At 43.8% G+C, this 115343-nt stretch carries 86 protein-coding genes (1 of these 86 running past the window's edge); 51 read left to right on the top strand and 35 right to left on the bottom strand.

The features are described from left to right. Nucleotides 1–2029, bottom strand: partial view of a phosphoenolpyruvate synthase gene (gene ppsA / locus HQR03_RS05940; protein WP_025653345.1) — the 5' portion only. The gene continues 356 nt to the left of window position 1, outside the view; only the first 2029 of its 2385 coding nucleotides appear in the window; it begins with the start codon at nucleotides 2027–2029; its stop codon lies off the left edge, out of view. A 600-nt stretch (nucleotides 2030–2629) separates the two neighbouring features. Here ppsA and ppsR point away from each other — a divergent pair. The 3 genes from ppsR (at nucleotide 2630) to sthA (ending at nucleotide 5773) form a co-directional block, all read left to right on the top strand. Next, on the top strand, nucleotides 2630–3526 hold the full coding sequence (gene ppsR, locus HQR03_RS05935; protein WP_025653347.1) for a posphoenolpyruvate synthetase regulatory kinase/phosphorylase PpsR: 897 nt from the start codon (nucleotides 2630–2632) through the stop codon (nucleotides 3524–3526). A 117-nt stretch (nucleotides 3527–3643) separates the two neighbouring features. Beyond that, a complete protein-coding gene (locus tag HQR03_RS05930) occupies nucleotides 3644–4051 on the top strand; it encodes a DUF4377 domain-containing protein (RefSeq protein ID WP_025653348.1) in 408 nt (135 codons plus the stop codon). Between the two features lie 78 nt (nucleotides 4052–4129). Further along, complete coding sequence (gene sthA, locus HQR03_RS05925) at nucleotides 4130–5773, top strand: Si-specific NAD(P)(+) transhydrogenase (protein ID WP_217271548.1); 1644 nt, start codon at nucleotides 4130–4132, stop codon at nucleotides 5771–5773. Between the two features lie 270 nt (nucleotides 5774–6043). Here sthA and HQR03_RS05920 read toward each other — a convergent pair whose 3' ends face one another. The 5 genes from HQR03_RS05920 to HQR03_RS05900 form a co-directional block, all read right to left on the bottom strand. Continuing rightward, nucleotides 6044–7240 (bottom strand): ABC transporter permease, encoded by a 1197-nt coding sequence (locus tag HQR03_RS05920; protein WP_025653350.1) that lies wholly within the window; start codon nucleotides 7238–7240, stop codon nucleotides 6044–6046. After that, nucleotides 7240–8550, bottom strand: a complete 1311-nt coding sequence (locus HQR03_RS05915) for an ABC transporter permease (protein WP_173239518.1) — start codon at nucleotides 8548–8550, stop codon at nucleotides 7240–7242. The genes HQR03_RS05920 and HQR03_RS05915 overlap by 1 nt, the downstream gene beginning before the upstream one ends. A gap of 3 nt (nucleotides 8551–8553) precedes the next feature. Further along, nucleotides 8554–9753: an HlyD family secretion protein gene (locus HQR03_RS05910; protein ID WP_173239517.1), complete on the bottom strand. Its 1200-nt coding sequence runs from the start codon at nucleotides 9751–9753 to the stop codon at nucleotides 8554–8556. Nucleotides 9754–9816: 63 nt separating this feature from the next. Further along, nucleotides 9817–10680, bottom strand: a complete 864-nt coding sequence (locus tag HQR03_RS05905) for a YihY/virulence factor BrkB family protein (protein ID WP_025653353.1) — start codon at nucleotides 10678–10680, stop codon at nucleotides 9817–9819. A 130-nt stretch (nucleotides 10681–10810) separates the two neighbouring features. Continuing rightward, on the bottom strand, nucleotides 10811–12520 hold the full coding sequence (locus HQR03_RS05900; RefSeq protein ID WP_173239516.1) for a TolC family protein: 1710 nt from the start codon (nucleotides 12518–12520) through the stop codon (nucleotides 10811–10813). Nucleotides 12521–13146: 626 nt separating this feature from the next. Here HQR03_RS05900 and glpK point away from each other — a divergent pair. From glpK to HQR03_RS05875, 5 genes are all read left to right on the top strand, one after another. Beyond that, entirely contained in the window at nucleotides 13147–14751 is a 1605-nt protein-coding gene (gene glpK / locus HQR03_RS05895) for a glycerol kinase GlpK (RefSeq protein WP_173239515.1), read from the top strand. Between the two features lie 269 nt (nucleotides 14752–15020). After that, nucleotides 15021–15533 carry a hypothetical protein gene (locus tag HQR03_RS05890; RefSeq protein ID WP_173239514.1) on the top strand — a complete coding sequence of 171 codons (513 nt, stop codon included), beginning with the start codon at nucleotides 15021–15023 and terminating at the stop codon, nucleotides 15531–15533. Nucleotides 15534–15772: 239 nt separating this feature from the next. Further along, nucleotides 15773–17104, top strand: a complete 1332-nt coding sequence (locus HQR03_RS05885; protein WP_173239513.1) for an SLC5/6 family protein — start codon at nucleotides 15773–15775, stop codon at nucleotides 17102–17104. Between the two features lie 214 nt (nucleotides 17105–17318). Beyond that, nucleotides 17319–18347: an endonuclease/exonuclease/phosphatase family protein gene (locus tag HQR03_RS05880; RefSeq protein ID WP_173239512.1), complete on the top strand. Its 1029-nt coding sequence runs from the start codon at nucleotides 17319–17321 to the stop codon at nucleotides 18345–18347. A gap of 215 nt (nucleotides 18348–18562) precedes the next feature. Beyond that, nucleotides 18563–19255 (top strand): TetR/AcrR family transcriptional regulator, encoded by a 693-nt coding sequence (locus tag HQR03_RS05875; protein WP_173239511.1) that lies wholly within the window; start codon nucleotides 18563–18565, stop codon nucleotides 19253–19255. A gap of 226 nt (nucleotides 19256–19481) precedes the next feature. On the opposite strand, the gene HQR03_RS05870 is transcribed toward HQR03_RS05875, so the two are convergent. The 5 genes from HQR03_RS05870 to HQR03_RS05850 form a co-directional block, all read right to left on the bottom strand. Beyond that, nucleotides 19482–20258 carry a hypothetical protein gene (locus HQR03_RS05870; protein ID WP_173239510.1) on the bottom strand — a complete coding sequence of 259 codons (777 nt, stop codon included), beginning with the start codon at nucleotides 20256–20258 and terminating at the stop codon, nucleotides 19482–19484. A gap of 102 nt (nucleotides 20259–20360) precedes the next feature. After that, nucleotides 20361–25673 (bottom strand): SdrD B-like domain-containing protein, encoded by a 5313-nt coding sequence (locus tag HQR03_RS05865; RefSeq protein ID WP_173239509.1) that lies wholly within the window; start codon nucleotides 25671–25673, stop codon nucleotides 20361–20363. A gap of 152 nt (nucleotides 25674–25825) precedes the next feature. After that, complete coding sequence (locus tag HQR03_RS05860; protein WP_173239508.1) at nucleotides 25826–27901, bottom strand: beta strand repeat-containing protein; 2076 nt, start codon at nucleotides 27899–27901, stop codon at nucleotides 25826–25828. A 44-nt stretch (nucleotides 27902–27945) separates the two neighbouring features. Beyond that, a complete protein-coding gene (locus HQR03_RS05855; protein ID WP_173239507.1) occupies nucleotides 27946–28410 on the bottom strand; it encodes a hypothetical protein in 465 nt (154 codons plus the stop codon). Nucleotides 28411–28682: 272 nt separating this feature from the next. Next, on the bottom strand, nucleotides 28683–30311 hold the full coding sequence (locus HQR03_RS05850; protein ID WP_173239506.1) for a hypothetical protein: 1629 nt from the start codon (nucleotides 30309–30311) through the stop codon (nucleotides 28683–28685). 555 nt (nucleotides 30312–30866) lie between these two features. Between HQR03_RS05850 and aceE the strand changes: the two genes are divergently transcribed. Both aceE and HQR03_RS05840 read left to right on the top strand, forming a co-directional pair. Beyond that, the gene (gene aceE / locus HQR03_RS05845; RefSeq protein WP_173239505.1) at nucleotides 30867–33680 is read left to right on the top strand and encodes a pyruvate dehydrogenase (acetyl-transferring), homodimeric type; all 2814 of its coding nucleotides are present in this window, start codon (nucleotides 30867–30869) and stop codon (nucleotides 33678–33680) included. A 25-nt stretch (nucleotides 33681–33705) separates the two neighbouring features. Beyond that, nucleotides 33706–35475 carry a 2-oxo acid dehydrogenase subunit E2 gene (locus HQR03_RS05840; RefSeq protein WP_173239504.1) on the top strand — a complete coding sequence of 590 codons (1770 nt, stop codon included), beginning with the start codon at nucleotides 33706–33708 and terminating at the stop codon, nucleotides 35473–35475. A 133-nt stretch (nucleotides 35476–35608) separates the two neighbouring features. On the opposite strand, the gene HQR03_RS05835 is transcribed toward HQR03_RS05840, so the two are convergent. Further along, the gene (locus tag HQR03_RS05835) at nucleotides 35609–36241 is read right to left on the bottom strand and encodes an OmpW/AlkL family protein (RefSeq protein ID WP_173239503.1); all 633 of its coding nucleotides are present in this window, start codon (nucleotides 36239–36241) and stop codon (nucleotides 35609–35611) included. Between the two features lie 647 nt (nucleotides 36242–36888). Between HQR03_RS05835 and HQR03_RS05830 the strand changes: the two genes are divergently transcribed. Beyond that, nucleotides 36889–37872, top strand: coding sequence for an ion transporter (locus HQR03_RS05830; RefSeq protein WP_025651788.1), 984 nt, complete (start codon nucleotides 36889–36891; stop codon nucleotides 37870–37872). A gap of 260 nt (nucleotides 37873–38132) precedes the next feature. Here HQR03_RS05830 and HQR03_RS05825 read toward each other — a convergent pair whose 3' ends face one another. The 3 genes from HQR03_RS05825 to HQR03_RS05815 form a co-directional block, all read right to left on the bottom strand. Next, on the bottom strand, nucleotides 38133–38780 hold the full coding sequence (locus tag HQR03_RS05825; RefSeq protein ID WP_025651789.1) for a TerD family protein: 648 nt from the start codon (nucleotides 38778–38780) through the stop codon (nucleotides 38133–38135). 116 nt (nucleotides 38781–38896) lie between these two features. Then, the gene (locus tag HQR03_RS05820; RefSeq protein WP_173239502.1) at nucleotides 38897–40018 is read right to left on the bottom strand and encodes a helix-turn-helix transcriptional regulator; all 1122 of its coding nucleotides are present in this window, start codon (nucleotides 40016–40018) and stop codon (nucleotides 38897–38899) included. A 165-nt stretch (nucleotides 40019–40183) separates the two neighbouring features. Then, the gene (locus HQR03_RS05815) at nucleotides 40184–43036 is read right to left on the bottom strand and encodes an ATP-binding protein (RefSeq protein ID WP_244951985.1); all 2853 of its coding nucleotides are present in this window, start codon (nucleotides 43034–43036) and stop codon (nucleotides 40184–40186) included. A 441-nt stretch (nucleotides 43037–43477) separates the two neighbouring features. Here HQR03_RS05815 and rsmG point away from each other — a divergent pair, with 441 nt between their 5' ends. From rsmG to HQR03_RS05765, 10 genes are all read left to right on the top strand, one after another. Further along, entirely contained in the window at nucleotides 43478–44155 is a 678-nt protein-coding gene (gene rsmG, locus HQR03_RS05810) for a 16S rRNA (guanine(527)-N(7))-methyltransferase RsmG (RefSeq protein ID WP_374190023.1), read from the top strand. Nucleotides 44156–44414: 259 nt separating this feature from the next. Then, a complete protein-coding gene (locus HQR03_RS05805) occupies nucleotides 44415–45188 on the top strand; it encodes a ParA family protein (protein WP_173239500.1) in 774 nt (257 codons plus the stop codon). Between the two features lie 262 nt (nucleotides 45189–45450). Then, on the top strand, nucleotides 45451–46596 hold the full coding sequence (locus HQR03_RS05800) for a ParB/RepB/Spo0J family partition protein (RefSeq protein WP_173239499.1): 1146 nt from the start codon (nucleotides 45451–45453) through the stop codon (nucleotides 46594–46596). A gap of 91 nt (nucleotides 46597–46687) precedes the next feature. Further along, the gene (locus HQR03_RS05795) at nucleotides 46688–47428 is read left to right on the top strand and encodes a MotA/TolQ/ExbB proton channel family protein (RefSeq protein ID WP_173239498.1); all 741 of its coding nucleotides are present in this window, start codon (nucleotides 46688–46690) and stop codon (nucleotides 47426–47428) included. Nucleotides 47429–47509: 81 nt separating this feature from the next. Continuing rightward, a complete protein-coding gene (locus HQR03_RS05790; RefSeq protein ID WP_025651795.1) occupies nucleotides 47510–47941 on the top strand; it encodes an ExbD/TolR family protein in 432 nt (143 codons plus the stop codon). Nucleotides 47942–48116: 175 nt separating this feature from the next. Beyond that, nucleotides 48117–49904, top strand: a complete 1788-nt coding sequence (gene msbA, locus HQR03_RS05785) for a lipid A export permease/ATP-binding protein MsbA (RefSeq protein ID WP_244951984.1) — start codon at nucleotides 48117–48119, stop codon at nucleotides 49902–49904. 80 nt (nucleotides 49905–49984) lie between these two features. Then, a complete protein-coding gene (gene lpxK, locus HQR03_RS05780) occupies nucleotides 49985–51178 on the top strand; it encodes a tetraacyldisaccharide 4'-kinase (RefSeq protein ID WP_173239497.1) in 1194 nt (397 codons plus the stop codon). Nucleotides 51179–51214: 36 nt separating this feature from the next. Beyond that, on the top strand, nucleotides 51215–52039 hold the full coding sequence (kdsB, locus tag HQR03_RS05775) for a 3-deoxy-manno-octulosonate cytidylyltransferase (RefSeq protein ID WP_173239496.1): 825 nt from the start codon (nucleotides 51215–51217) through the stop codon (nucleotides 52037–52039). Nucleotides 52040–52196: 157 nt separating this feature from the next. Next, entirely contained in the window at nucleotides 52197–53333 is a 1137-nt protein-coding gene (locus HQR03_RS05770; RefSeq protein ID WP_173239495.1) for a DNA polymerase III subunit delta', read from the top strand. 145 nt (nucleotides 53334–53478) lie between these two features. Then, nucleotides 53479–53826 (top strand): PilZ domain-containing protein, encoded by a 348-nt coding sequence (locus tag HQR03_RS05765; protein ID WP_173239494.1) that lies wholly within the window; start codon nucleotides 53479–53481, stop codon nucleotides 53824–53826. A gap of 258 nt (nucleotides 53827–54084) precedes the next feature. Here the strand turns inward: HQR03_RS05765 and ppk2 are convergent, their stop codons facing one another. Together ppk2 and HQR03_RS05755 are read right to left on the bottom strand one after the other, a co-directional pair. Beyond that, the gene (ppk2, locus tag HQR03_RS05760; protein ID WP_244951983.1) at nucleotides 54085–55098 is read right to left on the bottom strand and encodes a polyphosphate kinase 2; all 1014 of its coding nucleotides are present in this window, start codon (nucleotides 55096–55098) and stop codon (nucleotides 54085–54087) included. A 231-nt stretch (nucleotides 55099–55329) separates the two neighbouring features. After that, nucleotides 55330–56949: an acetyl-CoA C-acetyltransferase gene (locus HQR03_RS05755; RefSeq protein WP_173239493.1), complete on the bottom strand. Its 1620-nt coding sequence runs from the start codon at nucleotides 56947–56949 to the stop codon at nucleotides 55330–55332. 652 nt (nucleotides 56950–57601) lie between these two features. Between HQR03_RS05755 and HQR03_RS05750 the strand changes: the two genes are divergently transcribed. The 4 genes from HQR03_RS05750 to HQR03_RS05735 all read left to right on the top strand — a co-directional run bounded on the left by HQR03_RS05750 (nucleotide 57602) and on the right by HQR03_RS05735 (nucleotide 62566). Continuing rightward, nucleotides 57602–59002: a 3-oxoacyl-ACP reductase gene (locus HQR03_RS05750; protein ID WP_173239492.1), complete on the top strand. Its 1401-nt coding sequence runs from the start codon at nucleotides 57602–57604 to the stop codon at nucleotides 59000–59002. Between the two features lie 421 nt (nucleotides 59003–59423). Further along, the gene (locus tag HQR03_RS05745; RefSeq protein ID WP_173239491.1) at nucleotides 59424–60341 is read left to right on the top strand and encodes a MaoC family dehydratase; all 918 of its coding nucleotides are present in this window, start codon (nucleotides 59424–59426) and stop codon (nucleotides 60339–60341) included. 80 nt (nucleotides 60342–60421) lie between these two features. Continuing rightward, a complete protein-coding gene (locus tag HQR03_RS05740; protein WP_227688961.1) occupies nucleotides 60422–60994 on the top strand; it encodes a protein tyrosine phosphatase family protein in 573 nt (190 codons plus the stop codon). Between the two features lie 180 nt (nucleotides 60995–61174). Then, nucleotides 61175–62566, top strand: coding sequence for a serine hydrolase domain-containing protein (locus HQR03_RS05735; RefSeq protein ID WP_173239490.1), 1392 nt, complete (start codon nucleotides 61175–61177; stop codon nucleotides 62564–62566). A 51-nt stretch (nucleotides 62567–62617) separates the two neighbouring features. Here HQR03_RS05735 and HQR03_RS05730 read toward each other — a convergent pair whose 3' ends face one another. From HQR03_RS05730 to HQR03_RS05720, 3 genes are all read right to left on the bottom strand, one after another. Beyond that, nucleotides 62618–63865 carry a cation:proton antiporter gene (locus HQR03_RS05730; protein ID WP_101211027.1) on the bottom strand — a complete coding sequence of 416 codons (1248 nt, stop codon included), beginning with the start codon at nucleotides 63863–63865 and terminating at the stop codon, nucleotides 62618–62620. A gap of 251 nt (nucleotides 63866–64116) precedes the next feature. Then, on the bottom strand, nucleotides 64117–66003 hold the full coding sequence (gene ilvD / locus HQR03_RS05725; RefSeq protein WP_173239489.1) for a dihydroxy-acid dehydratase: 1887 nt from the start codon (nucleotides 66001–66003) through the stop codon (nucleotides 64117–64119). A 185-nt stretch (nucleotides 66004–66188) separates the two neighbouring features. Then, nucleotides 66189–66977 carry a hypothetical protein gene (locus HQR03_RS05720; protein WP_173239488.1) on the bottom strand — a complete coding sequence of 263 codons (789 nt, stop codon included), beginning with the start codon at nucleotides 66975–66977 and terminating at the stop codon, nucleotides 66189–66191. 236 nt (nucleotides 66978–67213) lie between these two features. Between HQR03_RS05720 and HQR03_RS05715 the strand changes: the two genes are divergently transcribed. The 4 genes from HQR03_RS05715 (at nucleotide 67214) to dusB (ending at nucleotide 73427) form a co-directional block, all read left to right on the top strand. Next, the gene (locus HQR03_RS05715; protein ID WP_101211024.1) at nucleotides 67214–67657 is read left to right on the top strand and encodes an HIT family protein; all 444 of its coding nucleotides are present in this window, start codon (nucleotides 67214–67216) and stop codon (nucleotides 67655–67657) included. Between the two features lie 282 nt (nucleotides 67658–67939). After that, nucleotides 67940–69985 carry a BCCT family transporter gene (locus HQR03_RS05710; protein ID WP_173239487.1) on the top strand — a complete coding sequence of 682 codons (2046 nt, stop codon included), beginning with the start codon at nucleotides 67940–67942 and terminating at the stop codon, nucleotides 69983–69985. 231 nt (nucleotides 69986–70216) lie between these two features. Further along, nucleotides 70217–72256 carry a BCCT family transporter gene (locus HQR03_RS05705; RefSeq protein WP_173239486.1) on the top strand — a complete coding sequence of 680 codons (2040 nt, stop codon included), beginning with the start codon at nucleotides 70217–70219 and terminating at the stop codon, nucleotides 72254–72256. Nucleotides 72257–72389: 133 nt separating this feature from the next. Then, nucleotides 72390–73427 (top strand): tRNA dihydrouridine synthase DusB, encoded by a 1038-nt coding sequence (gene dusB / locus HQR03_RS05700; protein ID WP_173239485.1) that lies wholly within the window; start codon nucleotides 72390–72392, stop codon nucleotides 73425–73427. Between the two features lie 32 nt (nucleotides 73428–73459). Here dusB and HQR03_RS05695 read toward each other — a convergent pair whose 3' ends face one another. After that, nucleotides 73460–73849, bottom strand: a complete 390-nt coding sequence (locus HQR03_RS05695) for a DUF1622 domain-containing protein (protein WP_025651814.1) — start codon at nucleotides 73847–73849, stop codon at nucleotides 73460–73462. Between the two features lie 211 nt (nucleotides 73850–74060). Here HQR03_RS05695 and HQR03_RS05690 point away from each other — a divergent pair, with 211 nt between their 5' ends. Next, nucleotides 74061–74948, top strand: coding sequence for an SDR family NAD(P)-dependent oxidoreductase (locus HQR03_RS05690; RefSeq protein WP_173239484.1), 888 nt, complete (start codon nucleotides 74061–74063; stop codon nucleotides 74946–74948). A 316-nt stretch (nucleotides 74949–75264) separates the two neighbouring features. On the opposite strand, the gene HQR03_RS14275 is transcribed toward HQR03_RS05690, so the two are convergent. Next, nucleotides 75265–75531 (bottom strand): zinc-ribbon domain containing protein, encoded by a 267-nt coding sequence (locus tag HQR03_RS14275; RefSeq protein ID WP_173239483.1) that lies wholly within the window; start codon nucleotides 75529–75531, stop codon nucleotides 75265–75267. A gap of 445 nt (nucleotides 75532–75976) precedes the next feature. On the opposite strand from HQR03_RS14275, the gene HQR03_RS05680 reads away from it, so the two are divergent. The 5 genes from HQR03_RS05680 to HQR03_RS05660 all read left to right on the top strand — a co-directional run bounded on the left by HQR03_RS05680 (nucleotide 75977) and on the right by HQR03_RS05660 (nucleotide 79808). Further along, nucleotides 75977–76990 (top strand): hypothetical protein, encoded by a 1014-nt coding sequence (locus tag HQR03_RS05680; protein ID WP_173239482.1) that lies wholly within the window; start codon nucleotides 75977–75979, stop codon nucleotides 76988–76990. A gap of 512 nt (nucleotides 76991–77502) precedes the next feature. Continuing rightward, on the top strand, nucleotides 77503–78300 hold the full coding sequence (locus HQR03_RS05675; protein ID WP_173239481.1) for a hypothetical protein: 798 nt from the start codon (nucleotides 77503–77505) through the stop codon (nucleotides 78298–78300). 141 nt (nucleotides 78301–78441) lie between these two features. Then, nucleotides 78442–78783: an IS630 transposase-related protein gene (locus HQR03_RS05670; protein ID WP_173239480.1), complete on the top strand. Its 342-nt coding sequence runs from the start codon at nucleotides 78442–78444 to the stop codon at nucleotides 78781–78783. After that, nucleotides 78722–79282 (top strand): IS630 family transposase, encoded by a 561-nt coding sequence (locus tag HQR03_RS05665; RefSeq protein ID WP_173239479.1) that lies wholly within the window; start codon nucleotides 78722–78724, stop codon nucleotides 79280–79282. The genes HQR03_RS05670 and HQR03_RS05665 overlap by 62 nt, the downstream gene beginning before the upstream one ends. Continuing rightward, the gene (locus tag HQR03_RS05660) at nucleotides 79248–79808 is read left to right on the top strand and encodes an amidase domain-containing protein (RefSeq protein WP_173239478.1); all 561 of its coding nucleotides are present in this window, start codon (nucleotides 79248–79250) and stop codon (nucleotides 79806–79808) included. Before HQR03_RS05665 ends, HQR03_RS05660 begins: the two co-directional genes overlap by 35 nt. 463 nt (nucleotides 79809–80271) lie before the next feature. On the opposite strand, the gene HQR03_RS05655 is transcribed toward HQR03_RS05660, so the two are convergent. From HQR03_RS05655 to lipB, 3 genes are all read right to left on the bottom strand, one after another. After that, entirely contained in the window at nucleotides 80272–80745 is a 474-nt protein-coding gene (locus HQR03_RS05655) for a hypothetical protein (RefSeq protein ID WP_025651819.1), read from the bottom strand. A 199-nt stretch (nucleotides 80746–80944) separates the two neighbouring features. Beyond that, nucleotides 80945–81475 (bottom strand): inorganic diphosphatase, encoded by a 531-nt coding sequence (locus HQR03_RS05650; protein WP_025651820.1) that lies wholly within the window; start codon nucleotides 81473–81475, stop codon nucleotides 80945–80947. A 168-nt stretch (nucleotides 81476–81643) separates the two neighbouring features. Continuing rightward, complete coding sequence (lipB, locus tag HQR03_RS05645; RefSeq protein WP_025651821.1) at nucleotides 81644–82549, bottom strand: lipoyl(octanoyl) transferase LipB; 906 nt, start codon at nucleotides 82547–82549, stop codon at nucleotides 81644–81646. 440 nt (nucleotides 82550–82989) lie between these two features. Here lipB and HQR03_RS05640 point away from each other — a divergent pair, with 440 nt between their 5' ends. The 5 genes from HQR03_RS05640 (at nucleotide 82990) to pncB (ending at nucleotide 91507) form a co-directional block, all read left to right on the top strand. Beyond that, complete coding sequence (locus HQR03_RS05640; protein WP_173239477.1) at nucleotides 82990–84471, top strand: coniferyl aldehyde dehydrogenase; 1482 nt, start codon at nucleotides 82990–82992, stop codon at nucleotides 84469–84471. 361 nt (nucleotides 84472–84832) lie between these two features. Next, nucleotides 84833–86785 carry a glycine betaine ABC transporter substrate-binding protein gene (locus HQR03_RS05635; protein WP_173239476.1) on the top strand — a complete coding sequence of 651 codons (1953 nt, stop codon included), beginning with the start codon at nucleotides 84833–84835 and terminating at the stop codon, nucleotides 86783–86785. Between the two features lie 24 nt (nucleotides 86786–86809). Then, complete coding sequence (locus HQR03_RS05630) at nucleotides 86810–87748, top strand: ATP-binding cassette domain-containing protein (protein ID WP_173239475.1); 939 nt, start codon at nucleotides 86810–86812, stop codon at nucleotides 87746–87748. Nucleotides 87749–88164: 416 nt separating this feature from the next. After that, entirely contained in the window at nucleotides 88165–90000 is a 1836-nt protein-coding gene (gene msrAB / locus HQR03_RS05625; RefSeq protein WP_173239474.1) for a bifunctional peptide-methionine (S)-S-oxide reductase MsrA/peptide-methionine (R)-S-oxide reductase MsrB, read from the top strand. Between the two features lie 289 nt (nucleotides 90001–90289). Next, on the top strand, nucleotides 90290–91507 hold the full coding sequence (gene pncB / locus HQR03_RS05620) for a nicotinate phosphoribosyltransferase (protein ID WP_173239473.1): 1218 nt from the start codon (nucleotides 90290–90292) through the stop codon (nucleotides 91505–91507). 15 nt (nucleotides 91508–91522) lie between these two features. Here pncB and xseB read toward each other — a convergent pair whose 3' ends face one another. The 3 genes from xseB to HQR03_RS05605 all read right to left on the bottom strand — a co-directional run bounded on the left by xseB (nucleotide 91523) and on the right by HQR03_RS05605 (nucleotide 94104). Then, a complete protein-coding gene (xseB, locus tag HQR03_RS05615) occupies nucleotides 91523–91768 on the bottom strand; it encodes an exodeoxyribonuclease VII small subunit (RefSeq protein WP_025653249.1) in 246 nt (81 codons plus the stop codon). 67 nt (nucleotides 91769–91835) lie between these two features. Then, complete coding sequence (xseA, locus tag HQR03_RS05610; RefSeq protein WP_173239472.1) at nucleotides 91836–93368, bottom strand: exodeoxyribonuclease VII large subunit; 1533 nt, start codon at nucleotides 93366–93368, stop codon at nucleotides 91836–91838. Between the two features lie 367 nt (nucleotides 93369–93735). Beyond that, a complete protein-coding gene (locus HQR03_RS05605) occupies nucleotides 93736–94104 on the bottom strand; it encodes a hypothetical protein (RefSeq protein WP_037025126.1) in 369 nt (122 codons plus the stop codon). Between the two features lie 354 nt (nucleotides 94105–94458). Here HQR03_RS05605 and HQR03_RS05600 point away from each other — a divergent pair, with 354 nt between their 5' ends. The 11 genes from HQR03_RS05600 (at nucleotide 94459) to purF (ending at nucleotide 106140) form a co-directional block, all read left to right on the top strand. Beyond that, complete coding sequence (locus HQR03_RS05600; RefSeq protein ID WP_173239471.1) at nucleotides 94459–95115, top strand: alpha/beta hydrolase; 657 nt, start codon at nucleotides 94459–94461, stop codon at nucleotides 95113–95115. A 65-nt stretch (nucleotides 95116–95180) separates the two neighbouring features. Continuing rightward, complete coding sequence (zapE, locus tag HQR03_RS05595) at nucleotides 95181–96287, top strand: cell division protein ZapE (protein WP_025653253.1); 1107 nt, start codon at nucleotides 95181–95183, stop codon at nucleotides 96285–96287. A gap of 497 nt (nucleotides 96288–96784) precedes the next feature. Next, nucleotides 96785–97534 (top strand): nitroreductase family protein, encoded by a 750-nt coding sequence (locus HQR03_RS05590; protein ID WP_173239470.1) that lies wholly within the window; start codon nucleotides 96785–96787, stop codon nucleotides 97532–97534. A gap of 148 nt (nucleotides 97535–97682) precedes the next feature. Continuing rightward, complete coding sequence (locus tag HQR03_RS05585; protein ID WP_173239469.1) at nucleotides 97683–98993, top strand: NAD(P)H-dependent glycerol-3-phosphate dehydrogenase; 1311 nt, start codon at nucleotides 97683–97685, stop codon at nucleotides 98991–98993. Between the two features lie 139 nt (nucleotides 98994–99132). After that, complete coding sequence (gene sixA / locus HQR03_RS05580; protein WP_173239468.1) at nucleotides 99133–99591, top strand: phosphohistidine phosphatase SixA; 459 nt, start codon at nucleotides 99133–99135, stop codon at nucleotides 99589–99591. Between the two features lie 313 nt (nucleotides 99592–99904). After that, entirely contained in the window at nucleotides 99905–101209 is a 1305-nt protein-coding gene (gene gspL, locus HQR03_RS05575) for a type II secretion system protein GspL (protein WP_173239523.1), read from the top strand. Between the two features lie 139 nt (nucleotides 101210–101348). Continuing rightward, the gene (gene gspM, locus HQR03_RS05570; protein ID WP_173239467.1) at nucleotides 101349–101897 is read left to right on the top strand and encodes a type II secretion system protein GspM; all 549 of its coding nucleotides are present in this window, start codon (nucleotides 101349–101351) and stop codon (nucleotides 101895–101897) included. 209 nt (nucleotides 101898–102106) lie between these two features. Further along, on the top strand, nucleotides 102107–102535 hold the full coding sequence (locus tag HQR03_RS05565) for a DUF4870 family protein (RefSeq protein WP_173239466.1): 429 nt from the start codon (nucleotides 102107–102109) through the stop codon (nucleotides 102533–102535). A 178-nt stretch (nucleotides 102536–102713) separates the two neighbouring features. After that, complete coding sequence (locus HQR03_RS05560) at nucleotides 102714–103748, top strand: quinone-dependent dihydroorotate dehydrogenase (protein WP_025653261.1); 1035 nt, start codon at nucleotides 102714–102716, stop codon at nucleotides 103746–103748. Between the two features lie 27 nt (nucleotides 103749–103775). Beyond that, nucleotides 103776–104273, top strand: coding sequence for a CvpA family protein (locus HQR03_RS05555; RefSeq protein ID WP_025653262.1), 498 nt, complete (start codon nucleotides 103776–103778; stop codon nucleotides 104271–104273). 331 nt (nucleotides 104274–104604) lie between these two features. Further along, entirely contained in the window at nucleotides 104605–106140 is a 1536-nt protein-coding gene (purF, locus tag HQR03_RS05550) for an amidophosphoribosyltransferase (RefSeq protein ID WP_173239465.1), read from the top strand. A 154-nt stretch (nucleotides 106141–106294) separates the two neighbouring features. On the opposite strand, the gene HQR03_RS05545 is transcribed toward purF, so the two are convergent. From HQR03_RS05545 to yajC, 7 genes are all read right to left on the bottom strand, one after another. Then, on the bottom strand, nucleotides 106295–106828 hold the full coding sequence (locus HQR03_RS05545) for a DUF2058 domain-containing protein (RefSeq protein WP_025653264.1): 534 nt from the start codon (nucleotides 106826–106828) through the stop codon (nucleotides 106295–106297). A gap of 549 nt (nucleotides 106829–107377) precedes the next feature. Further along, the gene (locus HQR03_RS05540; RefSeq protein WP_025653265.1) at nucleotides 107378–107734 is read right to left on the bottom strand and encodes an AzlD domain-containing protein; all 357 of its coding nucleotides are present in this window, start codon (nucleotides 107732–107734) and stop codon (nucleotides 107378–107380) included. Beyond that, nucleotides 107724–108455 carry an AzlC family ABC transporter permease gene (locus tag HQR03_RS05535; protein WP_173239464.1) on the bottom strand — a complete coding sequence of 244 codons (732 nt, stop codon included), beginning with the start codon at nucleotides 108453–108455 and terminating at the stop codon, nucleotides 107724–107726. Before HQR03_RS05535 ends, HQR03_RS05540 begins: the two co-directional genes overlap by 11 nt. A gap of 391 nt (nucleotides 108456–108846) precedes the next feature. Continuing rightward, nucleotides 108847–110268: an MATE family efflux transporter gene (locus tag HQR03_RS05530; protein WP_025653267.1), complete on the bottom strand. Its 1422-nt coding sequence runs from the start codon at nucleotides 110266–110268 to the stop codon at nucleotides 108847–108849. Between the two features lie 235 nt (nucleotides 110269–110503). Continuing rightward, nucleotides 110504–111772, bottom strand: a complete 1269-nt coding sequence (secF, locus tag HQR03_RS05525; protein WP_025653268.1) for a protein translocase subunit SecF — start codon at nucleotides 111770–111772, stop codon at nucleotides 110504–110506. Nucleotides 111773–111781: 9 nt separating this feature from the next. Continuing rightward, the gene (gene secD / locus HQR03_RS05520; RefSeq protein WP_025653269.1) at nucleotides 111782–113659 is read right to left on the bottom strand and encodes a protein translocase subunit SecD; all 1878 of its coding nucleotides are present in this window, start codon (nucleotides 113657–113659) and stop codon (nucleotides 111782–111784) included. Between the two features lie 271 nt (nucleotides 113660–113930). Next, nucleotides 113931–114257 carry a preprotein translocase subunit YajC gene (gene yajC, locus HQR03_RS05515; RefSeq protein WP_025653270.1) on the bottom strand — a complete coding sequence of 109 codons (327 nt, stop codon included), beginning with the start codon at nucleotides 114255–114257 and terminating at the stop codon, nucleotides 113931–113933. Nucleotides 114258–115343: the final 1086 nt, after the last annotated feature.

The raw sequence follows: 115343 nt of genomic DNA, 5'->3' as shown, positions 1-115343 counted from the left end.
TAATGCGTAGACCGTTTTCACCACGTTTCAGACCATTTTTCTCGAGCAACTCAATCACTTGAGCGGCTTCATCAACGGTACGCACGAATGGAATCATAATCTCGACGTGGGTCAGACCCATCTCGTCACGTACGCGCTTAAGGGCTTTACACTCAAGCTCAAAGCAATCGCGGAAGTTGTCAGAGACGTAGCGGCTAGCACCACGGAAACCAAGCATTGGGTTTTCTTCTGATGGCTCGTATAACTTACCACCCAACAAGTTAGCGTATTCGTTTGACTTAAAATCTGACATACGAACGATAACGGGCTGATCCATAAATGCTACAGCTAGCGTTGAGATGCCTTCGACCAATTTATCAACATAGAAATCAACTGGTGAGGCATAACCTGCGATACGCTCATTGATTGCTTGTGATATTTCACGTGGCAAGCTGTTCATATTTAGCAAGGCTTTTGGATGCACACCAATCATACGGTTGATGATGAATTCTAGACGTGCAAGACCAATACCTTCGTTTGGCATTTGGGTAAATGAGAAGGCGCGATCTGGGTTACCAACGTTCATCATAATCTTAAAGGCAAGCTCTGGCATAGATTCAACAGAGTTGGTCTGTATTTCAAAATCAATCTGACTCTCGTAGATAAAGCCGGTGTCACCCTCAGCACAAGAAACGGTGACGTCTTGACCATCAACCAACAGTTCAGTGGCATTACCACAACCAACGATAGCTGGAACACCAAGCTCACGCGCAATAATAGCGGCGTGACAAGTACGACCACCACGGTTGGTGATGATGGCAGAGGCACGCTTCATGACTGGTTCCCAATCAGGATCAGTCATATCTGAAACTAAGACATCGCCATCTTGGACTTTGTCCATCTCATTTAAGTTGCTAACGATACGTACTTTGCCCGCACCAATGCGTTGACCAATTGAGCGGCCTTCACACAAGATTTTTGCATCAGTTGTATTGATGATATAGCGTTCCATGACATTGCTGTCTTGGCGGCTTTTTACGGTTTCTGGACGGGCTTGAACGATAAAGATTTCATTGGTATCGCCATCTTTGGCCCATTCGATATCCATCGCTTGACCGTAATGCTTTTCAATGGTCATTGCTTGCTTGGCAAGTGAGGTCAGCTCTTCGGTAGATAATGAGAACTGCATACGATCTTGTTTTTCGACATCGACGGTTTTGACAGATTTAGTCGTGCTGCCTTCGTCACCATAGATCATTTTCTTATGTTTGCTGCCTAGGTTACGGCGAATAACCGAAGGCTTGCCATTGGCTAGCAATTTCTTAGAGATATAGAATTCATCTGGGTTCACCGCACCCTGTACGACCATTTCACCTAGGCCATAGCTTGAAGTGATAAAGACGACTTGATCAAAGCCACTCTCGGTATCTAGGGTGAACATCACACCAGCGGCGCCAGTTTCTGAACGTACCATGCGTTGTACAGCAGCAGATAGCGCAACGCCTTCATGCTCAAAGCCTTTGTGCACGCGATAAGAGATAGCACGGTCGTTATAAAGAGACGCAAAAACTTCTTTAATCGCGATTAGGACGTTATCAATGCCGCGAATGTTTAAAAAAGTCTCTTGCTGACCGGCAAATGAGGCATCTGGCAAATCTTCGGCAGTCGCAGAAGAACGTACAGCAACGGCGATGTCTTCGCCGCCACTCATGGTTTCGAATGACTGACGCACTTCTTGCTCTAGATCGCTTGGCAGCTCTTGCTCAATAATCCACGTACGGATTTTTTTACCCGTAGCAGCCAGCTTATTCACATCATTCACATCTAATGTTTTTAGCTCGCTATTGATTTTGTCAAGTAAGCCTGTTTCTGTCAAAAAGCGATTGAACGCATTTGATGTGGTGGCAAAGCCGCCTGGAACGCTGACACCCAAATCAGATAAATGGCTGATCATCTCGCCAAGCGAGGCATTCTTGCCACCGACCATCTCAATGTCGTCTTTTCCTAGCTGATCAAGATTGATTACAAGTGCTGTAGATTGCGCTGCCATGATAACTCCAGAAAATAAGGTTATTTAGTAAAGATTATAACGGTCGATTATACCCCTATATTTAAAGAATTTCGAGACCTTGAACCAAAAAATTCGTCAAAAAGATACAAATTGTCGGGATTGCTACATAATTTATGGCAGCCGCCTGAGTATTTTACTTTTGAGATCCCTCTAAAATTTTAATATTACTGGCATAGCAGGGTGTCATTATGGTTATTTAAATGTCTAAAAATGAGTAAATGCTGGCCAAAATCGCTTTTACCGTTTTCATACTTATATTTTTCATACCTATATATAAGACACAATCTATAAAATATAAAACACAATCCATAAAATATAAAGTTAGGTTTTATATAGTCGATGAATAAAATCATGCAGCGCAATACAGACCGTAAAGGCGCGGGTGTGTCACTGTTTGCCGACAACATTGATTTCTATTGAGCCGCTATTATGCGTATAATGAAGTGTGCAATGACTTGCATAAATAACCTAACAAATAATTAAAATAGTAATATTGATTAAAAGACGAGCAAAAAGCGACAAGCTAACTCTAGGCCACTATTAGGGTTTTAACCGAGGTGTTAAAGAGGTGTTAAAGTTATGTACTCAAGCAATCTATCCGAACAAGATAAGCCCACGATTCAAAATCATGATGCGTTAAACTTAGACAATTCACAAACCATAAGAAGTGCGTTTTTTATCTCTGATGGTACGGCTATTACGGCTGAGACCCTTGGACGCGCTATTTTAAGTCAGTTTGCCTCAGTGCCTTTTGAGACCCGCGTGCTGCCCTATGTTGATAGCTTGGAGCGGGCTGAAGATGCCGTTGAGCAAATCAACATGGCTTATCAGCGCGATGGTGTGCTGCCTTTGGTGTTCGATACCATTGTCAGCCCTGAGATTCGCGAAAAAATTAACTCAGCAACCAGCTGTAATCTAGACATGTATGAGGGTTTGATTGGGCGTGTCGCTGAAGAGACTGGGGTAGAGCCAGACGGACATTCAGGTCATGCACACGATGATGTCGACTCTGAGACTTATAAAGAACGTATCGACGCGGTTCATTTTGCCTTGGATAATGATGATGGCGCACGTACGCGTCATTATAATGCTGCTGACATCATTTTGGTGGGCGTGTCACGCTCGGGTAAAACCCCAACGTCATTATACTTAGCCTTACAATTCGGTATCCGTGCGGCCAATTATCCGTTGACCGAAGATGACTTGTACGACAACCAATTGCCAAAAGCATTGCGTGAGCACAAAGACAAATTGTTCGGTCTGCTTATTGATACCGATCGTTTGGTCAAAATTCGTCAAGAGCGCCGTGCTGGTAGTCGTTACTCAAGCTATCAGCAGTGCCAGCAAGAGCAACGGGCGATACAAGGGATTTATATTACTCACGGTATTCCGAGCCTAGATGTCTCAGAGATGTCGGTGGAAGAGATTGCCACGCGTATCTTACAGATGACGGGTCTTAAACGCCGTATTGGCTAACGCTAGCGGCTGGTCATACGTCAGCGTTGACCAAAAAAATTTGTACCACTTTATATATGACAGTCTCATTTAAAACCATTTCACTTAAAACCATGCCTTTATCATATAGAGAATATTATGAGTTCACCTTATAAGTCTAGAAAGACACCTTTATTACTTACTAGCCTGTTGTTAAGCGCGGCTACTTTGCTTAGTGCTTGTCAGACGTCACCATTTGCACGCGAGCCGGTACCTGAGCCACGTTATATTCCAACTATCGTGTTAGGTGAAGCGCAAACGCTTACCGTGATGCCAAATCGTGTGGCATGTGCTTCGGCCTTACCGATGCAGTGCCTGCTGGCTAAATCGAGCAAAGATGGTAGCGTGTTTCAGATTCCTTATGATTGGATCGATGATTTTAAACCAAGCCTTGGCACTGAGTATGTGATTAGCGTGCGTCCACAAATAGATGAAGGCAAGCAAAGCTTGACAGGGCATTGGACATTGCAAAACATCCTATCACAACGTATGGTGGGCACTCCTTAGCAGCATGACCATGGCTCATCTAAGCAGTGATTCACTCATAGCCTAAAGACAGATAAATAAAGAAATAAAGAGGACACGATGGGAAGCAAAAAACCAAACGACGCTACCAATGATATCGGTGAAGACATTCATACTGAAGTGTCTAATAAAGAGAGCGGCACAGCGCCGACGCCTGAACGCACAGAAGGGCAAAACAAAAAAGAAAAAATCGAACAAACGCATGAGCAAGTCAACGATGACATCATGCACCATCCTGACTTAGTCAACCCGCTAGATGATACTCGTATTGATGTAAAGTCAGGCTTTACCAAAGACTCTGAGCGTATCAAGGGTGATAAGCATCAGTTTGAATATGATGCGGTGGTATTGGGCGCAGGTCCCGCTGGTGAAGCGGCTGCCATGAAGCTTGCTAAATCAGGCAAAAAAGTTGTAGTCATCGATCCACGTGAGCAAGTCGGGGGCAACTCTACTCATGTCGGCACGATTCCGAGTAAAGCCTTACGCCAATCGGTATTTAACTTGATTAACTTTCGCCGTGATCCGATGTTTACCAAAGCGATGGAGTATCATCAAGTACCGCTAAATAAGGTGCTCGCCAACGCCCGCAAAGTGATACGCAATCAAGTCAGTACCCATACCCGCTTTTATGAGCGCAATCAGATTGAAGTGATTCATGGCTGGGCAAGCTTTACCGACGCGCATACCATCCGTGTCGAACTCGACGAAAATGTCTTTGAAACCGTTACTTTTAATAAAGCCATTATTACGGTCGGTAGCCGTCCTTATCGGCCAGAGATTTTAGACTTCAATCATCCACGCGTTTTTGACTCAGATAAAATCCTGCAAATGGATTATGTGGTCAAAAAAATCATCATCTATGGTGCTGGGGTCATTGGCTGTGAGTACGCCTCTATCTTTACTGGTCTGGGCTATAAAGTCGACTTGATCAACAATCAGAGCAAGCTACTCAGCTACTTAGACAGTGAAATCAGTGATGCGCTAGCGCATGACTTTAGACAATTTGGCGTTCTGATTCGCAACAACGAAGAGATCGATCATCTTGAAACTCACGATGATTGTGTCATTTTGCACTTAAAAAGTGGTAAGAAAATCAAGTCTGATGCGATCCTTTGGTCCAATGGTCGCTCAGGGAATACGGAAGGCTTAAACTTAGAAGCTATCGGCTTAGAAGCCAATAGTCGTGGTCAGCTAAAAGTGGATGATACCTACCGTACTGATATCGAAAATATCTATGCGGCTGGCGATGTGATTGGCTGGCCATCTCTGGCTTCTGCCGCTTATGACCAAGGTCGCTGTGCGGCAGCCTTTATGGTTGGTGATAGTGACGCAGAGCCAGTCTCGAGCGTCCCTACTGGTATTTATACCATTCCAGAAATCTCTAGTATCGGTAAGACCGAGCAGGAGCTAACGGATGAGCAAGTCCCTTATGAAGTAGGACAGGCTTTCTTTAAGCATCTAGCCCGTGCTCAGATCATCGGTGAGCGCACAGGCGTATTAAAGATACTATTCCACCGTGAGACCCTTGAGATATTGGGGATTCATTGCTACGGCAACCATGCCTCAGAGATTATCCATATTGGGCAGGCGGTCATGAAATGTAATAATACTCTTGAGTATTTCGTTAATACGACCTTTAACTATCCAACGATGGCAGAGGCTTATCGCGTCGCGGCACTCAATGGTCTTAACCGCGTTTTCTAAGTGGTAATAAAGACTGAGTTCATAAGTAAGAAAGCGCCTAACTATAATGTAGGCGCTTTTTTTATGTGTTAGGGCGTGTCCTCATTTTAGAAATGGTGATAAAAATGAGGTAAGTTGCAGTCAAACAAGGAAAATAGTGCAGATAATATCGATACATGATGCATTGCTGATATCCATTTTTCTTGCTTGCTGTGCCTGCGCAGACAGAGGCTGCAAAAAATTGATATCAGCAATACCGTTGTGTTTTTAGGATATTTTGACTGTATAAAGCTATAAGGCACTTATTTTTTGTGAGGTGCGCCAGCGAAATAGCAGCAGTAATGCAAAGTAAAATGCCCACAAGCCTGCCAGCGCATAAAAGCTCATAGCGACTTGAGCGATACTCGCGCCCATTTGATTAAGCTGCACAGAGGTATTGATAGCGGGGGTAGTCGGTATCAACCAACGTACAAACTGCAGTATTTCTGGTAGTTGGTCGGCAGGCCAAGGATAGCCACTGATAAAAAATAACGGTAGCGAGCTAAAGATTAAAATTTGCAAACTGCGCTCACGTTGCCGGAACCATAGTCCGAGCAAGCAGCCAAGCGTCGCGACGGTCGGACAAAATAATAGCAAGAATAACAAACTGCCAGCCATGTTTTGTCCGCGTGCATAATGATGTAGCTCAAACGCCCAGCCATAATAAAAGCAGCCGATGATAAAGCTTAGCGTGCTGAGCGCAGCAATACGTCCAAGCCAGCCGCGTATCGTAGTCCTGTGGCGGCGCTGCTCATACCAAGTACCGATCAGCATCGCAGTGGCCATGAGTAACGTCTGCTGCAAGATAATAATGGATACCGCTGGCACTACGTAAGCACCATAACCTTCGGTTTGGTTATATAAAGGAATAATCTGTAGCGGTACGGCTTGGGTGTTTTTGGCAGCGGTAGGCGAATACGCCCCTTTTGCCACGTTTTTTTTCACTTCAATGCCAGCGGATACTGTACTGACCGCTTTTAAAAATCCTAACTGTACGTTTTTATTTAAAATAAAATAACCACCATTACCCAGTACGCTCACGCTAGCCGCTTTACCCGATAGCACTTGCTGTTCAAGGCCACTGGGGATAACCATGTAACCGGCGATTTGATCCGACCATATGGCCTCAATGGCATCTTGCTCATTGACAAAGCGCTGGGTATTTAATTGCGGGCTGGCACTCGCATAACGGACAATTGTCCGAGATAAGTTGCTATTGTCTTTATCGATAATACCAACGGGTACGTGATTGACTACTTCAGTGGAATACGGCCATGGATAAAAGAAGCCATAAATAATAGGGGCGATAATCAACATCAAAACCACGCCTTTATCGGTAAAGATGTCTTTGAGAGTCTGTAAAAAACTGCCCAAGAAGCTCTGTGACGATGACAACGTGGCTGATTGCGCAGGCGTCTTTAGTGGCTTGTTTTTCGGTAATGATGACATTAGCGTGCTCCCCAACGTTCAGGATGTGCCAGTGCGCGTTTGCTTAACACAGCAGTCAGAACCATAGCAATAATGGTCGCTAGCGTTAGTCCGTAAATGATTGGCAGCGATATGGCAACAGGGGCGTTCATCTGTAATTGGGCGATATGTAGTTTTAAATAATGGGTGAGCGGTAGGGCATTTGACCAGTGTTGGGCGCTATCACTAATGGCGATATAAGGAAAAGTGACGCCTGCAAAAGCGTAAGAAGGTGCCGAAATAAAGCCGGTAGATGACAAGCCCATGCGCAACGAAAATGAGCCTAAGGTAAATATGGCTCCCAGCCAAAACGACAGCATCATCAGTAATACTAGACCGATATAAGTGACAATAATTGAAGCGAGAGCGACCGCTTGTTGCGGCGTGGCGAGCCATAGCGCCAATGCGGACCAAATACTGTAAGCCAACATCGGCCAAAAATATTTGCCTAATAAGCCAAATACTAGGACGGCAATACTCACTTGCTGAGTTTTTTTGATCGCTGCTAATGGTTTGGTTGCATCGCTACGGCTTTGCTTATGGTCTAGTGTAGAGACTGTGTCACTGTCTACGAGTGCCGTCAAATCGGGTCGACCGGTATCAATAAAAGTGTACCAGCGTCCGATGCGTCTATCCCGCAACTCGCGTCCAATCGTCGTTGCGCCAATAACCATCGCCAAAATATGAAGCAGCGCAGGAATCACGGTGGAGGCTAAGAACTGCTGATAATCGGTTGCCGCATTAAACAAACTGATGCGCTGAATACTGATTGGTGAGTAAGCAATCGCCGCTTGCGAGGGTGCCATGCCTTGTTTAACCAACCGCTGTATCTCAACGCCAGCAGATAAGGTACCAGCGACAGACTGAACGCTTTTTTGAATGATACCCGAGTGTGTACCATACTGGGCATTTACTTGTAAAATCAGCGGTGCTGGTTTGCTAGACAAAATATTACGCGAAAAATCCTCAGGGATAATCACGACTGCATAAATATCTCGTTGCAGGATTGCCGCTTCAGCAGCGGCGGGCGAGTGATAAAGTTGTCTGACAGTGATATCAGGACTGGCCTCAAGGTAGCGCACAGCGGTATTGGCAATCGGGCTATTGTCTTGATCAATTACCCCAATCGGCAAGTTGGTAATTTGCGTTTGCGAAAAAATCCACCAAATCAGCAGCACCGTGACCAAGGGTATCCAAATCACCATGGCAAAATCCCAAGGATTTTTGGCTAAAAATCGCCGCTCGTACACGGCACTACGTACAAAAGCATCCCTGAGCTGAGCTTTACGCATGGCTTACTCTTGGCTCTGATTGGCAGCGGTTGGATTGATACGGACGATGACACTCATTCCCGAACGAATCCGCGCATCAGGTTCGCTCGGTCGCGCCTTGACCTCAAAGGTACGTACATCAAAGCCATCATCATTATTGGTGGGTCGCCACGTTGCAAAGTCAGACAATGTAGACGTTGCATAGACAGTAAACTGTTTGCTGTAAGGCTTGTCCGCTGATGATAATGCGGGAATAGTACCGGTAAATTGCTGACCAATGGCAAACTGGTTCAAATAGGTTTCAGTGACATTCAGTACCACCCATTGATCGTTGGTATTGACCAACGTTAATAGCGGTACACCTTGACCAATAACTTCACCGGCACTGACTATTACGTTATCCACGATACCAGCAATCGGGCTTTTTAAGTTGGCTTCTTTTTTTGCAGCCAGTGCCTCGTCTAACTGAGCATCGACTTGCGCCACTTGGGCGCTAGCGGCAGATTTGTCTTCACTGCGCGCACCTTCCATTGCCAAGTCGTACTGCAAACGTGCGGCCTCGGTTTGATCTTGGGTTGCAAGATACTGGGCATAAGCTTCATCGCGCTTCTGTCTTGCCATGAGACCTTCTTCATAAAGGCGATTGACACGCTGATAGGTATTTTCTGCCAAATCAGAGGCCGCTTTATTGGCTTGCCACGCCGCCTTTGCTTGGGCAATCTCTTGCGGACGTGCGCCATTTTCGGCTTTGTCCAGCTGACTTTGTGCCATCTGCTTACCAGCCTCAGCCTGATTAATCTTTGCATTAATCTCAGGCGAATCCATCTCAATCAATTGCTGGCCAACCGTCACCTCATCCCCTTCAGTGACCATAATCTGAGCGATACGCCCTGGTACTTTTGCAGCGATGGAGGTTTGCTGCATTTGCATTTGCCCTTGTAGGGTAATGATGTCAGGTTCGCTGCTTTGGTTGCTTTTATACAAACCATAAGCGATAACGCCTAAGGCAATCAGCACGAATAAGGCAAGCAACGCCTTTTTTATCATGGCCGACTTATCAGATTTAGGATTATCACGATAAGTAGGCGTTGCCTGTTCTGGTTCCACGTCAGGTATGTCTTCTGCAGAATCGACTGACGGCTGATCATTATGAGACAGCGTTGACTCATCAGTCGAGCCAGTTGATTTGCGTGAGTCGTCTGATTCGTTTGGAAATTCAGTCATGACAGTGAGATTCCTAAAGCAATAAAGTTGAGAGTGAAAAGGGTAGGGTAAAGTCGTTTTGACCTAGTACACTCGAATAGCATAAGGCTTGGCGTTTTCTATGGTTTCAAAATTAAAAATAGCACCAAAAGCGACAATAAATGCTGAGTAATAAAGCCACAGCATAATGACTACCGCTGCTGAAAGTGCACCAAATTCAGCGCTATAGTTATTAAAGTTTTGCACATAAATCGAAAATAACACAGACAATAGAATCCAGAGAACGGTAGCTAAGGCAGCGCCTGGCACTAGATTTTTTAGCGCTACGGCGTCACGGTTTGGCGCAAAACGATATAAGCTTAAGAAGCTTAAGAATATAATACTAGCCAATATCGGCCATCTACTCCAAAGCGCAATGGTCTTAGCGATTTGCGGAAAAGGAAAATAAGCCGCCGCCAAAGGAATAATAGCGATAGAGGAGATGGCTATAATCAAGACCACAACGGCAGCAAAGGTTAAACTAAGTGCTCGAATGGTGCCCTGTATAAAGCTGCGCTCTTGAGTGATATGAAAGGCAATATTAACCAGGATAATTAAGGATTTTATGCCTTTGGAGCCTGCATACAGGGCTAGTAGCGTCGATACAATCAAACCAAAAGTCAGTTTGGATGCGGTGTTCGAAGCCAGCTCGCTTAAGCGTGAATTAAGAATCTCATAGACAGACTCAGGGATAAACGGACGTAAAAGTGAAATCTGCTCTTGCATCTCAACAGGTGAAAAAGCGAGACCATAAAGCAGTACAAACACGGCCATTGCTGGAAAAATAGATAAAAAACCAAAAAATCCTACGTTCGCGCAATGTGCCCAAACATTAGAATTGTTTGCTATACGCCATGTTTGAAGCAAGTGCGGTAGCCAATGGGTTACTTTAAAAGTCAGTTTTTTCATAAAACGCTTATTCACAGTAGAGCTAGGGTTAGTAGTATCGTAAGGTCAGTAACAATATAGCCATTAGCCATTTAATCATCATCAGCATAAGCGCTTATCAAAACGCTCTATTACTCATCACACGAGATTATTATTCACTATATAAGGTAGGTAACTGAATATCTGCTGCATTAAGATAGGCGTTAAAGGCCAGTGGCGTCCCGCAACTTTGCATAAGGGCAGCAAGCGCTTGCACATAACTGTTGGCTGCCTGAGCTTGTTCAGTTCGTGCTTTGAGAGACTGGGTTTGTGCCTGCACCACGTCAACCGTTGTATTTACGCCTTCTTGAAGACCTAACTGACGCAAGCGCAATACTTCTGCTGCCAAGTCAACATTGCTCTGTAATGCCTGATAACGTGACTGGGCATTATTGACATCGTGCCAGTTTTTTTCGACCAGCAGTAGTAGATTGTCACTGACTTCAATTTCAGAAAGATCTGCTTGGCGTATTTGTGCATTGCTTGATGCCAATGATGCTGTTTTATCGAGTCCGCCCCATAGCTTCCAAGTGGCAGAAATACCAGCGACCCAACTGGGATCTTTTTCGACTTGTCCGTAGCCGTATAGCATGACGGTCGGCTTGTAACCGGTATCTGATAGCGCATGCAGTTGCTGAGCCTGTGCGCGTTTGGCGGCGACTTTTTGTAACCCCGGATGATTGCTAAGTGCCAAGTCTTGGAAGTAGCTCACATCAGGTAGGGGGCGACTGGAAACAAACAAAGGCGTCGTCGGTTTGATACGATAGTCGGTACGCAATAACCGCTGCAAAGCAATCATCGCAAGGCGAGCATCGTTATTGGCATTGACCGATTCGCTTTTGGCATCGGCTAAGGCAGACTGCGCTTCTAGGCGATCCACACGTGAGATAAAACCTTCTTCAAACAGGCGCTGCGCCATATGGTCGGTCTGCTGCAAGGTATCATAAGCGTCTTCACGCAAGTAGGCGGCAATGATGGCGAGCTGCGCCTTAAAATAGCGCTCAATCAAGGTGTTATAAAGCTCGTTCTTATCGAGTAGGCTATCTGCGACCGCTTCTTGGGTGCGGGCATCGGACGCGCCTGTTAACGCTGTTGTCCGCCCAGCAGTATAAATAGGCCAAACAACGCCAATACCTGCGCCCGTCGTTGAGCCTGAACGATTAAAATCATAAGAATTTGGGAGGCGTTCACCGACCAATTCACCAAAATTTGGCAAATCTGTGGTTGGCGGAGCGGGGATAACGTCATCGACGCCATTATTGATCTCATTGACGATGCCGTTTTTGAGCGATGATAAATCAATGTCTTCTTCTACATGGTAGGCACTGGCAGATACGCGGGCGAACACCAATGGGTTGTCCATGGTCTTGAGGGCATCAGTTTGAAATTGACTGGCAGCAATAGCGGCTTCATTGGCCGCAAGCTTTGGCGAGACTTGTAATAAGATGTTTTGCGCCTGCTCAAGACTTAAAAAGCTAGAGACTTCTAAAGGGTAGCTATTATCAACCGCTTTGTGCGTGATGGGATCTATCAGCGTGGTTAAATTGCTTTTCTGCTCAATGCTTTGGTTATGAATAGTCGTCGCAGTGTTATTGACTACAGATTTATTATCTGCTGGCGCGATGGTACTGGTCTGGACGGCTGCCGTATGGCCAGTCTGCAATGGATTGTCAGCGTCAACGATTTGGGTTACCGTGACTGCTGGCACGTCATTCTGTGGCTCAACGTCATCCACGTTAGCGCTTACTGAGGTGGCGACGGACATCCCCATGAGCATAACCGTAATCACAGCAGTAGACAGAGTTGATAATGCAAATTTCATAAGTCACATAAGCCATTAATTAGAATGCAAAGTTTTTTAAAACAACGCGCTATATTCAGCATTTTGATCGATCACACAATAGCGTCGTTACGCTATTATAAACTATCCGGCAGCCAGCAAATTAATAGCGCTCGAATAAATTTTAAGCAAAAAACATGAATAAAATACGAGAAAAAAGATGAGGATAAATAATAACTGAAATATTGTTGTACGTAATACGAAGCACACTTTAGAGCCACAACCGTGACGGGTCAAGCCTCAGTATCTTGCCGTCGTCTATTGTATAATCAGTGCTGATGTGATAAAGAAATGATTTCGACTTTTATCATAGCGTTATTATTTATTTCCCAACAAGAACATTGTCGTCATCATATACTGAGTTTTTGAGCTGTGAGTGCCTTGATATTGCAGGGATTTTTTGTACTTTGATATTTCGATTTTATTGCTGACGAATCATAATGAGCGCCATGTTTTGACTATTAACCCGATGAATCGGTGCTTAATTAAGCGCGTTAATTTAGTTATAGAAGCCGCTGAAAATAAAAAGAAACCGCTGACTATAAAAATATGAGAGTGATATAAACTATCAACCATAGAATAAATAAGACCAGTAAAGGATATGAGTGATGGCAGGATATATTTTGGCTTTAGATCAAGGCACCACTTCGAGTCGCGCGATACTATACGACGATCATGCCCGACCGATAAAAATGGCGCAACAGCCAACCACATTACAGACACCCAAAGCTGGTTTTGTGGAGCAAGATGCCCAGCAGATTTGGCAAACTCAGATTAGCTGTGCGCATGACGTCATTAACCAAGCAGGGCTGCTCGCTACCGATGTGACTAGTATCGCCATCACCAATCAGCGTGAATCTATTGTCATGTGGGACAAAAAAACGGGCAAACCCTTAGCGCCTGCGATTATTTGGCAAGATCGCCGTACCGCAAACTATTGCAAAACCCTTGCAGCTGAAAGTGCGAGTACTGGTGTTCATAGCGATGAGACGGATGACGGTGATGATATGGCACATCGAGTGCAACGTATCACCGGGTTACGTTTAGATGCTTATTTTAGCGCCAGTAAAATCGCATGGTTGCTGGAAAACCATCCAAAGCTTAGCGTGCGTGCGAGCAAGGGTGAGATAGCTGTTGGCACTATTGATAGTTGGCTTATCTATAAATTGACAGGCGGCGAGCATGTCATCGATATTACCAATGCTTCTCGCACGCTGTTATACGATATTCATAAGCTGGAATGGTCAGAGGAGCTGTGCGCCCGCTTTGCTATTCCGATGAATATCTTACCTAAAGTTTTGCCCTCTGATGGGGATTTTGGTAAGACTAAAAAAGGCTTGTTTGCCAAGCAGATTCCTATTCAGGCGGTATTAGGCGATCAGCAAGCGGCACTTTTTGGCCAAGGCTGCCTCGATGCTGGTATGGCCAAAAATACCTATGGGACGGGCTGTTTTATGCTGATGAATATCGGTCAACAGCCCAAACTTAGCGATCATCAGCTGTTGACGACGATAGCGTGGCAACGCAAATCGGCAACACTGCGCCCAGACAATTTATCCTTTGATCAAATCGTGCAGTCTGGCAAGCGTATGCTACAGCCGCCCAAAAAAGAAGTCACCTACGCGCTAGAGGGTAGCGTATTTATGGCAGGGGCAATCGTCCAGTGGCTGCGTGATAATCTGGGAATGATTCAACAGAGCGGTGAAGTCGAAGACTTAGCGCGGCAGGTTGATAGTAGCGAAGGCGTGGTATTGCTCCCTGCATTTACGGGACTTGGCGCACCATATTGGCGCTCGGACATCAGTGCAAGTATTACAGGTATGAGTCGCGGCACGACCAAAGCGCATATCGCCCGAGCGGCGTTAGAAGCGGTCGCCTATCAAACCTATGATGTCTTAATCGCTATGCAAAAAGACAGCCCGCACCCTTTAACCGAATTGAGGGTCGATGGCGGCGCTGCCAATAATGATTTGCTCATGCAGTTTCAGGCAGACTTATTGGGCGTCCCCGTACTGCGTCCTAGAGATACAGAAATTACTGCCAAAGGTGCTGCGCTGCTTGCTGGTCTAAAAACGGGGTTATACGATGCGGCCACTATGAAAGCATCTTGGCAAGTCGATCGCATTTTTGAGCCAAGCATGTCTGCTGACGAGCGCGAGCAACACCTGCACAAATGGCAACAAGCGCTTGAAAGAGCATTAATGAAGGTCTAAAAAGAGCGGCAATAAAGCGTCGATTCAATTCTTGCATTCAGTCTGTTTTATTAATAAGTTTGTTTAAAATTACTGAAATGCCTAGGCCAGTGTACACAATCGTCATAAAGATACAGGCTGTAACGCAAGACAATCGAGATTTGGACACAGTTTACATAATCTGCCTATCTGTCTTTGTCCTTAAGTTTCTATACTTTAGATGAATGGAGCAACACTGCTAACTTTCAATCATAAATCTAATATATAACAAATAATTTAAGGAAAATATTATGAGTAACCATGACGGTATTGATCGTAGTGAAGTAAAGCACATGTCTAAAGAGACTAAGCATGACCTAAATGCTGACATCATCACTGGTGAGCCAGGATCACATCCAGTAGGTACAGGCATAGGCGGCATAGGCGGCGCAGCAGCAGGTGCGGCTATCGGTACGATGGCAGGACCACTCGGCACACTCATTGGTGGTGCTATTGGCGCTATCGTCGGTGGCGGTGCAGGTCATGCGGCCGCTGAAGCTATTGACCCAACGCGCGAAGAAGCTTACTGGCGCGCAGAGTATGCGAATGCAGACTATTATAAAGAAGGCCATGATTTTGACCGTGATTTACATCCTGCCTACGCAGTCGGTTACGCCAACCGTGCCCGTTATCCTGCAGATGCTCGATTTGAAGATCATGAAGCAGATCTAGAACGCTCATGGCATGAAGTAAAAGGTGAGTCACGTATGGAATGGGAAGATGCGCGCAGAGCATCACGTGATGCATGGAATCGTGTATCGTAATATTGGAAAATAGAGAATTTCGGCATCTTAATCAGTACCATCATTTGTATTGATAGCTTAGTCAGTATCATCGATAGTATGACTGATTAACGATACAGTATTTTTATAGCCGAGTTCTTACCCTTGATAATTGCAGTTATATAAAAGCTTCTAGAGTATGCTCTAGAGGCTTTTTTACATGTTGCACCTTTGATAGTTGTGGTAATCTTAACGATGTCTCAATAACCCATAGAGCGACCATGACTGACTCTTCTTCTGAAACGTATGAACTTGCCCCTGATATCGCCAGATTTTATCAAGGCAAGTCTTTACAAGGTCAGCCACCCAGTCTTTGGACATTGATATTGTCTCAGGTTACTACTTGGATATTTGCACGGTCGCTCATGAATGCGGCCGTTTTAGGTTTTTTCTACGGTATCGCTGGTACTTTGGCTTATGGGATGTACTATTTTAGTTTTATCACTGGCGCACATATTGTTGATAGCTTACGATTCAAACATGGTTTTAATAACATACAGACGTTCATGCAAGTCAAGTTTGGGGCAACTGGTGAGCATCTTTATAATGCAGTGATTGGTTTTCGATTAGTGAGCGAGGTATTTAGCAACTTACTGGTGTTTGGGTTTATCACAACCTTGTTCGTGGGCTTTAATGAGAATTATTTAATACTGATTATAGCGGTCGCTACCTTAATTTATTCTTCAATTGGTGGGCTACACACTGCGCTGAAGACAGATGTGGCTCAAGCGCTATTTACGATCTTCGCCATTATTGTTTTAGCGGTTGCCATGTTTGCACATCCCTTGTTTTCTTTTAATGCCATCATTAGCTCCTCCAATTCCGCTGACAACAAGGGATGGATATTAATGATAGTTGCATTTATCCAAATATGGAGCTATCCCGCTCATGATCCTGTCATGACTGACCGAGGATTTTTAGCAGATAGAGCGACTACTAAAAAGTCATTTTACTATGCCGCGCCTATTTCGATGGCTTGCATCTTGTTATTTGGTTTGCTAGGTGTGTTTGCACAGCTGAACAACGCGGGCGGGGCCACTGAAGTGACGCAAACGCTGAACACTCTATTTTCACCAGCGGTAATGATGTTGTTTAGCTTCGCGCTGATTATTTCAGCGATATCGACCTTAGATTCTACCTACGCCAGTGCCGCAAAATTGATAGCCATTGATATGAAACTTGTCAAACCAACTGTAAAAAATGGCAGGCTGATTATGCTAGGGTTTTTGCTGGCAGGCTTGGCCTTCATTGCAACTGGCAGCAAAGACCTATTCGATGCGGTCGCTATTAGTGGTACCGCTTCCCTGTTTTTAGCACCTGTCGTATTTTTTAGCATTTGGTCAAGTTGGGAAGTCAAACCTTGGGCCATTGTAGTCAGCTTTGTATCAGCGCTCATGGCAGGTATTATTTATATGTTAGAAAACGGTGGCTATATTGCAGTGATGGCGCCAGTGTTTGGCGCAGAGCACAAATACGTGCAGCTGTTAGTATTGTGTGTCATCGCTTCTATGATTGGCAGCGCCGCCTTTGTACTGGCTCATAAACGAGTATGATCAACCAATATTTAGTACAAGGGCTTTGATAGAGTGCGCGTTAATAGAGCAAGCGTTCTCTACATTATCAATGAACCCAGTTTTTCTAGCTATGAAATAGTAGGATAAAACAATACGAAACACTACAGATTTAGTGGAGGCGGTCTATTATTATGAACAGCTTGCGTTGTTTATTCATAATAATGCATACTATCCAAATAGCACTAGGAGTTTTATGAGTTACTCTGCCAATAAAGGTAGCGATAAACAGTTTTATATCGCTACTGCCAATTTGCTAAATTTTGCCAATCCTAATCGCATGTATTATGAAAATGCTGAGCCGTACAGTAATAAAGAGTATGAAAGTAAATTGCGTGGCATCAGCGACTTATTAGCAAAAGCCCATGCCGACATTATTGCCGTACAAGAAGTATGGGACAGCGAGGCGCTAGAGGCATTGGCAGTATCGTTAGGATTTAAGCCCGAACATGTGGTTATTCCGCTAGCAAGCAACGATAGTGCGAGCGCTTACACGCAGGGCAGAGGTGCACAAAACACACCAGCTGTAGGGATTATTAGTCGCTTTGAGCAGTTAGAAACCACTTTGTTAGAACAAGTAGCGCCAAAAGCAGTGATTGATATTCCTGATATTGGTCCTTATGAGCGTTTTAACCGTCCACCCTTGGTATTGCGAGTAGATGCATTCGGGCAGCCCATTACTATTGTTACAGCTCACCTTAAAAGTAAGCGCGCTTTTTTCTTACGAGATGAAGCCGGCAATTTGTTAGAAGATATGGATGACCCCAATATTCGCATTCGTGCCAAGCTTCGTAGCTTGTGCATGCGGGCGGCAGAAGCGGCATCCATTCGTATGTTTATCATTGAACGTTTAAAGCATACTCGCGAGCCCTTAATTTTACTTGGTGATATGAATGACGTCACTGGTAGTGTGACCACGCAATTGATGACGGAGACTGGCGAAGTCAACTACGATAAAAGCATGCGTGATGTTGCCTTATTTGACGCCGCTCGTATCCAAGCGCGTTATGGTTGGATGAAAGATGTGGCATATACCCACATCTATCAGGGTATGCCAGAAGTAATTGATCAGCTGTTCGTTTCAGAAGAATTTTTGCCTGATAGCAGGTTTGCACTTGGTCAGGTTGAGCGAGTTGACTATTTTAATGACCATTTAAAGTGGGATTATGCCGATAGAGTCATCGATCATGGTATTATAAGGGCGAAAATAAAACTTCATGATTAACCCTAATATACTGTTAATCGATACATTATTTTTTAACCCATGCATGTCCCTTGCTTGATAGTGTACAAGCGTTTATGATGCCTCCTCATTGAGCATAGAGCGGTAATATTAGCCCGTATTACCAACTAATAAACAGTCGTTCTTAAATTTAGAATGAATACTGTCCAATGAAGACCATATTTATAAAGATAGGGCACAACATTAAGAGACTTACAATGAGTGAAAATAGAGACGACAAAATTGAAGATGTACTGGTAGATTCTGAACTGGCAAAGAAGCTAGTACCTAATAAATTTAAATTTACCAGTCAGCAAGGTCGCGCCCGCCGTCAAAAGCTACTGATGGGTGCCAAAAAACTGAGTGAAACCCAGTCTATCAATGATATTACCTTGGCTGCTGTTTGCGAAGAAGCTGGCATTCCAAGAGCATCTGCTTATCACTTCTTTCCTAATATCGAAGCGATATTTTTAGCGTTGCGCTTTTTGAATGCTATCGAGATTTTAGAGATTTTGACAACCGTCGAAATAGTTGATTACGACAGATGGCAGGGATATTTAACGGCGCTTATCGATCGCTGCGTGCATATCTTCCATGAAGATGAGACCAAAGCAAAATTGATCTATGGTACGAACACACCTGATTTTGAAGGTGATAGTTTCGGTGAAGATATGGATCATCAAGTGGTTGAGCTGGTATACAAGCGTCTGGCAGAGCGCTATGAAGTGCCAAAATTTGAAGACATTCAAGATGTGCTTTTGGTCACCTATAGTATTATTAACGCTATCTTTACGGTTTCTTACCGCCGTCATGAGAGCATTACAGAGAAGTATCTGCAAGAAGCAAATACTGCGTCAATTGCTTATCTGCGCTGTTATTTACCAGAAAAGCTACCACGTAAAAACCGCTAATTTATTTTGTGCTAAACGTGGATGATATTATAAAAGTTAACTGAAATTTTAATACAAAAAAGCCGACTATTTATGAGTCGGCTTTTTTAATTTCTATTTTTGTAACGGCCTTTTGTTTGCCTAGGTTCAATAATAACGAAAATATTGACAAGTAGCTGTCAGAAAATATCTAAGATGAGCGACATTTGGTGCCAAAAACACCTTGCTCATTTTTGCGATTGATAGGTTATTGAGCGATAGAAAACAGTTTTTGCCCTTGGCAAACATCCTCACTCGGATCCAAAGGGGCATATTGCTTGTAATAACGCACGATCAGATTCTCTAAGGCGACGTTAGCTTGCGAATCATGGGCGTTCACATAGGCCTCACGCGCTTGCTCTAGCCAACGATCTGCCATGCGGAAGTGACTGCCTGACTCTCTTGAACCACGCTCACATTGATTGGTCGCCGCCCATATTAAAGCCACTTCACTAAATGCCATTTCACGTGGCGCAGTACCAATACCGTCGCTGTCTTTTAAAGCACTCAAAGTTGCCCAAAGATCAGGACGCATCAAAGCAGAGTCAGACGGGATATCCTGATATAGGCTTATGTCTTGTGCGGTATCATTTTTTAGCGCTTGCAATATCGTCTCTGCCGACTGCGCTGCGTATGTACCAGCCGGTGAGCGGCTATTAATACTGTCTTGATGAATAGCATAGTTAATCCACGCTTGCGCTTTATACGCTAGATACTGCTGCTGCGCTGTCATGTCTTTTTGCTGATAAGCTTGTAGTTGCGTCAACAGGCAACTCAGCGCTCGTTGCTGCGTACTTTGGTATTTATAAGCAGAGGGTTGTGTCTGCAAGTCACTATGGCAATAGTTAGAAGCTTGTACAGTAATAGCTGGAGCCTCGTTGGCTACTGCCAGCGCTGATGAAGCAGTCGTCAGGAGCAAGACTGCTGCGAGCGTAGTATAGATAGGCTGTTTATTGGTTACAGCTTTGATCGCAGAGTACAACATAATGCGAACCTTGTATTAAGGTAATGAGTGTGGATATTGGTTTTTATTAGCACTGACTTTATAAGCCCTTAATCGATAAAGGACTGTAAATCGGCGAGCAAATTATAACGTAGAATCGCTGGTTAAACGTTTATTTTTGCGTGGATCTTCACGTTTGAATAAATCTTCATCAAATTTGAAGCGTAGTCTAAAATAAGCGCCTTCTTGCGTGCTGTCATCATAAGCGATGTCTTCATCTTCAAAGCCCATAAAGTTGTAGCCGAGTGATAACCACAGGTTGGTCATCGGGCTGTAGCCAACTTCTGCACCAACCAGATAAGCCAAGTCATCCGCTTGTTTATTCCAGTAAGTACCTGCTTGTAGACCAATATCCCAACGCTCGCTAATGTCATATAAGCCGCGTGCATAGACCGCGTGAGCCGTGTTATCGCTTACGATATTATCAGCATCATATTCTGTATATTTACCCGCATAGCGACCTGATAACGTTAATGGGCGCGTCGGATGATAGTTGCCGCTCCATGACCAGACAATCGCATCTTTTTGATAGGGATCGTTACCGGTAGCGTTATCATCTAAACGGTACTCAAGCTTGGCAAGCATATCGAGCTGATTGCTATCATAATCACGGTAAGCGGCACCAAGCTGGAAACGATTGATAGTGCGATGACCATCGTCATAATCCACTTGCGAGTAGATATCTTTTGCTAATAGAGTAATGTCATCGGTGTAACGATAAGCAATGCCAGCGCTACCGAGTAGGGTATCACTGGTGTCGCCCCAGCGTTTTTCTAGACGCCCTGAAGCTTTGTAGTTTTCTTTGGCTAGGTATTCAACACCGACGCCCGCTGCAGTTGCGGTACTGTCTTCATCACCTTCTAGAGACTCGACACGCTCAAATAGTGTGCTTAAGGTCAGACCTTCTTGCACATACCATTTGTTTTTTAGACCGATAGCGGCTTCTGCTTCGCGGGCACTGATCGCATCACGCATACGGTATTCGCTGTAAACTTTACCGTCTTTCATATAAGTAGCATCGAAGCCTACGACGGTACGCTGACGTTCTTCGGTATCATCTAAACCGTAGCTACCTGATAAGCTATTAATTAAGTCATGACGCGCATATAAGCGACCTAAGCTACCTAGTGGTGTCTCGCCACCGATAGAGGTTGCATTACGCTCGCTATTGTCAATATCTTGCTCATATTCGGCAAATACCAAAGAGTTATTTAGTTTTGGCAAACGCGCTGTCAGACGGGCGCGGGCAGTGGTGCCTTCGATGTCTTTGTCAGCGTTACTGACGCCATTAAGCGCTGATTGATTAATGATGTCATCATTGAATATTGTATCATCAGTAACATCTAGCACATCAGTGGCTGCTTGGGTATTGCGTGAGGCGGCGGTCGCATCTTGTTTGTAGTAGCGCACCCCAATTTCACCAACGATATTTTGACTGAGACGCTGCTCAATGCTTGCTTCTACACCTTCGCGACTGGCCTCTGTTGTATGATCTTCTGTACGTACGCCTTCAAGTTTAAGCGCTGTCTTTTTATCATTCAGAGTGTGAGTGACTTCTACGCCAGATTCAGTACGACCCGCAGTTAGCGGCGATGCGCCAGTGACAAAACCTTCTTCAGCATCATTATAATAAGCTTTGGCACGGGTGCTTAATTTATTGTCGTAATCTAATTCTATACGTAGCGCATCACCTTTGGCATCGCGGCCTTCTAAGAGATCCGCATTAATCTGGTTACTTGGTTGAAAGTTTGGATTTTCTGCTTTGTTTCTGGCGTATTCTGCGACCAGTTTTAGCTTATCGTTGAACTTGATAACGCTGTTAACACTCGCGAGCTCTTCTTTATTTAGTGGGTCATCACTATTGACATAGCTGCCACCGACAGCGACTTTAGCAGTCAGTTGTTGCTTGGCTGCAATACCACCGACCAAATAATCTTCACCACCTTCATCAACTTCTACAGTGACACGGATATAGATAGGGTTGCCTTCGATATCTTGACTAGCAATCGGTGCCGTCAAGAATAAGCTACGGCTGATAGGGTCAATCTCATAGTCAGCAAAGCGAGTAAGCGTCTCACGATTGATAATAAGCCCAGGGTTGTTAGCGTCACGAGTAATAACTTCAACCGTTTCAGAGTTTTCTAATACCGCATCGAAGTTCTCAGCCAATGGATATGGGCCTGAAATGCCCAAACCGCGAGTCTCATTTACACGTTGGCTAGTACTGGTCTCTGCTAAAAAGGCAGTAACACGAGTGTTGCTATCTTCAAATTGAGCTTTTAGACCAGTTAATGTACGGTTGTATTGACCAAGCTTGATACCTTCATCGTTATCAATTTGCGTTTTTAAATCACCATACATAGCGAACGAGCGACCTTTATCAAGGCGCACGTAAAGCTTGCTAGTAGACTGCGCATCGAAGCCTTTGGCTGATGAATCGCCATAGACAGGATAGTATTCGCCCGGATCGATATCACGGAACAAACGCTCGCCTTTTTTATCACTATCATACGCAAGCGTAAGCAGATAGTCGCCGCGTACTTTTCCTTTGAGGAACATCGCAGCACGACCAGTGGCTGAATAATCGTCACCGCCAGCAATCTCATTCAATTCTTGCTCAAAAGCCCCTTGAGCATCGGTAATATTGCTGCCATCAAAGTCTTTAAGCGATATAGCCCCTTCGACAATACCCACAGCAATCAATGGACGTAGTTTAGCGGTGAACTGTAGCGGAACTAATTGCTTGCTGCTACCAGTATCAATGACTAGTTCACCTTTGCCTGGCGCACTTGGGGCAGTAACAGGTATCAATAACTCGCCACCAGAGACGATAACTTGAGTGCCGGCTTGATCTTTGCTGGTGTCGCTGAGATTAATACGACCAATATTGGTATCGATAGTGATTGGTGTTGAGGCGATATAAGGACGACCATCCCGATCCTTTAAGCTGATAACCACTTGATAGTCGCTAACACCATCTGCGGCAACCAACTGCGCTTGAGTGCGATAGTCTATAGATTGGAGTTTGTCTGGTGTAAAGACATCGAGCGTCTGCTCAGAGATGATTTTTCCATTAATATCAGTCGCTACAGCATGTAGGATGTTACGACCACGTTTAAGCTCAACGCCATAATAATCAAACGCCGTCACATTTTGCTTTTCTTGCTTCGCTGTTTTACCAATTTTCTCTTCTGACACGGCTGTGCCATTGGCGTATAGCGTGAAATTGCTACCCAGTGGCGCTTGTACTTGTACCAATTGTTTATAAGAATTGAGCTGTTGACCTGAGCTCATGTTAATAAAGGTCACATTATTATTAGCGACTTCTTTTAGATATTCTTCTAGCACTTTTTCAACAGGAGGCGCAATAGTAGTCACTTCCATATTCACGTTAGTGGCTAGATTGACCATCTCATTGACGATAGCCGAATCACAGTTACTACCCAGATCTAAATCCCCATTGATGTTACAGCCGTTGGCATCTACATTATCATTGTAGTCACGATTGTAGTCAGGCTCTAAGGTCAGCTCAGATTTAACCGCTTGTTCAAGCGTATCATTCTTAGCGCTCACTGATTTGCTACGAGCAACCAGCTCTGCGTTCAAGCGCTCAGTGCTATCGCCCATACCGCCGACAATAGCGAAATCAGCACGATGTAGCTCACCATACTTTAGGTCAACAAAACGACTGCCAGCATCACCCGCGTTACGGTTGCTTTGGATAACCATTTCGGTCGCGTTAGGAATGGTCGTGCGGTCAACTTTTAATACGTGAGTTTTGGCGCTAATGCCATAAAAGTTATACTTACCTTCAGGGTCAGTAACGATAAAGTTACCGTTTTCCATATAGATGCGCACGCCAGCAACACCCAGCTCGCCATCATCTTTTTGTTGGATGCCATCACGGTTGATATCGTGGTATACCTTACCGACGATGATGCCATCGGTATTCATGACGCCGCGCTCAACCTCAATTTTCCACTGTGCTTCTCTAGATATTAAGCTTTGACCTTGTTCATTGCTCGCAACGGCAGTTGCACGGTTGATACCGTCACCACCTAATGCTGAAGCACCTACTAGCACGCGATAAGTCATTTTTTTACTTTCGCCAACCGCCATGTTACCTAAATTTAAAACCTGATATTTACCCTCAGCCTTAAACTCTGTAGTTTGTGTCTGATTGATATCGATATCTGCAGTTTTACCAACACGTACACTACCATCGACGTAGTCAAAACCACGTGGTAGGGCGTCTTTTAGTTGTACGTCATAAGCGGTGGAGTTGCCGCTGTTGGTAATATTAATGGTATAGCTAACATAATCACCAAGATCAGCTGTTTTAACGTTACTTTCTTTGGTCACGACTAAGCTTGGGTTGTCATCAACGATATTGATTTGTGTCTCTAAGTCGTCGATACTTACTGTGAAGTCACCTTCGCTTGGCAGTTGCTCAGCGGCAGTACCGACAGAAGGCGCGATACAAGCATCTAGGCTAGCAGTCAACGTGTCATTTGCCAACGTTTGGATGATCTTGTCATCAATAGGGTTGGCGTTACTTTGGGTTGGCGCTGATAGCTGATATTTGCCTGTGCTGTTACCAGTTTCAATGCCTTTTAGAGAGTACTTATCACCGGTCAATAAAGAAGTAATCGTCACCCATACTTGATCGGGCTTATCTAGCTGAACATTACATTGCGCGTAGTTGGCATCGATATAGACATTTTCATCGATTTGAGAGGTGGTTTTATTATCATCGAATTTAGGTGTGGTGAAATTGATCTCAGGCTCAACGATAACGAGTTTGTCAGTAACAATAGCCGTTATAGAAGGGTCTTCTAGGACAATCGCACCAAGTTGAATCTCGGCAGTATCGTCAGTTTTGCCGTTAGGATCTGACAAAGCTTGTACGATAAGTTGGATGCTTTCGCTATAGCCAAGCTTGATTTGAGCACTTAAGTTATTAAAGATAACTTCGCTGTCAGAGCCATCAATGATGCCATTTTTATTCAAATCTTGATAGATTTTGATGTTAGATAGCGTTGGTGCTACATCTAGCGTCAACTCAACCGTTTGATTACTATAGCTGGTATTGCTTAGAACATTGACCCAACTAACTAAAGCGTTAGGCATGACTGTCTGTACAGGCTGTTTAGTTAAGCCAATACCATATTCAGGAAGGGCAGAGACTTTTACTTGTACTTGGTTTGAAGTGCCATGCTGCTTAACAGCTTCTACGTCATAATCGACGTTTGCTAAATTATCAATGATTTGCACAAGTGGATTGACTGCGGCAAACGCCATATTTGATTGCATAAGCAACATTGCCACTGACAGCGCAGAAATCTTTGCTGTGCACAATGCGGTACGATTAGACGGTGTCATTGTAGATCGGGTCATAAGTCGCTTATCCAATAAAACATCAATGTGAAATAAAAAATTGAACCTCTAGCTTGTGTAATATAAAAAATGTATTCCCAAGCTAGAGGGGTCTATAAGCGTCTTATGAAGCTTATAGACTTTAAGACAATAGAATATCTAATAATAGGTGATTAATTAGTACCTGACTGTGAAGGCTTCACAGAGAATCTAACGGTTGCAGTAGCACCTGATGCTAAAGTCGCAAAATTACCTCGAACAGTAGTAACGCCGGTAGTAGCATTAGTACTAGTACCATTAGTACCCGTCGTTGGTGAGGCAACGAAGTTGGTTTGGTAGACCGCCTTAGTACTAATTGTATCGGTAATGGCTACAGTGCTGATTTCAGTTGTAGTAAAAGTATTTACAGCCTCTATCTTATAGAAGATACACTGACCAGCCGTAGCGGTAGCAGTAGCTGTCGACCAGTCAGTCGCATTATTAGCAGGTATGGCAGTAGTACAATCTGCCGCTATTTGATATTTGACAAGATTGATACCTTGCATCGTCGTTTTAGAAGTTGTAGACAATGGGTTCTCAGTAGTGCTAGTAGGAATAGCAGTACCATTGACCTCAGTTTTTGGTACGATAGTCAACGTCATAGTTTCATATTTACCTATGTCACTAGTACCTACGCCACCAGCATTACTATTAGAACCAGTAGTCACCACTTCTACACCGATTTTAATAGCGTTAGCCGCACCAGGAGCAAAACCAGTGGTTTTTGCAGCGTTTAGATCATAGGTATACTCTCCTGTCGTACCAATCTGAGTACCGGTCAAAACAGTCTCACCTGCAGTAAAGATACCATCGCCGTTAGCATCTACGAATACCCGAGCAATCTCAATGTTAGGGTTATTAGTAACGCCAGCAGTACCAGTAGCGGTTGGATTTACAGAGAATAATACTGAACCTGCAGTGGCTGCTTCTGTAACGTCAGTACCATTGTTGGTAATAGTATAGCTATAAGTATTTCCGACAGCAGCACCACTAGTGTTTAACGCGACTTCTTTATTCGCACCTGTCGTGATAGCAATCGCACGAGTCTGGTTAGTTGTCGTGACCGTCGCTTTAGTATTGTCATCTTTACCTAGATAAGCACCTGTAACTTTATTTTCGTAGGTAGTTTCAGTCCCATCATCAGATCTATCAGTAATGTCAGGAGTAGTCGCATTATTATCGTTAGCAGTGTCGTCTTTGACTACGGCATAGTTTACAAAGCTACTTGCTGAGGTAGCATTAGCAGCTTTTTTAGCACGGAAAGTGACGGTGATGGTTTCGCCGACTTTGATGTTTTGACTATCTACAGTTATTGTTTTGTTAGCAGCTGATAGTTTGGCTGTACCTGCTGTACTACCATTAGATGCAGTAACAGTAGGAGCTGTATAGTTAGCTTCTGTCGACGCTATTGCTACTAAACCTGATGGTAGATCATCTGAGATACTGATTGCCTTACCATCAAGGTTACCTTCGTTTTTGATTGTAATAGTGTAATCAACGAAGGCATTAAGATTATTAAGATCTAGGTTTTTAGTACCGAGATTTGTCGTTGCGGATTTTGTAATGGCATAAAGAGGGGCAACCGTTTTTGCATTATCCACATTAGACGCTGTATAAGCAGAGGGCGTTCCTGCGTTTTTGCCCTTTAAATAAGTACTTTCGGCACTGACGGTTAGGATACCGTTTTTATCGATATTACGTGCTGTATTAGCAGTCGCTACGATAGTGATATTAGCAGCCGATTTGGCTGGTAGAGAGATAGTACCCACGCCATTAGTAATAGGAACAGTGATAGCTGTACCAGTGTTATTTAATAAGTAAGTAACGCTATAGCCGCTGTAGTCAAAATCATCTCCGCTAGTAGCATTAGTAAGTCTTAAAGTGTAAGTATCATCGACGTTACCACTGTTAGTAAGAGTATGCGTAAAATTAACGGTTGAGTTCGCTTTAGGGTTAATTGTCTGATTTACGTTATCTGTAAGTAAGGTAAATGAACTTTGCTCACTAACTGAAATGGTGACGATGTTTGAAGTCGCTAACTGTGGAGCATTCTCATTACCAGCAATGGTATAAGACGCTGACGCTTGGTTAGCTACACTGAAAGAGCCATTACTAGTACCACCAGTAGGTTGTTGAGCAGCATGAGCCACGCCCATAGCGGCAACGACACCGACAGTCAACACTGAGTATTTGAATAAATTAGATTTCATGCGGTAAATCTCCAAGGGGGTTTGATAAAAATATCAGGTAGGGACTAGTTGACTATCGTATTGAGGGATACGGTGGCAGACTTTTTGGCTGGTAATAGTTTGATATTCCAACGAAGGCTCCGGTATTCAGAAAATGGTACTTTTACTACCTTGCCATCCACTTTGCGCATCAGAGGCATGTCAGCATAGTTCTTGCCATCAGTACTGGCTTGTGCGCTAGCAGGTGAAACCTCGCCGTTGAACGTCATGTTTGCAGGAATAGGTAAAGTAACTGCGATATCATTTATGTTTTGATCAATGGTATTGGTATAAGTCGCTTTGTACTGAATAATAGTGCCTGTTGGAGCAGTGCTGGCTGCTACATAACTGATCTTGCCATCTGCATTTTTGACGGCTTTATTAGCAGTTAACTCCATTTTTAATGCTTCTTCAGCATATGCTGTGTTTAGTAAGCCTAAAGAAATTGTGGTAATAAACAGGGTGGCACGTAAAGTATTTAAAAATTTCATTTTATGTCCTTGCTGTAATCATTATTATCAGTGCGCTATTAATTTGACTAAATCCAGTTCACTTTTTTGCTGTTTGTTATGAATAGGCATTACTGATAGAGGTATGAAGCTGTCTTTAAGGTATTTTTACAATTAATAGACAAAGAGTCACCATAAAGACGACAAATTGTATTTCGAGGTTACCGAACGGTAAAAGCCCCATCTGAGGAGATAGGGCTTTTTGTATTAAGATGTTGATTGCATTAAGCTACTAAAATTACAAGAGAAATTAGCTACTGAGCATTCACAGTACTACCGTATTTGGTGTTGAAATAAAATAAGCGTTTGTCTCTCTTTGGCAACGTTTGGGATATGGTTTTGATTGTCCCATTTTGTCCGTTACTCAGACCATCATTAAACACATTTGCTTCACGGGCAGGACTGGTTAAGACTGAGGTCACAGTCGCATTATTCGCATCTTTTTTTTGTAGAGCGTCTTGCATAATAAAATTATCAATGGGCATGTTGGCACGATTGGTAGCGGTTATTCTGTAAGCAATACACTGACCTGGACGTATATCAGGGTTGTCACCTGAACTCGATAATGGGGATTTACTGTATTTAAGCGAAGAGTCTGTTAGCGAAGTAATATTGCAATTATTTGGTGCTTGTTCTTTTTCAAGTACCAAAGCCGCATTAGCAGGGATGACTCTACCAAAGTTGTTATTAGGATAGTTATATTTTGTGGCTGCAAATCCAGTATTAAGATTATCAGTCGTAGTTCGAATAGGATAAAAAGGAAAAATAGTAGGAGCACGCTCTTCTACTATACATAGGTTGGTAATACCGTCGAAGGTAGAGATGGGCACACTGAACTGATACTGACCGATAGTCGCACCACTACCTATAACTGATTGTGCGTAAGTAGTATTAGTTTTTGCACAATTCACTAGTCTGACCGTACTGCCACTAATACCCAGCTCTTGTGACGGATTAAAGAGACCATTGAAGTAGTTAGATCTATTGGCATAAACACTACTAGGGGTCATTATATCAGCGTTATCTTTATCAGCACTACCTGCAGGGATACCACCGTTATCATCAAATACCGTACCAGAAAAAATGTATTGTGGAACGTAGCAGTAATTATCTATACTGAAATCTATTTCTTGAAGAGAAGTAGTTGTTGTGCTACTAAAACCAGTATTAGTATAAGTCATCGTCACAGATCTTACTGGTTCAGGAAATTGTACAGATCCTTGACATCTCTTATCTAAACTGTTGGCAGGACAGTTGAAGTCAATACGTGTAAATAGACTTTCTTGATTAGTATTAAGGAAAGATTCTTCTACAGTTTGTTGTACGCTAGGTATTGTTGCCTTAGCTGAATTGATACCAGTAAATCTAATCAAATCATAAAACCTAGTATTATAAGTATTTGAATAATCTATATCAAAAGCACTCAATGCAACATTACGAAGAAAAATCGGTTGTAGAGTAATGCTATTACGAAACTCAAAAGTGATGTCGGTAGATGCTGCTGCATTTGGGAAATCACGAGTTACATTAATAATAGTTTTGTCAGATATTGTGGAAGACCTCAGTGTTCTAGCTACTGTGTTCGCACTAGATTCTACTATAGACATTTTTACTTGTAAGGGAATGCTGCCCGCTGCATTACCTTCCACATCAACAAAACTATCTAACGAAGATAAGATTTTAGTATAATCTGCACTAGTTAAACTGCCTTGAGAAGCGCCTGTAATTCCCGTGCAATTAGCTCCCGGGTTTGCTAAAAATGCAAACGATGAGGTGCTTATCAGTGACAATATGATAAAGCCTATAAAATTCAGTATTTGAGATTGATACTTACTAAAAGAAAAAGCGTTCGTTATATTCGAGGATGTTTTAGCTTTATACATGTCACTATTCCTAAGAATCAAGGTTGCTCAATTAATATGATGGTTAACCATATTTATACAAATATACTAGTATGGGATACTAATAAGCAATTTGTCATAAATCCAGTATAAAGTTACCAATGGTCGATTTAATATGACAGAGAGCATAAGCTAATCATTTAGTTAAAAACAACCATCTCTCACGTGAAGAGTCAAGTTATTACTATTGTCATTTTTAAAAAAACTAATCATTATTTATTTAGAAAATACTTGCGATTTCTTCATTTCTCTACAGCCATAAACAACTAGCGCGTAAACGCTTATAATGGAATGTCATAGTAATTAATGATTGAATAGATAGTCATAGCATTATAACGACTTAGCGGATGTGTTGATTTAACGCATTCGTTGATAAAAGTAATACTATTTTTATAATCGAGCAGTATATCATCGCACAAAACAATGGAATGCTTGGACGTAGCAAGGATGTCATAAGTAAACCAATCTCTCATCATGCATTTTTCAATGAAGCCCTGCCATTAGGTAGGTATGACTGATATAAAAGGATTAACAAGAATGAATTATTATAAGGATGCTGATAGCACCGAAACCCAAGAGTGGCTGGACGCCTTTGAGTCTGTCATCAAACATGCGGACAAGGATCGCGCTCAATTTTTGCTAAAAGCGTTATACAATATGGCGGTACAAGAAGGACTGCCATTCAATCGACTAGATACGGCTTATATCAATAGTATTGCCGTCGAAGACGAGCCAATGTACCCAGGTGACTTGGGTATGGAGCGTAAAATTCGCGCCTTGATTCGCTACAATGCTTTGGCAATGGTCATGCGCGCTAATAAGAATGACGACGACTTGGGTGGTCACTTAGCGACATTTGCCTCTAGTGCCACGCTATATGAGACTGGCTTTAACCATTTTTTTCGGGCAGCAAGCGATCACTTCGGTGGTGATATGATCTACTACCAAGGTCACTCTGCACCCGGTATTTATGCTCGCTCATTTTTAGAAGGTCGCTTGACAGAGGATCAGCTTGAGAACTTCCGTCGTGAAGTCGGTGGCAAAGGTTTATCAAGCTATCCGCATCCTTATTTGATGCCAGACTATTGGCAGTTCCCTACGGTATCAATGGGACTTGGCCCGATCATGTCGATCTACCATGCGCACGTGCATAACTATCTGATCAATCGCGGCTTGCTCGAAGATGAAGGTCGTAAAATCTGGACTTTCTTAGGCGATGGCGAGACAGATGAGCCAGAAAGCTTAGGGGCTATCTCTCTTGCCGGTCGCGAAAAACTTGATAACCTCATTTGGGTGGTCAACTGTAACTTGCAGCGTCTAGATGGGCCAGTGCGTGGTAATGGCAAGATTATTCAAGAGTTAGAATCTGTGTTCCGCGGTGCTGGTTGGCGAGTCATCAAAGTCGTTTGGGGTGGCAACTGGGATACCTTGCTAGCCAATGATGACTCTGGCGCGCTCAAATATCGCATGGAAGAAGTGGTTGATGGGGAGTATCAGCTGTATGAAGCCCGCGATCCTGAGTTTGTGCGCACGGAGTTTTTTGGTAAATATCCTGAGTTAGAAGAAGTCGGCAAGTCGTTGTCTGATGATGATATTGCACGCCTAAACCGTGGTGGGCATGACCCAGTGAAGGTCTATGCTGCCTTTAGTGAAGCGATGAAAACCAAGGGTCAGCCAACGGTAATTTTAGCCAAAACTGTAAAAGGCTATGGCTTATCAGATCAAGCACAAGCGGTCAACAAATCGCATCAGATCAAAAAGCTGGATCAAGATGGCTTGATGTATTTTCGTGACCGCTTTGATTTGCCGTTTACGGATGAGCAGTTAGAGACGCTACCGTTTTATCGTCCAGAAGAAAACTCAGCAGAGATGAAATATCTAAAAGGACGCCGCGAAGCCTTGGGCGGTCATTTACCCAATCGCCGCAGTGGGCATATCCCCTTAAATATCCCTGAGTTGTCCATTTTTGACCGCGTATTAAAAGGTAGTAATGGCAAAGAGCAATCGACGACGATGGTGTTCGTACGCCTGCTGGCAGCCATGCTAAAAAACAAAGACATCCAAGATCGAGTAGTACCCATTGTCCCTGACGAAGCACGTACTTTTGGTCTAGAAGGTATGTTCCGTCAATTGGGTATTTATTCTGCTATCGGTCAAACCTATACGCCAGAAGATAGCGAAGCATTGATGGGCTATAAAGAAGCCAAAGACGGTCACATGCTAGAAGAAGGCATCAACGAAGCTGGGGCGATGAGTGCTTGGATTGCGCTCGCGACCAGTTATTCGATCAACGCCTTACCGATGATTCCGCTATATATCTATTATTCTATGTTTGGTTTCCAACGTGTGGGCGATTTGGCTTGGGCGGCAGGGGATTGCCAAGCACAAGGCTTCTTGTTGGGTGCGACCGCTGGTCGTACGACACTGAATGGCGAAGGCTTGCAGCATCAAGACGGTCATTCGCAGATATTGTTCAACGTCGTACCAAACTGCGTCAGCTATGACCCCTGCTTTGGTTATGAGCTGGCCGTTATCATGCATGATGGCTTGCGCCGCATGTACGCAGAAGGCGAGCGCGTCTATTATTACTTGACGCTTATGAACGAAAACTATGAGCAGCCTGCCATGCCAGAAGGGGTGGAAGAAGGTATCAAACGCGGTATGTATTTGCTAGAAGATAATGGCTCAAGTCAGGTTCAGCTCTTGGGTTCGGGCGTTATCTTACGTGAAGTGCAAAAAGCAGCACAGATTCTAAAAGATGAGTTTAATATCACCTCCAACGTCTGGAGTGTGACCAGCTTTAACGAGCTAACTCGTGATGGTATGGCTTGTGATGATTATAATCGCTTGCATCCAATGGATGAAGAAAAGGTGCCTTGGGTCACTGAGCAATTGGCCCAGCACGAAGGTATCGTAGTGGCAGCGACGGACTATATGCGTAACTATTCGGAGCAGATTCGTGGTTGGTTACCTGACAGTCGTCCTTATACCACGCTAGGAACAGATGGTTATGGTCGTTCAGACTCACGTGAGAAATTGCGCAGCTTCTTTAACGTCGATGCCGCTCACATTGTGGTAGCGACGCTAAAACGCTTGGCTGATGAAGGTGAAGTCGAAATGCGCTTGGTCAAAGATGCCATTTCTAGCTTCGGTATCGATGTAGATCATCCACCTGCATGGCAGCAACAGCCTCATTATGATCATTTCCCAGATGCGCCAGCGCCTGATAAGGTCAACCCGCATCCTGTTCCTGAGTTCGTTGGGGAAGAGGATGACGAAATCAGTAGTGAAGGCCGTTCTGAAGATCAAGCCGATGCGACTTTACTCAATGATGGTGATGTCAAAGAATAATAACCATAAGACAAGGAGATAAATCATGGACATTAAAGCCCCCGATTTGGGTGTTGATAGCGCCGAAGTCAGCGAAATTATGGTAGAAGTTGGCGACGTCATCGAAAAAGACGACAACATTATTTTATTAGAATCTGACAAAGCCTCAGTCGAAGTGCCTAGCTCTGCCGCTGGTAAAGTCACTAAAATCAGCGTTGCAGTTGGCGATCAAGTCAGTGAAGGCATGGTACTGATTGAGTTAGATAGTGATACTGGCACTGATAGTGAAGACAGCGGTAATGAGAGCAATGATGCTGAGGCAGACGATCAGCAAGCTCCTGAAAATAATGCGGCAAGTGCGGATAGTGTAGATGCCGAAAACGACGATAAAGAAAAAGCACAGGCAGACGAGCAAGCATCTTCTGTCTCCGATAGCGCTGCTGACTCTGCGCCAAGCTCAGGGAAAGCGACCACTCATGCACTGCCTGATTTAGGTGTGGATGAAGCGCAAGTTTCTGAGATCATGGTGAGTGTCGGTGACATGGTTAGCGCTGACCAATCTATTTTGCTGATTGAGTCTGATAAGGCATCGGTTGAAGTACCGGCACCAGAAGCAGGGAAAATTGAGAAAATACTGGTCGAAGCTGGTGATATGGTTGCCAATGGTCAAGATTTTATCGTCATCATTAGTAGTGGCTCAGAGGCGGATAGTGCCAATAAATCAGCAAATGAATCAAAAACTGAGTCAAAAACCGACAAACAAACCAGCTCAAATGACCAAAAGCAGGCGGCGGCTGAGCCAAAGCAAGCATCTGTAAAAGAGACGTCAACCAGTACACCGACTCAATCAGCGGACAACAAGCTGACTGAAACTCAGGTGAATGAGAAGTTGGTCGATGTTTATGCTGGTCCTGCCGTGCGTAAGTTGGCAAGGCAGCTAGGTGTAGATATCAGTCAAGTGACGGGTTCTGCAATTAATGAACGTATCTTAAAAGAAGACTTATTTGCCCATGTGAAGCAAAGCCTGACCAATAAGCAAGCTGCACCTGCTAGTAGTGGCACTGCGTCCAGAGCAAGCCTACCAAGCTTACCTGATATGAGTAATGCAGAAATCTGGGGCGAGACAGAAGTGCAGGATCTGAGCCGTCTACAAAAAGTCTCGATACCGCAGCTCAATTACAATACCTATCTACCGCAAGTGACACAGTTTGACTTGTCCGATATCACTGAGACAGAAAAGCTACGCGGTGAGCTAAAAGGCGGTATGAAGGCGGAAGGTATCGGCTTTACTATCTTGGCATTTGTGGTAAAAGCAACCGCCTATGCCTTGACCCAGCATCCTCGCTTCAATAGTCACTTAAGCGATGACAATAGCCAAATTATCTTACGCAAAAGCGTCAATATGGGTATTGCAGTGGCAACTGATGACGGGCTTATCGTACCTGTCATCAAAAATGTGCAAGACAAGGGTCTTAAACAAATCGCGATTGAGATTGGCGAGCTGGCAGTCAAAGCCCGTGATAAAAAACTGAGCACCAAAGATTTACAAGGCGCAAGCTTTACCATATCAAGCCAAGGTAATTTAGGTGGGACGGCATTTACACCATTGGTAAATTGGCCACAAGTAGGTATCTTGGGTGTGTCTGAAGCCAGTATGCAGCCACGTTGGAATGAGAGTAGCCAGAGCTTTGAGCCACGCCTCATGCTGCCATTATCTTTATCTTATGATCACCGCGTGATTAATGGTGCAGATGCGGCAGTATTCACCCGATATATTGCGACCTTGCTTGCTGATCCACGCCGTATTTTACTGTAGAGATTTTTGGTTTTTAACCTGTATAAACAATAAAAAGACTGTCTACGGATGGTCTTTTTTTGTGCTTAAATTTTAAGCATAAAAAAACCAGCGATTAATCTGGCTTTTTTATTGGCGATATTTTGACTATAAATTAAAACTGTTTAACGAAAGCGACGCCATATACCCAAGGACTGATGTCGACCTCGCCGATGTCATTACCATTTAGGCTAGCATCTGTTTTGATATCCATATAGCGTGCATCAATACGGAAGGCTTCAGTCGGAGCAAAAGGTATGTCAAGACCGACATGACCGGCTACGCCGACGCTATCATCAAGCTCTAAATCGTTACCATTACCAAGGTAAATTCTTTCTTTAAAGAAAGTTGTATAGTTGACCCCCACACCAACAAATGGCTTGATATTCATTGGTAGGTCATAGCCATCGAAATGATATTGTATAGATAAAGTAGGTGGGAGATGCTGAGTTTTTGCATCAATTTTATTGCCATCAGCATCGGTTAGAGTGATGTCGTGATGAAATGGAATCGCCGCTAGCAGTTCGACACCGACGTTATCAGCAAAGAAGTACTCACCGCTGATAGTTGGACGGATATCATCATCAACTTCTACAGAAAGTGTACCATCTGCAAGTGTGCCGTTATTGCTTTTAGGGTCGACCATATGAGCGCCAGCAGCCACGGACCATGTGCCCGCAGGTACGGCAAAAGCAGTGGTCATGGCTAAAAAAGTTGTAGCAGCTAAAACTAGGGATTGTAGTTTCATCGTTTGATTCCTCAACGCAATAATAGGTTATCGATAAGCATTTAATGAGGGATGGCATTAAGTGCTGATACACAATGTTATCATTATAGATTGCCTTGTAACATTGTAACGCTATTGTAGCATTAAAACCATTTTAACAGTAAGGTTTTAACTAAAAAACCCTTAATAATTTTAAGGGAATAAAAAGTTATGGTGTAAATGACAGGTTCATCAAAACATATTTGTTAAACAGTTCTCGTTACTGTAAGTTAGTAGTCAGTTTTTATACGGCTGGTATAAATTAATATAAAGGGACAATTAACAACGACGGATAGGGTGTATTATGCTGGGCTACTGTAGTAACTCGCCGTTGCGCTGCGGACAAGCACGTTCAATGACTTTATTAAACCAAGTGGATTCTTGTTGCCCAGAATGCGGCCTTTTTTTATTGCCTGCTCAAAATCTCAGTCGTCAATTACGTGCCGATGAGCGATTTTTACAATACACCTTTCTTGCGACGGGGTTAATGTTGCTGGCTTGCGTCTACATTTATTACGTAAATTTTGTATAATGATACTGCTTTTCATTATGTCATTTAGCGCGATAATCAGGCTTTAATACTTTTATTTCATTATCATAAGATCGGTGTTACACCGTATAGGGACCGCATGCAATTCCAACATATACGGCGCTTGCGTACTTTCGTTTATAACATTTTGCAAAATGATGAGCATGACACGCTTTTTAGCCGCTACGTCGATTATTTTCTGATATTTCTAATCATGACCAACGTGGCAGCCGTGATTGCGGAGTCTGTAGACAGTTGGTACTACCCTTATCAAGATTATTTTACATGGTTTGAAAACTTCTCCATCGTAGTGTTCTCTATTGAGTATCTGCTACGTTTGTGGAGTGTTGCCGAAGCGAAGCCCGATCACACCACTTGGCGTCAGCGTTGGCAATGGTTAAAAAGCCCCTCGGCATTGATTGATTTGGTTGCTATTGTGCCGGCGTTCTTGAACTTCTTTGTCACAATTGATTTACGCTTCTTACGTATTTTGCGCCTCTTCCGTATTCTTAAACTAACGCGTTATTTTGCGTCGATGCGTATTTTATTGGTGGTAATCAGTAAAGAGAAAGGCTCATTTCAAGCCGTTATTTTTATTCTAATTATCATGATTGTGACCGCTTCTAGTGGTATTTATCTGGTGGAGAACCATGCCCAGCCAGAAGAGTTTGAGTCTATCCCTAAAGCCATGTGGTGGGCGGTAGTGACGCTGACGACAGTGGGTTATGGTGATGTGACACCTATTACCAATGCCGGTAAAATATTGGGCGCGATCATTACGATACTGGGTGTCGGTCTGGCCGCATTGCCTGCAGGTATTCTAGCCACGGGTTTGGCAAATGAGCTGAACCAGCGCCGTGAAGAGCTAGAGCAGCACTTTCGTGAGCAACTGGTCGATAGCGATTTTGATTTGATACAGAACCAGATGATGGTAGAGAAAATACGTCGTGAGCTTGGGCTAGATAAGGAGCAGGCGCAAAACATCGTACTACAGGTATTGCGCGAAAAAGAACTGGAACGCCGTGAAAATGAAGTCGATGAGCGGCAAAAGAATTTTTGTCCGCATTGCGGTGAGGCTTTGTAAGTAATATAGTTAGGATATCTTAAAAATGTGACGGTATTGCTGATATCAATTTTTTGTAGCCTCTGTCTGCGCAGGCATAGCAAGTAAGAAAAATGGATATCAGCAGTGCGTGATATATTGATATTACTTTTCACTCACTATATTCGTAGTAATTATTTTGAATTTGCAAAAATCAGAGTTTACAAAAAGGGTGCAACGTTTAGAGAACGTCGCACCCTTTTTTATCACATGAGATTGTGTCCATTATACCTGATTTGATGTTACACGCCTTGTGGAATAGGCAGCGCACGTGCCAATTCATGAGCGACTTGCTGCGCTGCTGTGGCTAAGTCTTCGGCGGCAAGCGGTAGGTTTTGCAATGTCAGATGCCAATCATCTACTTCTCGGCGCAAATGGGCGACCCAAAGCGTAGAGCAATCTCGCGGCAGTTGCTTTAGATTAACCTCAAAACAGCGGTTGCCTTCATCATCACTTAAATGAATCTCACCTTTTTTGACTCGAAAAAAAGCATGACCGTGGTAAGAGTTAGCAAGCAAGGCAATATGGGTGATATGTGCTGGAATCTTGTCCAAGTAGAGTCTGATTTGCTCTTGGTCAAGTGGGGCTAGGTACATTGCTTGGTCGCCACGGTCTTTGCCGTTCAGACTGTCCCCTTGATGGCGTACTGATTCGGCCTTATCGCGTAGCTGTTTGAACCAGACGATATCGCTAATAGTACAGTTATCGTCATACAAGGCGCACGCTAAGTCGATATCAATCGCCCCTTCATTCTTTTTAAAACGCTTCAACATACCTTTGGGTTCAGTCTTGGTAAACTCGTAGTTGAGCGCAAAAAATAACGTGCCCGCATCCAAACCTAATCCTTTTAAACTGTCTGATAGTAGTGGTGACGGGGCAGTGGTCGACATAATATTCCTTGTTATTTTTTGATGATTTAAATGATTTGATATTAACTGAGTATTGCTCCGGATAAAGAGAACTCAAAATAAAGAAGGTTCAAATTAAAAAGTGTGCTTTATCCGCGTCATTGATTATCCAAGGCTTTATCCAAGACAGCTTGATATAGCAGCTCAGGTTTGGCATTTAAGAGACCATTGCCAAAACCGCGCAACCACCAGACCAGCTGGGAGGTCAAATTCACCGTTGCCTGAATGGTCAGTGTGTCATCGTCATTCAAGGTAACCGTTTGATCATCGCTAAGCTTGCTTTCAGTTAGGCTCTTGCCCGCTTGTTTGGTGAATTGTAGCTCAATAGGCATATTTTTGCCATGATCGGACAGCTCACGAAATAATGGATGGCTAAAGCCCATACCACCGGCGTCCAAATAACTGTCAAGGTGAAAATTATCGGGAGTCTTTGCGGCACTTTCTAAAATCTCGACGCTGGCAAATCGATGCAAGGCAAATGTGCGAATGACAGTCTCTGGATCATCCGTGCGAGTTGCCAGTAGGTAAATGATGACGCCGCGTTGAATGATAGCGATGGGATTTAGGATGTATTCACCGGCTTGCGATTTATTGCTACGGGTATAGCAGGCTTTAATTTGTAATTGATAAAACAGCGCGTGGTAAATATTGTCTTTGCTATCCAAGTCAATATGTGGGGCGATTAATGGCTGAGTGGCAGGCTCGATGCGCACTCTGTCTATCCATGAATGGGTGACTTTGCTGTTTTTTAGCTGCCGCCGTGCTAGGTCAAACCACGGAAATAACTCATCTAAAATAACAGGCGGTAATAGCTGGGTCAGATTGGCCTCAACCATATTAAAGGCAACCGCTTGTGAGAGATTCATGTGCGGTAAGCTTTGTAATGGTGCATCATCACGCCAGCGCCAGCCTTGCGGATTGGCATTGTTTTTTTCGATAGGGAAACGTTTCGCCAGCGCATTTAGGTCGCGCTGTACCGTGCGCAGGCTAATATCAAAGCCTGCCATCATCAACTGCTCATAAATATGCGTGGTACCCACCCAGCGATTGCGCTGTAGTTGTGATAACACTTGCCACTGCCGCGCCGTCGTTGCTGCACCGTGGCGATTATCGCTGCTGTCTTCTGAGACATTGTTGCCCGCAGCCGCTACGCTATTGGCTTGCTCAATAGCATCTGTTTGAGTTTGGAGTAGGTCGGCATTAGCAGGATGTACAGTCATTAAGCGATAACCTTTATGAAGTCACGAGTCAGTTTTTAGGTATCTTTATCGAGTCACTAGCCGTTTATCATCGCAGAAAAGCATCGTAGCGTCTAGGGCATCCTATCAATTAGCCTATTGATTCATTAAGTGGTTTTAAATGGCTAAATTTCGCTATACATCAGCCTATATGGCATTAATGGACATTTTGGTATCATTAGTATCCACACTCTGATCGATGCTTTGATTGATACTAGAATCGTCATCCATCACAGCTTCATTATTGTCTTTCTTGTTTTTACGTTTCTGTTTTTTTCTCTTGTCTGCTTTTTTCTGACGTTTTGCTTTCTGCTGCTTTTTATCTTTCTTTTTGGATTTTTTTTCGTCAATGTCATCGTCATTGTTATCTTGATTTTCATCCCATAACATCAAACGGCTTAGGACTTTGCCAAACAATGTCTCTTTACGATAGCGACCTTTTTTATTCACGGTATCGATAGGTAGACCAGTCATTAACGTCAGTGCTTCACTTAGAGTATGCACACCATAAATATGAAATTCGCCTGCTTTGACAGCGGCAATGATATCGTCGCGCAGCATAAGCTGTTTAACATTGGCCATCGGAATGACCACGCCTTGCTGCCCAGTCAATTCTTGCTCGCGGCATGCATCAAAGAATCCGGCAATTTTGGAATTGATGCCACCAACCGCTTGCACTTCGCCCAATTGGTTCATAGAGCCAGTAATGGCAAATGACTGATCAATCGGCACATTTGCTAAAGCGGACAATAGCGCACAGCCTTCGCTAACGGTGGCACTATCGCCATCGATATGCGCGTAGCTTTGCTCAAAAGCAAGTGAGGCACTAAAGTTGAGCGCATGATGTTGGCTAAATAACGCGCGCAAATAGCTGGTCATAATCAGCATGCCTTTGGCGTGTAAGCTACCACCCAAATCCACGTCGCGCTCAATGTCGAGAATCTCACCCGTACCGATATTTGGTTGAATAACGGCAGTCAGGCGGGCGGGCATGCCAAACTCACTATCGGCATAGCTGACCACTGTCAGCGCATTGACTTGTCCGACAGCGCTGCCTGTGGTTTGGATAAGCTGTTGACCGTTTTTGAGCTCATCCCAATAGAGGTCACGCAGGTATCCTGAGCGCTCGTCCATATCATCGATGGCTTGCGTGACATGATGAGCATTGACAATGTTGTTACCGCTCAAACGTGCATGACGGTTGGACTCATGCAATAGCTTAATCAGTAAATCACTGTGCAAACTTAAGCGATCTTGGTCTTCTGCTTGCAGGCTTAAATGCTCGAGTAGGGCGGCTTGTGCACTACGATCAAACGGGTAGAGGTCGGCATAATCAATAATGTCGGCCATTTTTGCGACCAGTGCCAATTCGTGCTCACTGCTGCGAGGCACATCATCATGAAAGTCAGCACGTACTTTAAATACCGCATCAAACTCAGGCTCAAGCTCTAATAGCTCATAATACAAGTCTGCTTCGCCAAGCAAAATCACCTTAATATCAAGGTCAATGGGCGCAGGTGCTAATGATAAGCTTCCTGTTAAGGTTAGCATCTGCTCAAGACTTGAGAGTTTGATTTTACGCGATTGTAGTGCGCGCTTAAGACCCTGCCATGCATAAGGATGCTCAAGTAAATGACTGGCTTCTAACAATAAATAGCCGCCATTGGCACGATGCAGGGCGCCCGCTCGAATCATACTGACATCGGTGGTCACCGTGCCCAGTTGGGTGATTTGCTCAACATGACCCAATAAGTTCAAATGCGTCGGCAAATCTTCAAAGACAACGGGTGCGCCGCTGTCTGGCGTGTGACTGACAATGACATTGACCGCGTAACGGCTCGGAGTCGTCGCCAGAACTGCCGTCACAAACTCTTCATCATCGCCATTGACGATGCGCTCGACATGCGTAACCATGTCGGCAAATACCGCTTTGAGATAATCAACGACCAGCGGATGACTGGCAAACTGCTCATAAATAGGGGTAAACAAAGGTTGCAGTGCACGACGTGCAATATTGCGATGTAATGCTTCTATGGCGTCATTGGCTTCGTCTTCTAACTGCTCTAAGGCGATGGTCAGCTGACTCAAGCGTTTTTGCATATGGTTCTTTTGCACGAAGTTACTTAGCTCAGCTTCGTATTCACTATTGCCATATTCGTTGTCGTTACCGTCAGTAGCATCTTTGCTAGAAATAGTCGTTTTCTTACTTTCTCCGATTACTGATGTGTTTTGACTGTTGATAGATGTTTTGGCATCTTTATTATCCGCATTATTGTTTTCAGTCGCGACTTGATCGGTTTCTGTTGTCAGTTGGCTTGGATGGACAAACACGGCTTTGTTATCAAAGGAGCGAAACGTCAATGCCAAATCATATTGCTTACCCTCAGCATTGAGCACATCATAAGCCTGACTTTCTTTTTGATGCGTGTCGTTTTTGATGGCTTCAATCTTGCTTTGATACTGGTCGCTACGAAAGCGCTGGCTCAGGCGTTTTTTGGCCTGTTGCCATAGACTATTAACTTGCTGCTGCAGTAGCGAGGCTTGACCAGCAGGAAGGCGCAAGGCGAGCGGTGTGCGTGGATCGGTGAAATTATGTACATAAACCCAGTCATCAGGGGTCGGCGCATCGGCAGCGATACGGGTCAGTAAGCGGCTGATAACGGTGCGTTTGCCCAAGCCATTTTCACCAGCCGCAAACACATGATAGCCACTGGCTTTGATATCCAAAGCCGTCTGCAACGCTTTTAACGCACGCTGTTGACCAAAGCCCACGTCCAAATCTGGCGCGGTACGTGTGTCCGTCGGCAGCTCATCGGCATTGCTATAGCGCTTTAATTGCTCAGCGCTGACAAGGCAGTGCTGTTTTACCTCAGTAAAGAGGGGATGCGGCGTATCTAGTGTTGTTTGCGTGCCGTCTGTCGTTTGGTCGGTCAATTCAGCAATGGGTGTTACCATATTAGTCGTGTCTTTTATATTAGCGTCATTTGATGTTTTGGACATAGGGGCATGTTTCTGTTCGGTCATAGGCGTATGGTGTGTCGTCTTAAAAAATGAATTGTTTTTAAAGGGTAGAGTAGGTATTAATTTTTTTACACAGTTTCTTTATGCTTAATTTTTAATGAGTAATTTTTTAATTGGTAATAAGACATCTTACAAGATATGGCGGTGTTTTAAATAAGTCATTAAACGCAGATTTGTATCATAATTGGATGCGTCACTGAAAATAATCAATAAAAGAGCAACAGATAGAGGGTCAGTTTAATGCCATCAAAGCAGAATAACGCCTCAATAGCCTCGCAGATAGTATAAGATGTCTCACATTGGCGCAATCTGCAACTATTCAATAGGCAGACTGCATGATAAAATAGACGGTTCACATGTCAAAACTGGATAACTCGTTGTATGTCAGCTTCCGCTAAAAAAACTTCATCGCCTGCCAACATGGGTAATATCCATATCGACCCGACTGGCTTTGTAAAGCTTGGCGCGCAATTGCCAGCGCTAGCTAATACCTTGGCACAAGCGATTAATGAGCTAAGTCTACCGTTAAGTGAGACGCAGCAGCGCACGTTATTATTGTACTTAGACCAGCTTTTATTGTGGAATAAAGCGTATAATCTGACCGCTATCACCGATCCAGAAGAGGCGCTGATTAAGCATGTGATTGATTGCTTGGCTATTATAACGCATTTGCCGTCGGGGTCACTGCTAGATATCGGTACAGGGGCTGGCTTGCCCGCCGTAATAATTGCGATTTGTCAGCCTGAGCGGCAGTGTACGGCGCTTGATAGCAATCAAAAAAAGATTCGTTTTATTAAGCAAATCAGTAGCGAGCTGGGCTTGAGCAATATGCAGCCTATCGCCTCTCGTATTGAAGCGCATGAGGCCAGCTATGACGTGGTCACCTCTAGAGCCTTTGCCAGTCTAATCGATTTTGTTGAGGCCGCGCAGCCAAGACTGGCGGATAATGGTTATTTATGTGCGATGAAGGGTAAAGCGCCAAGTGATGAAGAGTTACAAGCGCTAGATAACGACTGGCATATTAAGACCATTAAGCTTAACGTGCCACGTCTGCATGACAGTCGTCATTTAATTGAATTGTCTGCTAAAAATGTCTAAGCTATGAGCACCTTGTAGTCGTGAAACATCGTTTACCTTGATATTTAAATAGCATAATATCTAAAAAGCCTTATGCAAAGCGAGCCATTTATATTATAAGTATCATGTGTATTATAGTGATAAGAAGCTGAACGCCAAAGATTGCGATTGCTAAAATGACTATTAATAACAGGCAATTATTAAAAGTAGGCAGTCACAGATACATAGTACAGACAGTCGGTAAAATACAGTAAAGACCCTAATTAAATTGAGTGAGTGTATGGAAATCATAGCAATTGCGAATCAAAAAGGCGGCGTGGGTAAAACCACAACGGCGGTAAATTTGACCGCCAGCTTGGCTGCTAAGCGCAAGCATGTACTGCTGATTGACTTAGACCCACAAGGCAATGCAACTAGTGGTACTGGGGTGGACAAAAACGAATTAGAGTTGACCATCGCCGATGTGTTGCTGGATGGTGTTTCGCTGTCTGATGCTATTGTGACCAGTCCAGCAGGGTTCGATGTGATCGGGGCCAATCGTGATTTGGCTGGTATGGATATCACCTTAATGAGTAAAACCAACAGTCATGAGCTGTTTAAGACAGCGATGGCAGCGTTGGTCAATGATCAGATCGCGGCTAACAAACCTGCTTATGATTATGTGATTATAGATTGCGCCCCAAGCTTAAACTTGCTGACGATTAATGCCTTGGTCGCCACCGACGGGGTTATTATTCCTATGCAGTGTGAGTATTATGCATTAGAAGGCTTAGCGGACTTGTCGCAAACGATTGAACGTCTAACAGAGCTCAATCCGAAGCTATATATTCGCGGCGTCGTCAGAACGTTATTCGATGCGCGCAATACATTGGCTCGCGATGTCTCTGCTGAATTAGAAGCGCACTTTGGCGATATCATGTACAAGACACATATTCCAAGAAACATCCGCTTGGCAGAAGCACCCGCACATGGCTTGCCAGTTATCGCGTACGAGCGCTGGTCAAAAGGGGCGCGTGCTTATCAAAAATTGGCTGCTGAAGTGATGAAACAGTAATAAAAAAGCCAATAGTTTTGTGTGTATAAGCACCAAAAACTAGTCATAATGGAAAATGACCAAACAGAAAATAGTATTAAACATCGTATTTATTATCGTCAGTCCAAAATAATATCAATACAAGACAACTGAGTGCTAGCGATACATTAGTATGGTCAGCGGGGTTGAGTCTGTAGTGATTTATAGTGGGCAGGCTGTAGCAATGAGTAAGCCGCAGTAACAATTATTTGGCTTTTATTTTAGCGTTAGAGGATAGGTAATCATGGCGAAGAAAAGAGGATTGGCTGCTAATCGAGGCTTGGATGCCTTGTTAGGGTCAATCAAAAAAGAAAAGCAAATTACCGCCTCTGCCTTGCAAGATGATATGGCTGCGCGTGACAACACTGTGCCAGCTGAAGCGCTAGAAGCTGATAGCGAAGAAGCCAGTGCGCCTGCCAAAACTGCTCGCGCCAAAGCCAGTGCAAAACCGGCTGCAAAAACTACAGCGTCTGTCGCAACTGATGGTAGTCGTACCGCCCGCTCGCCGCGTACGGCAAGCAAAATACCTGCCAATAAGTCTCGTGCAGCTAGCACAGACAATAATGGCGCAGAAGACCAAATCAGCTTGGTGCAAATCGATGTGGCACGTCTACAAGCGGGTAAATATCAACCGCGCCGTGATATGAGCGAGACTGCCCTAATGGAATTGGCCTCTTCTATCGAGCAGCATGGCGTGATGCAGCCCATTGTTATCCGTCCACTATTAGCCAACGAAGACAAAAGCGAGGCATTCGTCACCCACGAAATCATCGCAGGTGAGCGGCGCTGGCGTGCAGCAAAAATGGCGGGCAAGTCTGTCATTCCTGCCATTGAGCGTGCCCTATCAGATGAGCTGGCCATTGCGCTGGCATTGATTGAAAATATCCAACGTGAAGATTTATCAGTGATTGAGCAAGCCGCTGCACTACAGCGCTTTCATACAGAATTTGGCATGAGTCATGCGATGATTGCCGAAGTCGTTGGCAAAGCCCGCACGACGGTATCGAACCTGCTGCGTTTGAATCAGCTGCACGATACGGTAAAAGACCATTTAGCCAACAGCGCCCTAGATATGGGGCATGCGCGCACGCTTTTGGCATTATCCTCAGAACAACAGCCTATCATTGCGCAAAAAATCATTGATGGCGGCATGACGGTGCGAGAAGCTGAAAAACTGGTCAAATCGATCTTACAGCCTGCACCTAAAGTCAGTCGTACCGAGCAATCTCACTCTCGTGATGCAGAGCGTTTGACACAGCGTTTGACCGACATGCTAGGTGCTGAAGTCAAATTGAAACATAAAAAAGATGGGCAAGGAAGTGTCGAGATATTCTTCCATAGCCAAGATCAGTTAGCCGCCTTGATAAAGCATATAGAAGCGCAAGCTTAAGACGCTGCATAAGTGCGACTACGGCTTAAATGCTTAGATATAGAGCTATCCTTGTAACAACCATTTTGTAAGTATATAGAAGAGAGTCAGTATGTGGGAGTTGGTAAAGGCGGGCGGTTGGTTAATGACGCCGATTGTAGTGTGTTCAATACTGGCATTAGTCATCATCATCGAGCGTAGCCATACCTTACAGTTTAATAAAATTGTACCGGGCAGATTGCGCGAACAGCTAATCACCCGCCTACGCGAAAACGGCGATATTGGCCGTACCCAGTTGATGAATGTTAAAGAAAAGACACCCTTGGGTGATATTTTAGCCACTGGTTTGCTCTATCGTCAGTATGGTTTGGACTCGATGACCATGCATATGCAGAATCGTGCCAGTGTGCAGGTACATCAGTTAGAAAAGAACATCAATATGCTCGGTACCATAGGAGCGATTGCGCCGCTACTCGGATTATTGGGGACGGTATTGGGGATTATCTCGTCGTTCTTAGCGATTACTGATGGCGCGATGCAAGACCCAACGATGCTCGCCGCTGGCGTGTCCCAAGCACTAATCACTACAGCAGCGGGCATGATTGTAGCTATACCAGCGTTGGTTGCCTATCGTTATTTTCAGCGTCGTATCATTGATATCAACGCCCAGTTTGAGACCCAAGCAGGTCTGATGATTCAAGAGTTGTATGATTATCAATTGCTTGAAAATACTCATAATACTCATTTGAAGAAGCCAATACAGGGTGCATCACCTGCCGAAAATGAAGACAATAAGCATGTAGTGGATGCGCTAAGTTTAGATAATAGTACGGCAGCAACGTCATCGTATTAACAATGGTATGAGTCGTATTCGCAATAATATGAACAGTCGTTCATTAAGAAAATAAGTATTAAGTCAATTAAAGAGAGTGATATGCGCTTTAGAAAACCAACGGTTGAGCCGCTCGAAATTAATCTAACGCCAATGATTGACTGCTTATTATTCTTAATTGTGTTCTTGCTACTGGCGACGTCGTTTAATCATTTTAGTCGCTTAAATATCATTCTGCCCGAAGCAGAAGGTGTGGCACTGACAGAAGAGAAAAACAGTATCGAGGTGGCGGTACAAGAGGATGGCAGTTATTTGGTTAATGGTATTACTCTTGCCAGCAGCAATGAGGCTGAGTTGACCAGTATGTTACAGCAAGAGGCGGGCAGTAATCGTGACATGCTATTTGTTATTGCAGCGGATGCCAATGCTACCCATCAATCAGTGGTGCGGGTCATGGATATTGCCGGTAAGCTGGGTTTTTTAAACCTAAATATTAGTACCGTCGTACCACTCGGTCAGCCTTTGCCACAATAACTTTTATCGCAATAGCTTTTACCACAATAGCCTTTGGGTGTTTTTGCACCATAATTTCTAATTGTACGATTTAAAAAATGTCAGCTTTGCACCGCTGTTGTATAACATCAAAATCCTATAAAATTGTGCCATCAGCACAGTCCATTCATGTCATAACACCCAAATTGAGGCTTTTATGAGCCAAGCTTATCAACCTGACTCTACAAAAACTTCTACTAAGAGCACATTAGTGTCGCCAGCCAACACGCCTAAGCGCAAAACATTATTGCGTCTACTCAGTTATCTAAAACCCTATTGGTGGGCGCTGTTACTAACAGTTTTGGGCTTTGCCATCAATGCTACGACAGAGATATGGGTTGCCAAACTTCTACAGTACATTACTGACGCTATTACTCAAGGAGATCAAAGCAAGAAAGCCTTATTTCCCCTATTGATCATCGGACTGTTCTTTGTACGCGGTGTGGGTAGCTTTTTAGGTAATTATTACTCTGCTTTGGTCTCTCGTAATTTGGTATATGAGCTGCGAGTGGAAGTCTTTAATAAATTGCTGCGCTTGCCAAGCTCGTTTTATCTGGCCAACCCAGCTGGCACCATCTCGTCAAAGCTCATCTTTGATGTTGAGCAGGTCACCGCTGCCAGCACTGATTCGATGAAAACGGTATTGCGCGATGGTTTGACGGTCATAGGATTGATTGGCTTTTTGCTATACAGTAATTGGCGTTTAACCTTGATTTTGTTTGTTGTGCTTCCTCCTATATTGTGGCTGATTCGTATCGCCTCCAAGCGATATCTTAAGCTTTCTAAAGGTATTCAACAGACGATGGGTGATGTCAGTCATATCACCAATGAAGTCATCGGTGGCTATCAAGTGGTCAAAAACTACGGTGGACAAGCGTACGAATCCAAGCGGTTTGATCTGACTTCAAAAAAGAACTTACGCCAAGGCATGAAAGTTGTCATCACTAACAGTATTAACACACCAGCGGTACAGCTTCTGATGGCAATAGCCATGTCGGTCGTGGTGTGGCTCGCGCTGCGTCCTGCGGTGATAGATAATATTTCAGCTGGTGAGTTCATTTCTTACATTGCCGCCGCTGGGTTATTGAGTAAGCCGGTACGTTCACTAACTGATGTCAATCAGAAATTGCAAAAGGGTATCGCAGCAGGGGTGTCTATCTTTGCTTTACTGGATGAGCCAGAAGAAGAAGATACTGGCGTGTTAAACCCAGCACTATCTGGTGAGATTCGCTTAGATAATGTCAGCTTGGTTTATCCTGACTCGACGGTGGCCCTACGTGACTTTACGTTGGATATCCGAGCAGGTGAAACGGTTGCACTTGTAGGACGAAGTGGCGCGGGTAAGTCGTCCTTAGTGAACTTACTAACGCGTACCTTATCGACTTCTTCTGGGCAAATTACCTTAGATGGTATGCCGATAGAAGATATTACCTTAGAGAGCTTGCGCGCCCAGATTGCCATGGTCAATCAGCAAGTGGTGCTATTTAATACCACAGTATTTAATAATATTGCCTATGGTGGCTTGGCCAATAAAACCCAAGCTCAAGTTGAGCGGGCCGCAAAAGATGCCTTTGCCCATGACTTTATTGTGAAGATGCCAAATGGTTATCAAAGTGAGATTGGTGCTGAAGGTCTGCAGTTATCTGGCGGTCAACGTCAACGTTTATCGATTGCCCGTGCGCTATTAAAAGACGCGCCGATTTTAATATTGGATGAAGCAACCAGCGCTTTGGATAACGAATCTGAGTATTACATTCAGCAAGCGCTCGATAACGTGATGAAAGACCGTACCACGCTAGTTATTGCCCATCGATTAACCACTATTGAGTCGGCTGATCGTATTGCAGTGATGGATGGCGGTCAGATCGTTGAGTTAGGGACACACGACGAATTGATAAGATTGCAAGGTCATTACGCACAAATGTATGAGCGCGATTTTGAGTAAGAGTGTGAAGGGTTTTACTAAGGTTTGAACGATGAGGCTGCTAAACGAGCATTAGGCTAATGGAAAAGTGACCAATACGAATGAGCATTGAGACGATAGTGACGCGTGCATGGCAACGTCAAGCCGCTTGGTTATGGCTATTATTGCCGATTAGCTGGTTGTATGGGCTCATTACTATGCTGCGCCATCAAGCTTATAAGCTTGGATTACTATCCAGTTACCGCGCTCCAGTTCCTGTGATGGTGATTGGCAATATCAGCGTGGGTGGCAGTGGCAAGACGCCATTAATTATTGCTCTGGTCGATTATCTACAAGCTCAAGGTATTAAAGTAGGGGTAATCAGTCGTGGTTACGGTGGCGATAGCAGTCAGATGCCAGCCTTGGTCGATGCTGCCAGTCTACCGAGCATAGTAGGGGATGAGCCTTGTTTAATTGTCAATATGACGGGTGTACCAATGGCGGTCTGCCCCAATCGTAAGCAAGCGATTACTACTTTATTGGCTGCTCATCCAGACCTGCAATTAATCATTGCTGATGATGGTTTGCAGCATTATGCGTTGCAACGTGACATTGAATGGATTGTGGTTGATGCAGCACGGGGCTTTGGTAATGAGCAGTTATTGCCAACCGGGTTTTTACGTGAGCCAATGTCACGGTTAGAAGGTGCTACTGTTATTTATCATGAAGGGCCAAATAATAGTGCAGCGCCTCATAGTAAAAACACCGAGCAACAGTCACAAGCTGAGCATCTGTCTATGCACCTGCAAGCAGACGACATGCAACTATTATGGCAACCGGTATTGGCTGACGCTAAGATGACGAGTTTGCAAATAACTGATTCGCAACCCTCTGATTCGCAAGTTGGTGATTTTCAATTAACTGGCTTTGAAGTAAATAACAAAGCACCTGAAAAGGGCAGCAAAGTCCACGCTGTAAGCGGTATTGGCTATCCGCAGCGGTTTTTTGATACTTTACACGCGCTTGGTTTTGAGGTCATTGGTCACCCTTATCCTGACCATTATGAGTTTAGTATGGCTGAGCTGCTGCAATATCGCCAATATCCCATCGTGGTAACCACTAAAGATGCGGTAAAACTAAGAGCCTTACTATTGCAACTAACTGCTGAGCAACCACTAAGTGCTGAGTATAAAGCTCTCATAAGTAGACTTTGGGTATTGCCGGTGACTGCAGTACTATCGGGTAGTTGTTATGATAATTTACAGCAGCAATTAACCGTTTTAAATATTGATATCTGTAATAGTGAAAAGCCGTAAAGCCTAAAATTCAAATGATTTTTGTAGGAATAAACTATGTCGCCCATCATTACGCCCGCCAAAACGCATATTGTCGTTCCTGCTCGTTTTAAGAGTACGCGATTACCCGGTAAGCCATTATTAAACATTCATGGTAAGCCGATGATTCTGTGGGTCGCCGAAAAGGCGCAGGCAGCCCACTTCGCTGATGATATGTGTATTGCGACCGATGATGAGCGTATTGCCAAAGTATGTATGGATGCAGGTTTTGATGTGGTGATGACCAGCGCAGAGCACGCTTCAGGGACTGACCGTTTGGCAGAAGTTGCTGCGATTAAAGGCTGGGCTGAGCATGATATTGTGGTCAATATGCAAGGTGATGAACCGTTGGTACCGCCGCTATTATTAGAGCAGGTGAAGGCGCTGTTGGTAGCAGACAATGACAGCGTGATGGCTACTTTATGTGAGCCTATTGATGACCACGAGACTTTTATGCGTCCATCAGTGGTAAAGGTTGTCAGTCAGCATGCTAATGATTTGCAGCGAGCGCTATATTTTAGTCGAGCACCGATTCCTTGCGATCGCGATGTCTTATTGGCTAATGAAAGCCAGAAACAGCCGCCCAAAAATGCTTATCGTCATTTAGGGTTATATGCTTATCGCGTCAGCCTATTGCAGCAGTTTGTGCATTGGCCGCAAACACCGCTTGAAATACTTGAAAGCTTAGAGCAATTACGCGTTTTAGAGAATGGCGGTCATATTGCTATTGCCACAGCCGCTTGTCAGCTACCAGCAGGTGTCGATACGCAAGAAGATTTAGACCGTTTAAATAGCATGAGTTTGGCAGATTTTCAGAATCCTATGGCTAAACAGCCTAAGTAAAAATATGATTTTTGCCAAGCAATATTATTGTGACGCCTAGCAATCGCACTATCTACTAATCGCGCTATTTACCAATTCATCAAACGCAGTTGTTAAATACGGCCGTGGAATATGATCGTGAAACACAGTCATCAAGCAAAGCTATCGAGCAAAATTTATGAGTGACCTCACAGAAAATACAGGTGCATTAGATACCTCAGATGGCATTTATTTTGCACCGTTACTGCCGTGGCAGCAAAGTCTGTGGTCGCAGTTGACCAATCGGGTATCAACGTCGCAGCAGTCTTTGCCTCATGCCCTGCTCGCAGCAGGGATGCAAGGCATGGGTAAGCGCGCGTTTGTATGGCGCTTAGTCGCTTGGTTATTGTGCCGCAAGCGCGATACTCATCCATCTGGCGCTTGCGCAGAATGCGAGAGCTGTCAGTGGCTCAGATCCGGTACCCATCCAAGCCTACAAGTGCTTCCTCTCGTCAGTATGCCAGTCAGTGCAGAAAATATAAGCAATAGAGAAACTGCCAATAGTAGCGCTAAGGACAAAAAATCTGCCAAAACCGCCAGCAACAGTGCTCTTAAAATAAAAGTTGATGATATTCGTGCGTTGCAGCCTTTTATTTATCAAGGCGGGCAAGGGATGCGCATCTGCGTGCTAGATCATGCCGAGCAAATGACCGTTGCTGCTGCCAATGCGCTGCTTAAGACGTTGGAAGAGCCACAAGCGCAAGTCCATTTATTCTTAATCAGTGATACGCCAGCGCAGCTATTACCCACTATCAAAAGTCGGGTTCAGCAGCTAGCTCTGCAAACTATTGAGCCTGCTAGCGCTGTTGACTACGTGACCCAAGCGCTTGGGTCTACGGTTAATCGTGAAGCGGTCGCTACGGCGGCGATTGAGCAGCTTATCCAATTGGCAAACGGTGCGCCTTTAGCCGCCATAGCGCTGGCGCAAGCACCTTGGTACAGTAAGCGTGCGTTATGGCTGACGACGTGGCAAGCGTTACGTAGTGGCAAACGCAGTAGCGTGGCAGCCAGCGATTATTGGCAAACCCAGCTGAGTATCGCAGAGTTTATCCAGCTGTCTGAGCTAATGCTGCTTGATATCCGCCGTGTCTGCTTAGGATTGAGCGAGCTGCAAAAAGACATCAGTCTCTCAGTAGCATTAGACACTTATCAACCTACTGATATTGGTTTAGAAGGCTTTGCGACTAGCCTACAACAGACTAAAATTGCGCTACAACAAAATGTGCAAGAAAAATTCGCCTATGATAAGCTAATGCAAGAGTTGGCCTATCTATAGTCAATCCACCATAGAAAGTAAGTAGAGCATGACTAAGAAGATTAAGATGCTTAATGATCATTTGGTGGTTTGTTAATGTGCTGGTCTCTGTATTATGTATTACTCATAAAAATATCTCAAACCTCATTTATAAAGGAAGCGGACTATGGCAATGCCAGGGCGTGGCGGGATTCTAACCTGCCATATGGAAGATATCGAAACGTTGTACGCCAGCTATTTATCCTTTGTCAATAATGGGGCATTATTTATTCCCTCTGACCGCGTGCAAAAGCTGGGCGATGAGGTGTTTATTGCGGTGACTTTGCCCAATTCTAGTGAGCGCTTACCGATGAATGGTAAGGTGGTATGGATTAATTCTAAAGCCCAAAGCGGTCGTCCAGCCGGTTTTGCCGTGCAGATTGGTACTGATATCGCAGGCCAAAGAGTTAAAAACGAAGTCGAGCGTTTATTGGCTGGTAAGATTGACAGTTTACAGTCTACTTATACTATGTAGTATGTATATAGTCAGAGCACTTTTAAACCGCTACGGTGTTACCCGCCCTAGATGTACTTAGTGTACTATCTGCGGTCGGTCGCCTTGTAGCGATTCTAAAATTCCTTGACTATATCTATCCGCACGCTTATCCGTTGAAATCATGATAAGTTTCAACACAACTAGTGTGATAAAAAATGCCGCCTTAGATATAGGGCGGCATTTTTTTAAGTAAAATAGGACTGGATTAAGTACGACTAAGTAAAGCAAAAAGACAGGTTAATAACGCGGGGGTACATACATGTCATCTGGAATCGGCTCACGGTAATACTCATCATCGCGTTTACGCTCGGGCAATTCTACCTCATCGCGCGGCACCTCTTTATAAGGAATTTGCTCAAGCAGATGGGCGATACAGTTTAGCCTCGCACGCTTTTTGTTATTGCCTTCGACCACCCACCATGGCGCTTCAGGGATATGAGTACGCTCGAACATGGTCTCTTTGGCCTTGGTATAATCCTCCCAACGCCGCCGTGATTGCAGATCCATCGCTGAGAGCTTCCATTGTTTAAGAGGATCATGAATGCGGCTCATAAAGCGCGAATGTTGCTCATCATCAGTAATCGAAAACCAGTATTTGACCAAGCGAATGCCGGAGCGTACTAACATACGTTCAAATTCGGGCACCGACTGAAAAAACTCCTCATACTGCGCATCCGTACAAAACCCCATGACACGCTCGACACCGACGCGGTTATACCAACTACGATCAAACAGTACGATTTCACCAGCAGCAGGCAAGTGCGCCACATAACGCTGAAAATACCATTGTGATTGCTCACGTTCCGTTGGTGCAGGTAGGGCGGCCACTCTACAAACGCGTGGGTTTAAGCGCTGGGTGATACGTTTGATAGCGCCGCCTTTGCCCGCAGAGTCACGACCCTCAAATATCACCACAATACGCTCACCGCGAGCCACCACCCAATCTTGTAATTTAATCAGCTCACGCTGCAACCGTACCAGCTCTTGAAAGTACATACGGCGATCAAGTCTTTCTTGCTCGCTCATCTCCCGACCATCAAAACGAAAGTCCCGCACGTAATCATCGATCTCGTTCTCAAGCTCTTCGTCATAGGTATCAATCAAGTCTTGATGCATCTTGCGGCGCAGCTCATCATTAAAGACGTCTTTGTCCATGCGATCGATGAAATTGCCTTGTTCAGGTGCGGTGAGCTTCTTACGCTCTTGCGCTGTCAATGAGGTGGGGTCAATCGCTGAGGGTGTTTTGCTCATAGAAAGCTCCTGATAAATGGTGTTATGGTTGTTATTGATTACCATTACTTTAACATATCTACTGATGAGCCCTTGAATTGCCTACGTTTTATTATTGTGTGCTGACTGATGGCTTACTAAATTTTCTTTTTTAACTAGTAAATTATAGACATAAAAAAACACCCTTCAATCAGTGGACTAAAGGGTGTTTAAAACGTAAAGCTTTATTGGTTAGCTAAATGAATTAGGAAATTACTTTTCTAGGATACAAGTAACGCCTTGACCACCAGCGGCACAGATAGAGATAAGTGCACGACCTGAGCCTTTTTGATCCAATAATTTAGCAGCAGTGGCTAGGATACGACCACCAGTAGCAGCAAATGGATGACCTGCCGCCAATGATGAGCCATTGACGTTGAGCTTGCTACGATCGATAGGGCCTAGTGGGGCGTCAAGACCTAGACGCTCTTCACAGAAGGTCTCATCTTCCCAAGCCGCTAGTGTTGATAGCACTTGTGAAGCAAAGGCTTCATGAATTTCATAGAAGTCAAAGTCTTGTAGCGTCAGACCAGCGCGCTCAAGCATACGCGGTACAGCATAAGCAGGGGCCATTAATAAGCCTTCTGTCGTGCCAGACTTACCGATGAAATCAACAGCGGCGGTCTCTTGATGAACGATATAAGCCAATGGCTTCAGACCATGCTCTTTTGCCCACTCATCTGTACCCAGTAGTACACAAGATGCACCATCGGTTAACGGGGTAGAGTTAGCAGCCGTCATGGTTGGGTTGGCGTTCTTTTTGCCAAATACAGGCTTTAATTTGGCTAACTTTTCTAAGGTAGTGTCCGGACGCAAGTTATTGTCACGAGTCAACCCTTTATACGGGGTGATCAAGTCATCAAAGAAGCCCTTGTCATAAGCGCGTGCGAGGTTTTGATGGCTGTTAAAGGCAAGGTCATCTTGTGCTTCACGGCTGATATTCCACTCAAGCGCTGTGATGGCTTGATGGTCGCCCATCGATAGACCCGTACGTGGCTCACCGTTTTGTGGTGAATCAATTAAGTCTTTTGGATTTAAACCCATCAATGCTTTTAGACGTTGTTTGTTGTCTTTAGCAGCGCCTAGCTTGATAAGAACCTTACGTAAGCCATCGCCAACTGCGATAGGTGCGTCAGAGGTGGTATCTACGCCACCAGTAATGGCTGAATCGATAATACCAAGGGCGATTTTGTTCGCAGAAGCGAATGTTGCTTGCAAACCAGTACCACAAGCTTGTGAGATGTCATAAGTTGGGGTATGCGGGTTTAGAGCAGTGTTTAAGGTGGCTTCACGCGTTAAGTTGATATCGCGGCTTAATTTCATGACCGCACCAGCAACGACTTCACCGATTTTTTCATCTTGTAAGTTAAAGCGCTCAACCAAACCGTTCAGTGCAGCGGTTAACATGTCTGTGTTGCTGACGTCTGCGTATGAGCCATTTGAGCGTGCAAATGGGATACGGTTACCACCTAGGATGGCAACGCGGTTTTGACCTGAAGTAAGTTTGCTCGTGCTTGATTTCTTAGCAGCAGTGGCGGTCTTTTTAGCAGCTGCAGTATCGACTTTATCATCCGTTTCTTTTGCGCTGGCAGTGCTTTTGGTGTTCGTGTTTTTAGTGTCAGTATCTTTTACAGCAGATGTTTTGGCCGTAGTTGCTTTATTATCGGTGCTGCTGGTTTTATTAGCGGCAGTGTCTTTTTTAGCGCTATCTGCTGACTTAGCATTGTCTGATTTGGTATTTTCAGACTTAGCATTGTTTGCTTTGCTATCAGTAGACTTTACGACTGTGCTTTCAACAACAGGGCTCTCAGGGTGATTATTTTTATTACTCATAATATTATCCTTAAAATATTGGCAGAAGAAAAAAAGAAAATAGCCCTTAAAAAGGGTGACTAATCAAAATATATTGCTTAAGTTGCTCAGCAGTATGACTCAGTGATTTAATGCAGTGAACAAATATTATCATTTATTGTACCGTCTAGCTGTGTATCATAAGGCGTTTTTGCTGCCTTACTGTATGTCTTTAGCAAACTATGTGACTCTTATTTAAGCTCAGTAATCTCTCAGTCCACTGATAGCTATAAAGGCAGTCATGATATTTCTTAGAATGATAACTTTCGTAGACTGGCTAGTATTGATTATTAGCATTGCATAACGGCACGTTTGATAATATATTGTTATCGATAAATGCATTTGCCATAACTTATAGGTCTGATTTTAGCACAACATGGCGATTTTTAAATCTAAAAAAAGAGACTGTCTTGTATACTGGCTTGTTTACAGATTGTTATAGACATTTTTGGCTTTTGGACTTGTTTACCATGTGAGTGTATAGTTAAGGCAGTTTTGTACCCATTTACTAAATATAAATAATTATGATGCTGATGAGTCTTTATACTTGTTGGTGTTTGTATGAGTGATTATAAAAGACAAATTCCATTTTTCATTTACTCTTATCTTAACCTTTCGTTATAGGAACTATATTATGTCAGACCGTTATGGTGATTTTGTTCAATCTTCTATTGGTAAAAAAGTCGCAAAAAACTTAGGCTTGCCTATGCCGGTAGAGCTTGACCGTTTTGATAGTGGTCAACCCTTGGTACGCGGTAGCGTATTGGTCGGTCGCGCTGCTGGCGATGACAAAAGCGTGAGTGAGTCAATCGCCCGCATCTTGTCAGACGTCCATGCCGAGGTATTTGTCAATAGCAGCGATGGTATCAAAGATGCGCTTTCTGATGCGGGTGTTGAGGCAAAAGCCAATACGGGCGGCGATGATAAATTTAAAGTCTTGCTTTTTGACGCCAGTAATATCAGTAATGCTGACCAGCTTAAAGAAGTGTATGAATTCTTCCACACCGTTGCTCGCCGCGTAGAACGATCAGGTCGAGTAATCATCGTGGGCCGTACGCCAGAAAACTCGACTGATATCGAAGCAGCATTGGCACAACGTGCGCTTGAAGGCTTTGTGAAGTCAGTTGGTAAAGAGTTTAAGCGTGGTATTACTGCACAGCTTATCTACGTTGAAGAAGGTGCTGAGCAAAATCTAGATTCGACACTACGCTTTTTCACTTCTGCGCGCTCAGCTTATGTGTCAGGACAAGTCGTACGCGTCAGCAAAGGCGATAACGTCGATGTCGATTGGACACAGCCTCTAGGCGGCAAAACCATGCTAGTCACTGGCGCAAGTCGCGGTATCGGCGAAGCCATCGCGCGCGTATTGGCTCGTGAAGGGGCTCATGTTATCTGTCTTGATGTTCCGCAGCAGCAAGCTGACTTGCAAAAAGTCGCTAGCGAAATTAGTGGCTCTGTCTTAACCGTCGACATCACCAGTGCCGACGCGGGCAAAGAAATCGCAGAAGCAGCGCAAAAGCGTGGCGGTCTAGACTCAATTATCCATAACGCTGGCGTGACACGTGATAAAACCTTGGCAAAAATGGATGAGAAAAAGTGGGACATGGTCATCAATATCAACTTAGGCAGTATCGCTAAGCTGAACCGCTACTTGCTTGACAATGACGTCCTAAAAGAAAACGCGCGTATCGTCTGCGTATCATCTATCTCAGGCATCGCGGGTAACTTGGGTCAAACCAACTATGCCACTTCAAAAGCAGGCGTGATTGGCTTGGTTGATGCCACTGCTAAACAGCTAGAAGACAATGCCAAAGGCATGACGGTTAACGCAGTTGCTCCTGGGTTTATCGAAACACAAATGACCGAAGCCATTCCATTCGCTATCCGTGAAGCGGGTCGCCGCATGAACTCAATGAGCCAAGGTGGTTTACCAGTAGACGTGGCAGAGACCATTGCATGGTTTGCCTCACCAGCGTCTGGCGGTCTAAATGGCAACATTGTACGCGTTTGTGGTCAAAGCTTGCTAGGTGCATAGCCTTGAGTGCATCGTCCTAATTCGTTTGTGGGTATAGGTGATGAATTTGCTCATGGTAAATCCATGATATAACTTACAATTTTTTATGTGCCTCACATATGCTTACGAAAGAATTGCTGATAAATTGTAATAAAGCTGCCCAAGGGTGGCTTTTTTATGATAAAAACACAGGAACTTTATGATAAAAGCACAGGAACCATGAGCCCAATTGATTTTTGTTGGGATAAGCGCCTATACTAGATATAAGGAATAGGTATAAAAAATATCTATATATAACGGCTGCCTTGTATGAAAAATGCTATGTATTAAATATATCGAGCAGAGCGCTTATAACATCACTCAACGGTAAGCTTAATCAACGACTTCATAGCATCTCGAGATGCACTAAGAAAATTAGCTTGAGCCACACTTAGGATTTATTATGTCAGACAAACATTATGATGCGTTGCCAAAAGCGCATACGACTTACGCCAATATCGTAAAAAGCTTATTGCCGATTGGCAACAGTGGCAAAATCAGTAAAGACCAATTGCCGCAAGCGACCTATTATGTAGATGATTTACACATCGATCAAAGCAATCTTGATGATTACCGTAAGATTTGTGGCTTTGCTGATAATGGCAAAGTGCCTGTGACGTATTTTTCGGTCTTATCGCAAACATTACAGATGAATATGATGGTTAAAGAGCCGTTCCCGTTTGCCATGCTAGGTCTGGTACATGTGGATAATAGCGTGACTCAGTACCGTCCTATCGGTGAGCGTGAGACTGTCGCCATGGCAGTTAAGTTCGATAACTTGCGTGATCATGCTCAAGGTCAACAGTTCGATTTTGTGACGACGGTCAAATCAGAGGCCGAAGTCATTTGGGAAGGGACGTCAACCTATCTGTCACGTAGCAAAAAATCGGACAGTAGCAAAAAAGATAATAAAAGTACCCCGCGTCCAGTAACCGTGAAGCCAGCAGTAAACGCAGACGGTGTGCATAGCATCTTTGAAGTGCCAGAAGACATTGGTCGTCGTTATGCTTTTGTTTCAGGTGACTTCAACCTTATCCATCTGCATCCATTATCAGCGCGCGCGTTTGGTTTTCCTAAAGCGATTGCTCACGGTATGTGGTCAAAGGCCAAGTGTCTTGCGATGATGGACGAGCTACCTGATGCTTGTACGGTTGATGTGTCATTTAAGTTACCTATCTTTTTGCCTGCTGAAGTAGAGCTCATCGCTGATCCGGTTGCGCAGCTTGACAATGCAGACGATACTTGTGAATTTGGCTTATATAGCTCTAAAAACGACAAGCCACATCTGGCAGGTGTTATTAAATTGCAGAGTGACCGCTAATTAACTGTCGACAAAATGACAACCAGTAAGCTAAGACGCTTTTATCTCAATAGCCACACTTAACGAACACATTTGACATTATGACTTCACAAAAAAAAGTAACCAGTACCGTACATTCTGATCGCTCGGCAGCTGCTGACACAGTCGCTGCGAATGATAACGCTGCGACTGACAGCGCTACTATTGACATCAGCGCGCCTGATAATGGTATTGATCTTGCCACTATTTTTGCTCCTTACTTTCGCCCTGATGCAAACACCATTGTATGCGGTGCGCTCGATGAGGAAAAAGTGGCGGCGTTGGCCGAAGCTGGGGTTGAGCTAGTCATTAACTTACAACCTGATGACGAGTTGAGCTTTGATGAAGCAGCAGCAGTTGAGCGGGCAGGCATGCACTATGAGCAGCTGGCTATTAGCGGCGCTGCAGATTTAAAGCAGCTTAAGATATTGGCGTTTGATAATATCTTACGCCAACATCATGGCAAAAAAACAGCGTTGCACTGTGGCTCTGGCAATAGAGTAGGTGCAGCGATTGCTCTGCGGGCAGGTTGGCTACGCGGGCGTAAGATGGATACGGCTATGGAGCGTGGTCGCGGTCATGGTTTGACGAAGCTTGAAGACGAAGTTTATAAGCGTTTGTTAGTACCGCGCTAAAGCATGAAGAGAAGTAATAAAAAAGGCGACCAATAGGTGGCCTTTTTTATTATTAAATAATTTATTGGTATTTTATAAATGCCGTAGTATATAAATGCTTAAGATTAAGGCGCTAAGGCGTTTTAAAATCTTGAAGTTTCAATGACCTGTCATAATTATAAAGAATGGAGTAAAGCAACCATGAGCGACAACAATAATAAAACCAATCAAAACTTTGACGATCAAACCGATAGCGAGCTTCAGCAACATTTGCAGCGAATACTTACCGATTTACAGCTTGATGATGCGCCTGCTGGTGGTGCGGTGGTTGTCTATCAGGACGGCAAATGTATCGCACAAGCGAGCATAGGGCTGGCGCGCGCGAATTTGTCATGGAGTCCTGATACTTTATCGCTTAATTTTTCGACGGGTAAGGGCGTATTGGCAACGCTGGTGCATGTATTGGTTGCGCAGCAGTTGCTTGCTTATGATGAGCCGATTGCCAGCTATTGGCCCGCATTTGCTGCCCAGCATAAAGGTGATATTACGCTACGCCATGTTATGTCGCATCAAGCCAATTTATTCTCTATTCAGAGTATTGATGCGGACAGTGAAGAGTTGCTCGATTGGCAGTTGATGCTTAGTAAAGTCGCTGCGATGTCAGTCACTGCACCTGAAGATGCCGAGTTATACGACAGCGCGTATAGTGCCTTAGTCTATGGCTGGGTATTAGGCGGCGTGATAGAAGCGGTGACTGAGCTGTCATTGGCTGAGGCGCTGCGGCATTATTTGACTGAACCACTGGGTATCGCAGACAGTTGTTATTTCGGCGTACCCGCTAGCAAAGTAGACCAAGTGGCGATGCTGGCCAAAAACTTTGCTGGGTCAAATGAGGACAGCTCACAGTTAGGTAATAGGCGTCATAAACCTACGATAAAAGCAGACTCAGCAGAGACATTAAAAACGTATGCAAATCTACCCAGTTATGGGTGTTGGCAGCAGCACACACTAGCAAATAAAAAAACGGCAAATACAATTCAGGGTGATGAGCAAAACAATTTGACTATACTAGACACGGCTCATATTAATGGTTTGTATTTCAATACGAGCAAGCTGAATCTAAGAAATTATAAAGCGGCACTCATACCTGCTAATAAACAACCTATTGACTATTACCAGCGTGAGACGTTACAAGCAGCCATTCCAGCGGCCAACGGTGTTGCCTCAGCGCAGGCACTAGCCATTATCTATGCGATGTTGGCTAATGGCGGGCAATGGCAGGGGCGCACGCTCATTGATAGCGCCACTTTTGAGGCGCTAGCCAAACCGCAAGTCACAGGGCTAGATGCTGTCATGCCATCGAATATGGATTGGCGCTTGGGTTATCATCGACTACTCAGTATTTGTGCTGATACTCAAGCGAGCTTTGGTCATATAGGTTATAACGGTTCGGTTGCGTGGTGTGATCCTGCGCGGCAGTTATCCTTTGCCTTTATTCATAACTTTGATACCACGATGCTCAACGATGTTCGTCAGTTTGCCCTAACCGAAGCTGTGTTTGACTTGTTGGACAATAAAATCCTAGCGCCATAAAGATACAGAGTGATCATAATCACTGTTGATTTATCCGTATTGGGGTGAGGGTTAATGTGGTTTTTTCGGCGTCATTTTAAGCAACTTTGTGGCGCTGAGGCCATGGATAAAGATTGAAGCCAGAATCACAATCGAGCAGACGACCCATAATTTGAGCGCATCTTCCTCACCAAAAAAACCTTGATTGAGCGCGTAAGATAAATAATATAAGGTACCAATACCGCGGATGCCCAATGCAGAGATGGCATATTTTTCAGTGTGTGGCAAGTTTAGCCCAGATAGGGCAATGAAGCCGCCAATCGGGCGTATCAATAATAAAAAAGTGAAGCTGACGATATAGACACGCCATGTTAGCTCAACACCCGACTGTAACCCTTGACCAAGAAACATCCCAAAAGTGACGAGCACGAGTGACATCAGCAAGCCTTCTGATTGCTCTGCAAAGTCATGCAGCTTGTTATGATAACTGTGTTCATGCTCTGAACGACGAAAAGCAAATGCTGCGATGAATACCGCAATAAAACCATAGCTATGTACCAATTCTGCTAAACCATAGGCCAGTAGTGTTAGCGCAATCACCAAATAACCTTGAGAGATGGTGGTTTCGTGGCTGTACTTTGAAAACACCAATTTTGCTAACAGTTTACCGACGATGATACCGACTACCAAGCCGGCGCCAATTTTCCACAGTACGTCATGAGTAAACCACGACCAGAGCATCTCACCCGTAAAACGCTGACCTTCGCTAAAAGCCTCTGCTATTTTAATCGCCAAATAAACAAATGGAAAAGCCAGCCCATCGTTTAATCCAGCTTCTGAGGTTAGGGTGAAGCGCGGCGTATCTTCACCGCCTGTGTTCGGTGGTCCTACTTGAATGCTAGAGGCCAATACGGGATCAGTCGGTGCCAGTACCGCGCCCAGTAAGATTGCTGCACCCATACTGAGACCAAAAGCATAATAACCCAAGGCCGCCATAGCAAAGATGCCAATTGGCATAGTGATAAGCAACAGACGGACAGTCGGGCGCCACAATCGCCAAGACAACTTAGTGTCAATCTTGATACCCGCGCCAACCAAAGAGACCAACACCACAATCTCGGTTAATTTCTCGACGATTAAACCATTATCAAGCGGATTTAAAAATGATAATGTCGTCCAATAATAACCCATCAGCAGACCAAAGCTGACTTGCAACATAGGTAAGGAGATAGGCGTGCGCTTAAAGATAATAGGAAACAACGCCCCTAATAAAAAGGTGATGCCACAGACCAATAAGAATAAATTATAGTTTTCAATCATAGGTTTGCTACACACTGTGTCATAGGGTTTAAATTTTTGAGGTTAGAGGGTATTTATTAGCTCATTAATAATGACGGTAAAAATTTTTTATTACTACAAAAAAACGTTATCAGAATAGTGACTACGTTGTTTTTTGGTGAAAAAAAAGCCTGAATACTAAAAAAGCCTGCATCGCGCAGGCTTAATGTTTGGTATTCAGGCTTAGGGCTATTGTGTAATGCTGTTCTAAAAATTGAAGGTTATATTTTGGCTTAGCGTTCAACCTGACTGACGTCGCGTACCGCACCAGTATCAGCACTGGTAGTCATTGCTGCATAAGCACGTAGGGCAGGAGAAACATGACGCTCACGGCTCACAGGTTTCCAAGCATCGCGTCCGCGAGCTTCCATCGCTTCGCGACGAGTGGCCAAATCGGCATCACTGACTTGCATGTTAATCGTACGATTAGGAATGTCGATATGGATGGTATCGCCTTCTTCAACCAGACCAATGGCTCCGCCTTCAGCCGCTTCAGGGCTGGCATGACCGATTGAGAGCCCAGATGTACCACCAGAGAAACGACCATCGGTGAGTAGGGCGCATTCTTTACCCAAGCCTTTTGACTTCAGATAAGTCGTTGGATACAGCATTTCCTGCATACCAGGGCCGCCTTTTGGACCTTCATAGCGGATGATAACGACGTCACCTGCAACAATTTGATCATCAAGAACGGCGGCGACGGCATCATCTTGTGATTCAAAGAGTCGCGCGCGCCCTGTGAAAACTAAGATGCTTTCATCGACACCAGCGGTTTTGACCACGCAGCCACGCTCTGCAATATTGCCGTATAGTACAGCAAGGCCACCATCGGTTGAATAAGCATGCTGGGCACTGCGGATACAGCCTGACTCACGGTTGACGTCAAGGTTTGACCATTCTTTTGACTGAGAAAACGCCTCAGTCGTGCGCACGCCACCAGGCGCGGCGATATAACGCGCACGTGCCTCAGTATTGTCAGGGTTCATGATGTCCCATTTATCAATCGCTGCTTTCATCGTCTCACTATGGATGGTCGGCACGTCAGTCTTCAATAATCCGGCACGATCAAGCTCGGCTAGTAATGCAAAGACACCACCAGCACGATGCACATCTTCCATATGGTACTTTTGCGAGGCAGGCGCAACTTTTGCCAGACAAGGTACGCCGCGACTCAGGCGATCGATATCTGACATTTTAAAATCAACTTCCGCTTCGTTGGCGGCTGCCAATAAATGCAAAATAGTATTGGTCGAGCCACCCATGGCGATATCTAGGGTCATCGCATTTTCAAAAGCTGCCTTACTGGCGATTGAGCGCGGTAATACCGAATCATCATCTTGCTCATAGCGACGCTTGGCTAATGAGACGATGGTGCGACCCGCTTCTAAAAATAATTCACGACGCAGCGAATGAGTAGCCAACAGCGAGCCATTACCCGGTAATGCCAGTCCTAACGCTTCGGTCAAGCAGTTCATAGAGTTGGCCGTGAACATACCTGAGCATGAGCCACAAGTCGGGCAGGCTGAAGCTTCAATAGCGGCGACATCTTCATCACTAATGCTGTCATCAGCGGCATCCATCATCGCATCGACGAGATCCAGCTTACGAACAGCGCTGCCGTTACTGTCTTCATTATTGTGACTTTTACCGACTGTACTGGCCAAAATTTTGCCCGCTTCCATCGGCCCACCTGAAATAAATACCACGGGAATATTAAGGCGCATTGCGGCCATCAACATACCAGGGGTGATTTTATCGCAATTAGAAATGCAAACTAGGGCATCGGCGCAATGCGCATTGACCATGTATTCAACAGAATCGGCAATCAAGTCGCGACTCGGTAGTGAATACAACATACCGCTATGACCCATGGCAATACCGTCATCTACCGCAATGGTATTAAACTCTTTTGCGACGCCGCCCGCTTTTTCAATCTCACGCGCCACCATTTGCCCGAGGTCTTTTAGATGCACATGACCGGGTACAAACTGGGTAAAGGAGTTGGCAATTGCAATAATTGGTTTGCCAAAGTCGCCGTCAGTCATACCTGTTGCACGCCATAGGGCACGTGCACCTGCCATATTACGACCACCAGTAGAGGTTTTTGAGCGATAATCCATGTGATATTCCTTACAAATAAGCGAGATTTATGAACGTGTGCAGCATCAGCTGTGATGCCGATAGTGTGCTTTTTATGTAGAGTGAGTACTAGTGAATAATACTAATTCGTTACCATACCATTAGCTATGAGTAACTAAAAATAATGGGGCAATAAACAATCGATCAATATGAGACAACATACTCGCTACTCAAGACGCGCTAAGATAGCATCATCAAACCATGGTAACTCGGTTTTGTCAGCTTCTAATTTGGCAATGACCGTCAATGCATGCGTGGCTAGTAATTGTTGGTAATCAGCGCTGGCCTCAATAGTCAGTAGCGGCGCTTTAGTTGTGCCATGTTCATCGATACTGATTAAGGTCTGTTTGGTATTTTTATATAGGATATCAACGCGACCAAAAAACTGCCAGTCTTTAAAGGCTGCAGTGATAGCGTCCGCTTCATTCTGTGTATAAATCTGCTGGGTGTCTTTACCAGTATTAGTCCAATGCAAGCGTACCGCCAATTGTAGCGCCTCGCTAAACACCACCAACGAGCCAATGACTTTGACATGCCAAGGGCTAGTTATCAGCGCTTTATCAATACCGATAAATTTCGCCGCCTCAACAGCCGTCATAGGCGTATTAAACTGCGCCAGCAATTTGGGCGTCAGCGGATAAGTTGCTTTGATACTGTCTTCTAGGCTGTCGTAATGATATAAGAATGGCAGCGGCAGATCTTGGGTGATAATCTTCTTAATAATTTTACAGTTATGGATACGCCAGCTGATCGTTTTATCGCTTAGTGCTTCTGCCAAGATAATCGCATTGGAATCTATCTTTTGACTGTTATTATCAACCGCAGATTCGTTCTCTACACCGCTATTATTCATAGCAGGGGTATCAGTATTGCCAGAGGCAGATTCTGTATTATGAGGGTCTGAATAAGAGTCGTTGGCTGTAAATGAGTGAGTCGGCAAGGTAGGCAAATCCATAAACGTCGTGTCAGCAAAATAGGCTATTAATATAACATTTATAGTAGGCAACTCGCCAATAAATTAATGGCTTCAAGAGGTGAAGGTTTGCTTCGACAATTTGGATGGATAGGCAATTACAGATAGCCATTATGGTAACTTGTGCTTAACCCATAATTCGTCCACTATATGACAGACATTGTATTCAATACTGACAATCAAACAATCAAACAATCAAACAATCAAAGGAAAAAATAATGACACAAGCCAATCAACCGACTAATTATGACGACAGTAATATTTTTGCCAAAATGCTAGACGGTGATATTCCCTATCATAAAGTATATGAAGATGATAAAACGCTCGCCTTTATGGACATCATGCCGCAAGCAGAAGGTCACGTGTTGGTTATCCCCAAGCAAAAAGCCGTTGATTTAGGTGATTTGGAGCCAGAATATGCCGCAGCAGTATTAATGACCTCTAAAAAGATCGTGCAAGCACAGCGTCAATTATTTGAGCGTGAAGGTGTTATCCAGATGCAGTTGAATGGGTCACAAGCAGGGCAGACCGTCTTTCATTATCACGTGCATCTGATTCCATCAAGCATTCATGAGCTAGGCCGTCATGCAGTGACGCAGGCAAATCATGGAAAATTGGCTGAGACGGCTAAACAACTTGCTGCAGTGATTTCTACTTTATAAGACAAGAACACCGTTTTATTACTTGGTAAAGCAACTTTGCGCGTTAGGTATTAAGCGTTTCTTGATAATTATAATTAGGCGGCTAACAAGCGGCCTTTTTTATTGCTTGGTAATAGTCATGTAACATTCGTTAAAGTAGTGTTACAAGTGAAAGGTACATCTGGGGTTGAGGCAAAGAGTGTGGTACAAATTATATTTTGTTGGGCGCACCGGTTCTACATTGTGTTTACCAACAACCTTTATATTTAATAACGCTGCATTAATTTGAGGACATCACTTTTTATGAGTAAATTACCTCGCTCTACCATTTTGCTGCCAGTATTTGTACCAGCCGCCACCATTATGCTGTTATTGGTCATTGGCACAGCGATTAATCCAGTAGCTGCTGGCGAGCTATTTAGTACCGTACTGGCATTTACCACCGATACTTTCGGTTGGTTTTATATGTTGGCAGTTGCCATATTTTTGATGTTTATTATTGCTTTAGCGTTTTCGTCTTATGGCAGTATTAAGCTGGGTCCTGACCATGCCGAGGCTGAGTATAAGTTCCTTGAATGGTTCGCCATGCTGTTTTCCGCAGGGTACGGTATCGCGTTATTGTTCTATGGAGTGGCAGAGCCTGTGTTGCATTTTGCCAGTCCGCCGCTGTCCACGCCGCAGACGATTGAGGCTGCAAAAGAAGCCATGCAAATTGCTTATTTCCACTGGGGTTTTCATATTTGGGCAATTTATGGCGTGGTAGGTTTGTCGCTGGCGTATTTCTCCTTTCGTCATGGTTTGCCATTGTCAGTACGCTCAACGCTATATCCATTAATCGGTGACAAAATCTACGGCCCTATTGGTCATACCGTCGATGTGTTTGCGATTGTGGGTACGATGTTTGGTATCGCTACCAGTTTAGGGCTGTCAGTGGCGCAAATCAATGCAGGCTTGAATTACTTATTGCCTGAAATGGTTCCAGTCAGTACGACTGTGCAAGTCATTATCATCACTTTGGTTACCGCAGCGGCCCTCGTTTCTGTGTTGGCTGGAATGGACAAAGGCGTAAAGCGCTTGTCTATCTTAAACATGTTGTTAGCAACGGCATTGATGCTATTTGTCTTCATCGTTGGCCCGACTGTTTTTATACTCAATGCCTTTATGGAAAATACAGGCAGCTATTTGGGTAATATCGTTGAGCGTACCTTTAGCCTGCAAGCCTATCAATCGAGTGATTGGATCGGTAGCTGGACACTATTTATCTTTGCATGGACGATTGCATGGGCGCCTTTTGTTGGGTTGTTTATTGCCAAAATCAGTCGTGGTCGCACCATTCGTGAGTTTGTGCTGGGCGTAATGTTAGTACCAACACTATTTACTTTCTTTTGGTTTTCAGTATTTGGTGATACCGCGCTACACATGATTATGGTCGATGGTTATGACGCCTTGATTAGTGAGGTGCAAAACAACCAAGCGATAGCCTTATTTAAATTGTTAGAAAACTTACCCTTCACTCAGATTGTCTCGTCATTAACAGTAGTACTGATTATTACCTTTTTTGTGACCTCATCTGATTCAGGGTCATTAGTGATTGACTCGCTCGCTGCAGGTGGACGTAGTGACACGCCATGGTGGCAACGTTCGTTTTGGGTAATCACGGAAGGGGCCGTCGCTGCAGTTTTACTCATCGCGGGTGGTCTAAGCGCGTTGCAAACAGCCGCTATCGTCAGTGCCTTACCGTTTGCGGTCATTATCTTGATTTCGACATTTGGTATGTGGCGCGCGCTACGGATTGAGGGGCATCGCAATCAGAGCCTAGCCAATGACAATCATCTGCCGCCACATCTACTAAAGCTAGACGCGTGGCGTGACCGTATTGATTATATGACCAATCAGCCAACGCGCGATAAAGTGCTGGGTTATATCAAAGGCACGGTTCTATCATCGATGAATGAGGTGGCAGAGAAGTTTGCCGAAACGGGTTGGTTGCCAGATGTTAATTATGATGAGGTCAATGACCGTGCTGTATTGGAATTAAGACGTGGCGATAACGTGGAGTTCTGGTACGAGGTTCGTTTGTCAGAGCATGAGATTCCTGACTACTATACAGAAGATATGGCCAATGAATTACCACAAGAGCATCACCATCGTGCTGAGGTATATCTGCGCCGTGGTGGCCAAACTTATGACTTATATGGGTATCAATCAGAGTCGGTGATTAATGATATTATTGATCAGTTTGAGAAGTACCTACATTTCTTGAATGTCTCGCCAGATAGCTTGCCGTGGCGTATGCAACAACATGATGAAGATATCACGTTGGAGCAGGGCAGTGTATTTGATAAATAGAGCGTTGATCATCCGATAAACAAAAAGGCAGCTGAAAAGTTGCCTTTTTTTGGAGATATTTATGTTGTTTATTACAATTTATTGGCTGATACGCATAGTTAAGGTCAATGTTTGTCTGCCTTATTTAAAAAACACTTAGACAGGCTATTTAAACAGATTATTTGAATAAATGAATGCTATATAACCGTATGACACGCATATCCAATTTCATAATTTTTTAGAGAACATTTTATGAGTAAGTTATCTGGCTCTACTATTTCGATGCCCGTATTTATACCGACAGCGATTGTCATGATATTGCTGGTGATAGGCACTTCGGTCAATCCGCAGCTGGCTAGTGGGCTATTTGAGCAAGTACTGAATTTTACCACTGAGACGTTCGGTTGGTTTTATATGCTGGCAACCGCGCTGTTTTTGATATTTATCGTGGTGCTGGCGTTTTCTCCTTATGGCAGTATTAAGCTTGGCCCTGATCATGGCGAGGCACAATACAACTTCATTGAATGGTTTGCTATGCTGTTTTCAGCAGGCTATGGTATTGCGTTGCTGTTTTATGGTGTCGCCGAACCGGTGCTACATTTTGCCACGCCGCCGCTGTCAGAGCCGCAAACTATTGCTGCTGCTAAAGAGGCAATGCAAATTGCTTATTTTCATTGGGGTTTTCATATTTGGGCGATCAATGGCGTAGTGGCGTTGACCTTGGCCTATTTTGCTTATCGTCAGGGTTTGCCTTTATCGATGCGCTCAACGCTTTACCCTATTATCGGTGAAAAAATATATGGCCCTATCGGCCATGCAGTAGATGTATTCGCCATCTTAGGCACTTTGTTTGGGTTAGCAACCAGCTTAGGTATTTCAGTCTCGCAGATTAATACGGGTTTGAACTATTTGGTTCCTAGTATCCCAGTGAATACTACTGTTCAGGTCATTGCCATTACTTTGATTACTGGTTTGGCATTGATATCAGTATTGGCCGGTATGGATAAAGGGGTCAAACGCCTGTCTATCTTGAATATGATACTGGCAACTTCGCTGATGTTGTTTGTGTTCATCGTCGGCCCTTCCGTATTTATTCTAAATGCCTTTATGGAAAATACGGGCAGCTATTTGGGCAATATCGTTGAGCGTACTTTTAGCTTACAGGCCTATCAGCAAGGTGATTGGATTACCAGTTGGACGCTGTTTATTTTTGCATGGACGATTTCATGGTCACCGTTTGTCGGCATATTTATTGCTAAAATCAGCCGTGGTCGTACCATTCGTGAGTTCATCGCAGGTGTGATGCTAGTGCCAACGATCTTTACCTTCTTTTGGTTTGCCGTATTTGGTGACACAGCGTTAAATATGATCATGGTACAAGGCTATGAGTCATTAATTACTGAAGTACAGAATAATCAAGCGATTGCTTTGTTTAAGCTACTTGAGAATCTGCCTTTTACGCAAGTAGTGTCAGCTCTGGCAGTCGTGCTTATTATCACCTTTTTTATCACCTCGTCTGATTCGGGCTCTTTAGTCATTGACTCGTTAGCAGCAGGAGGTCGTAGTGATACGCCAGCGTGGCAGCGCACGTTTTGGGTGGTGATACTAGGCGTTGTCGCCTCTGTGCTTTTGCTGGCAGGAGGTCTACAGGCTCTGCAAACAGCAGCTATCGTCAGCGCCTTACCGTTTACCATTATTATTTTGATTGCTATGTATGGTATGTGGAAAGCGTTACGCATTGAGGGGCATCGCAATGAGAGTTTGGCGAACGAGAATTATTTGCCGCCACATCTGCTCAAGCTTGATGCTTGGCGTGATCGGATTGATTACATCACTGAGCAGCCAAGCCGCGAGGCTGTTTTAGACTATATTAAAGGTACGGTTATGTCATCGATGACTGAGGTAGCTGAAAAGTTTAAAGAAACTGGCTGGCATCCTGAAGTAAACTATGATGACACCAATAACCGAGCGGTATTGGAGCTGCAACGTGGCGATGATGTGGAGTTCTGGTATGAGGTGCGCTTGACGCATCAGGATACACCTGATTACTACAAGGAAGCCACAAGCAGCCATACACAAGATCACTATCACCGCGCCCAAGTTTATCTGCGCCGCGGTGGTCAGATCTATGATTTGTACGGCTATCAGTCTGAGTCAGTGATTAACGACATCATCGATCAGTTTGAAAAATATCTGTACTTTTTAGATGAGTCGCCTAATAGCTTACCTTGGCGCATGCAGGAGCATGATGAGGACATCACGCTAGAGCAAGGCAGTGTGTTTGATAAATAATTGGTTTAGCTATCAAAACTGAGCATTAATTGTTGCAGGTTTCCCATATGAATAGCTTGCAATAAAGTCAAGAACCCTTAGAATAACGGCTTGTTTTCATTAACTTATCTCAATCAAGAGCAAGCCGTTTTTTATGTCTATTGATTCTCCAGTTTCTTCTGAGTCGTCAGCACAAATCGCCAATGATCATCCTCTATTGCAGCCATTGATGATTGGCGGCTTGACGGTTGAAAATCGTCTAATGGTAGCTCCGATGGCAGGCGTGACGGACAATCCCTTTCGAAGGTTATGCAAGTCTTTCGGTGCAGGTCACGCGGTGAGTGAAATGATCATCGCTGATACGGCGCTTTATGCTCGCAAAAAATCGCTATACCGCGCCAATTTCGACAATGAGATTGCGCCTATTTCTGCGCAGATAGCAGGCGCAGAACCTGATAAATTGGCAGAAGCGGCACGTTATCAGATTGATAATGGCGCGCAGATTATCGATATCAATATGGGCTGTCCGGCCAAAAAAGTCTGTCGTAAGCTGGCAGGGTCGGCGCTGCTACAAGACGAGGATTTGGTCGCACGTTTGTTAGATGCTGCGGTAAATAGCGTCAATGCACCAGTGACACTAAAAACGCGCTTGGGTTTTGAAAATGGTCGCGAGAATATCTTGCGTGTGGCGAAGCGAGCAGAGCAGGCAGGCATTGCCGCTATTGCCATTCATGGGCGTACTCGTGAGGATATGTATACTGGTGAGGCGCGTTACGAGTTGATACGTGAAGTCAAAGAAAGCGTTAGCATACCCGTCATTGCCAATGGTGATATCGATAGTGCGCAAAAAGCCCAGCGTGTCTATGAGCTGACCGGTTGTGATGCGGTGATGATTGGGCGAGCGGCTCAAGGACAGCCATGGATATTTCGCGATATCGAGCATTTTTTGCGTACAGGAGACATGTTGGCGGCACCGAGTGTGAGCGAAATTAAAGAGATTGTACTGGCGCATTTGCAAGAGCTATATGGCTTTTACGGTGAATACTCGGGGTGCCGAATCGCGCGCAAACACATTGCATGGTATACGACGGGCATTCCAAACTCTAATGCTTTTCGTCAAGCAATGTATGTTGAGGAGAGCACCGTTGGGCAGTTTCGTGTGGTCGAGGCTTTTTTACAGGCTCATGAGTAAGGCATAAATAGCGATTGGCTATGAAGTATTGATTACAACTCATCAGCATGCTCAGTCTTTGATGTTTGTTCAGGCGCAGACTTGGGGTGTTGCCAAGGAAAGCGTCCTTCTAGCTCGACTTGTAGCGATAAGCTTAAAAAAGTTCTAATGAGCACGATAAAACCCAAGACCAAAACGCTACGCAACGTAGGCTCTGTGACGACGGTGGCCATAATGTCGGCGGCGATGAGCACTTCGAGGCCCAATAAAATAGATTTGCCAACCGTCTGTCTGATTTCGATATAAGCGTCATGAGTAAAGCGACCCGTCAAACGAATGGCCCTATAAAATGCATAAAATAGTCCAAAAAGCATAATAAGGACACCAATGACTTCAACGAATTTGGCAATCAGATCAATATAATGAGCTAGCGTTTCTATCAAAAGACAGTCTCCTTTAAGGTGCGTAACATACAAAGGCAATTATAGCTAAAAAACTCGGTAGAGTAAGATGGCAAATTTACTGCCCTTTTGTTATCGGTTTGCAATACTATTTTATAAAATTTTACTGGTACTTTTTCGAGTAATTACAATGTAATTTTGGTATCCTAGAGCTGCACACTATTGGGAATATAATAAACAAAAAGGATTTTTTATGGCTACTCCCTCAAAAAAGGCAATTAGCAAAGCGGTTAAAGACAAACATATCATCATTACTGGTGCTTCAAGCGGCATCGGTGAACGTACGGCCTTTTTACTTAGTGAGTGCGGTGCTCATGTTATTTTATTAGCACGTACCGAAGAGAAGTTAAAAGTAGTAAAAGAAAATATTGAGGAGCTTGGTGGCAAGGCCAGTTATTACCCTTGTGATTTAACCAATATGGATGAGATTGAAACTGTTAGCACGCAAATTTTGGCTGATTTTGGCCATGTCGATGTACTGGTCAATAACGCGGGTCGCTCGATTCGCCGTTCGGTGCATGAGTCTGTTGATCGTTTCCATGATTTTGAGCGTACCATGGACATCAATTACTTTGGCGCTGTCAAAATAGTTCTTGGATTTTTGCCGACGATGATTGAACGCCAAGCCGGTCAAATTGTTAACATCTCATCCATTGGTGTACTGGCAAATAGTCCGCGCTTTGCCGCTTATGTCGCCTCAAAATCGGCATTAGATGCCTTTAGCCGATGCTTGGCTGCTGAAGTGAAAGGCGATAATGTCACGATTACCAATATCTTTATGCCATTGGTACGCACGCCGATGATTGAGCCGACTAAGTTATATCGTTACATGCCTGCGCTGATGCCTGATGAAGCGGCAATGATGGTCGCTAAAGCGATTGTTTATAAACCTAACAGTATTGCCAGTAATATGGGCAAGTTTGCGTCGGCTACTTATTCATTAGCACCAGCGATCAACGTGGGTATCCAATCGATGGGTTATCGTATTTTCCCAAGCACCCGCGCTGGATTGACCACCGATAAAAAACCAAACCTTGCTCAGCGTGCCTTTGCCAGAATTTTACCGGGTGAGCATCACTAAATTGTGTTTGTTACTTATAAAAGAAAAAGGATGCTGCGGTATCCTTTTTTAATGCCTTAAAATTATTCATAATTTATATGAATGGGTAGGCAGTGGATTTTTTATTTACCATAATCACCGTTATGGGAACACGTTCGGTGCGCTGTCAACGAACCGAACTGCTAGTGTTAGATATGAGTTTAATGACTATAAAATCGTCAATGCAGGCCATTACCATTGAATTGTCTGGTTAAAAAATTTAAAGTTTAGTTGTACGAATTTGATAAAGAGAGTCATTTTTTGCAATGTGGAGGATTATTCATAAGTGGAAAAACTATTATTTTTTATCTTTTTTTAGATTTTTTAACTTCTCCATGTGTCTTTTTTGTTCTTCTTTAATTGCTTGAGTATGACAACGACAAATTTGACAACGAACAGCTTTTGAATTTGTATTTTTGCCTAATTCTTCATACCAATATTTCTGCTCTTCCGCCAACCACATAACGGGCTTACTGCAATCTAAACATGGATATACTAAATCATAGTAGTATTTAGGTGCTGTTCCATAAGTATTCTCACTAACTCCCCAATTTTCTGGATTCACAAGTAGTCGATTTTTGCTCCTTGTGCGCGTGTATTTCAATTTTAATATTCCTCAATTATCACAAAATAAAATTTTAATACTGTCTAAAAGCTTTTCTTGGCTCCTCAACTAAATATTATTTTATTGAACAATTGACCATAGTGGTTGTTTGCACCAAATAACCATAATTAGTCATAAAATTTAGCTTTACGTTACTTTTTAGCCGTACATCAGTTAGACCTTAGACCACTCAAAAATTCATAGATTAAGCTAGAAATGGACAAATCTTGCGAACAACTTTATTCTGAAACCATAACGCTGAATTTTCCGCTATTATTCCTAGTCATCTATCAGGCGGAAACAAGCAAGTGCGGTATATCTCCTGTTTTGTAAATCTAAGTTATTAACCTGAAAAGTATAAGATATGGTCACAACTCATTCTATCAAATATACTGGAAAGTGCACTATGTACAACAAAAAAGTAAATATTAATAAGCGTCTAAACCCAGTTCTATCCACATTATCGTTTGCCGTACTCTCTATGTTGTCATCAATGGCAATTGCTCAAAACACACTTAACCAGTCCTTTAACATATCAAGCATTACTGAAAGCTCATCAAGTTGTGACATCTATAAAGACATTGAGCAGTCTGACACGCCCATTGACCTGAGTAATGTCACACAAACGCCAAATGGTATCGAAGTTCATTCTAATGACTTAGACCTTCAAGTGGAAGACTTTCAACCATGCAAAACCAGTAAGCCATTCAGTAGTGACAAAGAGGCTATTGCGCTGTATCAGCAACTTGAACACGATTTAGACAAGATAGCAGATATAATCATTCGTGATGTACCAGGAGGTTTTTCTCAATACAAGGGTTTAGCTAATGAAGAACTTGACCAAATAATTCAAAACGTACAACTAGTAAAACAGCAAAAGCATAATCCAGACAAGTTTATAAACATATACATCTATATGGCGGTTTATAGTTATTTAGGTGAATTCTTACCTAAAGATGATGCTAAAGCCGTGCAATATATGAGCTATGTGATTGACTACTATCAATCTTTTAGCCCCAACGATGTATCACCATTACTTAATTATATGGTTGCGGTAGCAATTACGGAAAAGCAAAGACATATCAGTGATGACAATCCTATTAATTTACAGCATGAGACTGAGAGTAGTGTTGAAGCCGTGACTGCTTATTTGCTATCCAAAGCAGGGCACTTGGACACGAAGGCTATATTAGTAAAGAGTTACATCAATCGAATGAATAAAACGCTTGATGATTCCACAGTAGACAGGATTCACCAACTATTTGACCCAAAACTTAGGGAGCTTGAACATCTTTCCGAGCAAGGAAGTTATGTTGCTACAAATGAATTAACAGAGTTATACGAGGGGTTAAAGACCATTGATATAGATTATGCCGAACAAGCAAGACGCTGGGAAGATCGAGTTGACACTTTGCCTTAGCCAGATATTAGCTGGAATGAGGTGATTTCACTGGTTCGATTCCCTAGTGAGGACTTGAATCTTTTCCTGTAGGCTAACGGTAGCAATGATTCAAGTTACCTAAATAATTGCAGCGTACTTTCTGGGCAGTTACACAGTTTTTAGGAAAGGCTCAATCTATGCAAAATCAAATCAGTGTTATTTTGATATTCGTACAACAACATCAAGTCGGGCTTAACGTGACAATCCATTAGGTGCTTCTTATCGTTATAGTCTAATCCAAATAATTTCGATACAAGGAAGCCACGCACAGATAGTACAAGTAGTACATCAAGCGTGGGTGACGATGTAGCGGATTTATAGGGGTTTGACTATAGTTTACTAAGTTTAGTTATATTACTTAGATTTTCAACATTATCTACTCACATAAAGAGCTATCATATGAAATTTAATAAATCTAATATTAAAAACAATCACTAACATATTGTTGCTAGATTGTATTAAACTCTGATTTATTTCCGAGATCAAGAATTATGAATAAGTTTACCGTTGTAATAGGTTTGTCCGTTGGACTGCTGTTGTTAGCATTAATTTTTCGGTTAAAACCTACAAACAACTCGTTAAACCCTAGCGTAAACGTCGATCCACAACCATTAGAGAATGTATCAGAAGGTTTGAATGAAAATAGACAAGAAGAAAATACTGGATTGGGCAATAGCCAATCAGTAGAGAATGTATTACCTACTCAAGAATTCAAACCGAAAACAGACTGGGCTGATAAAACTATAGATTTTAACGGGACAGAGCTTTCCTACGAATTTGGTGAAGGAAATCCTTCTGAAGTAGCTTTATCTTCTGAACAATATTTACCAAAGGGTGAAAAAGATGGGGTTGCTTATGTAACTCCTAAAGCAGAGTATCAGCTAAAAGAATTTCTTTCGGATGAAAATTTGCCAGAGCTACTGAATAAATGTGTCAACTATTTGAATAAGCAAATGATAGCTAAAAACCCAGGAGTATCTGCCGATCAAATGGTTTCTATATTGGATAACAAAGATGTTGATATAGAAAATTACTTAATAATCGATAAGGAAACAGGTAGAAAGATGATCAACCCTGAAGCTGATTATCGAATGAATGACTTCTTAAATGTTCTAAACAATCCGCTAGATCGCTCACCTGTGGCTATGGAATGCTTTGGACTCAATAGAATGCAAGATTTTAGTGATATACAGAAGAAATTTCACGATTTAGGTAGAGAGTATACTAATACAGGTAAGAGTATACAGGGTAGTGAATGGACGGAAATAGAAAAAACCCAACAACAATAATTGATATGAAAGGAATATATATGAAAAGATCAGCATTTTTAATTGCAAGTTTAATGTTTGTTTCAACTACAGTATTTGCTATAGTAGATCTTTTATAAAAGTGGTACAGTAGTTTTAAAACAAGCGAAAAGTAAAAAGATTATGACTTATTCAGCAGACTTCCGTGCTCAAGTGATTAAAAGTGTTAAACAACAAGATATGAGTATCAGACAAGCTTGTGCATTTTATGACATTAGTAAGGCCACGCTACAGAATTGGCTCAAAGATCCTAGTATTAAACTCACTCGCAATAAACCACCCAGTAAAATACCTAACGAAGCTTTATTAAAAGATGTTGAACAGCATCCAGACGATTACATGTACGAGAGAGCACAGCGTTTTGGCTGTAGTAAGTCGGGCATCGAGGCCGCTTTAAAACGTCTTGGTATCAGTCAAAAAAAAGACCTTAGAGCATCCAAAAGCTTGCCCATTAAACAGAGCTAAATATCTAAGTAAACTGGGCGACTACATCGCTCAAGGCTATGCAATTGTATACATGGATGAGAGTGGCTTCGAGGCTGAGACCATCCGCTCTCATGGCTATGCACCTATTGGTACCCCTTGCATCGATAGCTATAACTGGCAAGGTAAAAAACGCACCAATGTTATTGGTGCCTTATATGAAAAAGCGTTATTTGCACTTGATTACTTCGAAAAGAATATCAATGGCGACATATTCTACAACTGGTGCAAAAACACGCTAATACCAAGTCTTAAAATAAAATGCGTAATCGTCATGGATAACGCCAGCTTTCATAAACGCGTTCAGAGATTACTCAACAGGCATGGTCATCGCTTGTTATTTCTACCGCCTTACAGCCCTGATTTAAACCCTATTGAAAAAAAATGGGCACAGGCTAAGTTTCTACGACAAGGGTGGATGGAGAATAATTTACCTAAGCTGTTTCATGATATGGGTTGTACCAATTTTATTATGGATTGACTATAATGCACCTAGAAAATCAACATGGAATCCGACTGCAGCGAAAAATTATGCTTTGCAATATGCATTGACTCCTAATAAAAACTACGTCTTTTTTTCAAATGATTGCACGAATTTTATTAGTCAAATAATGCGTGCAGGCGGATGGAAAGATACAATAACTAAGCAGTCAACTCAAGATACCAGCTGGTATTACACTAGCAGAACGTCATATGCACAAACATGGTCTACAGCACAAGGACTTAGAAATCGTTTAAACAATGGCTATGAGAGAGGAGCAGAAAAGCTTTCTCGTAGTATTGGTGGAGTAGGTGGCGTTTATCTAAATAATAAAATTGCTGCTGGCGATGTAATATTTGTAGATTGGACGGGTGATGGTCGATTTGATCATGCAATGAGTGTCGTAAGTAAAAGTTATTTAGATACTCGAGTAGCATATCATACAACTAACGAAGATAATGGTTCGATGGTTAATATTTCCTCAAGATATCCTTTTGCAGGTTTTGAAGCTTTCCATATCAGTTAATTTTAAATGTTAGATTTCATTGTTTAGGACAATGTGGACGAAAGAATAAAATACTAATAAATAACTTTGATCACATTAAAGCTATTTGTTTTTCTATCGGTAGGTTACAAGAAACTATTAATATAGATGACTTACTAGATAAATTCGAAAATAGTGCTGTGCTATTGCGAATCCACAATAAAACTGGAACAACCCATATCATGAAACAGTTTAGGTAGAAAATTGGACAGCTGATGAGAGGTTATACTACCCCAAAGGAGGAAAACAGTATGACCAACAAACGCAACCACTATACCCGAGAATTCAAATTAGAAGCCATAAGCTTAGTCATTGATCACAAACGTAAAATACCTGACGTTGCTGATTCATTGCGTATCCCCCAGCGGAACCAGTTATCTTACCCTTCAAACCTATTAACAGACCACTTAAAATAGACCTCTATAATGGAACCATTTAAAACAGACTAACCAAACGCCCGCCATAACAGCCAAAACAATCCTGCCATCACCGCAGCAATAATCAATAGCCGCTTTGCCCAATGTGGTAAAAGAGGCTTTTTATATCCCAAATCATTAAGTTGGCTCTCTACACCCCTTTGTAGACTTTTGAAACCTTGATCTGCTTGAGTGGTTTTCACACGGTTTTTTATCAGTTTCCCAGCCTCATGTCCGTCTTCAGTTTCCTGCTCTCTATCAAAACTAATGGCGTGGTTGGAGATACCTTGCTTGTTAGCGATGGTATTCAACTTCTGCTGTTGCTTTACCTTCAATGCTGTCTCGTAAGCATCAATTCGAACCTTGGCGTCGTCCATACTGATATTTTCTTCAGCGGCCAAGGTTTTGATAGCCATCACCAGATTGTTTTTCTCAATCATCATGATGACCGCTTTTGGCAGCTTGGCACTGACAGATTTTGAGCTGGGATTGGGGTTAAACATGACTTTCCTTATTGAGGCTTGCTTTATTAGAAATGAAAATAGTTGCAGATAACTTTATAGCTACTGTCGTTTATTATAACCATTTTATAAGCGTGAGATTCAAGCAAAAAAATACCGCAGTCATATCGTGTCTGCGGTATCTTTAAGAGTGCTTATATTTGTGAGCATAAACATCAGCTCATTAGATTATTATTGTACTCTATAGGTCTTTCCAACGTTGGATAGATTCTTTGATCACTTCTTTGGCTTCTGCGACGTCACCCCAAGATTCAACCACTGTTGTACCAGCTTTTTTAAGATCTTTATAGTGGCTAAAATGGAACTGTAACTGGTTGATCAGCTGCTTTGGTAAATCTTCTAGGCTGTTGTAAGCATTGCCTGTATCACGGTCGTCAGCAGGGACGACGACGATTTTGTCATCAACTTCGCCATCATCAACGAATTTCATAACGCCGATTACTTTGGCTTTTAAGAAAATGCCAGTAGGTAAAGGCTGCTCAGTAATGATTAATGCATCAAGCTCATCGCCATCTTCATCAAGCGTTTGAGGGATAAAGCCATAGTTGCAAGGTTTGGCAAAGATTTGTGGATCAACACGGTCAAGCTCAAAAACGGCTAATTCGCGGTTCCATTCGATTTTATGGCTGCTGCCTGTTGGGATTTCTACCACAACGTTGATGATGCCACCGTCGACGTCACCTGCGTCCAAGATTTTATTAAAGTCTGCCATAAAATGCTCCTGTTGCTTTTATATTAAAGTTTGAGGGGTAAAGTTATCTAAGTAGAGGCCACAAATGCTAGCGGCACCTCATGAAAGTCGGCTGCGAGTATAGCAAATTTCCATATCAGTTGCTCGTTATGCTTAAGTCTAAGCAGGCACAAGGTTATGCAAAATAAGCTAAGACTTAGGCGCTACCGGTCGCAATGGGATTTTTCCTGCGTGACGCTGTGCAATATTATCAATCAGCATTTGAGTAACTTGTTTATAGCTTAGCTGCTCAGTCGTCTTTTTGTTGGCTGTCTCATCCAGAGCTGTTTTATCAAGATTGGCTAACTTATTAATTGCCACAAAATCCGCCAAACGTAGCATTTGCATGCCAGCGTAGCCACACGGATTGATGGCGTTAAAAGCCGATAAGTCACAATTGATATTGAGCGCAATGCCGTGATAGCTAAAACCATGTTTAATTTTAAACCCTAGCGAGGCTATTTTTCCTAGCATAATGGCATCCGTTACTGGCAGGGTAGTAGTTTCATTGCTAGTGTCAGAATCCTCGCTATTGTCTGCAGCACACACGTATGAATTATTGTATAAATAAACGCCGGGTGCATCACGACGTGAATGCGCACGGACATGGATACTGTCAAATGAGGCTAAACCTTGCAAACAGGCATTGGTCACGTCCTCAATCGCTTGCTCGGCATGCGATACCAGATTGCGCACACTCCAGCCTATACTGTCCAAATCAAACAACCAGTAAATAACCAGCTGGCCATGACCGTGCCACGTCACTTGTCCGCCGCGATCTGTTTTGATAATAGGGGTGTCAGTCCGTTGCAGGATATGTTCTTCTTTACCTGCTTGCCCAAGCGTGTAGACGTCATTGTGATCGACAATCCATAACTCATCAGGCGTGCGCAAACCTTGCTCTTTTTTGAGCGCAATACGCGCTAACGTGCGTGCTAGCATCGCATCATGGGTAGAGACATAATCGGCTGCCGACAGCGATTTTGTCAGAAGGGTGTCATTAAGCAAGGTATCGTCAAGAAGGCTATCGTGAATCTGTTGCGTTAGGTTTTGCATAAGCGTGACTGTCTTGTTGTGGTCTGGTATAGAGTATTGGCAAATACTGACTGGTAGCGACTGTTCAACGCGCCCCAATATTGAGTGTAGCAGTTTTTAGGATTGCTGCTCAAATTTAAATCCATGCATATATAAAGCAGAATATTGAGGACAGAACAAAGTATTGAAGCATGTTACTTATAAAGTATTACTTAACAGAAGAATCTATATCGTGGGTATTGATGATGGCTGACACGTATCTTATACAAACCCAGCAGTCAATCAAAGAGACTGTTCATTGCTCAATCAATGCGCTACATTAAAGAGTAATGAATGGAATCTTGTTAGTTCTCATAATGATGTGCGCGTATGCGGAGATTTCCGCCAGCGCCTAAATAAAGATACAGAGTTTTAAACCAAATATAGCGTGCTGACTCTAACGCCTATGACAAGGAAGATATATGACAGACAACAATCAAAACACTAATGATCAAGCGTATAAAAACAATGATAAGTCACTTGGTAGTAATAAGTCACTTAGTATTGTGACCACTGTTGAAGATATGCAAGCGCAGTTCTCAAGATTACAAGCATTGAGCCGTGCTCAACCAATAAATGATTGGGCGACGCGCGAGACTCAATTAGACAATTTAGAGATGATGCTCAGCGACAATCAACAAAGCATCGCTCAAGCGATCAGCGCTGATTTTGGTTATCGTAGTGAATCAGAGACTCAGTTTGCAGAGCTTGTTCCGAGTTTTACGGGCATTAGCCATGCCAAAAAGCATGGTAAAAAATGGATGAAAACTCGCCACGCCTCTATTTCAGCATTGTATATGCCAGCTCATAATGAGATTCAGCCACAGCCATTAGGCGTGGTTGGTATCATGGTGCCATGGAACTATCCATTATTCTTAGCGGTAGGGCCAATCATTGATGCACTCACGGCAGGCAATCGAATCATGATTAAGATGAGTGAGGCCGCACCGCAGTTCGCGCAAGTGTTTGCCGATCTTATCGCTCATTATTTTTCATCGGATATGGTTTGTGTCGTGCTGGGCGAAGTAGATATCGCTGAAGCTTTCAGTAAGATGCCATTCGATCATATATTGTATACTGGCTCTACTGCGGTGGGCAAAAAAATCATGGCGGCGGCAGCGCCCAACTTGACCCCAGTTACGCTAGAGCTTGGTGGTAAGTCACCGGTTATCGTGTTGGAAGGTGCCAACTTAGAGGCGGCGGTCAATCGTGTGATGATGGGCAAAACGCTCAATGCTGGGCAAACTTGTATTGCTCCTGATTACGTACTGATTCAGCGCAAAGATCATGAAGTGTTTATTAACCTAGCAAAAGAGTGGATGCAGAAGCATTATCCGAATATCAGCGAAAACCCAGATTACTCGCGTATTATCAATGGTCAGCAATTCAAACGTATCAAAGGTTACTTAGATGCCTTATCTGGTGAAAACATTCATAAGATAACTGATGCAGACTATGATATTGAAACGCGGTTGATGCCGCCGCTGATTATCAGTGAGCCGGCAGCCGATAGTGATGTGATGCAAAACGAGCTTTTTGCACCGATTTTGCCGTTGATGCACTATGATACGCTCGATGATGCGATAGACTTCGTCAATGCGCGTCCGCGTCCATTGGCCCTCTATGTGTTTGGTGAGCGTAATAGCGACATAGAAAAAGTGCGTGACAACACGGTATCAGGTGGCTTGGCTATCAATGAAGTTATCTTGCATGTGGTGCAGCACGACTTACCGTTCGGCGGGGTTGGGCACTCAGGCACTGGCGCCTATCATGGTAAAGCGGGCTTTGAGCGTTTAAGTCATATGAAGCCTGTGTTTGTACAAAACAAGCTCAATGGTATGAATTTCCTATTACCACCTTATGGCGGCTTATTTAACAAAGCCATGGCGTTCATGATGAAATAAGTGTGATGAGATTGGCTGTTTAATAATGATAGCATCTACGTAAGTAGGTGCTATTTTTTGTCCAAAAAACAAAATTTTGATGATTATAGTATTTATTTTTGATGGCTTTATAATATTTTTTATACATAAAGGAAAAGCTGAACCCAGCCAATAGTTATTTATAATCATTCTCATTTGTTGCTACATTTCTTAATATTACCGGACGGTAGTTATGGTAAATTTATATTGCTGATGAGACATAAAGATTGATTTTGCGTGAATTATCAACCCAATGCAGCATTATTCGATATCGATAACCGCATTCAAAAGCTGACTTCAATATCGAAATAATTGATGCCAATAACGAAATATAGGACATCCCATGCGCCAATGGATTGCGTTAAGTTTACTGTGTATAAGTGTGTTGTTGCTGCCAGTGTCAGCATCAGCAGCTTGCGCATCACCGATCAAGTTTGGCGCGTTGACTTGGGAGAGTGGTCAGTTTACGACTGGTATACTCAAATATATTGCCGAGAGCGGTTACGACTGCACGATCGAGGAAGTACCTGGGGCAGGACCCGCACTCGAGACTGCATTGTCGCAAAACGATATCCAAATCATCGGCGAACAATGGGTTGGGCGCTCGCCGATTATGGAGCAGGCCATCAATGACGATAAAGTTGCGGTCATTGGCGATACGCTGCAAGGCGGTGCTACTCAAGGTTGGTACGTCCCTCAATATGTCATGGATGACAATCCGGGACTGCGTCGTTATCAGGATTTGCCTAAGTATGCAGCGTTGTTTAAAGACCCAGAAGATCCTAGCAAGTCACGGTTTATGAATTGTCCGTCAGGCTGGGCGTGTGAGATTTTTAACACCCGACTGCTCAAAAATACTGGCTTAGACGCGGTCTTTAATAATGCCCATCCAGGTACGGGTGCAGCACTCGATGCTGAGATTGCCTCCGCCTTTGAACAGAAAAAACCGTTACTATTTTATTATTGGCAGCCAACAGGGCTCATCGCCAAATACGACTTTGCGCCGCTAGCGTTCCCTGCCCATGAGGATGAGTGCTGGCAAGACTTGTTGTTGGCCGACGGCACCTCGGATTGTGTGTCTGGCTTTCCTGTGTCCCCGCTTAAAATTGCTGCATCGACGCCTTTTATTGATAATAATCCCGAATTGGCAAGCGCTTTTGAAAAAGTACAGTTCACGCCAGATCAGCTAAACAGTGCGATTTTAGAGATGAGTGAAAGCAAGCGCAGTGGTGATGAACAGGCGCTTGAGTTTTTACGTGCCAACCCAAACGTCTGGCAAGCGTGGCTACCCAAAGAAGTCGCTGAAAATCTTGCTGCCAATTTAGGCATCAGTCTAACGGACGATGGCACAGGCAATAGCGGTGTCAATCCATCACTGAATGACGCCACCTCAAGTAATGCCTTCCTAGCATTAACGTCCAGCTTTCCGTCATGGTCCCTTGAGTCACCGCTTAATAAAGCCTTAGCGACTGTAGTCAGAGACTATGGCGATGTGTTTCGGAGTATCAGTAGCGTCACTTTGACCTATTTATTATTACCTATTGAACGTCTATTGACGGTGATCCCCGCATGGTTAATTATTGGTCTGGTGACTGTATTAGCGTGGTTTGGGGTGCGCAAAGTATGGTTTGCTATTGCCTGCGGGGCAGGGCTGTTCTTAATCGGTGCGTTTGGATTGTGGGGCGCTTTGATCGATACGTTAGCGTTATTGATCGTCTCTGTTTTGGTGACAGTGGTTATCGGTATTCCCATTGGTATTGCTATGTCGGGCAGCAGTCTGCTCCGTAAAATCATTACGCCGATATTAGATGTGATGCAAACCATGCCAAGTTTCGTCTATTTGATTCCCGTGCTCATGCTATTCGGTATTGGTAAGGTGCCAGCATTATTTGCCACGATTATCTATGCCTTGCCACCGCTTATTCGTTTGACGACATTGGGTATAACGCAAGTCAATCATGAAATGATAGAAGCGGGGCGCTCGTTCGGTAGCACCCATTTTCAGCTACTCATTTGGATCAAGTTACCACAAGCATTGCCCAGTATTATGGCGGGCATCAATCAGGCAGTAATGATGTCGCTTGCCATGGTCGTACTGGCGTCTATGATTGGTGCGCCGGGTCTGGGAGAAGATGTCTTACAATCTATTCAGACGCTCAATATTGGTCAAGGACTGCAAGCAGGTACGGCCATTGTCATTGTCGCGATTATCATTGACCGTATCAGCCAAGCCTTTGGTCAAGGAAAACGCGCGCGGCAAAAAACCATTGAAGCTGGCAAACGTCCTATCGGTTAAATAACAACAATAATGAGAATAGCTATGAATCATATCCAGTTAGAGAATATCAGCAAAATTTATAATGCTAATGAGTCACAAGCACAATCAGCGTTGAAACTACTAGCAGATGGTATGGATAGTGTCGCTGTAAAAAAGCAGACCGGCTATTCAGTCGGGCTTTATGATGTTAATTTGGCCATAAAAGCAGGGGAGCTGCATTGCATCATGGGACTCTCAGGCTCAGGTAAATCGACCTTGATACGCCATCTTAACCGGTTGATTGATCCGACCAGCGGCAAGATATGGGTCGATACCAATATTAATCCCAAGACCTTGTCATCAAAAGCACAAGATATAGCAAAAGATGAAGCATCGACTGCTGCAGCACCAGTAACCGCTAATACAGACGGGATAGACAATGCCAACTCAAGCGACTCTATCAATATTTTAGAATTGAATGATAAGGAATTACAACAATATCGCCAGAATACCGTCAGTATGGTGTTCCAGCATTTTGGCTTGATGCCACATATGACCGTCATACAAAATGTGGCTTACGGGTTACGCGTTCGCAAGATGAGCGTGGAAGCACGTCATGAAATCGCGCGTCATTGGCTTAATGAGGTAGGGCTGCCTAATCTAGAACACAGCTATCCTGATGAGCTGTCGGGCGGTATGCAGCAGCGCGTAGGGCTGGCGCGAGCCTTAGCGACTGATAACCCGATTTTGCTGATGGATGAAGCGTTCTCCGCGCTTGATCCGCTTATCCGCGCCCAACTACAGGATCAGCTGCTTGAGCTACAAGACCGTCTCAATAAGACCATTGTCTTTATTACTCATGATATCGATGAAGCGGTCAAAGTAGGTCAGCGTATTAGTATCTTAAATGGTGGTCGCTTGGTGCAAACGGGCACGCCTAGCGAATTAAGAGACAATCCTGCTGATGACTATGTGGCGCAATTCATGCATGCTAAAGCTTAATCATAAATTAACATGGGCGGCGCTAAGTCTCTATTGATTTACTTTTAAACCAAGCTGATAAGCTTCACTATTAATGGTTGTATATCACTAGCTTTTCCGCGTTGTTAAATAAATGTATCAAGCGCTTAGTAACTATTAAAATAGGTTCTGCTAGCGATGTATACTATTAATATGTCCTTATTCACCTCTTTCTATTTCTCTTTGCTTTATTTTTATTCTTTTATGACATCGGCTGATAGCTGAGCTTTTTTGCCCATATCTTCACTTGGTTTATCCTCTTTTTAGCTCATTTAGATAACTATCGATTGAATTGAGCACCTGCTCTAATAACCTATCAAGAAGATCGTGACCAACTGCGCACGATATGAGTGCAAGACTTCATAAAAAAGTGTAAGACTTTATAAAAAGGATTCGTTATGCCAAACAATAACTCCGATAATGACGATGCTCATGACGATGACCAGAACGCTGATCTGACAACAGGCTCACAGCGCCAGCCATCACGTTGGCTCAAAAATGCTAGTGCGCTGGGTGTGACCACGGTATTGAGTGCTGGTCTACTGTTAGCATGTGGGCAAATGAGTAGCGCAGAAAATCAATCAAGCAGTAATACGTCGGTTAGTAATAGTAAGTCTGGTAGTGAAAACGACGGTGTAACCAACTCACGCGATATGTTGCCGTCTGACATGCTCAAGCAAATGCAAGCGTTACCGCAGCTCACTAAAGGTCTGGGTAAAAATGGTGCGGCAGTCATTGATCCTAATAAACCCACCTTGGTTAAATTTTGGGCAAGCTGGTGTCCGCTATGTTTGGGTACACTAGAGGAGACCGAAAAGTGGCGTACCGATCCTAAATTTGCCGACTTAAATGTTGTGACAGTTACCAGTCCTGGTCACCTCAACGAAAAAGCCGATGGTGAGTTCACGACTTGGTATGCTGGCGTTCAAGCAGACTATCCGCAGTTACCAGTGTTGGTCGATAGCTCCGGTGATTTGATCAATAAGCTTGGCGTACAAGTCTATCCTAGCTGGGCAATACTGGACAAAAAAGGCAACCTTGTGCATTTAGTCAAAGGTAATATTACAGCTGAGCAAGCTTATGCGCTGGCCGAAAATGCCAATAACGATTTTGCAGAGCTTAAAAGCGGCAAGGCCAAACCGACAAACGTGCAAGTCTTAGACAATAACAGTAAGATTGAAACCATTAAGCAAAAAGATGGGGTTTACTATAACGATAAAGGTAAAGCCATTAATACCCGTTCAATCTATCTGGCGGGTGGCTGCTTCTGGGGTGTTGAAGCCTATATGGAGCGCGTCGATGGCGTAGTTGATGTGGTCTCAGGTTATGCCAACGGTGATGATGATCAGCCAAACCCAAGCTATGAGGATGTGATTCGCGGTTCAGGACATGCTGAAGCGGTGAAAGTTACTTATGATGCAGATAAGACCGATCTCGACACGATTTTGAAGTATTATTTCCGTGTCGTTGACCCGACCAGTGTAAATAAGCAAGGTAATGATCGCGGTGTGCAGTATCGTTCAGGAATTTACTATACCGATCAAGAGGACAAAGCGGTGATTGATGCCGCACTCAAACGCGTACAGGCTCAGTATAAGCAAAAAGTCGTCGTTGAACATGAAGCCTTAGATAACTTCTATTTGGCTGAGATGTATCATCAAGATTACCTCGCCAAAAATCCAAATGGTTACTGTCATATTGATTTAAGCCTTGCTGATGACAAACCTGAAGGCACAGCACGCACCAAGCTCGCCGCTGTCAGTACGGTTGCCGAGACTTTAGATCCTAAGCGTTATGCCAATTTTGATAAAAATGCTTTGAAGAATACCTTGACCAAAGCCCAGTATGACATTACTCAAGGTGCCGCTACTGAGCGTGCCTTTAGTCATGAGTATGATGATCTGTTTGCACCCGGTATTTATGTCGATGTGGTCAGCGGTGAGCCATTATTCTTATCTACCGATAAGTATCAGTCCGGTTGTGGTTGGCCAAGTTTCACTAAGCCTATTGATATGCAAGTCATTACTCAGCATGAAGATAAAGCCTTTAATATGGTGCGTACAGAGATTCGCTCACGGGTAGCAGACTCGCATCTTGGTCACGTCTTCCCCGACGGTCCAAAAGATCGCGGTGGCTTGCGTTATTGTATCAATGGTGGCGCATTACAATTCATTCCTGTCAGTGCGATGCCGCAATCAGGCTACGCGCCACTGGTCAAATTAGTTAAATCATAATTATGGTAGTCATCATAATCATTTAATAATGCCAATCTGCTCAGCAAAAAGACGTTAAGGTTATCCTTAGCGTCTTTTTTTATACCAATCTAAGCATCAATTTTTATAGATATTATTTGTTATCGTATGATTTTTGCTGCTAGGAGTGGCGATATCTGCAAAAAAAAGCAAATATCGTTATACTAAACGGTCTTTTAATGGTTCATCACCATTGGTTATTAGAAGTCCTAAGCTATTATTTAGCGATTGAGCAATATGGGTTTTTTACTTTTGCGTTTAAGGTTGTAACATGACGGTCACCTCTACACCTATTATTACCTCGTTACTTGATAACGATTTGTACAAATTTACCATGCTACAAGCCATGTTACACCAGTTCCCGCAGACCCACGGTGTCTATCGATTTCGCTGCCGTAATAATAATGAAACGGTCTATCCACTAGCAGACATTAGAGAGTCGTTAGAGCATCAATTGGACATGCTGTGTGAATTGCGTTTCTTAGAAGATGAATTGGATTATTTGCGTGGGTTACGCTTTATGCGTTCTGATTTTGTCGATTATTTAGAGCTGTTTAAACTTAAGCGCCGTTTTATTACCGTCAGTACGGACAATAAAGGGCGCTTGTTGATCGATATCGAAGGGCCGATGATTCAGGCGATGTTCTTTGAAGTGTTCGTGCTGGCAATCGTTAACGAGTTGTATTTTAATGCCTTATCGAGCCCTAGCGTAATAGAAGAGGGACAAAGGCGCTTGGATGACAAGGTTGCGCTATTGCATCAGTATGCAAAGCAACAAAATACAGAAAAGCCACCTTTCATCGTTGCAGACTTTGGTACACGTCGACGCTTTAGCAAAAGCTGGCAAGCGCATGTGGTAGAAACTCTGCACAAAGCTGAGCCGAAAGTTGTTAGCGGCACCTCAAACGTTTATTTAGCTAAGCAGCTTGGGATGACGCCGATAGGAACGATGGCGCATGAGTTTATGCAAGCTTTTCAAGCATTGGATGTGCGTTTACGTGACTCACAAAAAGCCGCACTCGAATCTTGGGTACATGAATATCGCGGTGATTTGGGTATCGCGTTGACCGATGTCGTTGGCATGGACGCATTCTTGCGTGATTTTGATCTGTATTTCGCCAAGCTTTTCGATGGTCTGCGCCATGATAGCGGCGATCCGTATATTTGGGGTGATAAAGCCATTGCGCATTATCAAAAACTAAAGATAGACCCGAAGACGAAAATTTTGACTTTTAGTGATGGCTTGACGCTTGAAAAGGCGTGGGAGTTGCATCAATACTTTAAAGAGCGCATCAGAACCAGCTTTGGTATTGGCACCAATCTCACCAATGATATGGGCATCACGCCAATTAATATTGTACTCAAATTGGTTGAGTGTAATGGGCAGCCTGTTGCCAAACTGTCTGATAGCCCAGGCAAGACCATGATCAATAATGATACTTATCTTGCCTATTTGCGCCAAGTTTTCGAGGTTGATGAACCCGAATAGAGAATGAGCCTATCTCTAGCTGTTGCTATTTTCTGTTTTATCTTCTTCAGCAAAAGCGGCATCCAATGCTTGTTGTACTGCATTGATGCGCGTCTCGCAAACGCGATAAGCGGCAATTGATTCTTCCACCGTGGTCATCAAGTTGTCGATATCAGGCTCATCTTGTTGCTGCAATTCAGCCGCATTGGTTTTTAGAATATCGTAAGCTGCCTTAAAGGTTTTTGGGGCGGCTTTTTTGCGCTTGCGAGTAGGGGTAGTCATAGCGTGTCCTAATTTTTAGAGTACAAGTAAGTAAGTAGGGGAGTAATCGTTAGATATTATTATATGGTTAACTTGGTATATCTGATATTTCTGTCGTGTTCTTCTCAGTATTAACATCAACAATCTGAGCTTTAGCCTTACCGTCTTTTAAGACGATATGAATGGTTTGCTCAGGGAAGAGCTGTGTGCTGCTGGTGAGTATCTGTTTGTCTTTATCATTAGTCAGCATGGTGTAGCCTTGCTTGAGCACACGAGACGGTCGGTGCAAGAGTACGATATCACGAAGATGGGCGCTATCACGTTGTGCTTGTATCAGCTGCTGCTGCGCGCTCTGCATGATGGTTTTTTGATGGATATCACTGTAGTTATGGGCGCTGGCTAATTGCTGATGTGCAAGGGTTTGCGTCTGTGTGTGTAACTCGGTTGTCAGTCTCGCCGCTTGCTTTACTTGCCGCTGTGCGCTTTGCTGAATACTACGCCACGCATAGTCGCTGTCTTTTTGTAGCGCGGTCAGCTGACCGATGGTACGTGACTGTATTTGGCTCAATTGTCGCGCCGTTTGTTGCTCCGCGATATTGAGTTGACGCTGAGCGGCTTGTTTTATTTGTGCTTGATAATGCAAAGTCTGCGTGACCAGCTGTGCTAAATGGGCCATGATAGCGGCAATTACCTTTGATGGCGTGTCAAAGCTGCTGTGCGCCACTTCATCTAAAATCACTTTATCGCGCTCGTGACCAATACCAACCCAGACGGGGACAGGCTGTTCAGCGACCAATGCCGCAAGCTCGTAATCATTGAGGTAAGCCAAATCTCCCACCGCGCCGCCGCCACGAATAATTACTAATAAGTCAGGCAGGCGCTGATAAGTATCTTGGAATCGTTGCTGAGCACTGACGATGGCTTGGCGAATCTCGCTTGGGGCATGATTGCCTTGAAAGGTCGCGTGATGGTAATGGAAGTGACAAGCGCCTGTACTTGCTAAGCGATCAGCATCGGCTTGAAAATCACCTAAACCTGCGGCCTTTTCGGGCGCAATCACGAGGACATGCTCGATATCAAAGGGCACAGGTAATTGTTGATTGAGCTGCAATAAGCCTTCGCCAGTCAAGCGATCGACCATCTCCGCATATTGCCGTGCCAAATCTCCCAAGGTATAGCTAGGATCAATGTCTTCAATGGTAATAGAGAAGCCATATTGTGCGTGAAAGCCTGCGGATACTTTGAGTAATACGGTCAAGTCGCGCTCAAGAGGCATGCCGGTCGCCCGCTCAAATTTTGCCAATACGCGTGCAGCTTTAAAGCGCCAGAGATTACCACGGCAGCTGGCAACTACTTTGCCTTCTTCATCTTTTTCAGCCAACTCAAAGTAATAATGCCCGCCTTTGCTAGACAAATTACGAATTTCAGCCTTCACCCATACGCGGTGGTCAAAGGTTTGTTTGATAACCATCTCAACCGCTGATAAATAGTCACTCAAACGCAAGACCGTGTCTTCCAAATGATCTTCTTGTTCCGCCAGTTCGGCTTCCAGCGTCGCTAAATCCTTGGCAGGCGCTAACACTTTTGCTGGTTTGGTATTTGAAAGATTGGGTTTGCGCATAATAATAGACCATGGATTCTAAAAATAAGAGCTCTAAAAACAAGAGTTCTAAAAATAAGGATTCTGAAGACTAGGATTCTGAAAATTAGAAAACTGAATAGAGTGAGTAGAAAATTAGATAGGGTAGTCTACCCCAAAATTGCAGCTACAAAAAGTCAAGCCAATAAATCAGCGAGCAATATGCTATTTTCATCGCTGACTCACTGGACAAACACTATTATATTTTACGCCAAATATTTTATGCCAAATACCAAGGCTTTTATTATGTATAAGACAAAGCTTGAGCCACTCACAGGTTTATCAGCTTATTCCGTCAGCTTAAAAAGTTAGTAGAATGCTGGAGCTTTGTCAGTTAATAATGACTCTTTTATTGGCAACGGAAACTGATTTTATACTCATAATCATCATCGCGTGACAAATCTGGTGAGCCAGTCCCAAAGATTGAGCCGATAACCGCACCTGCTTGTCCAACCATACGACCCGCACGCTCATCTAAAATACCATTGTAAGTGACTTTATCATCAACGATAATCACTTGCTTGCTGCGACAAGTATTTTTGGCACTATCAAGTGCATTTTGCTGGGCTTTGACCTTGCTATCCGCTATGCCAGTCGTCTCGTAAATAGAATTGGCACGTTGAATGACTGGTGATGAAGGCGTGCTCTGGCAGGCACTTAAGATAAGAGCCGTCGCCAAAGTAGCCGTGATGGTGGCAGTTCTATTAACAGTATTCATAAATTATTCCTCTTTCCTATAAATTAACCATAAAAACCAAAGACAAGTAGGGCAAGTATTTTGTTCGTTAAGAGTTTTGTTCATTAAAAATGTCGTCCCTGAAAAGACAGACTAAATTTAACCTATTGCAGTCTGGAGTGTCTAGGCAGTTATTGTGTGCGGTATTGCGCTTGTATTACCTGCTGACGTTGCCGCCAAGAAAATTGTCCTAATTTTACTAAGTGTTCCAAGCTATTAGCCATGATAAAACCATGTGCACTTGCCACAAACCTCGTGCATACACAGCAAATCACTTGAAATAAAAATCATATCTAGGATAATTGAGGTATCCATTTTTAATTATTAAGTAAGTTTATGCAATTGATTCCTGCTCCTGCTGGCGTGCTCGAAGTTGACGCACTATGGCAACAAGACAATCCCAACGATCCGAATACTGACACGGTGGCGCTGCTTTGTCATCCCAACCCGTTGTTTGACGGTACGATGAACAATAAAGTGGTCACGACGATGTATCGTTTTGCCCGTGATAACGGTATGCACGTGGTCCGTTTTAATTTTCGCGGTGTCGGTCAATCGACAGGCGAGCATGATTATGCTGAAGGAGAGGTGGTGGATGCAATGACCGTGCTACAATGGATTGCAGAACAAACCAATGCACGTAAGTTATGGCTTGGCGGCTTTTCTTTCGGTGGCTACGTGATTGCGCGTGCGGCTGAGCAAGTCATAGAAGCGCCGCATGTATGGGGCTTGAGTGATTTTGAAGTTTCTAAAATCGCGCTGATTGCTCCCTCAGTAGAAAAAAACAATACCAGTGACTTAAGCTTACCAGCTGACAAAACTTTTGAGATTTATGGTAATGCTGATACAGTCATTGATCCTGATAATATGCAGGAGTTTGCAGAACGCTTAGGACTGGCAGTCAGTGTCGTGGATGGGGCAGGACATTTTTTTCACGGGCGCTTGTCTGAGCTAAAAAAACTGTTGGAACAGCACAGTTTTGCTGAGCATTAAATAAGTGGCGCTTAGCGCGACCTATCTTTTCTTTATATTTACCCTTTTAAATGATGAGTCATATTATGAGTTTATCTCCATTGCAACGTTACGAGCAAGCCATCAGCACTGATGAGTTTACTCGAGATGAGCAGCAATATCAGGCCATGAGCTATCTTGATGAGCTACACCATCAGCTCACCAATAGCGTGGAACAAAAAAAAGGCATTTTTAGCTTTTTAAAGGCCAAGCCAGTTGCCCCAAAAGGTTTGTATATGTGGGGCGGGGTGGGACGCGGTAAGACTTGGATGATGGACATGTTTTACGATTCTTTAACCATTGATCGCAAGATACGTCAGCATTTCCATCATTTCATGCAGCGCGTCCATCGCGAGCTAAATGCCATCCAAGGTGAGAGTGATCCATTAGAGAAAGTTGCTGATATCATTTACAAAGAAGCCGTTATTATCTGCTTTGATGAGTTCTTTGTCTCCAACGTCTCTGATGCGATGATTTTGGGCGATCTATTTACCATGTTATTCAATCGCGGCGTGACGTTGGTTGCGACTTCAAATATTGAGCCGTCTGGACTCTACAAAGACGGTTTGCATCGCGATCGTTTTATGCCGGCTATCGCTGAAGTTGAGCGCCATACTACAGTCATGAATATCGACTCTGGTATTGACTATCGTTTGCGCGTATTACAGCAAGCAGAGTTGTATGAATCACCCATGACCAAAGCCAATCACCATTGGCTGGCCAACCGCTTTGCGAGCTTGTCTAATAATCAAAAAATCAGCAATGAGCCTATCACTATCAATGGTCGGCAGATCAAAATCAATGCCCGTACCGAAGATATTTTATTCTGCGATTTTCGTCATTTATGTATGGAGCCGCGCTCCGCTGCTGATTTTATTGAAATCGCCAAACAGTTCAATACGGTACTGGTCAATGGGGTCCCAGCGTTAGATGATGACCTGCGTGATCCAACGCGCCGGTTTATTTATATGGTCGATGAGTTTTATGATCGCCGCGTAAAACTATTGGTTCGAGCAGAGCAGTCAATTCTTGAGCTGTATCAAGGTGAAAAGCTGGCGTTTGAGATTGAACGGACACGCTCGCGCTTGCTTGAGATGCAATCAGAAGACTACTTAAAGATGGAGCACCGTGTTGAAAATGCGGATGCTGCTTAATATAGTTAATCCTTTATAAATTAAATGCGGCGTTAGTCTAGCTCTGTCTACTATTGGTAGGACTTTTATTTAAAAGTATGATTGTGATTTAAAGATAGAGGCTAAGGGCTGCTTGGGTTTTCGTTTACGGTTTTACGATTGTCCAATCATATTTATAACAGGATAATCTGCTGATATAAATAGTGGCAGTCAATATCAATAGGGTCTGTTGAACATTCAAATATTAGGACTGCTGATCGCTAAAATCGTCCCAAACCTTTTATCAAATCAGGCGTAAACCGACGATAATGTCGAGACCTTAGCTAGGTTTACAACAACGTTTGGGGTGATTTTAGTATCAGCCTTTCAGGGCAGGGCTGTTTTTTGCCAATACATGGCGAAATTATCTAACCTAGAATGACTAGGCGTCAAAAATTTCACTGCGTATTGTCTAAAAAATAGCCACTGCCAGTGCCACATTTGAATGTTCAACAGACCCTAATAAATAAGGACAAATAATGAATAAGTCTGACGAAAACAACTTTACAAAGGAAAATCAAGCAAAAGATAGTCAAGTGCAAAGTGGTCAAGAACAAGATAGTCAAGCAGAAAACAGTCAAATAAAAAGTAACCCTGCAAAAAATAGTGAAAAGATTTCTATTAAAGCACTAACGACTGAGAGCACGCCATTTACCAGTGATGAGCTCATTCATTGGATTAATTCAAGACGCAGCGTGGGTAACTTAGATCTTCCTGCACCAACGCAAGCCCAGATTGAAGAAGCGATTGAGTGTGCAGCGACGGCACCTGACCACAAAAAACTGCGTCCGTGGCGCTTTATTGTGACTGCCGGTGACGCTCGTCACGACTTGGGGCGTGCCCTTGTCGAAGCAGCAGAAGCAAAGGCCACCGAAGAGGGCGAGATACTCTCTGAAAAAACAGTGAAAAAAACTCAGACGATGCCGCTACGTGCGCCGCTTATTATTACGGTGGTGACTCAGATGCAAGAACATAAAAAGGTACCGCATTTCGAACAGATGTTAAGTACAGGCGCTGCGGTACAAAATCTGATTTTGGCGTTAAAAGCGCAAGGCTTCAGCACAGTATGGCGTACAGGATTATTGTGTAACGAACCTGCGGTAAAAGCATATTTCGGCGTAAGTGCAGATGATTATGTCACGGCTTTTGTTTATACTGGCACCAGTCCTAAAGGTGAGCACCCACGTAAACCTATTGATATCGAGCCGCTTGTTCGCTTTGAGTCATAACCATACTTGAGGGCTACTGAGCTAAAGACGGTTTTTTATTAAACAATATTACTAATTAAAGAAAATGATTTATGCAACACAATTGGTCTCAGTAGCTGCCCACTAAAGATATTATTACTAATAAGTTAGTCAATACGGATACATGCATATGACAAGCGCTAATGACAACAATACTAACAAAGATAATGCTCAGAATAGTAGCAACGAGAGTAACAAAGCCGCTGACAAACAAAACAGTCTGTTGTCAGGCATCATTGAACGAGCCAGCAAATCTGGTATCGGTCGTAAGAAGCTCAACCCTAGCACGGTAGAGTCAGCAGTCGCAAAAAACATGGCAGAGATTCACAGCAATCCTACCAAGCTGCGTTTGGCGTTCTTAGGTGGTGGTAGTTTTGGTACGGCAATGGCGAACTTAGCCGCGCGTAATGGTTGTGATACCACGCTGTGGGTTCGTAACAAGCGTACCGTTAAGGCCATGACAAAAACCCAGACGAACAAGAAATATCTGCCCGGTTATAAGCTTGATGACCGCCTGAAATATAGTCATGATTTAGCATCGGCAGTCAAAGATACCGACATTATCTTTATTGCCGTACCAGGCTTGGCCTTTCGCGAAACGCTAAAAAATATCGCCCCCTTTATTAGTGGACAGTCTATTGTGTCGCTAACGAAAGGCATGGAAAAAGACACTTTTGCCATGATGAGTGATATTATCAAAGAAGTGTTGCCTGAGGTGAATTTTGGCGTCATGTCAGGGCCTAATCTTGCTATAGAGATTATGAAAAATATGCCATCTGCGACCGTGATTGCGAGTGAGTCTGAACCACTACGTCATGCTGTACAAGCGGCACTGCATAGTGCTTTCTTTAGAGTATTTGCCAGTGATGATATACGCGGTGTTGAGCTGGGCGGGGCGCTCAAAAACATTTATGCCATTGCGATGGGTATGGCTGCGGCCTACGAAGTGGGTGAGAATACCAAAGCAATGATATTGACCCGTGCCTTGGCAGAGATGAGTCGTTTTGGTGTCGAAGCCGGTGCCAATCCACTGACGTTTTTAGGGCTATCAGGTGTTGGCGATTTATACGCAACCTGTAGTTCGGAGTTAAGTCGTAATTACCGCATCGGTAATATGCTTGGTCGTGGTATGAGTATTGATGCTGCCGTCAAAAAACTGGGCCAGACTGCAGAAGGCGTTAATACTATTCAGCAAGTCCACGAAAAGGCGACTAAAGACGGTATTTATATGCCGATTACCCATGCGCTTTATGCGGTTATTTATGAAGATAAGGCCGCGCTGGGTGTGGCGCTCCATTTGATGGAAGCGGGTTTCCGCAGTGATGTCGAATTTGTGATGGCTCATGACCATAGCAACGCTGCACTTACTGCGCAAATGAAAGCTGCCAGTAGTACCTCTGACAATGACGATGATGTTGATACAGACAGCGATGCTAAATAAAACGATTGTTGGCAACGTGTATTGCTGAAAATGTGTATTGCTAAAAACGTGTAAAGTCAGACAGTGGCAAAGTAGGTCATAGAAAGGCAGTTGATAAAAAGGCAGCTGACAAAAAGCCAGGTTATAGACAAGGAACGCTATGAAAATGATATTAATACGTCACGGTCAGGCAGAAGACGAAACGCGTCCAGACAGCGCTCGTCAGCTGACTGACTTTGGACAGCAGCAAGCCGCGCAAACTGCAGAATATATCACGACCAATTATAAGCCTGATCGTTTTATCGTAAGTCCTTATGATAGGGCGCAGCAAACCCTAGCAGAGCTGCAAGCGCGGGCGCCTACAGTACCAGCGACGGTACAAGATAATATAACGCCTTCTGACGATGCCCATAGTGCGTTGACCGATATAGCAAAGATTGAGGCGCAGTGCCTCGTGGTAGTGTGTCATATGTCTATCGTCGCCAATCTGGCTGCCTTACTAACCGGTGATTATCCTGAGGCGTTCTCTTTGGCAGAAGCGCGAGTATTTGAGATGGATTTTATAATGTCTGGAATGGCAACCGAGGTCGATCGCTTTGTACCTGAGCAACCGTATTGATATCGCTCTTTCATTGGCTATAGTCGATCCTAAATAAAATGGATACGCTATTTCATAACGCGAAACTGGTATAAATTTTTCTGGCTTGCTGTACCTACGCCGACAGAGGTTGCAAAACTTATATTAAAAACTAAGCATCCCAGTCCCGCTGTATCTTCTTCATATTGGACTGACTATATTTAGTAGTAGTAATATTATTCATCATGACCCTGTTTAAAAATATTAAGATGCTTTAAACATAAACATGGTCATGGGCTCTTACAAAACGTCTAAATTTGTTATTTTATGGCTTTGATAATTAAGGACACACTTGGTGTTACATGTTTGGTTAAGAGCGCAGCACAGTCCGCTAGCTGTCTGGCATGAAGACGTACAACAATGGCAGTCAGTTGCTGGCTGGCAACAGTTGCATGATATTTATAGCAGCTATAAATCCAATAGCCATAAAACAGTATGTTTGTACTTTCCATCAAGCCACGTATTACACGTCGATACCGAGCTTAGTGGTGCACAGCTTAAGCAATTGGGTAATACTGGTAAGCAGTATTTATTTGAAGAGATGTCTTTGACCCCTGTTGAGCAATTGGCAGTGCGGCAAACCAGCCTTGCTGATAGTCAGTATTTATACGCGCTGGCGCAGGCTGATATTGAGGCATGGCAGCAAAGTGCCAAACTCGTTGGTATGACTATCGCAGCATTACTGCCCGACTTTCTATTGTTACCAGTGCCGGAAGAAGGTGCAGGGCAGCAAGTCATACTCTATCAAGATGACCAGACGATGCTGCTACGCCAATCATTATATCAAGGAATGGCGGTCAGCTATTTACCGTTGATTTTTGAGCGCTTCCCGCAGCTGAGTGAAGTGATGGTGGTACCAAGCATTGAAGCTTTTGATAGTACAAGTTTTTCAGACCTTGATGCTACAAAGTCTGATCATAGGATTGATTTACAAAAGCCAGTAACGACCAGCGATGTTTCGGCACAAACAGCCGCGCTCATAGCAGCTCATCAGCTGCTATTGACGACGCTAACGAGTACGCCCAAGCCGATTGACAACCCTGACCGTCACGCGCTTAATTTCTTTATCAAATCAACCGATTCGCAATTATCACCTTATCTACGAGTGGCAATGATGGTGGCGCTGTCGGCACTCGTGCTACAGATAGCCACAGATGGGGTGCAGTCTTATCAGTATCATCAGGCGACGGCTGCGACAAAAACAGCGATTGCGGGGCAATATCAGTCTTGGTTTCCTGATGAACGTCTAAACCCGCGCACCAATTTGACCACGCAAATGGCGCCAAAACTGGGTACCAATGGTCAAGCCTCGCCACATATGGCCGTGTTGGCACGCATATCACCACTGATTAAGCAGTCCTCTCTAAAAGCGCAAGCTTTGGTTATGCAACCATCCACGCTCAGTTTTACGTTGATTGCCCCTGACCGCGACAGTCTTGATAAATTCGCCAATACCCTGTTCACTCAAGGATTAACGGCCAAGCTAGAGCGGGTAAATAGCAATGAGCAAGGGCAGTTTAGTGGGCAAATTACTGTGAGTATAAATGAAGATGATACGACGCCAGAAAGCGTCAGTGCCGACAAGGCAGCAGCATCTTAAGCTTATTGAGAATTTTTAGTATTTGCTGAGCGCTGTGTTTTGACGATGACCATCCGTAAGGTGCTCACTCAGATGATTGCAATCTACTTACTCAAGATTAAACCCTCCACGATTAACTATTGGCAATAAAGGTTAGAGCATGAAACGATTACAGCGCCGAGCCGAACGTAGCGTGTCTGCGCCTAAAACAAGCGCTTTTTCAGAGCGGGTGAATAGTTATCAAAATGTCCTATCATCACGCTGGCAGGCATTGTCTCCACGCGATCAATTAGCATTAACTATATTGTCTGCTTTTTTATTGTTATTCGTGGGTGGCTACGGTGGTTATACGGTTCATCAAGCTGCAAGCGATAGCAAAAGCGAGTATCAAGCGCACGTTGCTGATTATTTTTGGCTGCGCGCGCAAGCGGGTAAGGTGGATAGCAATGCGACTAACAGCGTCGATGGGGCAGCTGCTATGCCACCTGCCAACAGAGTGAGTGAGCTACTAAATACCTCGGGTATTGCCAATGCGCAAGTGGTTGCGGCTGGTGACGGGGTGCAGCTGAGCTTCACCAATGCCAGTCAAGCGGTTGTGAGTGCAGCACTCGGTAAGCTTAAGCAGCAAGGTTGGCAATTTACCCAACTCTCGATGCAACAGGACGTGACCACCAAAGCCATTGAGGTGCAAGCAACTGTTACTTCTTAACAATGCTAACTGCCTCGCACTGTATATTGAATTTAGCTTCATTGAAGAACACCTCATCCGACACAATCAAAGGTTTATTGAACACTTTAGTGATGAATACTTCCTATACATTATTCTCCTGCACTTAAGCGGATAAGCATCTGCGTCAACAGACTACTATTAAGACTAAGACGTCTGATTATAATATGACCTGTTAAGGATCAAGACACATGATAAATGACAATATAAGCGGCAACATGAGTGACAGTAAACGCCGTTCTTTAACCACTTATAATCACATCACCTATCTATTGTATGTGATCAGTTATTTCACGGCTGGTCTGTTGTGGGTCGTGCCGATTATCATGAATTATGCTAAGCGCCACGATGCGGACGGCTCATGGCTAGCCACGCATTTTGATTGGCAAATTAAGACGTTTTGGTACAGTATCGTCTGGTTTATCATAGGCATTCTTATCATCACGTTTGCTTTGGGCGGTTTTGGTGTCAGCATGTTTGTCGATAGCAGCAATATAGCCATTGGTTCATTTTTATTGGTCAGTATTGGTTTTATTATTATGGGTTTGACCTTTATTTGGCACCTTTATCGTATTGTACGAGGTTGGATTGCCTTAACAGATGGACGACCTGTGCCATAATACGTTCAATCCCATATCATTTATATACAGTGTTTAGCAGCGCTTATTGACTTTTTGGAATAGAAATTTGCTGTATGAAACTTTGGTCTTATTTCTGTTAAGCTGATATAATCGCTGCGCTTAATCTCTTTCGTTTTTCTCATTCATCATTGCTTTTCGAGCAGGGTCTGTCATTACTATGTCTTATGCCTTACTTCGCCCTTTTTTATTTAAGATGGACCCTGAACACGCCCACGAGATGACCTTATCTTTGTTAGATAAAGCCCATAAAGCGCGTGCCTTAGGTTTGGTATATGGTCAGTCGATGCAGCCTACAGACTGTATGGGTTTACAGTTCGCTAATCCAGTTGGCCTTGCCGCAGGGTTGGACAAAAACGGCGATTATATCGATGCACTGGCCGAGCTGGGTTTTGGCTTTATAGAAGTGGGGACGGTCACGCCAAGACCGCAGGTTGGTAATGATAAGCCACGCCTATTTAGAATCAAACAAGCCGATGCCATTATCAATCGCATGGGCTTTAATAATCAGGGCGTTGATTACCTGATTGAAAACGTCAAACGCTGTAAATACAAAGGTAATATCGGCATCAATATCGGTAAAAATGCCAGTACGCCAGTGGAGCAAGCCGCTGATGATTATGTCTATTGCCTAGAGCGGGTTTATGCACACGCTTCCTATATTACCGTCAATATCTCATCGCCAAATACCAAAAACTTACGTGACTTACAGAGTGGTGAAGCGTTGACTCAGCTACTTGATACGATTAAAAACCGTCACAACCAATTGGCAACAGAGTATGGCTTTTATGTGCCACTGGTCTTAAAAGTAGCGCCTGATTTAGAGCCGCTACAAGTGGATTATATCTCACAGCAGTTGTTAGATTTTGAGATTGATGGTTTGATAGCCACCAATACCACATTGAGCCGCGTCGGTGTCGAAGACTTGCCCGATGGTGACCAAGCCGGTGGCCTATCGGGTCGTCCAGTGAGCCACATCAGCACCCAAATTTTACAACAATTCTCTGATCAGCTGGATGGTAAAGTAGCTTTGATTGGGGTGGGTGGTATCGATAGTGGTGCCAAAGCGGTCAAAAAGATTGAAGCAGGTGCTGATATGGTACAGCTTTATACCGGACTGATTTATCGAGGTCCTGGGCTGGTACAGTCATGCATTCAAGCCATCGGTGGCTATTACGATGCCATGGAAAGTTAGACAACCACTAAAAATGAGGCGTGACATATGAGTGGTCTAGATATTGTGATTGCTATTGTGGTCTTAATTGGCTTATGGCGCGGCTTTCAGGTAGGACTCATTAAGACAGCAGTCGGCTTGGCAGGTTGGTTTATTGCTCTTATTGCTGCCACGCGCTTGGCAGGCTCAGTTGCTCCGCAATTATCAGGTATCGTACAAAACCCTGTCTTGCAAATGGCAACGGCGTTCTTATTGGTCGTAATCATTATCTTAGCGATTATGCATATCGTCGCCTTTGCTTTTTCAGGGGTACTCAAAACCTTACGTCTGGGTATTGTTGACAAGATGGCAGGTGGCGTCCTTGGGGCGGCCAAAAATGTATTGATGGTATTAGTCGTTTTGAGTGTCAGCGCGCCCTTATTGGTAAAAATGCCGCAATGGCAAACCTCGGTGCTTGCTCCTGAACTGATGCCTTATGCGCCAATGGGTAAGGCTTTAGTCTCAGACGTGCTCGGTATGGCTTGGGATCAGGTCAATCAGTCTTAATACGCATAGTTTTTTAGACTTATTCTTCGTTTCTTAAGCCTGTTTTTTAAGCCTATTTTTTAACGTTTTAATACCAAAAATCATAACTGAGTCTTTGTAACTTATCCTTGATAAAAAATTATTCGATAGCATTTAGGGTTCATAAATTTCAATTTGTGAATGATTGATGGCTTTGCTGACTGTAGGTCAGTGAGCAAACTGTCATCAAGATTTTAAGCTTAAGCAACATCATCAGGTCAGCGGTAAGAGTAGATGGCTGTTTTTCATAAGCTACTGTCAAGCTTATGCCGTTATTGTGTTACTAATGTGTGGTTCAAAATAGGATATAACTATGTGTGGAGTCGTTGGGGTTGCAGCTCATGAGCCGGTCAATCAGATTCTTTATGATGGCTTAACAATGCTACAGCATCGCGGGCAAGACGCGGCAGGTATTGTGACTTTGCAAGATGGTCGGCTTTATTTACGTAAAGAAAACGGCATGGTACGTGACGTTTTTATGAATCGCCATATGATAAAACTGGTTGGCAAATTTGGCATCGGTCATGTTCGTTATCCAACGGCAGGCACGTCAAGCAGTGCAGAAGCGCAGCCGTTTTATGTCAATTCACCTTACGGTATTACGCTGGCGCACAATGGTAATTTGACCAATGCTGAGGGCTTGGCCAAGTCTCTATATAAAGAAGACCGTCGTCACCTGAATACTGATTCAGACTCGGAAGTACTGTTAAACGTGCTGGCGCATGAGATGCAGAATCTAGGAAAAACCCATCCAACGCCTGCCGAAATATTTGAAGCAGTCACAGCGGTTTATAGTCGTATTGAAGGCGCTTATGGCGTTGTTGCTTTAATCACAGGTCATGGCTTGCTTGCCTTCCGCGATCCAAACGGTATTCGCCCACTTATCTTTGGTGAACGTTTGGCAGCCAATGGCGGCACAGAATATATGGTTGCTTCAGAATCGGTCGCCTTGACTGGCTCTGGCTTCACTATTATTCGTGATGTCAAACCCGGTGAAGCGATTTTTATTGACTTAGACCATCAGCTACATACGCATCAGTGCGTCGAGCAGCAAGAATACACCCCTTGTATCTTTGAATACGTCTATTTTGCTCGTCCAGATTCCATCATGGACAATATCTCAGTCTATAAGTCGCGTCTGCGTATGGGCGAGAAGCTTGGTGATAAAATTCTTGCAGAATGGGGTGAAGATCACGATATTGATGTGGTTATTCCTATTCCAGATACCTCGCGTACCTCAGCGATGGAGCTGGCGCTTAAGATGAATATTAAGTACCGTGAAGGGTTTATGAAAAACCGTTATATCGGTCGTACTTTTATCATGCCAGGTCAGCAGCAACGCAAAAAATCAGTGCGTCAAAAGCTCAGTGCTGTACCGTTAGAGTTTAAAGGTAAAAACGTGCTATTGGTTGATGATTCGATCGTCCGTGGTACTACTTGTCATGAGATTATTCAAATGGCGCGTGATGCAGGTGCACGTAAAGTATTTTTTGCCAGTGCAGCGCCGCCCGTAAAATATCCAAACGTGTATGGTATCGATATGCCAGTGCGTAGCGAGCTTATTGCTTCAGGGCATAGCGTTGAAGAAGTGCGTAAAATTATTGGTGCTGATCGTTTGATCTTCCAAGATTTAGACGATTTGATCGAAGCAGTAAAAGATACCAAATACAGTAAAGTCGAAGGTTTTGACTGTGCGGTATTTAATGGTTGCTACATTACTGGACAAATCAATGAAGCCTATCTTGAGCACCTACAAGAGCAGCGCAGTGAAACTGCTAAGACCGGAAAAAAAGGCGTGCAAATAGTGGCTGATACACCTGTAGATATGATGGGTGTAGAAGAGCTTTAAGCTGCTAAATACCTAAATTTTTAAATATAAAAAGGCTGGATTCTTGATAGAATCCAGCCTTTTTTATTGCTTAAAATAAGAGATATCCTTTGAAAAACCACTATTTATGGTAAGAGGTGATATTGGGAATATATATAGCGCTTTATTGGTAGGATTACCACATGAGATCATCTGGAATCACATAAGCGGCATAAGGATCGTCATCTGCTAACTCATTGTCTGAGGTATCGTTAGACACTACCATAAAGCCTTCTAGTTTTGCATCTATACGATCGGCCAAGGGGCGAGGAAGTAGAGCATAGCTTTCTTCCAAGCGTGCAATGACCACGTGACCTGCTACGATTTGATCGTATAGTTTTTGCGTGATAGAGATTTTTTTGACTTTAGTGTCGTCAACGAACTGATAATTGACTTCACCCTTTGTATCAGTGATTTGATGCTGCCTAATCATTTGGACGATATTGGCCTTTAGCATTTTCTCTTCTAAAAGCTGCTGTTTTTCTTGATTAAGCTTTTGATCCTTCTCCAGCTTTTTTGCTTGGGCTGCTGCCAATGCTTTTTTGGCTTCCACATTGGACGCATCACCAGTGCGCTTGGCATGTTCAGATTGCTTGCTTATCTTTTTGGCTTTTTTGCTATCAACCAATCCCGCTTTTAAAAGTTGAGCTTGTAGGGCATTCTTGGCCATAATTCCATTACCTAGATGATAAAAATAAAAATTAAATAGTAGCAAATTTTGCGGTGGCGTGTCGTTAATTCCTCTAATCTGCAAAAGATGGTACTGTTATACAAAATACGATTAATAATGATTAGGGCGTGTTGAACATTCACAAATAGGCACTGCTGATTGCTAAAATGGTTTCATACAAGGCGCAAGTCGACGATAATGTTAATACCTTAGCTAGACTTGCAACGCAGTATGGGGCGATTTTAGCATCAGCCCGTAGCGTAGGGACAGGACTGTTTTTTGCCGCTTCTGTGTTAAAAATAGACGTTTAGAAAGACTAAACTTAAGATTTTTAACGTTGAATCGCCTAAAAAATAGTCTCTGTCAGTGCCATGGTCGAATGTTCAACACGCCCTAACCATTAAGCCAGTTTGGTAAACAACATTATGATGCGTGACTGGTAAAATTTTTCTTGCTTGCTGTGCCTACGCAGACAGAGGCTGCAAAAAACTTATACCAGTCACGCTGTCTCTTTTTTATATTGACCCGACTATAAGTAATGATTAGCGATTAAGCCAGTTGAGTAAATAACCAAAGCAAGCCATTAATCGCAGCGATGCCGACGATCATGCTCACCAATAATTGACGGCTAAAATGATAGACCAATAATACCAGAAGTAAAGCACCTATTTGAGCCATGAGTAAATGTAACTCTGCGCTTTGCATACCCGTACTTGCTGATAAGTCTTGATAGGAGAGACTGGTTAAAATAAGTAATACCATCACGGATAACGGTAAGCTCTCATTTAAACGGTGTAACCAAGGCGTATCCAGCAGCTTTTTGGGTATCAAGGCGGGAAGGGCGCGCGTAATAAAAGTGACGGCAGCCATAGCAAAAGTGGCAAAAATAAGGTAACTACTGCTCATCGGTGTCTCCTTGTACGCGGCGCTGCATCCACACACCACGGGCCAAAATCATCAGCATACAAAGGCTAATCGCTACCAATAACAGCCAGTTGCTAGTAAACAAAGAGGCAACGGCTAAAGCAATCACGGCAATAGCAATTGGGAAATAGCGCTTGATACTTTGAAACTGCTCATAGGCCAAAATCGCAAACAGACAAACCAAAGCAAAGTCTAAATGTGGTATCAAGTCACTAAGTGTGCTCCCTATCATCACGCCAATCGTACTCGCTAGCACCCACCAGCTTTGGTTAAACAAACTGATCGGTAGGATTAATGCCTGTCGAGACTCATTAGGTAAACTGGTCATGACCGAAAAAGTCTCGTCAGTTAGGGCAAATAAGCAGTATGTTTTGGCCAGTTTTTGTTTCGGTAAGTATTGTAATAACGGCATACCATAAAATACGTGGCGTAAATTAATAGCGGCGATATTCGTGGCCATATTGCCAATCGGTAAACCTGCACTTAGCATGGGCAAACAGGCGTATTGCGCCGCGCCCGCATACAAGACAATACTGAGCATAATCGTTGCCCATATAGGGATACCAGCCACTTGCGCCAGCACACCAAAGGCGATGCCTGCAGGCAGATAACCCATGGCGACTGGCAAGCTTTTTTTAAAGCCTTCCGCCCAATCATAGTGAGCCGCTTGTTGATGATTTAGTTCCTTTGAATGAATGGTCACATGACATCCTAATTTTCTAACAGTATTGTTTTTTGACTAGGGCGTGTTGAACATTCGACCATGGCACTGACAGAGACTATTTTTTAGGCGATTCAACGTTAAAAATCTTAAGTTTAGTCTTTCTAAACGTCTATTTTTAACACAGAAGCGGCAAAAAACAGTCCTGTCCCTACGGGCTGATGCTAAAATCGCCCCATACTGCGTTGCAAGTCTAGCTAAGGTATTAACATTATCGTCGACTTGCGCCTTGTATGAAACCATTTTAGCAATCAGCAGTGCCTATTTGTGAATGTTCAACACGCCCTATATTTTATAATGAAGGGCTAATTGTTATCCGATAAGGTTAAGAAAGTCCTATTTTTCAGGTAAATAAACCTTTAGGTAATCAATGCTAAACATTGGGCTGTAATTTTTCATAGCTACCAGTTTGATGTGCACGGTATAAAAACCCGCCGAGAATAATCAGCCTTAGCAGCAACAAACACCAAACGCTGAGCCAGATGCCAGTCATGTCCCACTGCTGATAGAGTAGCCAACTCAGAGGGAAAAAGACCGCCGCCAATATAAGAGCAGCGTTACGAATGACATTACCCGCTGTTAAACCAAAGAATATGCCATCTAACCAATAAGCGCCAACGCCGACCAATGGTAATAGCACCGCATAAAGATGGTAATCATAGGCGAGTGTGAAGACTGGTTCAATATTGGTCATAAACTTCAAATAAGTTGGCATAGCAAGCCACCAAATCGTACTCAACATGATGGCAAGCCCATAGCTGACTACGCCAGTGCGTTTGACGATAATACGAAAACGTGGCCAATCACGTCGTCCTGCTGCTTGACCACTCAAGGTCTCAGCAGATACTGCGACACCATCGAGGGCAAATGCTGAAATACTTAGTACCTGCAATAAAATAGCGTTGGCCGCCAGAATGACATCACCGCTTTGCGCAGATAAGCGGGTAATCCAAGCAAAGCTCAATGTTAAGATCAGCGTACGAATAAAGATATCTTTATTGAGCGAAAATAGCCTAAGCATTTTATCTTTGGTGAAATGTTGCCGATCAGCAGTAAACAGCGCCGTCCAAGATATTTGTAGATGTTGACGACTTAACCATAGTGCTAATAATACCCCAGACCAAAATGCAATAGTCGTACCTAGCGCTACACCGACCAAGCCCATGTGCATGCCATACACAAAAAATAGCGTTAGAATGATATTAAGTAAGGCGATAAAGCCTTGTTGGTAGAGCATGTAGCGAGTCTTGCCCTGACCCGCAAACCAGCCTATAAAGGCAAAGTTCATTAGCTCAGCGATCACACCCCAAAAGCGCACATCCAAATAAGTCTTGGCAGCAAGGCCACTGTTAGGATTGGCAGATAATGCTTGCAGACCAAACTCTATTAACCAAGGTTTTGCCAGCAGTAACAGTGCGCCAATGATGAATGCCAACAATAACGCACGTTGCAAAATAGATAGCAGTGGTGAGGGCGCTAGATTCGGCTGTTTTGTCGTACTGCTGATAGCGTTGTCAACATGACTAGCCAATTGTCCCAATGCTTGTGCCGACAGTCCAGATGAGGCGTACTGTAAAAAATTAAAACTGACGAGCAATAAAGACAATAACTGTATGGCCAACCCCATACCAGCAAGCTTAGCGGTGTCATTCATATTACCGACAATGGCAGTATCAATGACGCTTTGAAGTGGCATTGCCAAATTGGCCAACAATACCGGCAAGGCAATAGCGATAATACGCGCGTAGCGAGTATCAATCGGTGGCATAGAGCGTGGCGGCGTAATAGTTGACATAGATGGCTCATTTTATACTTAACAGACAGAGGGTACAGAAAATCATTTTGCTTTCGGAATAAGCAATACATTTGATCACTATATCGATAATTTATAGAACCATATAAAGATAAAAGCACCTAACACTCATTGATTATGAGTCAGGTGCTTTTATTGGTAGCTCACTTCCGTATAGTGAAAAACGGATTATAAGCTTGTTTGAATACTCTTTTATTTAAAGCTTAACTAAGTTGCTTTAAATATTGTCTTGCTCAAACATTTTTGGATCATTAAAGGTCACAATTTCTTCTTCAAATTCAGGCTTAACCTTCACCACGAAATCATCACGAGATAGCCCCATACGTAGCGGGATAGAACTTGCGATATAGGTTGATGAATAAGTACCAGCCAGCAAACCGATGAACAGTGCAACCGAGAACCAATAGAGACCGTCACCGCCCAAGAACAACATGGCTAAAACAACCAGTAATACGGTTGAGATAGTCATAATGGTACGACGTAACGTCTCTGTTAATGATAAATCAATCGTTTGACGCGGCGTAATACCACGGACACGGCGGAAGTTCTCACGAATACGGTCATAGACAACGATGGTATCGTTCAAGGAATAACCGATCAATGCCAGAATAGCTGCCAAAACGGTCAGGTCAAACGGAAAGCCGAATAAGGCAAAGACACCAATGGTCACGATAGCATCGTGGAACAGTGACAGCACTGCACCTAGAGACAGCTTAAACTGGAAACGTAGCGCGACATAACCAAGCATACAAGCCAAGGCCAAGACCAGCGACATAACAGAGTTTAAGTAGACTTCATTACCTACTTGGCTACCAATGATATTTACATTACTGATTTCAACCGTGTTATTAGGCAATGCTAACGCGGCGCTAAGACTGGCATTGAGTCCGTCAATGTTGTCAGACTGAGGTGGTAAGCGAACTAGTAGCTCTTGACGTGTGCCAAGATACTGTACGACGGCATCATCGAAGCCATTGTCGGCCAAGGCTTTGACCACTTCTACTTGCTCAGCCGGCTGCTCGTAACGTACATCTGCTGATACACCACCAGTAAAATCTAGACCAAAATTTAGACCATTAACAGCAATCGCGATAATACTACCAATCACCATGAGTAACGATAAAATAGCCATTGGCTTTTCTATCTTCATAAAGGGGATAATGCGCTGGTTGCCGACGGCTTTGATACCACCCTCAGCTTGTGCAGCAGCATCCTCAGCGGCATCACTGATCAACTGACTCTGATCAATAGCAGTGCTCGTCTCTGCGGTTTGAGTCGTCAATGCTTGAGAATTTTGACCACCACGACGCGTTTTATTTTTACCCGATGCGGCTGTGGTAGGGTTGTTGGTTTTAGTATTGCTACCTTTACCATCACGACGTGGTTTGTTACGGCGGCGCGTACTGCCACTATTTGAGTCGCCATTTGAGCCATTTCGATCTGGGTTATTCTGTTGTTCTAGGGGATTATTCTTATCGATCGCCATATGTTTCTCCTAACCGATGCTCAAACGTTTGATAGATTTACGTTTACCGTAAGCAATTTGTACCAGAGCACGCGTTACCAAAATCGCGGTAAATAGCGAGCTGACAATACCAATAGCTAAAGTGACCGCAAAGCCTTTAATCGGACCGGTACCAATCGCAAATAAGATAAAGGCGACCAATAAGGTGGTGATGTTGGCATCGAAGATACTACTAAAGGCGCGATCAAAGCCGGCCACAATGGCGGATTTTGGTCGGACGCCATTTGCCAGCTCCTCACGTATTCGCTCAAAAATCAGCACGTTGGCATCGACTGCCATACCGATGGTCAAGACGATACCGGCAATACCGGGTAGGGTCAGTGATGAGCCTAAAATTGACATAATGGCAATGATAATGATGACGTTAATCGCTAGCGCCACGTTGGCAATGACCCCAAACAGACGGTAGAAAATGATCATAAAGGCAAAGACTAATAAGTAACCTACCTGCGTAGAAAACAGGCCTTTGTCAATATTCTCTTGACCCAATGAGGGGCCAATCGTGCGCTCTTCTACAAAATACATCGGTGCGGCTAAGGCGCCTGAACGTAGGAGTAATGCAAGTTCTGCCGCTTCTGCGCTACTATCAAGACCAGTAATACGGAAAGAGGAGCCCAGTACCGCTTGAATATTAGCGCGGTTGATGACTTTGGTTTCAGCATAAGGCGTACGTACTTCGACTGTTTCGCCAGTCGCTGGATCTTCTTCGTAAGTGATACGTTGCTTGTTTTCAATGAATAGCACGGCCATCTGTTTACCAACAGCAGTACGCGTGGCGTTTTGCATCAGCTTGCCACCAGCGCTGTCCAAAGTAATGCTGACTTCAGGTGAGCCACTCTCATCAATACCCGTCTGCGCGTTAGTGACTTTATCACCGGTCACGATGGATTGGCGCTCTAAAAGTACTGGTGGACCATCAAGCGTCTCAAACGGGAATGCTTCGGTACCAGCAGGAGGAATACCGCCCATATAGTTTTCACTATCTTCAGCGACCATCCGGAACTCAAGGTTCGCTGTGCGACCAAGCACACGTTTGGCTTCTGCAGTATCTTGCACACCTGGCAATTCCACGACGATACGACTCGCGCCTTGTGATTGTACTAAGGCCTCTGTGACGCCAAGCTCAGCAATACGATTGCGTAGGGTCGTCAAGTTTTGATTGACCGCATAGCTATTGATTTCATCTAGCGTGGCATCGTTGTACGCCAAAATCAGGGCAGGGCCTTGGTCATCAATAGAAGACTGTAAACTGAAGGTATTACCCATTGAGCCTTGCAAGACGTTTTGTGCACGGTTACGCGCATCGGTATCAGCGAAATGCAGCATGATGCCTTGGTTTTCAGTTTTGATGCCTTTGATCGCGATACGCTCAGCCCGTAGGTCACGACGTACATCGCGGCTCGCACTAGTCAGGCGTTGATCGAGAGCCTTGTCCATGTCAACTTCTAGTACAAAACGAACACCACCGCGCAAATCGAGACCAAGCTTCATCGGCTTAGCACCGATATCACGCAGCCACTGCGGGGTCGTCTGCGCTAAGTTAAGCGCGACCACATAGTCTTCGCCCAGATTCTGGCGCAGTACTTCCTGAGCTTTGAGCTGCTCGACGGGGTTATCAAGACGTACCAGCGCACTGTTGCCTTCAAAGGTACCATCATGATTATTAATTCCAGCCTCTTCGAGTAAGCTTTGAGACTGGGTTAAGATACCATCAGACAGCTGCGTACCTGCTGCGGCACTTGTAATCTGTACGGCAGGTTCATCAGGATAGAGGTTAGGAGCAGCATACAGACCGGCAATGATTAGCACGACGGCAATCAGTAAGTATTTCCAAGCGGGATATTGCATAATCACTTCTTTAGGTTGATAAACTATTGGCGACGCAGGCCACAAGTTAGCAGATGGGAAGTTAGCGATAGCAATGGTTGAGTGCGGTATTTAGCAGTCGTCATCATGCACCATTGCGATCATCCGCGATGATAGTAAAGCGTAAAAGGTAAAGCGAAAAATGACCGTAAATAATGTACGGTCATTTTAAAGTTATTACAACTATTAATTCATAACTGCCATTAATTAGTAACAACTAATGTTCAATCATTATCAGATTTATTAATAACGATTAAACGCTTTCGATAGTGCCAGCTGGCAATACTGAGATGACAGAAGCACGTTGTACTTTGACATCCGTATTATTATTCAAGCTAACAACCGCGTAATCGCCTTCTATAGCTTTGATACGACCCATCAGTCCACCAGCAAAGATGATTTCGCTACCAACAGTCAACGCACTGACCATGGCGCGGTGCTCTTTGGTACGCTTAGACTGTGGGCGAATAACCAAAAAGTAAAAAATGGCAAAAAAAGCAACAGGTAATAAAATTTGGCCAAATAGTGATGCAGCACCAGCAGTTTCGGCGGCATGAGCAGCTTGGATAAATAAAAACATAATTTCTCTCAGTGAGTCATAGATAATAATAAATTAAACGCATAGTAACAAAAAATCCTAGACTTGGTAACTGTTAATCATAGGCTAGGCGTGTTTTTCTTAACGTACTGGCATACTAGGTCGCATCCTCAATTCTAGCGATAGTCATAATGAAGGTTTAAAAATGGCCATATCTAGGCCAACTCCCATCAAATACGCATATACTATCGACAGTATTTGGCTTGTTTACTTAGGGTCTGTTGAACATTCAAATGTGGCACTGGCAGTGGCTATTTTTTAGACAATACGCAGTGAAATTCTTAACGCCTAGTCATTCTAGGTTAGATAATTTCGCCATGTATTGGCAAAAAATAGCCCTGCCCTGAAAGGCTGATACTAAAATCACCCCAAACGTTGTCGTAAACCTAGCTAAGGTCTCGACATTATCGTCGGTTTACGCCTGATTTGATAAAAGGTTTGGGACGATTTTAGCAATCAGCAATCCTAATATTTGAATGTTCAACAGACCCTCACATTTATCTTAATTTTTTAATCATTTTTAAAGAGAGAATGTGCCCTGAGATTTATTTCAGATTTATCGTTATTACAAAAATAGGGGTGCGTCTTATAAGGGTACGTCTTATAAGGTCTAGGAGTTGAATTCGTGCAAACCCTTAGTTATAAACCTCATTAATAAAGTAAGCATTATTAGCGCGCTATCGCTAGCAATATCTGTTTAAAAAATGCTATCAAGTTGAGCAAAGGGCTCAACAAAATGGCTCAAAACAACCTTTTTAATAAATAGTGACTTATTGTGCATTCACATCATCAGTGCTACTATCAAAAGACAATGATTGCCTGTATTTAGTGCACTCTCTATTGAGCCATATTCTGCCCACTATAAAACCGCGACAGCATCAACCTTGTTAACCATACTGGTATAATGCTTGTACTTGATTTGCTTTTATCAATTTATCGATATTATTGTGGATTGACTAGGGCGTGTTGAACATTCGACCATGGCACTGACAGAGACTATTTTTTAGGCGATTCAACGTTAAAAATCTTAAGTTTAGTCTTTCTAAACGTCTATTTTTAACACAGAAG

Source organism: Psychrobacter okhotskensis (assembly GCF_013248965.1).
Taxonomy (GTDB): Bacteria; Pseudomonadota; Gammaproteobacteria; order Pseudomonadales; family Moraxellaceae; genus Psychrobacter; species Psychrobacter okhotskensis.
This window is presented reverse-complemented; position numbering and strand designations above follow the sequence as displayed.

Excerpts from the sequence above, each read along its gene's own strand:
- ppsR (WP_025653347.1), top strand. The coding sequence starts at position 2,630 with ATGTACTCAAGCAATCTATCCGAACAAGATAAGCCCACGATTCAAAAT.
- HQR03_RS05930 (WP_025653348.1), top strand. The coding sequence starts at position 3,644 with ATGAGTTCACCTTATAAGTCTAGAAAGACACCTTTATTACTTACTAGC.
- sthA (WP_217271548.1), top strand. The coding sequence starts at position 4,130 with ATGGGAAGCAAAAAACCAAACGACGCTACCAATGATATCGGTGAAGAC.
- HQR03_RS05920 (WP_025653350.1), bottom strand. The coding sequence starts at position 7,240 with ATGTCATCATTACCGAAAAACAAGCCACTAAAGACGCCTGCGCAATCA.
- HQR03_RS05915 (WP_173239518.1), bottom strand. The coding sequence starts at position 8,550 with ATGCGTAAAGCTCAGCTCAGGGATGCTTTTGTACGTAGTGCCGTGTAC.
- HQR03_RS05910 (WP_173239517.1), bottom strand. The coding sequence starts at position 9,753 with ATGACTGAATTTCCAAACGAATCAGACGACTCACGCAAATCAACTGGC.
- HQR03_RS05905 (WP_025653353.1), bottom strand. The coding sequence starts at position 10,680 with ATGAAAAAACTGACTTTTAAAGTAACCCATTGGCTACCGCACTTGCTT.
- HQR03_RS05900 (WP_173239516.1), bottom strand. The coding sequence starts at position 12,520 with ATGAAATTTGCATTATCAACTCTGTCTACTGCTGTGATTACGGTTATG.
- glpK (WP_173239515.1), top strand. The coding sequence starts at position 13,147 with ATGGCAGGATATATTTTGGCTTTAGATCAAGGCACCACTTCGAGTCGC.
- HQR03_RS05890 (WP_173239514.1), top strand. The coding sequence starts at position 15,021 with ATGAGTAACCATGACGGTATTGATCGTAGTGAAGTAAAGCACATGTCT.
- HQR03_RS05885 (WP_173239513.1), top strand. The coding sequence starts at position 15,773 with ATGACTGACTCTTCTTCTGAAACGTATGAACTTGCCCCTGATATCGCC.
- HQR03_RS05880 (WP_173239512.1), top strand. The coding sequence starts at position 17,319 with ATGAGTTACTCTGCCAATAAAGGTAGCGATAAACAGTTTTATATCGCT.
- HQR03_RS05875 (WP_173239511.1), top strand. The coding sequence starts at position 18,563 with ATGAGTGAAAATAGAGACGACAAAATTGAAGATGTACTGGTAGATTCT.
- HQR03_RS05870 (WP_173239510.1), bottom strand. The coding sequence starts at position 20,258 with ATGTTGTACTCTGCGATCAAAGCTGTAACCAATAAACAGCCTATCTAT.
- HQR03_RS05865 (WP_173239509.1), bottom strand. The coding sequence starts at position 25,673 with ATGACCCGATCTACAATGACACCGTCTAATCGTACCGCATTGTGCACA.
- HQR03_RS05860 (WP_173239508.1), bottom strand. The coding sequence starts at position 27,901 with ATGAAATCTAATTTATTCAAATACTCAGTGTTGACTGTCGGTGTCGTT.
- HQR03_RS05855 (WP_173239507.1), bottom strand. The coding sequence starts at position 28,410 with ATGAAATTTTTAAATACTTTACGTGCCACCCTGTTTATTACCACAATT.
- HQR03_RS05850 (WP_173239506.1), bottom strand. The coding sequence starts at position 30,311 with ATGTATAAAGCTAAAACATCCTCGAATATAACGAACGCTTTTTCTTTT.
- aceE (WP_173239505.1), top strand. The coding sequence starts at position 30,867 with ATGAATTATTATAAGGATGCTGATAGCACCGAAACCCAAGAGTGGCTG.
- HQR03_RS05840 (WP_173239504.1), top strand. The coding sequence starts at position 33,706 with ATGGACATTAAAGCCCCCGATTTGGGTGTTGATAGCGCCGAAGTCAGC.
- HQR03_RS05835 (WP_173239503.1), bottom strand. The coding sequence starts at position 36,241 with ATGAAACTACAATCCCTAGTTTTAGCTGCTACAACTTTTTTAGCCATG.
- HQR03_RS05830 (WP_025651788.1), top strand. The coding sequence starts at position 36,889 with ATGCAATTCCAACATATACGGCGCTTGCGTACTTTCGTTTATAACATT.
- HQR03_RS05825 (WP_025651789.1), bottom strand. The coding sequence starts at position 38,780 with ATGTCGACCACTGCCCCGTCACCACTACTATCAGACAGTTTAAAAGGA.
- HQR03_RS05820 (WP_173239502.1), bottom strand. The coding sequence starts at position 40,018 with ATGACTGTACATCCTGCTAATGCCGACCTACTCCAAACTCAAACAGAT.
- HQR03_RS05815 (WP_244951985.1), bottom strand. The coding sequence starts at position 43,036 with ATGTCCAAAACATCAAATGACGCTAATATAAAAGACACGACTAATATG.
- rsmG (WP_374190023.1), top strand. The coding sequence starts at position 43,478 with ATGGGTAATATCCATATCGACCCGACTGGCTTTGTAAAGCTTGGCGCG.
- HQR03_RS05805 (WP_173239500.1), top strand. The coding sequence starts at position 44,415 with ATGGAAATCATAGCAATTGCGAATCAAAAAGGCGGCGTGGGTAAAACC.
- HQR03_RS05800 (WP_173239499.1), top strand. The coding sequence starts at position 45,451 with ATGGCGAAGAAAAGAGGATTGGCTGCTAATCGAGGCTTGGATGCCTTG.
- HQR03_RS05795 (WP_173239498.1), top strand. The coding sequence starts at position 46,688 with ATGTGGGAGTTGGTAAAGGCGGGCGGTTGGTTAATGACGCCGATTGTA.
- HQR03_RS05790 (WP_025651795.1), top strand. The coding sequence starts at position 47,510 with ATGCGCTTTAGAAAACCAACGGTTGAGCCGCTCGAAATTAATCTAACG.
- msbA (WP_244951984.1), top strand. The coding sequence starts at position 48,117 with ATGAGCCAAGCTTATCAACCTGACTCTACAAAAACTTCTACTAAGAGC.
- lpxK (WP_173239497.1), top strand. The coding sequence starts at position 49,985 with ATGAGCATTGAGACGATAGTGACGCGTGCATGGCAACGTCAAGCCGCT.
- kdsB (WP_173239496.1), top strand. The coding sequence starts at position 51,215 with ATGTCGCCCATCATTACGCCCGCCAAAACGCATATTGTCGTTCCTGCT.
- HQR03_RS05770 (WP_173239495.1), top strand. The coding sequence starts at position 52,197 with ATGAGTGACCTCACAGAAAATACAGGTGCATTAGATACCTCAGATGGC.
- HQR03_RS05765 (WP_173239494.1), top strand. The coding sequence starts at position 53,479 with ATGGCAATGCCAGGGCGTGGCGGGATTCTAACCTGCCATATGGAAGAT.
- ppk2 (WP_244951983.1), bottom strand. The coding sequence starts at position 55,098 with ATGAGCAAAACACCCTCAGCGATTGACCCCACCTCATTGACAGCGCAA.
- HQR03_RS05755 (WP_173239493.1), bottom strand. The coding sequence starts at position 56,949 with ATGAGTAATAAAAATAATCACCCTGAGAGCCCTGTTGTTGAAAGCACA.
- HQR03_RS05750 (WP_173239492.1), top strand. The coding sequence starts at position 57,602 with ATGTCAGACCGTTATGGTGATTTTGTTCAATCTTCTATTGGTAAAAAA.
- HQR03_RS05745 (WP_173239491.1), top strand. The coding sequence starts at position 59,424 with ATGTCAGACAAACATTATGATGCGTTGCCAAAAGCGCATACGACTTAC.
- HQR03_RS05740 (WP_227688961.1), top strand. The coding sequence starts at position 60,422 with ATGACTTCACAAAAAAAAGTAACCAGTACCGTACATTCTGATCGCTCG.
- HQR03_RS05735 (WP_173239490.1), top strand. The coding sequence starts at position 61,175 with ATGAGCGACAACAATAATAAAACCAATCAAAACTTTGACGATCAAACC.
- HQR03_RS05730 (WP_101211027.1), bottom strand. The coding sequence starts at position 63,865 with ATGATTGAAAACTATAATTTATTCTTATTGGTCTGTGGCATCACCTTT.
- ilvD (WP_173239489.1), bottom strand. The coding sequence starts at position 66,003 with ATGGATTATCGCTCAAAAACCTCTACTGGTGGTCGTAATATGGCAGGT.
- HQR03_RS05720 (WP_173239488.1), bottom strand. The coding sequence starts at position 66,977 with ATGGATTTGCCTACCTTGCCGACTCACTCATTTACAGCCAACGACTCT.
- HQR03_RS05715 (WP_101211024.1), top strand. The coding sequence starts at position 67,214 with ATGACACAAGCCAATCAACCGACTAATTATGACGACAGTAATATTTTT.
- HQR03_RS05710 (WP_173239487.1), top strand. The coding sequence starts at position 67,940 with ATGAGTAAATTACCTCGCTCTACCATTTTGCTGCCAGTATTTGTACCA.
- HQR03_RS05705 (WP_173239486.1), top strand. The coding sequence starts at position 70,217 with ATGAGTAAGTTATCTGGCTCTACTATTTCGATGCCCGTATTTATACCG.
- dusB (WP_173239485.1), top strand. The coding sequence starts at position 72,390 with ATGTCTATTGATTCTCCAGTTTCTTCTGAGTCGTCAGCACAAATCGCC.
- HQR03_RS05690 (WP_173239484.1), top strand. The coding sequence starts at position 74,061 with ATGGCTACTCCCTCAAAAAAGGCAATTAGCAAAGCGGTTAAAGACAAA.
- HQR03_RS05680 (WP_173239482.1), top strand. The coding sequence starts at position 75,977 with ATGTACAACAAAAAAGTAAATATTAATAAGCGTCTAAACCCAGTTCTA.
- HQR03_RS05675 (WP_173239481.1), top strand. The coding sequence starts at position 77,503 with ATGAATAAGTTTACCGTTGTAATAGGTTTGTCCGTTGGACTGCTGTTG.
- HQR03_RS05670 (WP_173239480.1), top strand. The coding sequence starts at position 78,442 with ATGACTTATTCAGCAGACTTCCGTGCTCAAGTGATTAAAAGTGTTAAA.
- HQR03_RS05660 (WP_173239478.1), top strand. The coding sequence starts at position 79,248 with ATGATATGGGTTGTACCAATTTTATTATGGATTGACTATAATGCACCT.
- HQR03_RS05655 (WP_025651819.1), bottom strand. The coding sequence starts at position 80,745 with ATGTTTAACCCCAATCCCAGCTCAAAATCTGTCAGTGCCAAGCTGCCA.
- HQR03_RS05650 (WP_025651820.1), bottom strand. The coding sequence starts at position 81,475 with ATGGCAGACTTTAATAAAATCTTGGACGCAGGTGACGTCGACGGTGGC.
- lipB (WP_025651821.1), bottom strand. The coding sequence starts at position 82,549 with ATGCAAAACCTAACGCAACAGATTCACGATAGCCTTCTTGACGATACC.
- HQR03_RS05640 (WP_173239477.1), top strand. The coding sequence starts at position 82,990 with ATGACAGACAACAATCAAAACACTAATGATCAAGCGTATAAAAACAAT.
- HQR03_RS05635 (WP_173239476.1), top strand. The coding sequence starts at position 84,833 with ATGCGCCAATGGATTGCGTTAAGTTTACTGTGTATAAGTGTGTTGTTG.
- HQR03_RS05630 (WP_173239475.1), top strand. The coding sequence starts at position 86,810 with ATGAATCATATCCAGTTAGAGAATATCAGCAAAATTTATAATGCTAAT.
- msrAB (WP_173239474.1), top strand. The coding sequence starts at position 88,165 with ATGCCAAACAATAACTCCGATAATGACGATGCTCATGACGATGACCAG.
- pncB (WP_173239473.1), top strand. The coding sequence starts at position 90,290 with ATGACGGTCACCTCTACACCTATTATTACCTCGTTACTTGATAACGAT.
- xseB (WP_025653249.1), bottom strand. The coding sequence starts at position 91,768 with ATGACTACCCCTACTCGCAAGCGCAAAAAAGCCGCCCCAAAAACCTTT.
- xseA (WP_173239472.1), bottom strand. The coding sequence starts at position 93,368 with ATGCGCAAACCCAATCTTTCAAATACCAAACCAGCAAAAGTGTTAGCG.
- HQR03_RS05605 (WP_037025126.1), bottom strand. The coding sequence starts at position 94,104 with ATGAATACTGTTAATAGAACTGCCACCATCACGGCTACTTTGGCGACG.
- HQR03_RS05600 (WP_173239471.1), top strand. The coding sequence starts at position 94,459 with ATGCAATTGATTCCTGCTCCTGCTGGCGTGCTCGAAGTTGACGCACTA.
- zapE (WP_025653253.1), top strand. The coding sequence starts at position 95,181 with ATGAGTTTATCTCCATTGCAACGTTACGAGCAAGCCATCAGCACTGAT.
- HQR03_RS05590 (WP_173239470.1), top strand. The coding sequence starts at position 96,785 with ATGAATAAGTCTGACGAAAACAACTTTACAAAGGAAAATCAAGCAAAA.
- HQR03_RS05585 (WP_173239469.1), top strand. The coding sequence starts at position 97,683 with ATGACAAGCGCTAATGACAACAATACTAACAAAGATAATGCTCAGAAT.
- sixA (WP_173239468.1), top strand. The coding sequence starts at position 99,133 with ATGAAAATGATATTAATACGTCACGGTCAGGCAGAAGACGAAACGCGT.
- gspM (WP_173239467.1), top strand. The coding sequence starts at position 101,349 with ATGAAACGATTACAGCGCCGAGCCGAACGTAGCGTGTCTGCGCCTAAA.
- HQR03_RS05565 (WP_173239466.1), top strand. The coding sequence starts at position 102,107 with ATGATAAATGACAATATAAGCGGCAACATGAGTGACAGTAAACGCCGT.
- HQR03_RS05560 (WP_025653261.1), top strand. The coding sequence starts at position 102,714 with ATGTCTTATGCCTTACTTCGCCCTTTTTTATTTAAGATGGACCCTGAA.
- HQR03_RS05555 (WP_025653262.1), top strand. The coding sequence starts at position 103,776 with ATGAGTGGTCTAGATATTGTGATTGCTATTGTGGTCTTAATTGGCTTA.
- purF (WP_173239465.1), top strand. The coding sequence starts at position 104,605 with ATGTGTGGAGTCGTTGGGGTTGCAGCTCATGAGCCGGTCAATCAGATT.
- HQR03_RS05545 (WP_025653264.1), bottom strand. The coding sequence starts at position 106,828 with ATGGCCAAGAATGCCCTACAAGCTCAACTTTTAAAAGCGGGATTGGTT.
- HQR03_RS05540 (WP_025653265.1), bottom strand. The coding sequence starts at position 107,734 with ATGAGCAGTAGTTACCTTATTTTTGCCACTTTTGCTATGGCTGCCGTC.
- HQR03_RS05530 (WP_025653267.1), bottom strand. The coding sequence starts at position 110,268 with ATGTCAACTATTACGCCGCCACGCTCTATGCCACCGATTGATACTCGC.
- secF (WP_025653268.1), bottom strand. The coding sequence starts at position 111,772 with ATGGCGATCGATAAGAATAATCCCCTAGAACAACAGAATAACCCAGAT.
- secD (WP_025653269.1), bottom strand. The coding sequence starts at position 113,659 with ATGCAATATCCCGCTTGGAAATACTTACTGATTGCCGTCGTGCTAATC.
- yajC (WP_025653270.1), bottom strand. The coding sequence starts at position 114,257 with ATGTTTTTATTTATCCAAGCTGCTCATGCCGCCGAAACTGCTGGTGCT.